This is a genomic window from Clostridium sp. AN503, from assembly GCF_040719375.1.
Lineage (GTDB): Bacteria > Bacillota > Clostridia > Lachnospirales > Lachnospiraceae > Brotaphodocola.
Window position 1 is genome coordinate 2,075,537 of record NZ_JBFDTP010000002.1, and the last position, 115,343, is coordinate 2,190,879.

Below are 115,343 nucleotides of genomic sequence, written 5' to 3' on the forward strand. Positions count from 1 at the left end.
GGCTCCTTGTCCACATGAAGTACGATTTCCCTTCCTACCATTTTATTCGATATTTCCTGTGGGTTCGTATCCTTGATAAAACACGTATCCACCGTTGTTCCATGACGCATAATTGTAACCCGGTCACAAATTTCCATAATTTCATTTAACTTATGTGAAATAAAGATAATCGTATGCCCCTGTTTTTTCAGAGTATTAAGCTCCACAAAAAGCTCTTTTGTCTCCTGAGGTGTGAGGACCGCTGTTGGTTCGTCAAGTATCAGGATCCTGGCCCCGCGCACCAGCGCTTTTAAAATCTCTGTCTTTTGCTTCACACCAACACTGACATCTTCTATCTTATCATTTACGTTGATATTAAAATTATATTTCTCTGCGCATTCCCCGGCCTGTTTAAGCATCTCACTTGTATTCATAAATATCCTGCATTTTGTCGGTTCATTTCCCAGAACTATATTTTCAGCAATTGTCAGTGAATCTACCAGCATAAAATGCTGATGTACCATACCAATGCCAAGGCTTATCGCTTTTTTGGAGTTTTCTATTTTCACTTCTTTTCCGTTCAAAAAAATGTGACCTTCTTCTGGTGTTTCAATACCAAACAGAATTTTCATTAAGGTCGATTTTCCTGCCCCATTTTCACCAATCAGTGCATGGATTTCCCCCTCATGCACTTCAAAATTAATATTCTTATTTGCGACAATCCCATTTGGATATACCTTCCAAATATTTTCCACCTGCAAGATTACCTTCTCACTCATCTGCGTCCCTCATCTCTTATATCACAAGAGGGTGCCGAAATGCCGACACCCTCAGCCATGCTGTTCTTTACGGCGCTACGCTGTTTCTTAAGCTGTCTAATTCTTCTGTTGTCATTCCGATAGCCGTACTGACTTTAATATCTCCGGAAATAACTTTCTCCTCAATCGCATCAATCGCGGCTTTCTCCTCATCAGTCAGTGTATTATTATATACGTCGTTCTTGGCAAGACCCACACCACCTTCTGCAATTCCAAGGCTTTCAGAACTGCCCAAAGGAAGTTTCCCCTCCTGATCCAGCTGAACGGCTCTAAAGATAGCATCACCTACATTTTTCATCATGGAAGTCACAATGTGATCAGCAGTTTTCTGGTCACCATTAGCTGTATAGGCTGCGGACTGATCGGAATCCACACCAATAATATATTTTCCAGCATCTGCTGCTGCCTCAATCACGCCCAAACCGGTAGGACCGGCAGCTGCAAACATCACCTCTACCCCCTGATTCAGCAACACGATACCATGCTCTTTTCCCTTTGCCGGATCATAGTAATCACCAGGATAAGTTGCAGTCACTTTGATATCAGGATTTACTGCCAGCGCACCTTCGATATAGCCTACCAGAAAATCATTAATCGGAGGGATATCCATACCACCTACAAAGCCCAGTTTACCATTCTCCTTTGCCATAGTTGCTGCAACCGCACCTGCCAGGAACGATCCCTCATTCTGCTTAAATGTTGCACAATAAACATTTCCATAGTCGCCGCTCTCAAAATCGACGGTATTATCCATCATCAAAAACTTTTTCTCCGGATACTGCGGGGCAATATTCTGCATCGGCTCCACCATAGAAGGAGAAACTGCAATCACATAATCTACATCCTCCTCAGCCGCATCTGCAAGAGCAGATTCCCATTTAGATTCATCATCCCCCGTTTCTATTACCTGAATTCCCATGCCCAGTTCATTTTTCAACCGCTGCATTCCCGCATTAGCCGAATCAAAAAAACCCAAATCTCCAAGATTTCCATTTACAATCAAAATTGCTTTCTGCTGTGCTGCATCTGCTGTACTGTCTGAATCCGCCTGAGCTGTGTTCTCACTTTTTGATGGCGCCTTATCCGCAGCCTTTTCGGAACCACATGCAGTAAGTCCCATTGCCATCATTCCAGCCAGTCCCAATACCATCCATTTTTTCATAATCAATACCTCTCTTTCTTATCTTTTTCGTATCTCTTAACACCATGTTTCTCTCTTCACTCCATCAGCCTGTCTACATCGTCATAAATGCTTCATCTGCCTCCTCCCGTTCCGGTAAAGACGTCTGTGCCCCGCTTCGTGTTACAGCAACAGAAGATGCCGCATTTGCAAAACACACAGCCTTCCCTAAATCTTTTCCTTCTGAAAGCGCTACTGCAAATGCTCCATTGAAACAATCACCTGCCGCTGTTGTATCTACCGGTACAACCTTTCTTGTAGGATACACGAAAGCTTTCTCTTTATTTACCAGCATTGCGCCCTTTTCCCCCAGCGTTACCAGTACATTTTTCACGCCCCGTAGAAGCAGCTTATGCGCTCCTTCGATAAATCCATCCATATCTATCCCGGTTTTTCCCGACAATCTCATAAGTTCCGTTTCATTAGGTGTTATGTAATCCACATCCTTCAGCATCTCATCTGAAATACATTCTGGAGCCGGCGCCGGATTCAGAATAACAATCTTTCCAAGTTCTTTAGCCCGTTTTATTGCATACCTAATGGAATCATACGGAATCTCCATCTGCAAAATAACATAATCGCACTCTTGTATGGACATATCATTTTTTTGCAGATATTCAATATCGCACTCCTGATTTGCTGCCGGTACTACCACAATACTGTTATTTCCGTCCTTATCTACATAAATACTGGCGGTTCCCGTACCAAACATGCTACTCACTTTCAAATCACGAATATCAACCCCATTATCTGAAAGACTCTTTTTCTGTTTTTCTCCAAACTCATCCCGGCCTATACAACCTAACATTTTTACGTCGCCGCCAAGCCTGGCTGCGGCACATGCCTGATTCGCTCCTTTTCCTCCCGGCACATATCGAAGACCTGTACCTAATACAGTTTCACCGATAACAGGCATATGTTCCATCTCAATGACAATATCAACATTTAAGCTGCCTATTATCAAGATCTTTTTTCTCACGTTGGTTTTACCTCCCTATTTTTGTGATTTATGTTTAAGAAATAGATTTCAGAAACATATTTCTTTTATTTATTTATAGTACCATTTATGGTACTTGTCAACCTATATTATTCATTTTTGTGTTTTTTTTGTTTTTTTCTCGTCTTGTTTTATATCTTTTGTACATTTCAAAGCAAAAAAAAGGTACCTGATACTTTTTCAGTATTAGGTACCTTTTTTGATTTTATTAATTTCATCAACTGCGGCGGTTGTCAACTTGAATCTCAACCCGCTCTACCTGATCTGCGATCTCCCTCACGGAATCCGGAAGCACCTGTCCTGTCAGGACCACATCCGCCTCATCCCGGCAGTCCAGCAGAGCTATCAGCTCCCCGGCGCTGATGATCCCCTGGTCAACCAGCCCCAGCGCCTCATCCAGGACCAGCAGGTCACATTCGCCCGTGGTCATTACCTTTTTGGCATAGTTCAGTCCGTTGAGGATATTGATCCGTTCCTCCTGCTGTTCTTCCGCCGACAGATGTTCAAAATAACAGCCGGCCTTTTCAAACCGGAATATCTTCAGCTCCGGTTCCAGGCGCTTGATAACAGCCAAGTCCTCCTGTTTCTGGTTTCCCTTCAAAAACTGGATGACGATCACGCTCTTTTGCCTTGTCAGGGCCTGCAGTGCCCTTCCCAGTGCAAGAGCAGTCTTGCCCGAGCCGTTATTCCCGCAGATAACTTCTATTTTTCCTGTACTCATCCTTACGCACCTCAATCATTTTCTCTGAATAGGTTTACATATATTATACAGCCTGCTTATCGTAACACATTTGGTCACGGTTTGCAAGTTTTATTCCTCCATATCACCGTTGTCGCCACACTCCAGCTTGCTGATGGACACTTCATACGCCACCCTCTTCTCGCACTCCGTCTCACTCAGTTTCTTGGTGTATTCGCGGCTCTGAACCCTTCCCCAGACACAGACGCGGGTTCCCACCTCAAAGCTGGAAGCGAATCTGGCATTGCGTCCCCACGCGATGCAGGGTATGTAATCAGACTTGCCATAAGGCCGGTTCACTGCCAGCAAAAGATCTGCGATCTCTCTCCCCAGCGGGGTCTTCCGATAGATCGGCTCCTTACAGATATAGCCGTCCAGGAATATCTGGTTGGTCTTTGTATAATCCGTAAACTCCTCCATAAAATTGATCTCACGCACGAATACCGACAACACCAGACGGTTCTTGACCCCCTCGTGCCGGTTATAAGAACGGAACTGTCCGATCGCCTCCACAGTGCATCCCCGGTAATCCTCCTGCACATTGATCAAACGTTCCGAAATCATAAGCGGTATCACATCCGCCTGTTCACTCAGCCGGTTTACCGCCACATCTACCACATAGAATCCTTCCCCGAATACCTCGTGACTAAAGGTAAACCCAGAAATAATCTCTCCAATTACGCTCACTTTGTTGTTCTCAATCACTTTTTCTGCCATGGTACTTCTCTCTCCTCTTTCATTTACAATTTTGCTTTACGCTAATAGTATGTTTATGAAAAAGAACCCTGATGTATGAGATTTTTCAATCGCCTAATCTTGACAAAATTTCCGTATGAATTTTTTTGAAGTGGATGGCGGGGGTACGCCGGAGGGGGAGGGCGCAGGGGCGGCGGCTCACGTTTCGGAGGCAACGGGTTCTAAAGGAAACTGCGGGGGAAATACGGGGCGCTCCTCCATTCGCGCAGAAATCCTGATGGATTTCTGTGCTCAAAGTCGGCTGGACATACGATGTGAGACATCGCATGTCCTCCCCGCATTTCCCCCGCAGTTTCCTTAAGAATCCGTAACCCTCCTGCAAAAATCGCTCCCCTGCGCCCTCCCCCTCCGGCTGTTCTCTGGTCTCCCCCATTTTCAAAAACCTTTCATACTCCACCACATCCTTCACATGCCCCACGAACCCCTGGCGCAGACTACTTTTATTTTCAATCCCATCCATACCTGTTATCCTGGTTCGGGTTTGGGTTTTTTACTAGCGGAGCCAGGGAACAGCAATGTGTGTGGGCGTGCGGGTGGGGCGGTTGGGGACGTTGGGAGTGTGTTAGCAGTGCTTAGACAAAAAATACGTTCAGGACGGGGCGGAATCTGACCTTCAAAGTCAGATTCCGGTGGAACGCGGAGCAGTATTTCATCAGAAATACTGCGTAGCTTTCCATCGTACCCGTACTGAACGTATTTTTTATCTTAGCACTGCCTGCACACGGACACAGGAGCCAACCGCCCCACCCGCACGCCCACACACATTGCGTCCCCCGCGAAACTATTTTTTGAAACTGGCCCTCTTCCGCATCGTCGGATCCAGGATCTTCTTGCGGATACGCAGGTTCTCCGGAGTTACCTCCAGGAGCTCATCGTTGTCGATGAATTCCAGGCTCTGCTCCAGGCTCATTACCTTTTTGGGAACCAGCTTGAGCGCTTCATCGGCGCTGGAGGAACGGGTGTTGGTCAGCTTTTTGGTCTTGCAGACGTTTACCTCGATATCCTCTGCCTTCGGATTCTGGCCGATGACCATACCGGAATATACCTTCTCGCCTGGTCCCACAAACAGGATTCCGCGCTCCTGGGCATTGAACAGGCCGTAGGTGATGGTCTCGCCGCTCTCGTAAGCGATCAGGGATCCGGTCTTTCTGTAGTTTAAGTCGCCTTTATAGGGACCATAGCCGTCGAAAATGGTGTTCATGATGCCGTTGCCCTTGGTGTCGGTCATGAACTCACCGCGGTAGCCGATCAGTCCTCTGGACGGAATCGAGAATTCCAGCCTGGTGTAGCCGCCGTTTGCCGGGCTCATGCCCTGCAGTTCGCCTTTGCGGGAGGTCAGCTTCTGGATGATGGCTCCGGTAAACTCCTCCGGAACGTCCACATAGGCCAGCTCCATCGGCTCTAACTTCTGGTTCCGCTCATTGTATTTGTAAAGCACCTCCGCCTTGCTGACTGCGAACTCAAAGCCTTCGCGGCGCATATTCTCGATCAGGACGGACAGATGCAGCTCGCCGCGGCCGGATACCTTGAAGCAGTCCGGTGACTCGGTCTCCTCCACCCGCAGGCTCACATCAGTATTCAGCTCACGGAACAGCCTCTCGCGGATATGGCGGGAGGTTATGAACTTGCCCTCCTGTCCTGCAAGGGGACTGTCGTTTACCATGAAATTCATAGCGATCGTCGGTTCGGAGATCTTCTGGAACGGGATCGCCTCGGGATTCTCCGGGGAGCACAGGGTATCGCCGATATGAAGGTCCGTAATGCCGGAAATGGCTACGATATCGCCCACCGTCGCCTCCTGCACCTCTACACGGCCCAGACCGTCAAACTGGTACAGCTTGCCGATCTTCACTCTGCGCTGCTTGTCCGGGTCGTGATGGTTCACGATCATGCACTCCTGGTTCACGCGGATGGTCCCGTTGTCGATCTTGCCGATACCGATACGTCCTACATACTCATTGTAATCGATGGTGCTGATCAGCATCTCCTGGCTTGCCTCAGGATCTCCTTCCGGCGCAGGGATGTAGTCGATGATCGTCTCAAACAGCGGACTCATATCCACTGACTCATCCTCCAGCTCCTTCTTGGCAAATCCGGATCTGGCTGATGCGTAAACAAACGGGCAGTCCAGCTGCTCGTCGGATGCGTCCAGATCCATGAACAGCTCCAGCACCTCGTCGATCACCTCCGTCGGCCTTGCCTCTGGACGGTCAATCTTGTTGATGCAGACGATAACCGTCAGATCCAGATCCAGCGCCTTCTGTAATACAAACTTGGTCTGGGGCATTGGTCCCTCGTAGGCGTCCACCACAAGGATAACGCCGTTCACCATCTTGAGTACGCGCTCCACCTCGCCGCCGAAGTCCGCATGTCCTGGGGTATCAATGATGTTGATCTTCTTATCTTTATAAAATACCGCCGTATTCTTAGACAGGATGGTGATACCGCGCTCCCGCTCGATATCGTTGGAGTCCATGACACGCTCCGCTACCTCCTGGTTTACACGGAACACACCGCTCTGCTTCAGCAGCTCATCCACCAGGGTGGTTTTGCCGTGGTCAACGTGGGCAATGATCGCGATATTCCTTACATCTTCTCTCTTCATCTTCATAAAATGCTTCTCTACTTTCTCTATTCTTGAAATCTTCAAAAAAGCTAAGGACGTCTGATTTTGTCCTTAGCTTCCCATTCATCATCACAATATATTAATATAACATCACAATCACAGGATTGCAAGCGGTTTTTGTCATTATTTCGCTTTTTTGATTCATCGCTTTTTATTTATCGCTTTTTCGTTTTCGCGATTTTACATTTGTAATCATTTTCACATCATCAGATGGGCATGTAGGATCACAGCAGGATCAGTTCTCCCTCCAGAACCCCATAATCCATAAGTCCCGTATCTTCTATGACGGCCTTCCCGCCTGTCTTTTCTGTTACCTGCGCTATGAAAGAGCCCTTCTGTTCTGCCGGCACCATGAGCGTCACCGTCACCCGGTCCGTGTATTCTGTATCCAGGATCGTGATCCCCATCTGTCCCGCCACGTACTGGATCTTTCCAATGCCGTTGTAATCCGTGCAGATCACCATGCGGCTGCCCTGGCGTTTTTCCAGAACCACGCTGTTCTTTAACCCTTCCTGCACGGCTCCGGAATAGGCCCGCACCAGTCCTCCCGTCCCCAAAAGCGTCCCGCCGAAATAACGGGTCACTACCACGCAGATATTACGGATTCCCGCTCCAAGAAGGACATCCAGCATAGGCCTGCCCGCCGTCTGGCTCGGCTCCCCGTCATCGCTGCATCTCTGCAGCTGCCCCTGTCGCCTGTCACATAGGCAAAACAGTTATGCCGGGCATCCCAGTATTTTTTCTTCATTTCTTCTATAAAAGCGAGAGCTTCCTCCTCACTCTCCACCGGTCTCGTCGTGGCGATAAAACGGGATTTTTTCTCCACCAGCTCGCCTTCCCCGCCCCGGTACAGGATATTATACGGATCCGTCATGTTTTTCTCCCCTGTAAGGCTTTGAACTTTGTTATTTCTGTCAATACTATTCCTTGAATATCAGAATTAATCATAGCAAGATTTCCGGCATCTGACAAGGCAGAACTTACAATTTTCCTACTGCCTGTGTAACTGTATTGAATTGTTCGGCCGTTTTTGATATAATGATATCTGGATTTTTCTGACTGAAAAGTCCGCGAAGGAGGACATCCTATGAATTACGGAAAACATGCGACTGAAAAAAAGATAAAAGCAGCCAATTCCAAGAACAGGAAATACACAACCCGTGTGTTCCTGACATTTTTGAAGACCTGCTTCGTCCTCTGTCTGTTCGCCGTGCTGGTAGGCGCCAGCGCCGGTGTGGGCATCCTGATGGGCATTATCGACAATGCCCCTGAGCTGAATGTGGAGAGTATCGTCCCCATCGGCTATGCCACCACCGTCTATGACAGTGCCGGCAACTTGACAGACACTCTGGTGACAGCCGGATCAAACAGGGAGGAGGCTACTTTTGACGAGCTTCCCGAAGACCTGATCAACGCTTTTGTCGCCATTGAGGACTCCCGTTTCTGGACTCATAACGGCATCGACCTGCGCTCCATCTCCCGTGCGGCTGTGGGCGTGCTGACCGGTGAAAACCGCGGAGGCGGTAGCACCATCACCCAGCAGCTCATCAAGAACAATGTATTCAACGGCGGTATGGAGACCAGCTTCGGCGCAAAACTGGAAAGAAAGCTCCAGGAGCAGTACTTAGCGCTCCAGCTCACCAAGTCCATGGACAGGAAACTGATCCTGACCAACTACTTAAACACCATCAACCTGGGCAATAATGCACTGGGCGTCAAGGTTGCCGCGCGGCGGTATTTTAATAAGGAGGTCTCTGATCTGACCTTATCGGAATGCACCGTCATCGCCGGCATCACACAGAACCCATCCCGTTTAAATCCCATCACCGGGCGGGAAAAGAACGAGGAAAAGCGTAAGGTCATCCTGCAGTACATGTATGAGCAGGGTTATATCACCAAGGAGGAGCAGGAGGAGGCACTCGCCGACGACGTATACTCCCGCATCCAGAATGTGGATACCGTTTCTAAGGAATCCGCTACTCCGTACAGCTATTTTACGGACGAGCTGACCCAGCAGGTTAAAGAGACCCTGATGGAAAAACTGGGCTACACGGAGACACAGGCACACAACCTGCTCTACAGCGGCGGCCTGCAGATCTACACCACCCAGGACCCTGCCATCCAGGCCATTGTGGACGAGGAAGTCAACAACCCGGACAACTATACCGCCAGACGGTATTCCGCGGAGTACAGACTGTCCATAACCCACGCCGACGACACGACAGAGCATTTCTCCGAAAAATCCATCAAAGCCTGGCACAGCACTGTGCTCCATGACGGCTTTGACGGACTTTACAACAGCGAGGAAGCCATCCAGGAAGACATTGACGCATACAAGGCATATCTCTTAAAAGAGGGCGATACGATCATTGGGGAGAGCCTGACCAAGGTCCTGCAGCCGCAGGTTTCCTTCGTCATCATGGACCAGCGTACCGGACAGGTCAAGGCCATCAGCGGAGGACGCGGGGCCAAGACCGCCAGTCTGACCCTAAACCGCGCCACCAACACCCCGCGCCAGCCAGGTTCTACCTTTAAAGTCATCTCCGCATTCGCCCCGGCGATGGATACCTGCGGAGCCACCTTAGGTACGGTTTATTATGATTCTGTCTATACCGTAGGCAACAAGACCTTTTCCAACTGGTACAGCCAGGGCTATACCGGCTATTCCAGCATCCGCGACGGCATTATTTATTCCATGAATATTGTGGCTGTCCGCTGTCTCATGGAGACCGTTACCCCGCAGCTGGGTGTGGAATATGCCAAGAATTTCGGCATCAGCACCCTGACGTCCACAGACTTAAACGCTGCTACCGCATTGGGCGGCCTGACGGTCGGCGTCACCAACCTGGAGCTTACTGCCGCATATGCTGCCATAGCAAATGACGGCGTTTACACCAAACCGGTATTCTTCACCAAGATCCTGGATCACGACGGTAAGATCCTGATCAACAACGAGCCGGAAACCCACCGGGTACTGAAGGATTCCACTGCGTTCCTGCTGACGGACGCCATGGCCGGTTCCATGACGACCAACCGCAAGTTCGGCAGTTCCATCAACTCCACCAGCGCCCGGGCCAATATTCCGAACATGTCCAACGCAGGCAAGAGCGGCACCACCTCTAAGAACAACGATGTCTGGTTTGTGGGCTACACGCCGTACTACACCGCAGGAGTCTGGGCCGGCTGTGACGAGAACCAGAAGCTGACCGGACGCAACGGCGGCACCTCCTTCCACAAGGACATCTGGCGCAAGATCATGACCAGGATACACGAGGGCATGGAAGATCCGGGTTTTGCTGTCCCCGACAGTATTGAGACCGCAGAGATCTGCCGCAAATCAGGCAAACTTGCGATCCCCGGCGTCTGTTCCAACGACCCGAGAGGTAACGCCACCTACACAGAATATTTTGCAAAAGGCACGGTCCCCACGGAGATGTGCAACACCCATGTCCGGGCGACTGTATGTGCCAGCACCGGCCTGCTGCCTGGCTCCAACTGCCCGCGCAGCACGAGGATACGTATCGCACTTCCGGCAGGTGAGGAGGGATCCACAGATGATTCCCCATATGCACTGCCCACCAGCTACTGCCCCGGACACTCCGCTGTCATCATCGATACGCCGCTGCCAAATCCGGACGGCAGTCCGCAGCCTGAGACTTCAGGCCCCGGTGACAATGGAAATTCAGCCCTCGGGCCTGGCTATGTATCACCTGGGGCTCCGGTTCCCGGCAATAATACTCAGTCGGGTGTTGTTCGCGGGCCGGGGTTGGATTAGTTGGCTGAGGGACGCAACCGCTTTTAGAGGTTATCGAGAGAGGCAGGGGGAGCGGGGAACGGCGGGGATGGTTCCGTTTCGGCCATAAAGGGCACTTACACAAAAAGAGGCAGCTGTCAGGGCAACGCTCCAGCTACGGAATATTCTTAATGAATATTCCTCCGCGGTCGCGATTCCGCCCGGGTTTTGATAACCCGGGCTCCAACCCTGACAGCTGCCTCTTTTTGTGTAAGTGCCCCTAATGACCTGCAAAAGACACCACCCCCGCCGTTCCCCGCTCCCCCTGCCTCTCCCCATACGTCTATGATGCGGTTGCTGTGCCATGGCAGCCTCGGCAGAAAAAGCAAAAACAAATACAAACCTCAACTCCTATGTAACACTATACCCCCAGTTATACTTCCCCCCATTTATCTCCTCTATTCCACCATCCCAATCACTCAACCCCCGCAATGTTTTTCTACTGGGGGCAGGCAGGACAGTAGTCCGGGAATGGGCGGCGGGGGCTTCGGATGCGGGGTGGGATTGCATCTTGCGGAGGCTTGGAAGCACTTAGGTTGCGGAGACGAAAAAAGCGGGGGCGCAGTCTGACGAACAACGTCAGACTGCGAAGGGACCGGAGAAGCGGATTCATCAAGAATCCGGTTCGACTGTCCCTGATACCCCGCTTTTTCCGTCTCCGCGACCTTAGTGCTTCCTGCCGACGACAAACAGCAATCCCGCCCCGCATCCGAAGCTCCCGCCGCCCATTCCCGGACGGACCTTCCTACTTCATTTTAGGTTTAAACAGCAATGCCCCCAGATACCCAAAGATCAAAGCCCCTGCAATCCCTGCGGAGCTGGCGGTCAGACCGCCTTTAAAGATCCCGAGGAATCCGTCTTCTCCCATGCTCTTCATGACGCCCTTCCACAGCGTATTGCCAAACCCCAGAAGGGGAACGCCGGCTCCGGCTCCGGCCCACTTGGCAAATGGCTCGTAGAGGCCGAGAAAGCCCAGGATCGCGCCGGATACCACCAGGCTTACCATAACTCGTCCGGGCATCAGTTTTGTCCTGTCCAGCACGATCTGTACCAGGGCGCAGATGATGCCGCCTACTAAAAATGCTTTCACAATCTCCATCATGATCTTTTCCCTCCGCAGCGTTCCAGGATCACCGCATGGGCGATTCCGGGGATACTCTGGCCTTCGTTGTAGCTCACGGTTGATAAAAGCGCGCCTGTGGGCATGAACAGTACCCGCTTCCACTCGCCCGACAAAAGCTGAGGCAGGATATGGGCACACAGCGTCACCGCAGAACAGCCGCAGCCGCTTCCGCCGGAATGGGTGTCCTGGGATCCGTTGTCATAGATCTCCAGACCACAGTCCATGTGCCTGCCGGTTAAGTCATGTCCCTTACTCTTCATGAAATCCAAAAGGATCTTCTGTCCGACCTCACCTAAATCCCCGGTGATGATCTTGTCATAATAGCTTTCGTCAACACCGAAATCCTCAAAGTTCTGCATGATCGTATCCCAGGCCGCAGGGGCCATTGCCGCTCCCATGTTCATGGAATCCTTTGTCCCCAAGTCCACCATCTTCCCGGTAGTGATCCCGGTTATGCGCACCCGGGCCTGGCCCTGGTCTGCGTCCTCTCCGGTCTCCTGCTCCCCGCCCTCGTCTGTGCCCTTTCCGGTATGCTTCTCCGTCTTATTTTCCTGCTTTCCGCAGGTCAGCACCACGGCGCCGCAGCCGGTCACGGTCCAGGTAGCGCTCTGCGGGCGCTGGTTTCCGTATCCCAATGGGAAACGGAACTGTTTTTCCGCCGTGGCGTAATGGCTGGAGGCCAGGGCCAGGACCTTGTCCGCATAACCTGCATTCACGCACATGGCCCCAAGGCTCAGGGCCTCGCCCATGGTGGAACAGGCGCCGTACAGCCCAAACAGCGGGATCTCTAAATCCACCGTGCCAAATGAGGTGGCGATCAATTGTCCCAGCAGATCACCCGCGAAAAGATAACGGACGTCTTTTCGGTGGATATTTCCCTTTTCCAGAGCCAGGTCCGCGGCCTGCTTCTGCATGGCGCTCTCCGCCTCTTCCCAGTTTTCCGCGCCGAACATCGGGTCCTGCTCCACCACATCGATTCCATTTTTAAGCGGTCCTTCGCCTTCTTTTTTTCCGGCTATGGATGCCATTCCGGCCACATAGACCGGATGCTCAAACAATAAACTGGCTTTTCCCTTCTGCATCTTAAACTCCTTCCTGTGTCAGTTAAAACACGCTTTGCAGCAGCCACGCGATCAGTCCCAGCCCCCAACTAGTCAAAACGCCGAACAGGATGACCGGACCGGCGATCGTAAAGATCTTGCAGCCGATACCAAATACATGGCCCTCCGCTTTGTACTCGATGGCGGGCGCCACGACGGAATTGGCAAACCCGGTGATGGGCACCAAAGCCCCGGCTCCGCCCCATTTGACGATCTTAGGATAGATGTTGAGGCCGGTCAATAGCACGCTTAGAAGGATCAGCTCAAGCTGCATCCAGGTCTGGGCCGTCTCCTTTTCCATGCCCCAAAAATTCATCATTCCCATGACTGACAGCTGCCCTATGGTGCAGATGATCCCGCCGGTTATAAATGCCTTCAGCATATCCATGCCCAATGGGTTTTTGGGAGTTATCTGCTTGACATACTTTCCATATTCCTGTTTATTCAGTTCCATATTCTGCTCCTTTCGTATCTCACGCGCCCATGCCTCTTGTAAAATAGATGAGCGAACCAATCAGTTTTCCCACAGCGATCGCCAGGATCACATACTGCAGCCCTACCGCCAGATGGATCCGCCGGTTGATAACGGGAACTGTCTTTAGGGTCTCTGCCAGCGACATCACAAGGCATCCCACAAAGATCCCGACCGAAAACCCGAAAATACCCAGAAACAGGTTTCCGCCCATGAGGATCGGAAACTCATAGATGTCTGAAATATTCCCCAGCACACCGCCCAGCACGATCAGAGTGTCGTACAAAAGGATGTGCCGGTTGGTCCTGGTCTTACCGATCAGCCTTGGGAACACGCCGATGATCGCAAGAAACGCAAATACGCCCGCCGCGATCACGCCGCCTGCACTCACGCCGATAAAGGCAAGCGCGATCTGCTGCATCAATTTACTGAACATCGATATCCTGCTCCTTCCTGCTGTCGTTCTGGATCAGGGTCTTGCTGATATTGTCCTCATAGAGACGCATTTCCACCTCCAGAGGTGTCGGGTCCGTATTCAGCTTCCACTTTGCAAAATGGTTAAAAAATGTAATGATCCCTGCTGCCAGGCCCACAGAATAGGAAAACTCAAGGATCGTAAAACCACTTGACTCCGTTCCTGTGATCAGCAGGTACACTTCCTTGAACACCTCCGTGACGCTGACATCGTTATTGAAGGTCATGATCGCGAAAGCAGCTCCGCAGAAACAGACGATGCAGACAAATATGGTCTTCATCCACTGCCACAGGACCTTCGGGGTCTTCGGCGGCTGGTAGTCAATGATGTACTCCACCTTTCCCACGTTGTTGACCTGTACAGATGAGTCTGTCTCCTCCAGCTTCCGGATCACATCCAGGGCGCTCTCCACATAGCGTTTTGGTTTCTCTTCCCGGACGGTCTTCACCTTCACGGCGTTACATTTGTTCTGGATATTGGTATCGCTGCAGTAGATGGTCGCCACATCCTTTACAAACACATCCTTGTCGTGTACCTCGGTGATCTCCCGCAGATTCAAATATACGGTCTTTGTGCTGCTCATCCCTTCACCTCCATGCTGCACTCCCACACCAGGGTTCCCTCCGGTTCTGCCCTCCGGTTTCCACTGCTCACTACAAACCAGATTACGGCAGCTATCACTGCCAGGCAGATAACAGCTACCGCAATCCCCGCTTTTGATCTAAAAAAATCCATATCACCCACATCCTTTTCCCACCTGGTCTGCCAGGAATCTGGGATTAGTATGGCTGATTATGGATTCAGATATTCCCGCATCCTTTTAAGAATCTTTTTTTCCAGCCTGGACACCTGTACCTGGGAAATGCACAGATCCTCCGCAATCCTGCTCTGAGTCTGGTTTTCGTAATACCTCCTGACAATGATCTCTCTCTCTTTTTCAGAAAGCTGTTCTAAAAGCTGTTTTAAAACCATCTGGTTCATCAGGTGTTCCTGATCCTCCCGCTCATCCGGCAGCCTGTCCATCAGGCAGAGGTTCTGGTCCTCGCCGCTGCCCACCGTCCTGTAAAGGGATTCCACCTCCGCAGCAGCCTCCAGAGACGCCGCCACCTCCTCACGGCTTGCGCCTACTCTCCCGGCGATCTCGTCCAGACTGGGCTCACGCCCCATCTCTCCTGTCATTTTCTCCCTGGCAGCCCGCACCTTCATCCCCAGCTCCTTGATGGAACGGCTGACCTTGATCATCCCGTCGTCTCTCAAGAAGCGCTTGATCTCCCCTGTGATCATGGGGACTGCGTAGGTGGAGAACTTTACCTCAAAATCCAGATTGAACTTGTCAATGGCCTTTAAAAGCCCTACACAGCCAATCTGGAATAAGTCTTCCAGCTCATAGCCTCTTCCTGAGAAATGGCGGACGATGCTCCAGACCAGCCCCACATTGTTCATCACCAGCGCATCCCGCGCGGCCTGGTCCCCGGCATGAGCCTGCCGGATCAATCTTTCCATGTCCTCCATGCACGTCACCTGCCGATTTTCTTTTTCATCACCACCAGGGTTCCTGCCCCCGGCTCTGACTCCACATGCACTTCATCCATGAACGCCTCCATAAAGGAAAATCCCATCCCGGACCGCTCGCCTGTCTTATCCGTGGTATACATGGGCTGCATCGCCCGCTCCACGTCCCGGATCCCAACGCCGGTATCCCGGACCCGGATGAGAAGCTCACGCCCCTCGATCTCCGCTTCCATCTGTATGATGCCTTCCATGCCCTGATATCCGTGGATCTCCGCGTTGGTCACAGCCTCGGACACCGCAGTCTTCACATCCTCCACTTCCTCTAAGGTCGGGTCCATCCGGCTCATGAATACCGCCGCAACGACCCGGGCAAACTCCTCATTCTTTGACAGGCTTTCCAGTTCCATCTTAAAACGTTCCATTTTCTTATCCTCCCGTTTTCTTTATCCTGCGATCGCCGCTTCTTTTGAATCAAACAGCGCCATCAGCTTTCCGATCCCCCCGATGGCAAGCACCCTGCCTACCTGCGCATTGACTCCATAAATAGTCACTGTCCCGCCGCTGCGCGCCATCTGCTTATACCGGTTCAGCAAAATCCCGATTCCCGAAGAATCCATGAATTCTGTTCTGGAAAAATCAAATACCACCTTGTTCACGTAGTTTTCTGCCAGCAGAAGATCTGTCTCATATTTCAGATTCCTGCAATTGTGGTGATCCAGCTGCTTCGGCAGATGAATCACCAGCACCTGTCCCCTCGCCTCGTAAGTGAATGTCTGTACCGCCATATAAAGTACCCCTTTCCTGAACATTTCAGCCATAAAATCAGTTTCCACAACAAAAAAAGACACAACAGAAAATAATCATCTTTTTCTCTGTCGTGTCTTCGTTTTCTTTTCTTTCGTTTTCTTATCTCATTATAATCCGGATCAATACCCTCTCTGGTCCTTGGCGTCATCCGCATAATCCGAATTGGGATAATTCATGATGATATCTCCAAAATACTGGTTCGCCGTGTCTGTATCGCCCATAGACTTGAACGCCATGCCCAGCTTATAGATCACCTCCGTGTTGGCCGGCTGGATCTGCAGGCTCTTCTGGTAATAATCCACCGCCTGCGCCGCACCGTTCTCCTGGTTCATCGCCTCGTCACCCATCTGCATCAGGAGCCGGCTTCCATTGGTCCCCATATCTTCCTGGATCCACGCCACGGTACCGTTTACCACACCGTCATTTAAGACGGACATATCGGTATCCACATAGATCAGGGCCGCTGTCCGCATATCCTCATCCCGGTACGCCTGCAGGATCTTGATCAGGTTCTGGTACTGGCTGAGCACCCCGCCGTTGTCATTTACCAGGGTGGCAAGCTGGCCTTCCGCCTGTTCCTGGGCCTGCTTCGCCGCCTCGATCTGACGGTTCAGCTCGTCTATCTCAATATTTTTCTGGTTGATCAGCTCTAAATTCTCCCTCAGCTCCTGGTTATGCCGGGTATTCATCGCCTCCGTGCTTGCCGGCATGACCAGGAAAAATATCACCATGGCCCCCAGCACCAGACCCACCAGGATATTAAGGATCGACTGCCAGCCTGTATTTTCCTTGTAGCTGGGCGGGATAATGATATCATCATCCTGCATCTGCCTGTGGGAAAACGCATTCTTCAGCTTCCGCTTCTCAATCTCCGCCCGGCCCGTATTGTGCTTGGCGATAGCCATATAGCGCTGCGCGGTGGGGTTGTAACGGTCCACCTTGAGAGCCTGGTAAAGACACCGCCCCGCCTTGATATAATCCTCATGGTGAATATAGAGCAGGGCCAGCAGTTCCTGCGCCTTCACGTAGTTGGGAAGTTCCTCCAGCATACGCATCAAAAGCAGGACTGCCAGGTCTTCGTTGTCGTTCTGGGCATAGGCAAGCGCCTGGTTGTATTTCTTTGCCGCCTGGTCCGCCACCTCAAGATATCCTCCGGCGGAGTGAACCTTGTGCAGATATTCTTCTGCCAGATTGTCCGTATCCTGTAAATTCAGGCTGATGACCCACTGGATCAGGGCCGCGCCCACCTCGCCGATCTCATTATAGATCAGCCCCAGCAGGTTCCTGGCATCCGTCTGGTACTTATCAAACCTCAGGCTCCGTTTTAACGATGTGATCGCACCGCTTAGATCCCTCTGGTTCGCCTTTTCCAGACCCTGGTTGTAATACGCATTGGCAATCTGGCGGTTTCTTTTTCCTGTATCCATCCTGTACCCGCCTTACTCCTGTCTTCCTTTCAGCAGTTCCATCATCAGATCCGTCATGTCTGTCAGATCCTCTTTTACAATGCTCTCTTCCACTTCGCCCACTTCCAGGCTCGGCCTGAAACGGCTGATCTCTTCTTCAAAGTCCAGCATATCATGTCCTCCTTATGCGTTTTCGTGTTTAGCCTTTTCACTCACGGTTCTCCCCGGTCTCTTCTCCCCTCAGGATCTCCTCGATCTCACCGATCAGGTAGAGGGAACCGACCGCATAAAGCCTGTCCTGTTCTGTATTGTATCCCAAAGCTGCTCCGAGCGCTTCCCGCACAGTCCCATACTGCTCCACCGGCCCCTGAAAACCTGCCTGCAAAAACTGCTGCGACAAAATCCCCGTGTCCAGTCCCCGCTCACTGTTTAAGTGTACCACAGTTACCCTTGTGATGGGAAGACCCTGACAGAGCATCCGTATCATTTCGTGATAATCCTTGTCCGAAACGGCAGCAAATAAAAGCTGGATCCGCTTTTCGCCCTGCTGCTCTTTTACTGCGCGGAGGAACGCTCCGATCCCGCCGGGATTGTGCGCTCCATCCAGCCAGATATCCGGCCGGATCTGCTGCATACGTCCCGGCCAGCAGACTTTGGACAACCCTCTGCGGCACACCTCCTGGTCAACGCCCGCAATAGAAAGCGCCTCCAGGGCCTTTACCGCCAGAGCCGCGTTCATGGCCTGATAAGGGGCCGCAAAGGATACCTCCCGGTATGCGTCCGCCTCTCCCACAGGATAAAACGGCGCGCCCAGGCTTTCCGCCTTCCCGCGGATGACTTCGGACGCCTCCTGCCGGTTGTCATCATAGATCACCGGTACGCCAGGCTTTATGATGCCCGCCTTCTCCGCCGCGATTTGAACGGTCGTATCTCCCAGATACTGGGTGTGCTCCAGGCTGATGGAGGTGATGATGCAGGCCAGAGGCCGCCGGATCACATTGGTGGTATCCAGACGGCCGCCAAGCCCCGTTTCCAGGATCACATAATCCGGTCTGACCTCCCCGTACAGCACCATTGCCATCAAAAACACAAATTCAAAAAAAGTCGGATGGCAGTACCCGCGCTCTGCCATTTTTTTCACCACGGAAAGGACCTGGCGGAAGCTTCGCTCAAAGTCCTCCTCCGCGGCCGGCTTCCCGTCCAGTAAAAACCGCTCCTTCACATCCACCAGATGCGGAGAAACGAAGGTACCCACTCGGTACCCGGCTTCCATCAGCACGGACGTTAGATCCGCACAGACAGAGCCTTTCCCGTTGGTCCCCGCCACATGGATCAGCTTTAGATCTTTTTCCGGGTCTCCCAGCTCTGCCAGGAAATCCCGAACTTCTTCCAGGGTATTTTTCTTTTTTGTCCACAGCGGTATATTCAAAAGATATTCCCGCGCCTGTTCTTCTATCATTTCAATATATGCAGGCATGTCCCGGCTTATGACTGAAGCTGGGCCAGACGTGCCTCAACCTGCTCCATCATCTGGGTATATTTCGCCTGTTTTTCCTTTTCCTCGTTGATCTTCGCCTCCGGAGCCTTGCTGATGAAGCGCTCGTTCTTAAGCATCCCGTTTACGCGCGCCAGTTCGCTACTCAAACGCTCCTTCTCCTTCGTCAGACGCTCGATCTCCTTTGCCACGTCCACAAGCTCCGCAAACGGCATGTAGATGGACGCATTGGGGATCACAACGGATACCGCATCGTCGGCGATCCCGTTCTTATCCTTCTGTAGGAACACCTCTCCCGCATAACCCAGGGTTGCAAAGAACACCCGGCTGTGCTCGAAGATGTCTAACAGCTCCTGCTTCTCCGATACCACGTAGACCTTCGCCTTTTTGCTCGGCGGAACGTTCATGGAGGTGCGCACATTCCGGATCGCCCGTACCGCTTCCTTGATGGTCTCCACCGCATACTCCTCATCCCGGAAATTCCACTCATCCCGGTACTCCGGCCATGCGGAGATCATGATGGACTCCTCGCTCTCCTGCAGGTTGCAGAAGATCTCCTCCGTGATAAACGGCATATACGGGTGCAGAAGCTTTAAGGACTGGATCAGAACGGTCCGCAGGGTCCAGATCGCAGCTGCCCTGGTGGTATCCTCCTCATTCCAGAGCCTCGGCTTCACCATCTCGATGTACCAGTCACAGAACTCCTCCCAGATAAAGTCGTACACCTTCTGAAGCGCGATACCCAGTTCATATTTGTCCAGGTTCTCCGTCACATCCTTCGCCAGGGTATTCACCTTGGAAAGGATCCATTTGTCCGCCATGGTCAGGCTGTCTAAGGAAACCTCGCATACGGGAGCCTTTTCCATATTCATCATGATGAACCGGGAAGCGTTCCATACCTTATTGGCAAAGTTCCGGCTCGCCTCCACGCGCTCCCAGTAGAACCGCATGTCGTTGCCCGGAGCATTGCCGGTGATCAGGGTCATGCGCAGCGCATCCGCGCCGTACTTGTCGATCACCTCCAGCGGATCGATGCCGTTGCCCAGGGACTTGCTCATCTTGCGTCCCTGGCTGTCCCTCACCAGACCGTGGATCAGAACGGTGTGGAACGGGGTCCTGCCTGTCTGCTCAAGCCCTGAGAACACCATACGGATCACCCAGAAAAAGATGATATCATAGCCGGTCACCAGCACATCCGTCGGATAGAAATATTCCAGTTCCTTTGTGTTCTCAGGCCAGCCCAGAGTCGAGAACGGCCACAGGGCGGAGGAAAACCAGGTATCCAGGGTATCCTCGTCCTGTTTTAAGTGGGTGCAGCCGCATTTCGGGCATTTCTCCGGCATGGTCTTTGACACCGTGATCTCACCGCACTCTTCGCAGTAATAGGCCGGAATCCGGTGGCCCCACCAGAGCTGACGGGAAATACACCAGTCACGGATCCCCTCCAGCCAGTGCAGATAGGTCTTTCCAAAGCTCTCCGGCACAAACTTAAGCTCCCCGGTCTTTATTGCCTCGATCGCAGGCTTCGCCATCTCGTCCATGCGCACGAACCACTGGGGCTTCACCATAGGCTCCACCGTGGTCTTACAGCGGTCGTGGGTCCCCACGTTGTGGGAATGGGGAACCACCTTCACCAGCAGCCCCTCAGCCTTTAAATCCTCCACGATAGCCTTGCGCGCCTCGTAACGCTCCATGCCGTCGTATCTGCTTCCCGGGCAGTGGATGGTGGCGTCGTCGTTCATAATACAGATTTCCGGCAGATCATGGCGTTTGCCCACCTCAAAATCGTTCGGGTCATGAGCCGGTGTGATTTTCACGCAGCCGGTCCCAAACTCCTTGTCCACATATGCATCAGCCACAACCGGGATCTGGCGTCCTGTCAGCGGCAGCTCTAACATCTTGCCAACCAGATCCTGATAGCGCTCATCCTCCGGGTTCACCGCAACCGCCGTATCCCCCAGCAGAGTCTCCGGCCTGGTGGTTGCAATCTCCACAAACCTGCCCTCCTCACCCACGATCGGATAATTGATGTGCCAGAAGAAACCGTCCTGCTCCTCATGCTCCACCTCCGCGTCAGAGATGGAAGTCTGACATACCGGGCACCAGTTGATGATCCTGGAACCCTTATAGATATAGCCTTTCTCATACAGTCTGGTAAACACCTCTAAAACTGCGTCCGAACAGCCCGCATCCATAGTAAACCGCTCCCGGTCCCAGTCGGCTGAGGACCCCAGCTTATGGAGCTGGTTGATGATACGGGTCCCGTACTCCTTCTTCCAGTCCCAGCAGGCTTCTAAAAACCCGTCCCTGCCCAGGTCATGCTTGTCGATCCCCTCCTGTTTCAGCTTGTCGATAACCTTGACCTCCGTAGCGATCGCCGCGTGGTCCGTTCCCGGCTGCCACAGCGCCTCATACCCCTGCATCCGCTTATAGCGGGTCAGGATATCCTGCATGGTATTGTCCAGCGCATGTCCCATATGAAGCTGCCCCGTGATATTCGGCGGCGGCATCACGATCGTAAACGGCTTCTTCCCTTCCCGCTTCCCGCGCTCCGCATCCGCGTGAAAATATTTGTTGTCCAGCCATTTCTGATAGAGCTTCTCCTCAATAGCCGATGGGTTGTAGGTCTTTTCCAGTTCTTTCATGATCTTAGTTCTCCTCTGCATTATTTTCCCTGCGGCTGCCAAAGCAGCCATTTACCTTTGAAATAAAAAAGACCCCTTATACAGAACCAAACTCTCCTGCATAAAGGGCGAAATCAACTTCCGCGGTACCACCTTTGTTTTTAACTCAAATATCCTTAACGCGGATCAAACGTGGATTCCTACCTGCCTGCAGCGGTGACACGCATCAAACATGCACACCTTCGCAAACCCTTCAGAACCCCGGCTCCAAAGCTACCTTCCGCCGCGCCGCCCGAAACCGTCTCCCAGCTTATAAACGGTTCTCTCTGTCAGGCGCTCTCACCGTACTCCTCTTTATCCCAGCCTTTTATATAGTCCTTATCATAGTGTTTAAACCAACATTTGTCAAGCCAAAACCAATTTTTCTTTTCTACACCATCGCTCTATAGTCCTGCTTCAACTTGTGCAGAAGCTGTGCCTCTCCCGCCTGTCTTTTGATCGGGTCACGCTTGAACAGCTCGTCTAACTGCCGCAGGCTGTCGGCCTGCTCCGCCTTCTCCCTGGCTGTCTTCATGTTCCCGTCCCAGGCCTGCCGCATCTCCTCTGTGACCAGGATCCCGAACCGGTCGCTGAGCTTCAGCCGCTCATCCAGCTTCGTCAGGCAGTACAGCCGCTCCAGGACCTGGGGCTGGCTGCTCCTGGAATAAGCCATCTCATACGCCTCATACGCTTTTTCAAACTGGAACATCCGTGCGTAGCAGGCGCCCAGGTTGTTCCAGACGGTCCCCAAAAATGCATCATCCACACAGGAATCCTGCGGATAATCCAAAAGCTCCCGGTACAGCCGCACAGCCCTTCCGTACTGGCGCATGGAAAACAGCTCGTCGGCCTTGAGCTTCCGGTATTCAGCCGGATGCTTCTTTCGGATGGCTGCAAGCTTCTGGCGGTATCGGTTGATCTCCGCAGGGTTGTAGTAATCGCACTCCTGCAGTATCATGATCAATGTCTCATCCGGATCCTCGTTGCTTTTCAGCCAGCGTTCCAGCTTCAGGGCCAGAAACCCATGGTTTAACTCATCCCTCAGAAAGTCCAGCAGACCGTCTCCCACGAATCCGTCCAGCACCAGCAGCGGATAGTGGTAGATCACATAGGAAAGCTCCTGGGAAGAATAGAGATGGATCCCCAGGCTTTCCGCATAGTACGGATGTTTTACATTTTCCTGTCTGCACAGCAATAAACTCATAGCATAACCTCTTGTCTGATCTGTACTTCCGAAGCCGGGAACAGTTCTCCAAATCCTTTGTCCTTCAGCCTCACATCCATGGTCCTCTCATCTAAAAAGGACACCTCGATCCGCACTTTTGTCGTGCGGTCCGGACGCTTCGGGAATCCCTCCAGGGGTATGGAGACCAGCTTCTGTTTCTTTATATCCAGCGGCGTCACTACAAAATCCACACTGTCCTGCCTGTCCGGTATCACGTCAATGACCGCTGCCTTCTCATACCAGTTCTCTCCTGCCGCAGCGACCACAACGGAAGTCTCCTGCCCTTTGTGCATCACATTCATGGAGATCGTGGATTTGAGCCGCCCTTCGCAGATCATGGTATATGGATAGGATGTCTTTGGCTGAAGACAATCCTGGGCGCAGTATGCCGCGCCTTTGGCAAATACAAACGGCTCCATATAAACCCGCCGTTTGGTACACAATAGTTTCATAAACTCCTCTGCCCAGTCCCGGCTCTCAAACCCTTTTCCGGTCAGGAACACAGAAGAATACACCTTTTTCTGCATCATCCGTTCCCCACAGGAACAGAGGATCTTATCCGCCAGCTTAGCTCCGGAGGGGGTCTTTAAGATATCCAGGTTAAACCCCTCCTCCAGATCCTCATACTCCGCAACTGCCGTGGTTTTCTTCATCCCGCGCTGCACTTTCATCTCATAATAGCGCAGCCTCTCGGCGGACAAGTCAAACATGCCCACTGCGCCGTTCCAGATCTCCTTTTTCTGGCTCAGGATATAGTAGGTGAAGCTTTCCGGGTGGCTGATCACATGCACCCTTTCCCTTGGTATCTCCAACTGCTCTGCACAGTTATACAACTCCTCGATCAGCTTCGGCTCCAGCCTGCGCACCGTGAACACCAGCTGACGCACAGCAAGCTTGCCATACTGCTGCTGCGGCATCTCAAGGGCACGCTCCAAAAACAGTTTTAACAGCGTTTTCCCCTCATACCTGATATCTCCCAGCGTGGCGGTCCCTTCTTTTAAGACCAGCTTCACCAGCTTGTCCACAATGATCCCATCGCCCGTTAAGGTATGGGCATAAGCCTCCTCGCCCACATACCACTCATCTGCGGTTTTATTTTTGCAGATCACCGTGGGGATCATCCATGTTTTTTCTTCCTCCGCACAGTTAATCTGTGTATACTCGTCGCACAAATCTATGCCGACAACAAGTCCATCCATAAAAACCCCTTATCTAACGCAAGCTGCCACGCTACATCAGTCCGAACAATTCTTCCATCACAGCGTTGTCAGTCAAGTATTTCTGTAATTTTTCTTTCAGTGCCTGCTCTTCTTTCAGCGACAGGCAAAGTCCCATCTCATTCAATGCGGCAAACCGGCTCCCGTCGCTTCCGCTCTTTTGCGTGTCGCAGGAAATGCTGCTCTCTTTCACCAGGACCCGCTTCTCCCCACTGATCTCATAAATGCGGTACTCTAAGATCTCACCCTCAAACAGCACCTTCTGACGCACGAAAATCCCCGGATAGACCTTTTTAAGTTCCTCGAAGTAGTATTCCTCGTCCTCCGGCAGGACCCGGACCTGAAGCTCCGGCTTAGAATCCCTTGCCGCCCGGTACTCCACCGTCACCTTATCCATGATCGAATCCGGCATCTCGATCAGCCGGCCCAGATCGTGAAAATAGGCAAACACGCGCCCTTCCTCCAGAAGCAGGTCTACCATATTGCTGCACAATGCTTTTCGCTCCTCGTCCAGGGTTTTCAAGGTAGAGTAATACAGTGTGAGCGCCAGCAGATAGATCGTCGGGATCCTGCTTTTATCCTCCGTACCGTGGACGGCGCCCTCCAGGTAGGCAAATACCCGGTCGCCGGTATCCTTCCCGCGCAGGAAATAATCAGCAGACTTCATGGTAAAATACGCCTTCACCACGTTATCGCTGGTCTTCTTTCCGGCTGCATACCAGTCAAACACCTGGTCCATCCAGTCCGTTTCCCCGGTGAACATCATCTGCGCCAACAGCCGTTCCGGCATGTCGTAAAGCTCTACATGTTCCCGCACACCCTGGTTTAAGATCTTGTACATCTGTTTTGTAGCGCCGTTAAAATGCTCGCACAGATAATCCAGCACTACACTGTCATACCGCCCTTCCGAAAACAGGCTGCAGGACAGCTGCAAAAGCGTGTCATCCTCATCAAAAAGCCGGTTTAAGATCATCCGTGTACACAGCTTTAAGAGCCTCGCGCCACGGATACCCTCACAACCATAGACCCTCACCACGTCATAAGCTTCCCGGATGTACTCCTGCTGGATCAGGGTCTCGCAGACCCCCGCACGCTCCTCCCGGCTTAGCTTATCTAAGTCCAGATCCATCAGATAATCCACATCATCGACCACCGCAGGCTCATCCGACTCCAACCGTTTGCGGTAGTACTCGATCATGCAGCCAAGCACCTGCCTGCGAAACAGCGGGTGCAGCTTTAAATCCACCGAAGCGCGCTTTAAGGTCATCATGTCTGCCTCTCCGGAGATTCCCGCTTCCACGATCTGCGCACATTCCTGAAGCCGGAGCATGGGGTGGTTCGGATAGATCTCATAGCACCGCTCCTCCAACTCCTCCAGCCCCGGCTTTTCCATGGCCGGCAGCCTGCGGCAGGAAATATTGGAGTAACGGTTCCCGTAATCATCCTGGAACAGGATCACCGGATGCTCGGAAAACAGTGGGACATAAGCTACGCCATCCTTTACCGGGAAGGCGTCTTCCCCTTCCATCTCCCGGTAGCATACGATCACATACCGGATATTGGGGTTGTCCACCCGGACCCGGTAGGATTTTAATATGGACGGCAGGACCTTCGCCACCTGCTCGTCGATCATCTCTTTATAGATCATGTGCTGGTAAAGCACCACAAACCTGCGGTTGATCCGGGACTTTAAAAGCTGCTCCATGGTAAACTGCTCAATATCCCGTTCATACTGCCTGTACAGGGCGGCTTCCGGCTTCATGTACTTTAAGATATTCGTATACAGGACCGAACGGCTGTAATCATCCATGGACTTTTCATAAGAAAAGTATAGAAGTACCTCTTTCGGCAGCAGATATGGATAATCCCCCGGCAGAGAATACAAAAAATACTCATAGAGCCGTGTCAGGCTTACCCCTGCTTCCAGCCCCTTCTGATACCACGGGAAATACTCCCGTCCCCGGCAGTCTCCCTTGATCAGAATGCAGCAGACAGCCCCCAGAAGCGCTTTCTCCGGATATTTCTCATACAGGCTGACTAACAGACGGCGGTAGAGACTGCGGTAATGTCTGACCGCGCCGGCCAGTTCCGCCAGACGGAGCGCCAGCTCCCGCTCCACCATATCGTGCTTGACGGCAAACATCATCACCTGGACCTCGTAGTCCCCCATCTTCTTCAAAAGCAGCGGATTCCGCTCATACAGCTTGAATGCCTGGGCATAGAGGAACGGACTGTGACAGCCCTGCTGGTACATAACCCGCATCTCCTCCAAAAGCTCCGCAGGATTTTCACCCATGCTGGGTTCCAGCTTCAGCCGCAGCATATACAGCCCGGTATTGCCCGGTTCCTCCGCCAGATACTTTTTCACTGTGCGGAGCAGGTTTTCCCTCTGCCCGTCCCGTTTCTGGACCTGGCAGAGCAGGTATTGATAAAAGCAGTACAGCTCCTTTTTGTCCTGCCTCTGGCGCATCACCTCATCCCGGCATCCCTCCAGGATGACAATAGCCCGCTCCTTCTCCCTGTCAAACATGCACAGCTCCGCCAGCCTTAAGGAGCCTTCCACGGTCTCGCCGTACTGCTTGCGCATCCGCTCCAGCTCCTGCCGCATCTGGTTGATCAGAAGGCGGTCCTCATAAAGGCCGACCTCATACTCCAGACGGAGCACAAGATACTGTCCCATATCCTGCTGCCAGGTACGGCCGGACTGCTCCTTCCCTGTGCTGTCCGCCTGGACCTCCACCGGAACAGAGTAAGAATCCCTCACCGTAGACACTAAAAGCGCTCCCAGGTTCTTTCCCCGGTGCAGACGCCCCGGATTCACGATGTAGGAGACCTGACAGACGCCTTCCCTGAAGTCCTGGCTGCTGAAGCTCTTTTTCGGAAGCTCCAGAAAATCTCCGTCCGCACTCAGCTCAAACTGCACATACCCCCAGGTACTGCTGCGGACCTCCAGCACCTCCTGTACCGGTTTTGCAAGATTCTCGTACTGCTTGAGCGTCCTGTCAATCCGAAGCTCCACCGGCTCCTTGACCCGGAGCGCCACCAGAAACTCCTCCAGCTGATTCAGCCGGTTCGGCCGCCCCTTTAAGCCATCGTACAGCACACGAACAGAAAGCTCCCGCATAAACGGAGCTTCCACAAAATCCTGATATTCAAAAAGACGCAGCGCCAGTTCCTGGTCCCGCTGCACCAGTTTTGCAAAATCCTGCGGGGTCTTAAGCGCTTCAAGCGTCTTCCCCGACACGCCCAATTCTATGGAAAAAGAATAGGGAACCTTCTTCTCGCCGCCATTGGTAACAAGATAAAACGCTCCCTCAATCACATCTCCCTGGGACAGATGCCTGCTGTCCACCTCGTAAGTAATACGGTTGCGGCTGCCTCCAAATGCATTGTTGTGAATGCGGACGCGTATATTGGAAGAATATACCAGCCCTTTTATAAACCTGCCCTGCGCATCTGAAACAGACAATTCTTTTATTGTAACTTCTCCGGCCTGCACCGTCAACTCAACTGACTCCGGGGTGAGCCTAAGCTCCGGGACATCTGCGTCCACGATCCCCCTGGCCAGCCGATTAATTCTTTCTCTCATAGTATCACCTGTAAAAAAAGCTAGTCATCCAAATTATAATATCATATTTTCACTTGATTTAAAAGGAGTAAATTGGTATGATTAAGAAAAACTTTGTTATGAAAGAGGCTGGATATCATGCTATCGGAACCAATGACGCTTTATAAGCTGATGAATCTTTATATGTTGAAACAGGTGAACTTTCCGCTGACCAATGCACAGCTCACGGACTTTTTCCTGCAGCACGAGTATGCCAGCTACTTCACCCTTCAGCAGGCGCTCAGCGAGCTTCAGGAATCCGGTCTGATCCGCACGGAATCCACCCACAACAGCACCCGCTATGTCATCACCCGGGAAGGAGAAGAGACCCTTACCTTTTTTGGCAAGAACATCTCCCCCGCCATCGTCGAGGACATGGACAACTATTTAAAGGAAAACCGGTTCCGCATGCGCAACGAGGTCGGCGTTATGGCGGATTACTATAAGTCGACCACCCAGGACTATGTGGTCCACTGTGAGGTCCGGGAAGGCAAAAGCACCCTGATCGAACTGGATATCTCCGTACCCGACAGAGAACAGGCCGAGACCATGTGCGCCCACTGGAAGAACTGCAGCCAGGAGGTGTATGCCTTTGTCATGAAAACGCTGCTTTCCGGGGAGGACGCGGGACTGTGACACAGCTTTAATCCATACTGTTAATCATGAAAGGGGAGCCGCAAGCAGCTCCCCGTTTTTTACTCCCCATACCCGTTGGGATTATTCTTCTGCCATCTCCAGGAGTCCTCACACATCTCCTTGATGCCGTACTTCGCCTTCCAGCCAAGCTCCTTCTCAGCCTTAGCAGGGTCAGCATAGCAGGCCGGCACGTCTCCTGCGCGGCGCTCCTTAAAGACATAATTGATCTTTAAGCCGTTGGCCTCCTCAAATGCCTGGATCACATCCAGCACACTGCAGCCCACGCCGGTGCCAAGGTTATAGATCCATACTCCGCCTTTCTCACCGCTCATCTTCTCGAGCGCCTTTACATGACCGTCCGCCAAGTCTACCACATGGATATAGTCGCGGATACAGGTGCCGTCCGGTGTATCATAATCGTTGCCGAATACGCCCAGGCACACCAGCTTGCCTACCGCCACCTGGGTGATGTACGGGAATAAGTTGTTGGGTATCCCCTTCGGGTCCTCTCCGATCCTGCCGGACTTGTGGGCGCCGATCGGGTTGAAATAGCGAAGCAGCATCACGTTCCACTCCGGGTCCGCTCTGTGCAGATCGGTCAGGATCTGCTCTAACATACCCTTGGTCTGGCCATAGGGATTGGTGATCTCTCCCTTCGGGCACTCCTCAGTGATCGGTACGAATGCCGGATCGCCATAGACGGTTGCAGAGGAACTGAACACGATACTCTTTACACCATGGCGTCTCATCACGTCACAGAGGATCAGGGTGCCGGTAATATTGTTGTGGTAATACTCAAGGGGCTTGTACACAGATTCACCCACTGCCTTCAGACCGGCAAAATGGATCACTGCATCGATCTTCTCATTGTCAAAAACCCGCTCAAGCGCCGGCTCATCCAGTAAGTCCACCTCGTAAAATGTCACTGTCTTCCCAGTGATCTCCTCTACCCGTCTTAAGGACTCTCTGCAGGAGTTGCATAAGTTGTCCACTACAACCACGTCATAACCTGCATTCAAAAGCTCCACGCAGGTGTGGCTTCCGATGTAACCTGCCCCGCCTGTAACTAAAATAGTCGCCATAACACTTCCTCCTTTTGCTGTCACTTTGCTCCTGTGAACTAAAAATGCTTTCCCATTTATTATATATGGGAAAGCACTGAAAAACAATGCAAATTTCTTTCAAAACCCTGCATTTTTATTCTGGCAGTTTATCCTGCGTCCAGGATCTTTTCATAATCCGGGAGCGGAAGCGGCTTTGAAAAGTAAAAACCCTGTATCTCGTCGCACTTTAAGCTCTTTAAAAAGTCCAGCTGTTCCTTTCTCTCCACGCCTTCCGCCGTAATAGAAAGCCCCAGGCTCTGGGCCAGAAGGATAATGGACTGGAGAAGCTTTTCCCCGTTTGCATCCCCGATGTAATCGATCAGGCTCTTATCCAGCTTCATCGTATCAAACCGCATGGTATTTAACGTGGCAAGAGATGAATAACCATTCCCAAAGTCATCCAGCAAAAGCTTAAAGCCTGCTTCTTTGAACTGCCGGATCAGACCCGCGATCTCCAGGTTGTCCACTACCGCACTCTCCGTGATCTCCAGCTGGATATAATCAGGCTTTAGTCCAAAAGACTCCATCACCTGGCAGTACTGCTCCACAATACCCGAATAATAAAGGCTTACCCGGGAGATATTGACCGATACCGGCAGCATCCTTTGCCCCTCAGATTCCCATTTTCTGACCTGTGCACAGACGTGGCGGAAAACATAGTCATCCAGCTTCAGGATCATCCCATTTTTCTCGAGCACAGGTATAAACACGCCAGGCGAAATCAGACCGCCGTCCCGTTTTCTCCACCGGACCAGCGCTTCAGCTCCAACCGCCGTCCCTTCCTCCACACTGTATTTGGGCTGGTACCATATTTCAAAACGCTCTTCCCTGACCGCTTCATCAAAGTCGTCCTCCACCATCCGCACAACCTGTAAGAGCTGGAGATCCAGCTCATCATAGAATGCGCAGTTCTTATCCCGTCTGTCCTTGATCAGATGCTTCGCCTCATTTGCACAGCCGTAGCACGTTTCAATCTCCGTCATATTATCACTCTGATATACGCCCATCACCGGAACCAGCTTTGGTATCTTCAGCGTCGTGGACAATGACGTTATGGTCTCTGCAAGCTGGTCCAGCCGGAGCTTGAGGGCATCTTTTTTACTTCCCTCTAAAAACATGACAAAACAATCCGCATTGACATGGGCCGCCAGCTCGGATGGAAGAAGAGCCTTTTGCAGGATGTCCCACACCTGGCAGATGACCTTATCGCCTTTTTCCACACCGCAGGTATTGTTGATGATCTTAAACCCTGCCAGATCAAGGGATACCAAAAATCCGGGACTCCGTTTTTTAGCGTCCATCTTTTCCTGAAAACACGCAAAATTATCGCCGCCTGTCAAGGGATCTTCATACGCGATCCGCAGCAGTTCCTTTTTCTTTTTATGGCCCAAATAAACGTAGGACAGGATACTTGCCGTTACCACACCTACCATGACCGCCAGCAGACCATCCACCGTCCGCATGACCGGTCTGAGCCGCTCCATGAGCACATCCTCCAAAACCGTGGTTATGATATACCATTGGGAGCCGCTTGCCAGATTGAGCGGTTTGTAATAAAGATATTTCCCCCTGCCATACCAATATTGGGCAATCCCCTGTCCTCCGCGCTCCATATCCTGCCGCAGTGTTTCCACCTGGCTGCGATTGTCCTCAGACGCCTCTTCCAGGGCAGTAAACATGTTCCGCTCATCCTGCATCGGAGATTTCTCAAAATTCGTGATCATGTTTCCGTCGCTCCGCACGATAAAGCTGTACCCATTCCCGTCAAAAGACTCTATATTCAAAAGATCCTGGAACCGGCCTGTCCGGTATGTAGCAAACAACACGCCGTCAACCGTCGTTTTATCCTGTGCATAAACCGGCATGCTGAAAACATTGATCAGTTCTTTTTCACTGCTGATAGCCTCCTCCATGGCATCCGTCACATCCGCTTTTCCCTGCATGCCCTTCTGGAAATAATCCCGGTAGGACATATCCTGCACATATCCGTCCGTAGTGCACACAGTGCCGTCCGCATAGATAACCCCCATGCGCTTAAACTGGTAGATATCCACAAACGCCTGCAGATGCTCAAGCATATCTTCCCTGTCTTCCTCTGTGAGATCCAGGTTGCGTGCGATCCCCTGCAAAAGCTGAGCTTGGACTCTATCTCCTGCTCCACTGCGATCACATTCTGTTCTGCCACATCCTGCAGCGTTTTGTGGATCTCCTTCTCCAGATTGTTCCGTATCTGCTCTGCACTGATCCTCACTGCCCCGAGCAGGACCAGAAACGCCGCAAGAAACATGGCGCCTCTGGCCCACAGCAGTCTTTTCTCTTTCATGTATCACACCTCAACGCTCTCATCCTATATTCCTGATCCCCATTCTTTATCTACATTATACTGAAAATCCGATGGATATCAAGCTAATTTTCCAGCCCCTGCCTCAATTTGCCGAGGGCTTTCTTTTCAATCCGGGATACATAAGACCTTGAGATACCAAGCTGGGCGGCGATCTCCCGCTGCGTGCGGGGGATCTTGCCGAAAAGACCATAACGCATACCGATCACGATTTTTTCCTGTTCCTTCAAACAGGCTTCATAGGCTTCGTAAAGCTCACGGATATCCTGGCTCAAGATCAGGTCCTCCAGGACCTCGCGGTTCTCCATCTCAATGACATCCACAAGGCTGACCGACTCCCCGTCCTTGTCTACCCCGATGGGCTCAAAAAGCGAAACTTCACGAGTATATTTTTTACTGGCGCGCAGCAGCATGAGGATCTCATTCTCGATACATTTGGCCGCATAGGTGGCGAGCCGGGAGCCGCGGTCCGCATGGAAGGTGCCTACCGCCTTGATCAGGCCAATGGTCCCCACCGACAGCAGATCCTCCATATCGTAATCCGTGTTCTGATACTTTTTCGCCACATGAGCCACCAGTCTCATATTCCGTTCTATCAGCACATTACGAGCTTCCTGGTCACCCTCTTTGCAGCGCTCCAGATAGATTTTTTCCTCTCCTGGTGTTAAAGGCTTTGGAAATGTCTTCAAAGAAAGCCACCTGAAAGATTACTTAATTATAATCTATGCTCAGGTGGCTTGCCTCGTGCCTTATAGGTTTTCGCACTGCTTATACTATTTCCTGTACTGCTTTCACTGCGCTGTTTTTACTGCGGTCAGCACCACAGCTGTGTAGAACATCTGCCCTGTATCAATATCCATAGAAAACCTGTACCATCGGCGAGCTCTTATCCAGGATCAGTGTGTTATTGCCGCTCTTTAAAGCTGCCTTCGCCGCATCCAGGGAACGGACGAAATTATAAAAATCCGCCTTGCTGGTGTCGTTGTAGGCATTGGAGAGGATCTGCATATACTGGGCCTCGCCCTCCGCCTTAGTCTTCTCCGCATCTGCCTGGGCCTTGGACTTCATCACCGACACTTCCTTGGTGGTGTCGTTCTTGATCTTCTGGGCGGAGGAATTGCCCTGCGCCGTAAAGGACGCCGCAATGTTGTTCCGCTCTGAGATCATGCGGTCGTAGACCGCCTGCTTGTTATCGTCCGGCATATCTAAGGACTTGGTCTCCACCGCCAGCACATGGATGCCGTAACCGTCCAGAGATTCACCGATATTGCCGCTGATATCGAGCGCCAGCTTGCCGTCCCGGTTCTCGATGATCTCAGCCTGGTCCATATTGGAGATCACGGACTTCATGGAGGAGAACACCGACGCGGAGATACGCGACTGTGCCTGCGCCACCTGTCCGTTCAAATGTCTTGTGAACAGCACCGGGTCTGAAATCCGCCAGAGGACAAAGGCGTCGGCGATCATGCTCTTCTTATCCCGGGTGATCACATCTGATTTCGGGATATCGTAGATCTGCAGCGCCTTTGGAATGGACGCGCTCGTCTGGATAAACGGTACCTTGAAGGACACGCCCGGGGTATCCTCTACTCTGACGATCTCGCCGAACTGGCGGATCAGTTTATATTCATCCGGGTAAGTGACCACCAGCGAAGCGCCAAGAAGCAAAACCGCCGCTACTGCCGCCAGCCCGCCGAACCCGCTTAAAAACCTGCCTGCCTTCTTCACTGTGCCACCTCCTCAATATTTACATCTGAACTGTTCTGTGTCCCGCCAGCCTGTGATGCGCTGTTCTGGGCTGTGCCTCCACTCTGGGCGGAAGCCCCGCCCTGTGATGCTGTTCCCTGGCCTGCGCCGGATGCTGCCTGCCCTGCGGTCCCGCTATTAGCTCCGGTTCCCGAAGCCCCGGCTCCGTTTGCCCGCGCAGCCGCATCCGCCTGCATGGACGAGGTGAAACTGTCTAAGGGCAGCATCTTCTGGGTACCGCTCTCATCCACGATATATACCTTCATGCTGGGCAGCAGCTCCTCCATGGTCTCATAAAACATACGCTGCTTGGTGATCAGCGGGTATTTGCTGTACTCCGCATACATCTGTTCAAAACGGGAAACCTGGCCCTGCGCCTCGTTGATGCGGGCTTCCTTCTCCGCCTCGGCGCTCTTGATGATCCGGTCACACTCGGCCTCGGCCTGCGGGATCTTCTCATTCCGGTCCTTGTTGGCATTGTTGATGGCAGTCTCCTTGCCCTGCTTGGCATTTTCCACGTTCTTAAAGGCATTCATGACCTCTGTGGTGGGCGGGAACGCATCCTGGATCGTGATATTCACCACCGACAGGCCGATATCCTCCGCGATCATCCGGTTGGTCAGCTTTTCCTTGATCTCCGACTGGATGGCTGCCTTCCCAGTGGTGATCACATCGTCCACGTTGTACACGCCAACCGTATCACGGATGTAAGACTGGGCCAGCATCTTTAAGGTCGCCTCCGGCTCTGAGGATGCATAAAGATACTTTACCGGATCATTGACCATATATTCGATATAGAAATCCGTGTTGACGAAGTTAAAATCCTTCGTGATCATAACCGATTCTTCCTCGTTGGATATCTTGGTCTCCGGGTCATAGCCGATGGGCATCCCCTTGATCCCCTTGGACACCATATGCACACTCTGGATGAACGGGATCTTGAAATGCAGCCCTGCCTGGGATTCCGCCTGGGCGCTTCCCAAGGTGGTCACTACCGCATAATTCTCCTCGTCCAGCATATAATAGCTGTTCATAGCTGCAAATACCACCACCACGAAACCAAGGGCAAAACCAAAGCCCTTCATGGGATTATGGCGTTTTAGCGGCTTTCCGTCTGAGTCGAATTTCTCCGGCCCCGGTTCCTGCTGCGGTTTCTTTTGTTTCTTCTTTTTCAGCAGTTCTTCAAACATACCGCCGAGATCGACGTTATTGTTCCCATTCCCAAAAGGACCGCCGCCAAATGGATTCTGATTCATTCTTTACTTTCCCCTCCTGTGTTGTTCCTGTCTGCAATCCTTCTGCTGCTTGGCTCCGAATTTTGACAACATTTTCACATTTCTACTCTATTCTATCTTTATTTGCCTGTCTCTGCAACAAGAAAACACTGGTTTTATAGAACCTTAATAGTTTTTCTTTTTTCTTTATAAAAAAATCATCCAGGCTCTGTCTCACAAACAGAGGCCTGGATGATAAAATACAGCTTCTATTTTATTATTCCGCAGCTGTGGCCCACTGGTATTTTCCTTTCTCCCCTACACCATAAAAATCAGCAAAGGTAAGCTGGAACACCGGTTTGCGGATGTGTCCGATATCGATCCGGTTCTTGATCAGATACTGCCAGATGCCTGCGCCGGAAATATCTCCCTGAAGCAGGATCCCTTCTACCCTGTTATCCCGGATCACCGCCCGGCGGTACACATTTTTATCCTCCTGGATCACAACACTGTCTCCCTCTTCTGCCTTGATCCTCCCGACGCACAGGGACACCAGGCCGTAAAAGTTGATGGTGTTCTTCGCTGCAAACGGATCGTCATATGCAAAACGGAAGCCGCACATATTCTGGGCCGCCACGCGCCCCTGCTTCTGGGCATTTGGCCAGATGCCGGAGAGTCCGGTCACATCCCCGGCCGCATAGACGTCCGGAATGTTGGTCTCCATATATTCGTTTACTTTGATCCCCCGGTCCGCCAGGATCCCGCTGCCCTCCAGACATTCCACCGCAGCCCTCACTCCGGCCGCCACGATGATCATATCACAGTCCAGTTTTGTCCCATCGTCAAGAGTAACGCTGCGTATCATCCCATCCTCACCGCAGACCGCCTGATCGGCTTTCCTGCCCAGATAGAATGTGGCCCCGGCCTTCTCAAACCGCTTCTGGTATTCCAATGCCCCGTGGGCGTCAAGCTGGACCGGAAGGATCTGGGGAGCCATCTCCACGATCGTCACCTGCTTTCCGCGTTCCAGCAGGCCATAGGCCGCATCCAGCCCCACCAGGCCCGAGCCGATGACCAGGATCTTCTCCGAATGCTCCGCCATCTGGTCGATCGCCTGGGCGTCCGTCAGATGACGGAGACCGAATACATTTTTTCCCTGCCGCAGTTCCCCCACCGGAGGGATAAAACTGTTTGCACCCGTGGCGATCAAAAGCTTTTCATAGACTATCTGTGTTCCGTTTTCCGTAGTAACCGACCTGCCAGCCGTATCAATCCGGTCCACGCCATCCTGGATCCAGTAAATATGATGCTTCTCAAAAAAATCCGGATCTGTGAAATTCAGCGTCTGCTCGTCCCGCTCATGGGATAAATACTGGTGCAGCATACACCGGGAATGTACATACCGGTCCTTCGAGATCATCACGACCTCCGTCCCCGGACTGAGGCTTTTAATCTCTGCCGCAGCCTTCATCCCGGCTGCTCCGACTCCAAGTATCACATAAGCCATACCTACACCTCCTCTACTACGATCGCCTGCTTCGGACAGGATTTTACACAGCTGGGTTCCCCGCCGTGATCCTGGCAGAAATCGCATTTGATCACCTTTTTGCGCGACACCCGGTCCGGCTTTAACACGCCGAAGGGGCAGTTCATGACGCACATAAAGCAGGAGCCGCATCTGGTCTCGTCATAGTTAACAAGCCCCGTCTGTGCATCCTTCGTCAGCGCGCCGCTCATACAGGAAAGCACACACTCCGGCACATCACAGTGGCGGCAGAATATGGGCCTGTAAGCGCCGGTCTCATCCTTCTGGATAAAATTGCGCGATTCATTTGCCGGATCCGTCAGATCCAGATCATAGACCGTCCCCTGGTCTTTCCTGTGGGCCTGCATACAGGCGACGGAACAGTTCTTGCAGCCGTCGCACTTGGAAGAATCGATGATAATCCGTTTCATATGGCACGCCCCCCTTCTATATGCTCAATGCGGCGCGTTTTTCCATGATGATCTGTTCCAGGATATCCGCGGATTCTTTCGCATCCGGATTGATGATGACCTGTCCTCCGGTCAGTTCCTTCATGTCCTCAGTCAGCACCTTCACCGCCACCGGGCTGCCTGTCACAAACGGCGGCAGTCCCAGATGCAGCGGCAGTCCCAGGGCCAGCCCGAAACAGCCGTCTGCCAGAGCCTGTTCCTCCAGCCACTGGGCTGCGGAGAGCACTAAGGGAAGCTGCGGAAGATCCACACCGATGGTCTCCGCCAGCTCTGTCGCCACGATCTCCAGACGTCCGATCGCCAGACACGGCCCAAAGTTAAGGACCGGCGGGATACCCAGTTTTTCACAGACAGCCCGCAGCTTCGGCCCCGCGTATTTCGCCGCCTCCGGGGTCATCAGGCCGCAGTTTTCAATCCCGCCTGAGGAACAGCCCGCCGTCAATACAATGATATCCCTGGCGATCAGCTCCTTTGTCAGTTCCACGGTCAGCACGTCATGCCCTCCGGCTGTCAAGTTGGAGCAGCCTACGACGCCGGCCACACCCTTGATATCACCGGACACGATCAGGTCCACCAGCGGCTTCCAGCTTCCGCCTAAAAATTCTTTTAAGGAACCTTCACTGACGCCTGTCAGGGTGTTCTCATACCCATGATTCTCCATCAGCCGCTGGGGAACCGCGCTTCTCCGCTCTTTATAGGAAGCCACCACCATGTCGATGATCTCCTCTGTGACGGCCTCCCGGCTCTCAAAATCAAATTCCATCAGTTGTGCGTTGGCTTTTTTCGCTACGCTGTCGATACAGATCTGTTTGATGTTCAGCTCATCACAGATCGGCTCAATACCCGGCAGCGTACAGTTGAACTCTGAGATCACCGCATCGATGGCTCCGGTGGCAAGGATCGCCTCACTGGTATAGTTATTTCCCGCATGTCCGTCAAAGATCTCTTTATAATGCGCTCCCCTGAGCTGAAGATCCTGACCCACACAGGTGCAGCCCACCAGCTTAAAGCCCTTCGCCCCGGCGGCCTGGGCTTTGGCGATCACATCCGCATCGGTCAGACGTTCCTGTAAGTATGTAAACATGGAATGCTGATGACCGGTGATCATGATGTTGATGTATTTCGGATGGATCACCCGCAGCCCCACGGGAGCCATGCGAAGCTCCGGCTCGCCCAGCACGATATCGTTTAGCAGGTTGGTCAGGGTCAGCCCATAGATACCGGTGGAAATCCCAAGCTTTAAGCAGTCCACCAGCATATCCACCGGATCGGAGTTTAGATTCGTGGAGCATTTTACCACGCCGTGGCAGATCTCCGACTTGGCGCCGCCCGGCAGGATGCCCAGCTCGCTCCAGCGCTTAAACCGGGGGGCATACGCCATCTTTTCCACCAACTGCATCTTTTTGTAGGTTGGCAGGTACAGATCCTTAAGCACCGCATCCGCCACCTTCTCTGCCTTCTTGTAGATATCCTCTTCCTCGATCCCAAAGATCCCGGCCAGACGGTCAAGGGCTTTCTTCCCCTTGATCGCACCGCGCTTCTCCGCCACGTTTTTGACATTCAGCGCCGTGTTCTCCACCACGTGGATGTAGCAGCCGGAACCGGATGCCACCGCCCGCAGGAAATTGCGCACTACGATCGTATCCGCGCTGGCTCCGCAGATCCCCCTCGGAGCCTCCGGCGTGATCCGGCAGGGGCCGTTGGCGCAGAGACGGCAGCATACCCCCTGCAGACCAAACCCGCATTTGGTGCTCTGCCCCTCTACACGGTGATGGGACGTCTCCATCGGAAGTCCTGCGATAAAGCCCTCCAGCGGTTTGTCCGCGCTTTTGCACGTGGTGCAGCCATAGCATTCATTCATGATAATACCTCCTCTTCTTATACTTGACTAATTTTGTCCACTTTTAGCTCTGACAAAAAGATTCCTGATGGAATCTTTCTGCCCGGGATGACAGGCATAGCCTGCCGGCCCTATTTTTCCAGAATGTCGTCCAGGGACCTGGCTTTTAAAAGCGCCTCGACGGTATTCTGTATTTTTAACATCTCGTGATGTACCTTACAGCATTCCTTCCGCTCCTGCCGGTCGCAGAAATGGTGAATGCACTCCAGTACCGCAAAATCAGGTTCGATGGCAGTTATGACATCATAAAGGGTAATATCATGAATCGGCCTCCCCAACACATAACCACCGCCCGCACCGCGCCGGATCGACACAAGACCGGCCCGGTTCAGCTTCCTGGTGATCTTGTAGGCAAATGCCTCCGGTATCTGCTCCAGCTCACAGATCTCTCTGATATTCCGCTTCTCTCCACTCTTCAGCGCACGGACGATCCGGATCGCATAGTCACTCTCTTTGGTAAACAGCATCGGCCATCTCCCCTTTGTTTTGTTATAATTATATCAAAGTGGATGCTTTTAGTCAACATTTTTTATCATTTATTATCAAAAACTTCCTGCAGCTGTCCAGTACCCTCACAGTTACAGCGCCAAGCCCGTTCCTACCCACTCACAGATCAATGATGGAACAGGCGGATACCGGTAAATGCCATGGCAATGCCGTACTTGTCGCAGGTCTCGATCACATTGTCATCCCGCACGGAACCGCCCGGCTGTGCAATGTACTTCACTCCGCTCTTGTTGGCGCGCTCAATGTTGTCGCCGAAGGGGAAGAACGCGTCAGAGCCGAGAGCCACGCCGGTCATGCGGTTTAACCACGCCCTCTTCTCCTCTTTGGTGAATACCGGCGGTTTTACCTTGAAGGTCTTCTCCCACACGCCATCCTCTAAAACATCCATATATTCGTCGCCGATGTACACGTCGATGGCGTTGTCGCGGTCCGCACGCTTGATCCCGTCCACAAACTGCAGATCCAGCACCTGGGGCGCCTGGCGTAAAAACCAGTTGTCGGCCTTCTGTCCTGCCAGCCTGGTGCAGTGCACTCTGGACTGCTGCCCCGCGCCGATACCGATAGCCTGACCGTCCTTGGCAAAGCAAACGGAATTGGACTGGGTATATTTTAAGGTAATAAGGGAAATCACCAGGTCTAACTTTGCCAGATCCGGTATTTCCTTGTTCTCCGTCACCACATTGCTTAAAAGGTCGTTGTCGATCACAAGATCGTTCCGCCCCTGCTCAAAGGTCACGCCGAACACCTGCTTGTGCTCGATCGGTGCGGGCACATAGTCCTTATCGATCTCGATCACGCAGTAGTTGCCGTTTTTCTTGGATCTTAAGATCTCCAGCGCCTCCGGCTCATAGCCCGGCGCGATCACACCGTCGGAAACCTCACGCTTGATCAGCTTCGCCGTGTCCACGTCACACACATCCGACAGGGAAATAAAATCGCCGAAGGAGGACATCCGGTCTGCGCCTCTGGCTCTTGCATAAGCGCTTGCAATCGGAGACAGCTTGCCCATATCGTCTACCCAGTAGATCTTGGCCAGGGTCTCATCCAGAGGCAGGCCCACCGCAGCTCCTGCCGGGGATACATGCTTGAAGGAGGTAGCCGCCGGGAGACCGGTAGCGGCTTTTAACTCCCGCACAAGCTGCCATCCGTTGAATGCGTCCAGAAGGTTGATATACCCCGGTCTGCCGCTTAATACTTTGATCGGCAGTTCTTCTCCCTCCTCCATGAAGATTTTTGCAGGTTTCTGGTTGGGGTTACAGCCATATTTCAGTTCCATCTCGTTCATGATCTTCTTCCTCTCTGTATGTGTTCGTTGTCAACTATAGCTTTTACTGGTTCTTATTGACGATCTTTGTCTCATAGGCGCCGGTCTCAATATCAATATACCGTACAAACAGGGACACCTTGTTGTCCTCGTTTAAGCTGTTCCACAGCATGTCCGTGAACGCGTCCATATCGTCCATCATGCCCACCAGCTTCGGCTCGCCTTCAAAGCTGGGCAGCGGATCGCCGTCGTGCATATAGGTGTGGATGAAATGGCCCTCGCCCGCAGCCGGATTCTCGTAGGCAAAGGTATAACGGTTGCAGGCATCCGGGTTGCCGTTATTGCTCTTTAATATGGACATGGCATAGTTGTAGCCGCCGTTCTCCAGGTGCATGATACCGGAGATCCGGGGAGTGTAGTTGGGACCGTCCGGCTCGAACTCGCGGCAGCGCAGGGACTGCTCAAAGGTCAGCTGCTTGTCCATGCCCTCGTAGATGGTGTCGGTCTGGTCTCCGTTGGTCACGATGGTCTTGTTGCCCAGCACACGGACCGGTGCGTAGATGATCAGGCTCGGATCCTCCAGTTTGGACGGATCAAAGGCCTGGGTGCGGATCCCCGCTCCGTCCTCAACGAACACACGGTTCCGGCTGTTGGAGCTTCTGCCCATGATAAAGTAGGCAGCCACCGCCTTTTTTCCGTCGGGTGTTTTCCCGATCACGATCCCTCTGCCCGGGTAATCGTTGGTTTTCAGTTCCTGCTCCAGTGATAACATGTTCATAGAATATCCTCCTTTGTTGATATCTCCTTTTTTAACGTCTCTCAGAAACCATATCAGATACACCAATGCGCATCCCACAAATCGTTCAGGGATTCCCTTCTTCTATACTGCAAAAAGACCGCCCGGGTACCACAAAAACATGGCGCCCAGGCGGTCGGCTCTGACTATTGTTACGTGCTCCCCTGTGGTTCCCCACTTATCCGCCAGTCGCACGCTCTGGATTTATCATAATAGATTTGAGGCGGATTTGCAAGTATTTTATCTTTCATTTTTATTCATTTCTATTCATTCCGGATCGCCGCCAGCGGACTCAGCTTCATAGCTCGCAGAGCCGGGAAGAATCCGGCGGCCATCCCCACCAGGATCGCGAATCCGATCGCCGCCAGGGCAAGCCAGGACGGAATCCTGGAGATATCCCCGTCCATACCGGTCATGGTCTGCGCGATGGCAAGAAACCGGTTCATGGCAAAGGACACCCCATAGCTGAACGCAACTCCGATGACGCCCCCCAGAAATCCGATAAAGCCGGACTCCAAAAGGAACATATTGCGGATCACTCCCATATCACACCCCAGCACCTTGATCACGCCGATCTCTTTGGTCCGCTCGTAAATGGACATCATCATGGTATTGGCGATACCGATCGCCGCAACGAACAGGGAGACCGCGCCGATACCGCCAAGCACCGCCTGGATCATATTGGACTGTTTCTCCGACTGCTCCATCCAGTCTGCACGGCTGTAAGCCTGGAATCCCATGTCTGTAAGCTGCTTCTGAACATCCGTCACATTTTCCATCTCATCCACATTGACCACACAGGAGCTATAGATAAAGTAACGGTAGGGCTTCCCCTTTTTGTTGGTGGGCTGGCCCGGAATCACATTTTTCTTAAATATCTTTTTCAACTGTGCTTCCAGAAGATCCAGCTGGGTGTACACGGAGTAGGCATAGTCATTGTAATCGTCCACAGTTCCTTCTACGATCCCCGCAGTTGGCAGGATGTATTTCTTCGGGGCTTTCGGCTTATTTTCACCTTCTCCCTGGGACTGATAATAAGCATCCGTGTCAAAGATCACAAAAAGCGGCCTTCCCATCAGGTCTACATCGGGAAGTTCCCCGGTCATCCAGTAATTGCCTCCATTGCCCTTGTCATCCGTAAACCACTGGATCACGGCATTTCCAAAAATAAGCTGAAGCTCCTTGTCGTCCCTCGTGGGAATCTTTCCCTGTCCAAGGGGGATCTGCTGCAGATATTCGATCGGCGCTCCGGTCAGGGTCATGCCTGAGGAATATTTCCCCTGCCTCATGATCACCTGGACCTCCAGCAGTGGATATACGCTGGTCACATGTTCGATCCGGCCCATCTGCTTCACCGTATCATCTGTTATATAAAGCGGCTCTGTCTTGTCATCGCTTCCGCCCCAGTAACTGTCGCTCCGCACCTCGACCGCCGTCAGGCTGCCGTAGGAGGAGATCAGCTCACGGTTCAGTTCATTCAGGCCGATACCAAGGGAAACCATGACCACGATAGATGCCGTCCCGATGATCACGCCAAGGACCGTCAGAGCGGTCCTCAGCTTTCTTCTTCTCAAATTGTTCAGGCTCATACCGAGCAAATCCACAAATCTCATGGTCTTCTGTCCTCATTTCCGGTATATGGTCTGCGGTTATTCCTCGTCATCCTCAAATGCTTCCTGCTCTTTTTTATGTTTCCGGTATTTGATCCCGATCACGATCAGGATCAGGCTCAATACCGCCACAGCTCCCAATGCTGCCGGCAGCAGAAGGTTCTGGTACTTTTCCATAAATCCCGGCTCTTCCATGGGAATATCATCGAAATTGCCCACGTCCATATCTTCCATAAAGGACATATCCTCCGTCACAAACAGGGACAGTTCCTTCTCTTCCTCGGAAACCTCGCCGTTCTCATCCTCGTATGAGATAATGACCTTTACCTTCCCGTCGTCAGCCGTAGGCGCAGCACCGGTCAGCATACAGTCCACATTGCCTGTCTCGCCGGGCTTGATATTCCCGACGTAGGTGTCCGTGGTCTGGATAGAATCCGCCTCAAACTTGACCATCACATTGTAGAGCATGACCTTTCCGGTATTGTTGATACCAAACATAATGTTGGATTCTTCTCCAACGGAGATGGACTCCGGCATGATCTCAAAGGTACCTGTGTTCAGACGCGGGATCTGCTTGATCGGGATATCCACCGCCATGCTCTCCTCTGCATTCTTGAACTCCGGGCTGTCGAACTTGGCCTTGATCGTCAGGCCGTAGGAACGCTGATCCACACCCGCCCGGGAGCTTAAGCGGAACTTTACCTCTTTTGTCGCCCCGGCTCCTAAGGAGCTTAAGGCAACGGAGGTGGAGCCGGACTCCGTGGTAAATACCGGGCTGTCGGATACCTTTTCCGACTCTACGGTCAGAAGGATATCGGAGGCGGAGACGCTGCTGGACGCGTTCTTGACCTGCAGTACCAGGTCAAAGCTTTCTCCGGCGATAATGGTCTCAGGAGTAGTTACGAATCCGTCTACGATCAGACGTGCTTTTGTCCTGTCATGTTCATTGAATTCCTCATAATCATCCTCCTTCTCCTTGTTGTTCACATGGACGTAAAAGGAGGTCTCGTAGGTCTGCAGCTCATCGCCTGTGGAGCTGTCGGAGTAAAATATCTTCATGTTGATCGGATAGTAACCGGTGTATGTATCCTCGCGGATCGCAAAGCTGTAGCCCAGGGGTACGGTCTCATCCACTCCGATCTTTTCAAACATCCTGTCATAGTTGGCGTCATTGATCTGGAAGGGGAACTTGGCGCTGTCCGGGTCTAAAACCATGCTTGCCTTTACGTTGTATACGGTGGCGGGGCTGTTGTTGCGGAGGTTGATGGTAAAATTCATCACATTGGGATAAGTGCCGTCCGGTGTGCTCTGTCCTTCGCCCAGGACAAAGTCATAGGTCTTGTTCTCATCGTCATCGTCGTCGCCTGTGGTGGTGGATTTGGTGATCCAGACCTGGAGGTCTCCGTATCCGATCTGGTCTGTGTAGCCTTCTCCACTCACCTTACGCAAAACAATGACCGGAACTTTATAGTAGCCTTCGGATAAGTCGCTGCGCACGCGGCCTGTCAGGGAAACGGTCTTTTTGCCGCTCAGGGCTCCGATCCTTTTCGGATTGTCTCTGTCAGGAAGGGATGTGGTATCCTCAAATGGAAATGCATAGCCATGCGTCCTGTCTTCCTCATCTTCGTCCCAGATCTCGCCTCCGGTCACATCAAATGCGATCGCCGCATCCTCGATCCTGGTTCCATGGCTGTCAACCTGGAAAGACACTGTCATGTTCTTTCCAGTTTTGCCGCGGGTGATCTTATCGGTTGATACGGATACCTCATCGGCAAACGCGGTCACCGGCATTGCTGCAATCGTCATGAGTACCGCCAGGAGGGCGGTCAGACTACGTTTCCACATTTTCATACTCTTAATCTCCTCTTTACGCTTCAGTCAGCTGGTTGTCAGGTGTGCTGCCGGAATCTGGTTCCGCGGGGGTATCCGGGGATTCCGGCGGTTGTGTATGGAGCTCCGCTTCCAGGAAGGCTTCTGGAGTAAAGTCCTCATCATCGGGATGGTACTGCTCCTCTATCTTTAATATCTTTCCGTCCACAATGTGGAACTGCCGGTCTGCAAAGGTGGCAAGATGGTTGTCATGGGTGACCATGACCAGGGTCTGGTTCTGCTCACGGACGATCCGGCGCATTAGTTTTAAGACTTCCATTGTGGTCTTGGAATCCAGGTTGCCGGTGGGCTCGTCCGCAAAAATGATCTTGGGGTTTACCACCAGCGCCCGGGCTATGCCTACGCGCTGCTGCTGTCCGCCGGACATGGCGTTTGCCATGTGCTTCATCTGCTTTTCCAGGCCTACCAGTTTCAGGTATTTTTTGGCTCTTTCGTTGCGGATCCGACGGGGGATGCCGCGGAAGGATAAGGGCAGGGCTACGTTTTCTACGGCGTTTAGGGTCTGTAATAAGTTGTAGGACTGGAAGATGAAGCCTACGTTTTCTCTGCGGAAGGCTACTAACTGGTTCTCGTTCATCTTCTCCATGTGCTTCCCTGCTATGACGATCTCGCCTTTGGAGGGCTTTTCTAAGCCGGCCAGCATGTTTAACAGGGTGGATTTGCCGGAGCCGGACGGGCCGACTATGGCACAGAACTCACCTTTGTACATGGTGAAGTCTACTCCGTTTAGGGCGTAGACTTTGTTGGTGCCTACTTTGTATATTTTGTATAGGTTTTTTACCTGGATGATCGGGGTCTTCGTTTGGGGCTTGGAGGGTGTTTCCATGGGGTGGGGGCTCCTGTGGGGGGGGCGATGAGGAGGGGGGAGCGGGCTCGGCGGAAAAAGGAGAGACGGGCTCGATGGCGCTGCGCTTCATCATCGCGGTTTGTTGTGGGGTACTGGTGTTGGGGACTCCGCAGTGCGTAAGCTGGATTCCGCTTCGCTCCATCCAGCTCACGGGCTTCGCCCTGTCAAAAAGGCCGAAACCAAATTTTCTTTTGTGCAAGCACAACGAAAATTTGGTTTTGTCCTTTTTGGCACTGCTCATTGCTTACGTGTAGATTATACACCATCCCTCCTCACCTTTGCATCTTTATTTTCTTAATCTTCCTTAAGGTTTTTTTACAATATAATATCCTATGCAATCTAACGTATTTCAACGCATTTTCTTCGCATTGATATCTCCAATTATACTTTTCTAAAAAAGTACTGGTAATCTTGTTGGGAATCAGATATAATTATCCACGAATGATATGACATTTGACTTTTATAACAAAGGAGATACGCTATGAGACACTTGTTGAACCCGTTGGATTTTTCTGTGGAGGAGATTGAGCGGCTGCTTTCGCTGGCTTCTGATATTGCTGATCATCTTCCCGAGTATGCTCACGTTTGTGACGGTAAAAAATTAGCGACTTTGTTTTATGAACCAAGTACGAGAACCAGACTTAGTTTTGAATCTGCAATGCTAAGTCTTGGGGGCAGTGTACTTGGTTTTTCTTCGGCCGATTCGAGCTCGGCGGCTAAGGGGGAGAGCGTGGCGGATACGATCCGGATGATCTCCTGCTACGCGGATATCGCGGCCATGCGGCATCCGAAGGAGGGCTCTGCACTGGTGGCTTCCCAAAAATCCGGCATCCCGGTTATCAATGCGGGGGACGGCGGGCATCAGCATCCGACCCAGACTCTGACAGACCTTATGACCATCCGTTCCCTTAAGGGACGGCTTGACAACCTGACCATCGGCCTCTGCGGGGACTTGAAGTTCGGACGCACGGTCCACTCTCTCATCAATGCCATGGTTCGCTATCCGAATATCCGCTTCGTGCTGATCTCCCCGGATGAGCTGAAGGTGCCGGAGTATATCCGCGAGGACGTGCTGAAGGCAAATAATGTGGAATTTAAAGAGGTCAACAATCTGGACGACGCCATGCCGGAGCTGGACATCCTCTATATGACCCGCGTTCAGAAGGAGCGCTTCTTCAACGAGGAGGATTACATCCGTTTAAAGAACTTCTACATCCTGGACAAGCAGAAAATGAAGCTGGCAAAGGACAATATGTATGTGCTTCATCCGCTCCCCCGCGTCAATGAGATCTCTACGGAGGTGGACGACGACCCGAGAGCCGCTTATTTTAAACAGGCACAGTACGGCGTCTACGTGCGCATGGCCCTTATCATGACTTTACTGGAGGTAGAAAAATCATGTTAAATATCAGTGGATTACAGGAAGGCGTGGTTTTAGACCACATTCAGGCAGGCAAGAGCCTGGATATCTATTTCCATCTGGGTCTGGACAAATTAGACTGCCAGGTGGCTATCATCAAAAACGCCCGCAGCAACAAGATGGGCCGCAAGGACATCATCAAGGTGGAGGGGCCGATCGGCAACCTGGATTTGAACGTACTCGGATACATTGACCACAATATCACCGTAAATATCATCCGGGACAATAAGATCGTTGAAAAAAAGGCGTTGAGCCTTCCCAAGAAGATCACCAATGTCATCCAGTGCAAGAACCCGCGCTGCATTACCTCCATCGAGCAGGAGCTGCCCCATATCTTCTATCTCACCGATGAGAAGACGGAGACCTACCGCTGCATGTACTGTGAGGAGAAATACGGAAAATAAATATTTAAAAGCTGCAAATCAAATGCCCTGTGCCGGCGGAACCGTGATCCGCCCGGCGCAGCGCATTTTCTGTCTCCATCAGAAAGCGGTGCCGCAAGAAACGGCACCGCCTGTTATAATCTGAGTTCCTATCCATCCGGCTCTCACCGGCTATTTCCTGATATCACGCCTGCATATGCTCAATTCGGCCTGAGATATACTCCTCCATATTCTCCCTGGAAACTTCCAGCGGAATCTCCAACTCAGTATAGAGATAATCCTCAGCCATACGCAGGTACTTCTCGTCCGTAGATGTGATCTTCTTCCCCTGGGCGCTGCGCTCTGCCTTGCGCAGATACAGGGTCTTGATGATCTTGATCCACTCTCTGCAGTCACAGGATCTCATACATTCCTTGTACTTCTCCTCGCGGAGCTTGTCACTGGTAAACCATAACTCCTCAATATCGGGTATCTCGTCGATCAGCCTCGTCGCTTCTTCTCTGGTCAGGATCCTGCGCATCAGAGTCTTCTTGCTGTCCACCGGAGTAAATATCTTCCCGCCCTTCTGACTGGATGGAGCCAACACATAAAACAATCTGTCCCGGGAAACCCCGTCCATGTTCATGGTCGTGATATCCTCAATCCTGCACACACCAGACGTTCCGTAAATAATGTATTCATTTTTTTCAAACATCCAAACACTTCCTTTTTTGTTTAGCCCGACATTACCACTTCTATTTTATCAGAAAACAGAATCAATTTCCATCTTTTTCGTATACGAAACACAAAGTTTGTGAATTATGTCTGAATTTCCAGGGTTTATACTTGTGCACTTTCCCTATTAAAACCATACATTACCAAAAATTACAGGAAATAAGCGACCTCTTCTACCGTTTCTGCCAGATAATCTGCTCCCGCTTCCATTAGTTCCTGACGGTCGCCATAACCATAGAGCACTCCCACAGACTCCAGGCCATTCCTCCTGGCTCCGATCACATCGTGCTTCCTGTCCCCGACCATGACCGCCTCTCTTCCATCGGGGATCCCGGCTGTCTCCAGCACATACCTTACCACATCTTCCTTTTTCACCCGGCTCTCATCAGGAGTCGCTCCGCCTATATAATCAAAATATCCGTCCAGCTTAAAATGCGCCAGGATCTCCTGTGCAGTCTGCTCCGGCTTGGACGTAGCCACAAAAAGCCGGCAGCCTTTTTCCTGAAGCGTTTGAAGCAGCCGCTCGATCCCCGGATACAGACGGTTCTCAAAAAGCCCCTTTGTGTTGTAATACTCCCGGAATTTCACAACTGCTTCAAAGGCTTTATCCGGATCAAACCCACAATACTTCTGCATACTGTCAGCCAGAGGCGGTCCTAAAAACGGCCGCAGCGTGTTCCGGTCTTTTACTTCAATCCCGTAATAATCAAGAGCATATTCAATGGCATTCAAAATTCCATCCTGAGAATCCGTCAGGGTTCCATCCAGATCAAACAGCACATATTTTTTCTTCATAAAAAACAGCAAATCCTTTCTGTTGTCAATAAAGTTGTCAGGAATCAAAGAGGAACTGAACTGCCAAACCATGCGGTTTGGCTGCCCAATTCCCTTTTATCATATCATCTCACGGCCGTGCCGTAAAGATGATCCAGTCATATAAATTACAGCTGAGGACCTGCAGATACCAGTGCTTTTCCTGCTGCGTTGCCCTCGTACTTTGCAAAGTTCTTCACGAAACGCTGTGCCAGATCCTTTGCTTTGGTCTCCCACTCGGAAGCGTCTGCGTATGTATCGCGAGGATCAAGGATCTTCGGATCTACGCCCGGAAGCTCGGTCGGTACTTCAAAGTTGAAGAACGGAATCTGCTTGGTCGGAGCATTGGCAATAGAGCCGTCCAGGATTGCGTCGATGATGCCGCGGGTATCCTTGATGGAGATACGCTTGCCGCTGCCGTTCCAGCCGGTGTTTACAAGGTATGCCTTAGCGCCGCTCTGCTGCATTCTCTTAACCAGCTCCTCTGCATACTTGGTCGGATGCAGCTCTAAGAATGCCTGGCCGAAGCAAGCGGAGAAGGTCGGGGTCGGCTCAGTAATGCCGCGCTCCGTACCTGCCAGCTTGGCGGTAAATCCAGACAGGAAGTAGTACTGGGTCTGCTCCGGGGTCAGAACAGATACCGGCGGAAGTACGCCGAATGCATCTGCGGACAGGAAGATAACATCTTTTGCTGCCGGAGCTGCGGAAACCGGACGTACGATCTTCTCAATGTGGTCGATCGGGTAGGACACACGGGTGTTCTCGGTCACGCTCTTGTCGTCAAAGTCGATCTTGCCGTCTGCATCCAGGGTAACGTTCTCTAACAGAGCGTCACGCTTGATCGCATTGTAGATATCCGGCTCGGAATCCTTGTCCAGGTTGATAACCTTCGCATAGCAGCCGCCCTCGAAGTTGAATACGCCGTTGTCATCCCAGCCATGCTCATCATCACCGATCAGAAGACGTTTCGGGTCTGTGGACAGGGTGGTCTTGCCGGTTCCGGAAAGGCCGAAGAAGATCGCGGTGTTCTCACCGTTTAAGTCTGTGTTGGCAGAGCAGTGCATGGAAGCGATGCCCTTAAGCGGCAGGTAATAGTTCATCATGGAGAACATACCCTTCTTCATCTCTCCGCCGTACCAGGTATTCACGATAACCTGCTCGCGGCTGGTGATGTTGAACATGGCAGCGGTCTCAGAGTTAAGACCCAGCTCCTTGTAGTTCTCTACTTTTGCCTTGGATGCATTATATACAACAAAGTCCGGTGTGAAGTCTTTTAACTCCTCCTCGGTAGGTTTGATGAACATGTTGGTAACAAAATGAGCCTGCCATGCAACCTCAACGATGAAACGGATCGCCATACGGGTATCCTTGTTGGCGCCGCAGAAAGCGTCTACTACGAACAGTCTCTTGCCTGACAGCTCGTCCAGAGCGATCTTCTTCACCGTATCCCAGGCTTCCTGGCTGGCCGGATGGTTGTCGTTCTTGTACTCGTCAGAGGTCCACCATACCGTGTCCTTTGAATTCTCATCCATAACGATGAACTTATCTTTAGGAGAACGGCCTGTGTAGATACCGGTCATAACATTCACTGCACCAAGCTCACTTACCTGGCCTTTTTCATAGCCTACCAGCTCCGGTTTGGTCTCTTCCTCAAATAAAACATCATAAGAAGGATTGTAAACAATTTCTGTGGTTCCGGTGATGCCGTACTGACTCAAATCAATTTTTGACATATTTCATCAACCTCTCTTTCATTTTATCGAAATCAAGTCTATTATCTCATTTTGTAAATAAAAAGTCAATATTTGGAACAGCAAAATATAAGAAAATTCATATGTTGTCTATAGGATTTGAATTATGTATACAATGTTGAGTTTTAAGGGCAATTTAAATAGGCGAAGGTTGTCGCGAACGGAGCGAAAGGACGGAGTGTGATAAAATATCACGGATAACATCTTACAAGAAATTGCGAATCAAAAGAGAGAGCAACCTAAATAAAAACTTCCAGGAAAAGTACTTTCAGGGAGGTGGAGGGATGTGGTATACTGGGAGCATTGATTTTAGGAATGAAGGGGTGTGTCAGGATGCATACAGGTACTTATCATATTGCGCAGGACGGCAGTGGGGACTTTACTTCGGTTTCGGAGGCGCTTTTGGCGCTGAAGGAGGTTGAGCCAGGGCCGGTGACTCTTTTTATGCACAGTGGGGTGTATAGGGAGCAAGTGGTGATCGACCGGCCTTATCTGACTCTTGTGGGGCAGGGTGCGGACTCTACGGTTTTGACTTATGGGCTGTATGCCCGGATGCCGAGTGACGACATTGGCCGGCTTGGGACCTTCCGCAGTTACTCCTGCCTGATTGACGCCCATGACGTGACGGCGCGGAACTTAACCTTTGAAAACAGCGCAGGGAAAGGGACGGACGTGGGGCAGGCGCTGGCGCTCTATGCGGATGGGGACAGGCTTGTGTTTGACAGCTGCCGCTTCCTGGGCGGGCAGGATACTCTGTTTACGGCTCCGCTCCCGCCAAAGGAGATCGAGCCAAACGGCTTTGTGGGACCCGGCCAGATGAAACCGCGGACCAGCGGACGTCATTATTATAAGAACTGTTACCTGGAGGGAGATATCGATTTCGTTTTTGGAGGCGCCGCCGCCTATTTTGAAAAATGCGAATTTTTTTCCAAAAATACAGGCCAGGAAATCAACAGCTATGTGACAGCCGCCTCCACGCCGGAGGGGCAGGCTTATGGATATGTGATGGATCACTGCCGTTTCACCGGGAACTGCCCGCCTCACTCCGCTTACTTGGGAAGGCCCTGGCGGGAGTTTGCGCAGACGGTGCTGCTAAACTGCCACATTGGAGAGCATATCTGCGAGGAAGGCTGGCATGACTGGAATAAGCCCCAGTCGCGCCATATGGTGCTCTTCGCCGAATACAAAAGCTCCGGTCCATCCTCTGACATGAAAAAACGCCCCGGCTGGGTGAAAAAACTCACTCCAGCCGAGGCGGCTCATTATAGCAGGCCGCTGGTACTTGGCGGCGCAGACCGCTGGAACCCGTAACGAGGGCTCCGGCGGATAAACATTATGTCCGAAATTCCTGTGAAAAGCATGTACTTATTTTCATGTACTTATTTAAAGAATTCATGCTTTTCGTGCTGGAACAGAAAAGTCAGTTTTCCGTCGAACCAGCGCACATTGCCGGACTGGGAGCGCTTCCGGTTCATGAAATATAATGCTCCCTGGGAGTAGTCCTCCCCTGCCAGCGCGCGGTTGACCGCTTCCACTGTCTGGTCTGTTACCTTACATGTATTAAGCCTTCCGTCATATACCGGAGAAAACTGGGACTTCTGATATACCACGTCTGTGATGTTGTCCGGGAATTCATCACTTCTCACCCGGTTTAAGATCACGTTTGCTACCAGGATCCTTCCCTTTGTATCACAGATCCCCGCCTCCGCCTCCACGATCCGTTTCAGCACCTCATAGTCCTGATCTGAATACCGGACCACCGCAGCGGCCTTCCTGGCTTCCTCGGCTTTCCTGATACGTTCCTCTTCCGCCCGCCGTTTCGCTTCTTCTGCCGCGATTCTCTGGCGCTCTCCTTCTATCTGACGGATCTGTTCCCTGGTTTCCTCCACTACGGCCCTTCGCTCCTGCCGTATCTCAAGTTCATCCTGTACATTTCTTGCCAGTGTATTGCCAACCAGCAGTTGTCCACTTTTCAGGCTGTCTGAATCCGTAAGATGTAATTGTATCTTCGCTTCTGTAAGCAGTGCAATTTCTTCAGTCTCCTTTTCCTCCTCCGGCGCATCTTGTCCAGAAGGCGTCTCTGCGTATGCAGTCAGTGCATTGTGTCCGCCTCCTGCAAATCCGACAGAAGTAAAAGTCATCACGGCTACCACTGCCGCTCCCGACAGGATCACTGCCGAAGTGCGGTACATCCGCTTCGTCACATGGACCACCGGAGTGATCAGTGTGCTGACGAACTGGCAGACCGACTGAAGAAATGAGCATAATGGAAACATACGATACTCCTCTCTCCTTCTCAAAAATAAGCAATTCCCAAAAAATCCCTCATATTTTGTCGAAAGTGGGATTTAAAACCTAAAATTGCCTGTTTTGTGGTGACGATGGTTATTATAGTGGGGGAAAGAGGATAATGTCAATAAGATTTTAATATTTTTGTGACATCTGACACCCCGGTTTTTTGTGGGTTTTCTATTTTTTGTATCTATTATATAATCTGTGGTGAATTTTCCAGCACTATTTTGTGCTGTTTTTCCATTATGATATTACGCAAATGTTACATTTTTGTTAAATATGGTGGCATAAAAAAGGAGTCGAACAGCGTCGGCTCCTTTTTATGTAAACTATTTAATTGTTTATTCCTGTGTCAGATCAGCAAATACTGCCTCAATATACTGGCGCAGATCCTCTGGATTTAAGATGACCTGCGCTCCCCGTATGCCGGCGCTGACTGCAATCTCATCGAACAGCTCCGCCATTTCTTCTATATAGGTAGGAAACTTCTTTTTCATTCCCACGGGAGAACAGCCGCCGCGGATATATCCGGTGACCGGGAGCAGCTCCTTCATGGGAAGCATCTCCACCTTCTTGTCGCCCGCTGCTCTCGCGGCTTTCTTTAAGTCCAGCTCTTCTGCCACTGGGATGCAGCAGACCAGATAACCGGTCTTCTCTCCCTTTAGCACCAGGGTCTTAAATACCGTGTCCACATCCTGTCCGATCGACTCCGCCACATGGACTCCGGACAGATCCTTTTCATCCACCTCATATTCCTGAGTCCGGTAAGGGATCCCCGCCGCATCCAACAGCCGCATCACATTGGTTTTCTCTGTCTTATGCGCCTTCATAGCCTATCTCCTGTCCGTGATCTTTCCTGCCACGGCACAGGCCGCCGCCGTTGCAGGGGAGGCCAGATAGATCTCTACCTTTGAAGTACCCATCCGTCCTAAGAAGTTCCGGTTATTGGTCGCCACGACCCGTTCCCCGTCACTTAGTATCCCGCCGGTCCGTCCGCAGCAAAGGCCACAGCCCGGATGGGTGATGATGGCTCCGGCTTCCGCCAGAATTTTCAGCGTGCCGCAGGCCGCCGCCTGCTCATAGACCTTCCGGCTGGCCGGGGTCACGATCAGCTTCACAAAAGGCGCCACCTTTTTGCCCTCCAGCACCTTCGCCGCCGCCTGCAGATCCTCCAGACGCCCATTGGTACAGGAGCCGATAAACACCTGGTCAATGACGGTCCCCTCCAGCTCGCTGACGTTTCGGATCTTATCAACCTGGGACGGGCATGCCATCACCGGCACAAATTCCTCCGCCCGGTAAGTCATAGTCTTTAAATATACAGCGTCCGCGTCGCCTTTTAACTGTTTCTGGAATTCGTCCAGCTCAATCCCGCAGTACTCCGCCGTCTTCTCATCCGGCGTAAACAGAGCGCACTTTGCCCCCGCCTCGATCGCCATGTTCGCCATGGTCATACGGCTGGAGATGGACATCTCCTCCACGGTACTTCCGGTAAACTCAAGGGCCCGGTAGGTGGCTCCGTCCGCCCCCAGATTCCCGATGATCCGCAGGATGATATCCTTGGACATGACCCCCTCCGGCAGCGTCCCGTCGATCTGGATCCGGATGGTCTCCGGAACCTTCACCCAGAGGCTTCCGGTTCCCAGGATCGCCGCCATCTCCGTGTAACCGATCCCGGTGGAAAACGCTCCCACACAGCCGTAGGTCGTGGTGTGGCTGTCCGTCCCAAATACCACATCCCCGGGCTTCACATACCCTGCCTCCGTCATCAGCTGGTGGCAGATGCCGTCGCTGCGGTGGATGTTGCGTATCCCGTACTGTTCTACGAATGCATCCCCGATCTTATAATGGCGGGTATCGTCCTGCTGGCTCGCCGGCACCAGATGATCGTAGATCAAAACTACCATATCCGGATCCCAGAGCTTTGCAAATCCCATCTCTTTAAACTTATCTACAATAAACGGGATCATGATGTCGTCCAGCATTACCCGGTCCACATTCACGGTCACGATATCGCCCGGCTTTACGGACTGGGCGCCAATATTGCGGGATATGATCTTTTCTATGATTGTCTGTCCCATGTTCTCTATCTCCTCGCTGCACTGTCTTTTTTATCTGATCGGCTGTCAGGTAAGCCCGTTGCGCTTTCTCATGGCCTTCACAAGCCCGCCTGCATTTATGATCTCCACCAGATTGTCCGGCAGGGATGCGATCGGGTATCTCTTGCCATTGTAGTCCACATCCTGATTGACCGTGACCGTAATGGAATCCCCTTCCTTCATATCATCATACAGATCCGGCTGTTCGATCAGAAGCAGCCCGTTGTTGATGGAATTGCGGAAAAAGATGCGTGCAAAGGATTTGGCGAGGATACACCGGATCCCCAGTGCCTTTATGACCTCCGGCGCCTGCTCCCTGGAGGAACCGCAGCCAAAATTCTTGCCCGCCACAATGATATCGCCCGCTTTGATCTGTGCGGCAAGCTCCGGTCTCAGCGGAGAAAAGCCGTACTGCTTCATATCGTCTATTGTCTTCAAGGCCAGGTACTCCGTGGGAATGATGATATCCGTATCAATATCATCTCCCAGTACCCAGACCCTGCCTGTAAACTGTTCCATATCGTCTGTCCTTTCTTTTCGCAGATCACTGCATCACAGCATATCCGCCGTGCAGATCTCTCCCTTGACCGCAGAAGCCGCCACAGTAGCCGCCGACCCCAGATACACCCTGGAGCTGGGATGACCTGCGCGTCCCTTGAAATTTCTCGTGCCGGTGCTGATCAGGACCTCATTCTCCCCGATCACGCCCTGGCAGCTTCCCCAGCAGACGCTGCAGTTGGGGTTCATCACGATCGCGCCGCTCTCCATAAAGGTTGCGATCAGCCCTTCCTCCAGAGCCTGCAAATAGACCTCCTGGCTGGCCGGAACCACCAGAAAACGCACATGATCGGATATCTTTCTGCCCTTTACAATGGCAGCTCCCACCCGAAGCTCATCGATACGCCCGTTGTTGCAGGAGCCGAGGAATGCCTCGTCAATATGTACGCCGCAGACTTCCCTGGCAGGAACCACGTCGTCCACGAAATCCGGTCTTGCCGCCACCGGCTGGATCTTCGACAAGTCAAAGGTGTACTCTCTCTCATACACCGCGTCCGCATCGCTTTGAAACACCGCCTTCGGCTCGCGCCCGCGTGCCTTTAAGTACGCAAGGGCGATCTCATCCGCCTCAAAGATGGCGGTCTTTGCCCCAGCCTCCACTGCCAGGTTACAGAGCACCATACGGTCGTTGACGCTTAAATTCTTTGTCCCCTCGCCCGTAAACTCCATCACCTGGTAATTGACGCCGTTGGCTCCGATCTCGCCGATGATGGTCAACATCAGATCACGGGGGTACACACCCTCAGGAAGCTTCCCAACCAGATTGAACTTTACAGTTTCCGGCACAAGAACCCAGGATGTCCCCGTCACCATGCCGTACAACAGATCCGTGCAGCCCACACCAGTACCAAAAGCCCCCAGCGCGCCATAGGTGCAGGTATGGCTGTCCGCTCCGAAGATCAGCTCGCCGGGCCTTACATAATGCTCCATCATGATCTGGTGGCACACGCCTTTCCCTTCCCAGAAATCAATCCCGTTCTCTCTTGCAAAATCCCGCATCTTTTTCTGGGACGCCGCTGTCTTTGGGCTGTCGGAGGGAACGTTGTGGTCTACGATGAACACCATCTTTTTCGTATCCGCAATATGGGGGTGTTTCAGTTTATTGTGATACATATCCACCGTTAAGTGGGTGGTCCCGTCATTGCTCATCATCCGGTCCAAATTCACCGTATGGATATCTCCCGCCTTCACCTCCGGCACTCCGGCAGCGAGAGCTATGATCTTCTCTGCTATCGTCATTCCCATAACTTACTCCTCCTCCCTGTTCAGTGATGCGATCAGCCCGCCCTGGCTCAGTATGGTCTGCATATACTCCGGCAGCTTCGTACAGGAATAGGTGGTTCCATTGGCTTTCGCCACGCCCTCCGTCAGAGACAGCTCCATCTCATCCCCGGTCTGCACCGCATCCGGCAGCTCCTTGCACACGATCACCGGCAGACCGATGTTGATGGCGTTGCGATAGAATATACGGGCAAAAGACTTTGCCACCACTGCCTGGACTCCCAGGGCCTTAAGCACGCTGGGCGCCTGTTCTCTGGAAGAACCGCAGCCAAAATTCTCCCCGCCGACCACATAATCGCCCGGCTTCACCTTGCCCGGGAATTCCGGGTCCAGGGACTCAAATGTATGTACCTTCATCTCCTCTATGTTGGGCAGCAAAAGATATTGGGACGCTATGATCTGGTCCGTATCAAGGTCATTATGAAATTTAAAGATCTTACCCACTGACATCTTATCCTCCTGTCATCCCGCCTTTTTCTTCATGTTTTCCATGTGACGTCCAGGGTATTTAAACCCACAATGTTCTATTAAACGGCACATGTACGGCGGGAACTTTTTTCACGAATCGATTGTATTATAACATCTCTATTGCTATAATAACAATAGATAATACTCATAGTTATCATAACAGTCAGTTATAAGGAGAACCACATGGACCAGAACCTGTCACAATACCGTATTTTCTATGCCGTTGCAAAGGCCGGAAACATCTCAAAAGCGGCAAAGGAGCTGTATATCAGCCAGCCTGCCATCAGCAAATCCATCAGCAAACTGGAGGACAGCTTAAACACCACGTTGTTTACCCGCAACTCCCGCGGCGTGCAGCTCACGGAGGAGGGACAGGTCCTGTTTGAGCACACCCAGGCGGCCTTTGACGAACTGAACATCGGCGAACAGGAGTTAAAGCGGATCCGGGAGTTCAATCTGGGACACATCCGCATCGGCGTCAGCAACACCCTGTGCCGTTTTATCATGGTGACTTATTTAAAGGGATTTATTGAAAAATACCCCCATATCAAGATCACGATCGAGAGCCAGTCCACCACCCACACCCTGTCCATGCTGGACCAGCAGCGCATCGACATCGGCCTGGTGGCGGAGCCAAGACCCCAGAAGAACCTGGTATTCCTGCCGGTGATGGAGATCGAGGACATCTTTGTGGCAACGCCCAGCTATCTTGAGAACCTGCGGCTTCGGGAGGGCGCGGACGCGGACGTGTTCCAGGTGGGCAACATCATGCTGCTCGACAAGAACAATCTCACCCGCAATTATATCGACGACTACATGAGCCTCAGCCATATCACCGCCAACAGCCTGTTGGAAGTGACGACGCTGGATCTTTTGATTGAATTTGCCCGGATCGGGCTGGGGATCGGATGTGTGATCAAAGAATTCGTGAAGGATGATTTAGAGAGCGGGCGGCTGGTCGAAGTCCCCCTTGACACTCCCATACATAAACGGACGATCGGTTTTGCCTACCACTCAAACCGGACTTCCAAAGCCCTGGAAACCTTTATTGATTTCTGCCGGACGGAGCCTTGACCGCCCGGCAGTTTTTATTCTTGATGAGATGACGTTTCCTGCCGGATATCGGAGTTCATGCTCTCCCGGACGCACTTCAGCGCCTCGCCGATATCGCCGGAAATACAGACAGACCTCGCCTCAATCTCCTCCGGGACATATGCTTCCGACAGATTGATACATCCGTAGACAGCATGTTCATTCTGAAGGGTCATCTGCCAGAACGGGTATTTGATGATCCCGGGGGTATTCATCCCCACTCCCAGCTCCAGAAACAGGATGCGCCCTCCCTCGTGCTGATCCATGAAATCCTGGTACCGGCCTGCAGCCACATGCCAGCCCTCGTCCTCCACAAAGGTATTGTCCACCCTCAAGTTCATGGTCATGGGCGCGCCGCAGACCGGGCAGTAAGGAATCAGCTCCGACGGGATGCGCAGGTCTTTTTGCTCCGTCACCATCCGCCTCACCGTCTGTTCATTGTCATAGGTCCTGCGGTGGCACGGCACGGAACACTGCCACAGCCCATAATCCCCCTGAGTATAAAACAGATGGTCCTTATCAAACCCGGCAGTCTGAAACTGGTGGTCCACATTGGTCGTAAGGACAAAATATTCCTTATCCTTTACCATACTTAAGAGTTCTCTGTAAACAGGTACCGGGGCGTCCACATAACGATTGTAATAAATATGCCTGCTCCACCACGCCCAGTATTCTTCCAGCGTGCGGTATGGATAAAACCCGCCGGAATAGATATCCGTGATCCCGTAATGATCGGCAAAGTCCTGGAAATATCTGTGGAAGCGCTCACCAGAGTAAGTAAAACCTGCCGAAACAGACAAGCCTGCCCCCGCGCCTACCACCACCGCCTCAGCTTTCTTTAGACAGTCAGCCAGCTCTGCGGCCGCGTTCGTGGTATGATCCCGGCAGCCTGCCGCGTTCTCTGTCCGGTCACAGCAGCCGTTCATAGATCTCTTTGTCCCTGTCTTTAAAAACATTGAATATAACCTCCATCTCCGTGCCTGTTTTCCTGCGGAATGCATCGACAGTTTCTATGGCGGTCTCTGCCGCCTTTTCATTGGGAAAATGGAACTCCCCGGTGGAAATACAGCAGAATGCGATACTCCTCAGCCCATAATTCGATGCCAGCTCCAGGCAGGATTGGTAGCAGGATGCCAGCAGCCCACAATCTTCTTCCGTTAAATCCCCGTACACAATAGGCCCGACTGTGTGGATCACATAACGGCACGGAAGATTGTACGCCTTTGTGATCTTTGCCCCTCCGGTATCCTCCGCACGCCCCTGCCGCCCCATAACCGCAGCACATTCCTGCCTGAGCTGTACCCCTGCTGCCGAGTGGATGGCATTGTCAATACAGCCGTGGCAGGGAATGAAACATCCCAGAAGCGCGCTGTTAGCTGCATTCACGACAGCGTCCACCTGCAAACGGGTGATATCCCCCTGCCACAGATAGATCCCATCCCGGACAGGCTCCAGATCCTCCGGGCGCACGATCCCTTTTTCTCTTGTTTCTTCATTCAGATAAGCATCCTGGATCTGTAAAAATTCTTCTGTGACCGGCTTCGGCGGACGGACGTTCATCAGAGAGCGCAGAAGACGCTTCTGCTCCGGTACGGATCCCGGCACCCGGATCCTGTTATATTCAGAATCTTCCTCCATCAGATATTTGATCAGCCACAAAAGCCTCTCCTGCTGTGTCATACCTATATCCTCCTGCCTCTTGAATTCCCGTCTCTTAAATCGGTCTGTTCCGTCACTCCTCTGCCACAAAATCACTCCCGCAGAAAACTCTCCGTCACCGCAAAAATCACTCCGCCACCACTGAAATCCTCTGCCGGATATGTTCTCCGTTTACCGCCTCATCCACCAGCGCAGCCGCATAATCCGCATAGCTGATCACGCTCTCGCCTCTGGAATTCAGAGTCAGCTCCTCTCCGCCCATAATGTATCTGCCGGTCCTGGCCCCATCCGCCTGGAAATCCCCGGCGGGGCTTATATAGGTCCATCTCACATCCTCCCTGGCGCGAAGCTCCTGCAGCGCTTTCCCCATATTGGACGCCAGCGGCTTAAACATATCCGGGAAATCTGCTCCGTCCATCACCTGAGCGGTGTGCACCTTGTTGACGTACAGGCTGCCCGCCCCTCCGACGACCAGCAGCCTGGTATCACTGCCGCTTAAGATATCACAGAGATGCTTTAAGGAACTGCTGTGCAGCGGCAGGGTTTCCGGTGTCCACGCGCCGAACGCGTCCACCACCACGTCGAAGCCTTCCAGATCGGAAGCCGTCAGATCAAAAAGATCTTTCTGGATCACCTTCTCTGCCAAAGACTGGTTTGCGCCGCGCACTACAGCCGTCACCTCCAGCCCTCTGTGAAGCGCCTCTTTCACAATAAGCTTCCCTGCTTTTCCATTTGCACAGACTACTGCTATTTTCATAAGAACTACCTCCTGAATTTTGTGTGATTTGTTTACACGGCTATTGTAAGCCCCGAAACAGAATATGTTAAGTACGCACAAAATTGTGGGATAGTTACTTTGAGGAAACGAATGGAGTAAAAACTTCAAACGCCACATATTCACGATCAAAATGATACCCCAGCTTCTCCGCCAGCGCAAGAGACCCTCTGTTCTGGGCGTCCCAGCTGGGATACAGCCCTCTCCCTAAACATTCTAAGATCAGCTTCGCGCCGCAGGCTGTTGCAAGCCCCTGTCTGCGGTATTCCTGTTGTGTGTCGATCTCAATCTCAATTCCGTTTTGATAGGAACTATAGGAGGATGCCCCCGCCACGGGAATACCATCTTTGAGAACTGCCACTCCGATCCCCAGATCACGGTACCTTCCATAATCCTCGTAATTAGACACCAGATCCCTGCTCCAGCCATGTTCCCTGCACCAGTCGTAGTATACTTCATCAATCAACTGAAGACGATACCCCTCCTCCAGGCTGTTCACCATTTTTGCAAGCTTTTCACGGTCAAAGATCCCTGGCTCTTTTTTCGTGGCATAACGCACTGTCTTTTTGGCCTTTTCTCCAAAAGCGGTCTGGAGCACTGACGCCCATGCCTCATTTTGAGGGATCATAAGGCGAAATTCACCGACGCCCTCCTTCGGCTCAAACAGTGCCAGTTCTTCTGACGGCTTCCCCGCAAAAAACCAGAAATCCCCCAATACCGCCACGGCAGATTCCGGCATTTTTAAGTCATCGGCATAGACCACGCCCATTACCTTTTGCAGACATGACCAGATCAGTGTCTCCTCCCATCCGGCAAAGAGCGGCTCTGCGCATTCTGTTTTCTCCAATTTATAAATCATATCTCGATCACCATTCCCGTATAGATCTGCTCGGCCCGTTCTCCCAGTTCTTCTTTCAAGATCTCAAATGCCTTTTTCCCTGTACAGTGGCCTGTGTAGATCTTCTCAATCCCCGTATCCCGAACCCCGGCTGCAAGGGCGCGCACCTGCGCCTCTGTGGACGCATAGAGATGAAAACCCCCAAACAGCGCGTAAATATGCTTGTCCGGATATGTTTTCGCAATCTCCCGGATAATATTGTCCGCTCCGCCATGAGAGCAGCTGTTGCATATGACAAGCCCTTTTTCCGTGTCAAATACCAGGCTCTGCTCATGAGCGAAACAGTCCGGCTGCCAGGCTCCGTCCTTTTTTATGTACATGCCAGCCTGTTTGCCAATCCGCGCCAGTCCCTGCGTCTTGTGGGGGATCAAAGTCACGCCCGGAAGCAGCTCATAGTCCCCTTCCACAAATACGATCCGGTCCTGATACGTTTCCAGAACCCCCCTGTGGATTCCAATATATTTGGAGAAGATCCATTTGCGGCTATAGCAGTTCTCCGCTGCCCCCTTCCGGAGATAAAAACTGGCTCTGTCATTGTGGGCAAAAAAATCACCCATCCCATCCGCATGGTCATAGTGAGCATGAGAAAGAACGCCGTATTCCACCTGTCCAATGTCACAGCCCATGGCCTCCGCATTGGATGAAAACTTGCCCGTAGCTCCCGCATCCAGCAGAATATGATGGTCCCCATATTCGATGAAGGCCGCAAGCCCCCATTCGGATTTCAGCTCATTCTTTTTGATATTGTCAACCAGGACTCTGATCTGCATATGTCTTCTCTCCCTATTCCTTTTCATCCAACATCTCAATTCTTACATCAAAATACTGTTCCTGGAACTGTACCTGCTTCCGGATCTCCTCCTTTGTGAAGTATGCGTGTTCCGGAACCACCACCCATTTATCCTCCACATCGTCCTTTCGCCGGATCACGGCAATCAGTTTTCCCGTAAACTCACTCACCGCTTCATGAATGCCCAGGATATAAGCATCTTGCTCCTCTCCATCCGGCGCCATGACACCCTCCACATATCCGTAATTGACCGGATAAAATAAATCCGGGTGCTTCGGATGGTATGTCCCCAGCGCCCGGTCCACTTTCACTGTCACAATATTATTGTCCATATTGCCACCAACCTTTCCGCCTGGATCTATTATAAACCTGACGGCGGAAAAGACGCAACAACATGTTTCACATTTAAAAACCGCCCCAGCCAGCAAACTCCTGCTGCCCGGGACGGCCTTCCCATCACTCTGATATCAATTAGTTATTAATCAGCTTATCGCTTTCATTGTTCCAGCTGTACAGCTTACGGATCTCCTCACCGATCTTCTCAGACGGATGCTCCTGAGCCAGCTTGCGCATCGCCTTGAAATGAACCTGACGGCCTGCCGGGGACATATCAACCAGGAACTCTTTTGCGAAGGTGCCGTCCTGGATGTCGGAAAGGATCTTCTTCATGGCCTTCTTGGTATCATCGGTAATGATCTTCGGTCCAGTCACATAATCGCCGTACTCAGCGGTGTTGGAGATGGAGTATCTCATGCCTGCAAAGCCGGACTGATAGATCAGGTCTACGATCAGCTTCATCTCGTGAATGCACTCGAAGTATGCATTTCTCGGATCATAGCCAGCTTCTACCAGGGTCTCAAAGCCTGCCTGCATCAATGCGCATACGCCGCCGCACAGAACTGCCTGCTCACCGAACAGATCGGTCTCGGTCTCGGTGCGGAAGGTGGTCTCCAGAACGCCTGCTCTCGCGCCGCCGATGGCCAGGGCATAAGCCAGAGCCATATCCAGCGCCTTGCCGGTCGCATCCTGCTCTACTGCTACCAGACACGGAACTCCCTTGCCCTCCTGGTACTCGGAACGAACGGTATGGCCCGGTCCCTTCGGAGCGATCATGGTCACATCCACGAACTTCGGCGGGTTGATACAGCCGAAATGGATATTGAAGCCATGTGCGAACATCAGCATGTTGCCTTCCTCCAAGTTCGGCTCGATGTCCTTCTTGTACATATCTGCCTGCAGCTCATCATTGATGAGGATCATGATGATATCTGCCTTCTTTGCCGCCTCAGCTGCGGTATAAACCTCAAATCCCTGCGCCTCTGCCTTTGCCCAGGACTTGCTGCCCTCGTAAAGGCCGATGATCACGTTGCATCCGGACTCTTTTGCGTTCAGTGCATGTGCATGTCCCTGGCTGCCGTAACCGATCACTGCAATGGTCTTACCCTCCAGTAAGGATAAATTACAATCTTCCTGATAATAAATCTTTGCCATGTTCTCTCCTCCTCAGAAATCTCTGAATCTCTTTTTGTGATTAAATTTATGCGTAAAAGGTCCGGCGCCGACGGCTCACTGTCCGCCTTTGGCATCTCCTTATCGCTAACCTATGTAACTCCGCTTGAACCCAATGCCGGCTTTTTAGTCCGCCCCTGCATCTGACCGCACCCGCAAAAGCTGCCGCTGTTATGGCAGGTAACGGATATCGTCGGAACCGCGGGAAAGTCCCGTAAGTCCGGTTCTCGCCAGCTCCAGGATCTCATAATCCTCCAGCAGATTGATCAGGGCATCTAACTTGGACTGGTCTCCAGTCAGCATGACTGTCAGGGAATCCTTCCCCACATCCACGATCGTAGCGCGGAAAATATCGGAAATAGCGCTGACTGCCTGCCGCTGGCTTGCATTGGCGCGCACCTTCACCATGATCAGCTCCCGATAAACGGAATGGCCCGGTTTCAACTCCTTAATGTCGCGGACGTCCTCCAGCTTGCGCAGCTGCTTTTCAATCTGCTCCAGGATATTCTGATCCCCATAGGAAACCACGGTCATCCTGGAATAACGCTCGTCCGCAGTCACGCCTACCGTCAGGCTGTCAATATTGTAGCCACGGCGGGAAAACAGCCCTGCAACACGGCTCAAAACGCCCGCAGTATTGTCCACCAACAACGATAACACGATTCTATCCATGCTTTTCACCCTCTCTTATCAAGTACGTTTAATCATAACAATCCTGGTACTATTTGTCAACTATATAAAAGGAATGTGTAGTATTCCTGTCGGTTATAGTCTGCTATCATCTCACCATATCCCTGGTGATCTCAGACAGAGAATGGGCGCCGCACATGGTCATGGTATCCTGAAGCTCCGCTCCCAGACGGCTGACCAGTTCCTCAACGCCTTCCCTTCCCCCGCCGTACACAGCAGTGACAAACGGGCGGGCGATCAAAACGCCGTCAGCCCCCAGCGCCAGAGCCTTAAAGATATCTACACCGCTGCGGATACCGCCATCCACCAGAATGATCATAGAACCTTTCACAGCCGCCGCAATCTCAGGCAGTACCTCAGCCGTGGATGGACACTGATCCAGCACACGTCCGCCATGGTTGGACACCACGATCGCGGAAGCCCCTGCTTCCTTTGCTTTCAGCGCGCCCTTCACTGTCATCACGCCTTTTACAATGAACGGAACACCGGCATCTCTTATGATCTCAGCCAGTTCCTCCACTGTCTTGCTTCCAGCAGGCGGAGTCATGTTTTTCAAAAACGGAAGACCGGCTGCATCCACATCCATGGCTGCCGCAAAAGCTCCGCAGCCGCGCACCAGCTCCATCTTTTCTTTCACGGTGTCCGCATTCCAGGGTTTCACAGTCGGTACACCGATACCGCCCGCACTGCCGATGGCTTCCGTAGCGGCCCGCATTACCTCCGGGTTGGTTCCGTCCCCCGTAAAAGAGGCAATCCCGGCTGCTGCACAGGCGCTCACCAGCACATCATTGTAAGAAGCATCATTATAACAGTCCCCATAATGCAGATTCACTGCTCCAACCGGGCCCGCAAAAAACGGATAGGCAAACTTCCTGCCAAACAGGCTGAGGGTGGTGTCCACCGGACGGTTCTCACAAAGGGTATCCATCTGCACCCGGATCTCCTTCCATTTATCATAGTTCCGGATGGCCGTATCTCCCACGCCCTTAGAACCCGGCCCCGGTATCTGGTTTCTGCAGACCCGCCCGTTGCAGACCTCACACCCCTTGCAGTATGCACCCAGACGGGTCCTCGCCTGGTCAAGTATCTCTTTCTGTGTCATGTTCATATCCTCCTGTATATTTTAATTTTATCTGACCTGTATTCTTATCCCAGGGCCACATCCAGTATCATCATCACCAGAAACCCCAGTGCAAATCCAAGGGTCCCCATGTTGGAATGCTCACCCTCCGCCGACTCCGGTATCAGCTCCTCAACCACCACATAAAGCATGGCACCGGCTGCAAATGCCAGAAGATACGGCAGGACCGGCACCACGATCTTCGCTAAAAGGATCGTAATCAGCGCGCCGATCGGTTCCACAATCCCGGACAGGGTACCCAGCACAAAGGCTTTCCCCCGGCTCTTTCCTGAGCTCCGCAGCGGCAGGGATATGATCGCCCCCTCCGGGAAGTTCTGGATCGCGATTCCGATCGCCAGTGCAAACGCCCCCGCAATGGATATGGGCGCATCCCCTGTCAGGATACCGGCAAATACCACGCCTACCGCCATCCCCTCGGGGATATTGTGCAGGGTCACCGCCAGGACCAGCATGGTCGTCTTCGCCAGATTGCTCTTCATACCCTCCGGCTCATCGCTCCCTATATGCAGATGCGGGATGATCTTATCCATCAAAAGCAGGAAGGCCATCCCCACCGACAGTCCCACTGCCGCCGGGATGAACGACAGTTTCCCCATATGCTCCGACATCTCCATGGCTGGGATCAAAAGCGACCACACCGATGCTGCCACCATAACCCCGGATGCAAAACCTAAAAGCGCCTTCTGGACCTCCGGTTTGATCTCATTTTTTACAAAAAACACACAGGCCGCTCCGAGAGTGGTTCCCAGAAACGGTATTAATATTCCGGCAATAATCTGAAACATCTCCTTGCTCAAAAGTTTTCACCTTCTTTCGTTCTATCATTACTATATGTCAAAATCACCAGTTGGTCATCTGAAATCCCTGTTCCTCCTTAAGAGGCATGTCCGATGTCTCCATGTCATCTATAGAAATATAGGGCTGGCGGTTCAGCGCCGACACCAGATCCCACACTGCAGCTTCCTCGCCCTGGGCTTCCAGCTCCACTCTTCCGTCCCAAAGGTTGCAGACGGTCCCCGTAAGCCCCAGGGACCGTGCCAGACGCACCGCCTGATAACGGAATCCCACGCCCTGGACCCTTCCTGAAAAATAAAAATGTTTTCTCACCTTCATGAAACTGTCCCCGCCTTTCTCACCTTTGCCGGATCTCCCACCACGCGTTTAAACAAAAGCGCAAAGGCCGCGGCGGACACCAGGGTGCCCACAAAATCCGAGACCGGCTCCGTGTAGAATACGCTGGTCACGCCGCCAAAGCGGGGGATCAGGAATACTCCTGCCAGAAATACGGCCTTCCTCCAGAGGGACAGGCTGATCGCCACGTGGGAAATACCCATTCCGGTAAATCCGTCCACAATGGTATACTGCACCGCCAGCGGGATCACCCCCAAGGTAAATACCCGGATGGCCCACACCGTCAGGCGGATATATTCTTCATTCCTTGTAAAGATCCTCACAAAAAACTCCGGCACAAGCTGCGCCGCGAGAAACATGACCGTGGTAAAAATAAGCCCCAGGCTGACGATACACTTTTCCGCCCGCCAGATCCGGTCCGGCCGCTTTGCGCCATAATTGTATCCCAGGATCGTCTGGGTGCCGCTGGTGATCCCACCAAGCGGCATGGTCACCATCAGCATAAAGCTCTGTACGATCGTGGCGCAGGTGAGAAGCGTATCCCCCTGCCCCGGCCCGCCCAGCTTCTGGATCGTGGCATTGAGTGAAATGATCAGCACACTGTCCAGGGAGATGATCACAAACGGCGTCATGCCAATCTGGAGCACCCGCTTCATGACCTGCCAGTCATAGCCTTTAAAGGTGATCCGGATCGGGATCCGGTCCCCAAATAAAAACAGGAGCACATAAGCGCAGGACAACAGCTGGGACAGCACCGTAGCCAGAGCCGCGCCGCGCACGCCCATGTGCAGCACAAAGATAAAAATAGGGTCCAGCACGATATTGGCCGCGGCCCCCAGGATCACCGACTTCATCCCTACCTTTGCATAACCCTGGCAGATGATAAACTGGTTCATCCCCGTACTCATCAGTGCAAACGCCGTGCCCAGCAGGTAAACCGTAAGGTATTGCACCGCATAGGGAAATGTGGATTCCCCCGCCCCAAACCACCACAAAAGCTTTTCCCGGAGCAGCAGGGAGCCTGCGGTTAAAACGACCGACAGCACCGACAGCATCAGGAAGCAGTTGGCAAGGATCTGTCTCGCCGCACGCTCATTCTTTTCCCCCAGACGGATACTCATGAGCGGGGCGCCGCCCACTCCCACCAGAAATGCAAAGGAGGACACCAGCGTTACGATCGGGCCGCACACACCCACTCCAGCCAGCGCCACCTCTCCGGTACCCTGGATGTTGCCAATGTACATCCGGTCCACGATACTGTAAAAGACACTGACAAACTGGGCCAGCATGGAGGGAATCGCAAGCCTCCACACCAGCCCTCGGATATCGTCCGTGTCCAGATTGTTCTCAAGCCTCATAGGAAAAATTCCGGTTCCTTTCTGTCCGAACAGACTTTTTTCAGTTTCTGGCGTACCGCCATCAAAAGCAGGGAGCTGACCTTTCTGGCCCCCCTGGGACAAACTCTGACACAGCGCATACAGGAAATGCAGCGCTCCTCGTCAGTCACCTTCGCATCCGTGCGGGAAATCGCCTGAACCGGGCATTTGCGGATACAGATCCCACAGCCATTGCAGGAGGAACCTACCCTGATCTTCATCGGTACGGTATGGTACGCTCTGTATGGACGGTTGCCCTTTACTGTGATGCCCGGCAGATAATGGCTGCCTGCCACCGTGGATAAAAGCCCGTCCACCTGCTTCCCAAAACCGCTTATCAGTTCCCGGTCCCGGTCATCCGGACGCCCGGCTGCAATGGTGCGCACAATATTGTGCTCCGTGACCACCGCTGCCGCCGCCGCTGGCACAAACCCCTGCTCTGTCATAATGTCCTTCAGCTCTATGAGCGCGTCCTCATAAGCCCGGTTGCCGTAAGTGACCACCAGGACCGCAGGCGTGTTATGCCCATGCAGTCTTTTGAGGCGCCGCACCGCCGTCTCAGGCACTCTGCCCCCATACACCGGCACGCCCACCAGCACCGCTTCATTCTCCGTAAAACCATAATCCGGCCGGGTCTTCACCGCATCGGTCAGATCAAGGCTCTCCCTGTTTCCATGTATCTGCTCTGCGATCAGCTCCACCACATGCCTGGTGCTCTCGGTGGGGCTGAAATAAATACTCGTGACCTGCTTTAAATTCATAGACTTATCCTCCTGGTAATCCGCTTCCCGGTCAGTAATGCCCCGCCTCATGCTCTTCATTGAGCCAGGCCACCGCCTCCCAGATCCCATCCGTAGTAAATGGAAACTCCCGGCTGTGCTTTTTCTCCTCCGGGGTCACCTCAAAATTGAACGGTTCCGGCCAGATGACAGCCAGCAGGACCGTCTCTGTCTTCGCGGGCGTTTCCTCCGTGGCTTCTTCCACTGTTTTCTCCAATTTCTGAAGCTGGTAGCGCATCCCCTGATAGCTTCCGGTAAAACGGCTCTTCTTTAAAAATGGTATGGAAATATCGCCATGTAAATCAATCATAATTTGTTCTACCCCGTATGTCAAGTTTCTCCCTCTAATATAAGTTTTTTGACGGGATTTGTCTATGGATTTTTGTGTAAAACCAGTTTGAATTTTTTTGCCTGGATCATTTGGCATCAAATTATCTGGGTAGAGGTCCAGACGGCAGATTATCACAGAGTTTATTGAGCAGACGGTTTAACTGTATTCTTTCATCCGGCTCAAGGCAGGATTCCGCCGTCTGGTTCCAGTTCCTGGGCACATCGCGGATGACCGCCATCTGCTCCTGGCCTTTTTCCGTTAGATACAGGCAGTAACTTCTGCCGTCCCCCTCCCGCTGCGCCTTCCTAATATACCCCAGATCACAGAGCTTTGTCACAGCCCGCGTCACATAGGCCTTGTCCGCGCCCAGGCTGTCCCGCAGGTTCACCAGGGAACAGCCCGGAAAATGACAGACATAGAGCAGATAGAGGTACAGCCCGTTGGTCAGCCCATAAGGCTCCAGCTGTTTCTCGCTGTACTGTTTAAAGCTGCGGTTCAGGATTCCGATACAGCGCGCGGTGCTGGCCGGTTCCTGTTTCAATGTCTCCTGCCCCAATGTCTCTTGCCTCATTGTCTCCTTCTTTCCCATATTTTCTCTCCCCCATCTCATCCTAACGGCAGGATTTCCGTCACTGTAAATACAGTCCCTGCCTTCACAGCCGGATCTGATTCCGCCAGTTTTTCGAGAATTTCCTCATCCTGTTCCAGCTCCAGCCACAGCCTTGCGCCTATATTGCGCTCCTCCTTGGACTCTGCGTCCGGGTTGTAGATATAATAGCCTGCCATAGCGTTCCCTGTCCTCCTGGCATTGGACTTACTCACATTGTCCGCCCAGGTGAAATAAATGTGGTCCTCCCCCGCCGTACCGGGCACCGCCACGATCAGGTTTGGAGTCCCGTCCTCATTGACTGTGGCAATGGTACAGCCGCCCTTTCTCGCTTCTATAGCCGCCCAAAGCTGCTCCCTGTCCAGGGAAGAATCCTTATAAAACACCTGGGAAGCGGAGGAGACTGCGTCTACCGGTTTTTCAGCAGATGCTTCCTGTGCCGCTGTATCCTTCACACCGCAGCCTGCCATCAACAGTATGCCGGCTGTCACAACTACCGCCGTCATTATTTTTCTTCTTCTGTTTTTCATCTCTTCCTCCTTCTGGATCCGTCCTTCGTTCCCGATCCCCACCCTGTCTTATGAATGCCTGTGCAAAATACATCCGATGGGCCGGCCGCCCCGCAGGGCGCCCATGCACAATTGATTGCAGTACCGGCAGTAAAGGATTTCATCTGTTATGCCCTGTTCCACTTTTTCCGGCCATCGTGCATCTGCGATCAGCTGGCGTGACATACCCACCAAATCAATGCCGTCCTCCAGGACAGCCCGCACGGTTTTCGGGGCCTGAAGCTTCCCGACTGCGCAGACCGGACGGTCTGTATACTGTTTCACAAGCTTTGCCAGCCCTGCGAAACATCCTTCGCCGGGCAGAAGCCGGTGGTTCCTGCGGGGGATCGTATTCTCCACGTCCGTGTGATTGGCGAGAGTGACATGATAGCTGTCCACACCGCATGCATCCAGCTCCCGCACAAACTCCGGGACCTCCGTCTCAGAGATACCTCCGCGCCCCAGATGTTCTTTCTCCATGCGGATCGTCAGCTTATAGTCCACCGGCAGCTCCGGCTCCTTCTCCCGCACGGCACGGACAATCCGACGGGGCAGTTCCACATGGTTTCCAAACAGATCCGCCCTGTGGTTGAACAATGGAGAGGTGAAGCTCCCCACCAGCCTGTCCCCGTGAATCTGTACCATGTCAAAGCCTGCCCTTCCAGCCCGCTCTGCCGCCGCTGCAAACGCCTGGATGATACGCTCCACTTCCTCCGCCGTAAGCCTGTCACAGTACTCCATGGTATTTTCTGCCAGCAGTTTTCTGATCTCATCCGGCGAAGGCCCTTCTTCTCCCCGCGCCTTCAGATAAAGCCCACGGATATAGACCGGATCATATTCCGGATGGAACAGCTGGGCGCTGACCTTACAGCCGTATTGATGACACAGGTCTGCGATCCGCTTAAACCCATCCAGATATTCCTCCGAGTCCAGCCCCGGCGCTCCCATCATAGACGGCGCCACCGACAGATCAGCTATCACGATCAGCCCGGCTCCTCCTGCCGCGATCTCCTCATATGCTTCCGGACCTGACGGCCCCATGGAGGTCGGCGCGAAAACAATCCGGTTTTTTAAACGCACATTTCCTATCTGCAGCGGGGTAAACAGTTTTTCCATATCATCATCCTCTCCAGCTGATCCAAATTTCAGACCTGTGATCCTTTCGTTTTAGTAAGTTGACTTTATCAACTATATGGCAGTATAGCATATTTAGTTGATAATATCAATTATTTTCAAAGGACGTATTTATACACATCTTTAAAGAGGATTTTTACTTCTTATTTTTTAAATAGCAACGATAGGCCTCCCCCGTAAATCTTGACGCGCCATCCCCATAGAGCTTATCAATAGCCGCAATGAGTGTGTCATTATGGAGGTATCCGTCAATCATCACATCCCAGTAATTTTCCCCCATATCCATATTCATACTGGTTTCCTCCCCCAGCTCCATAAGCCTTCTGATAATATCCTGCACCTCATCTGAGGCCGGGTCTCTTTTAATGTCCTTATACAATTCATCCTGGAGCTGTTTATTCTTTTCTACATATCCCTTTTCTTTTATTTCCTGCATATGCTCCATATGTTCCGAAAAATGAGCCAGATTATCCTTCATTGCTGCCGTATACTTTTCGACGCTTCCATAATACCTGACCGCAGACTTGGCGATCTCCTCCTCATGATCTCTGGCTCTCTGGATAAATTCATCAAATGCCTCCATGCTACCCCAGTATTTCCTGACAGCCTCCGCTTCCTCAGACCGAAACTTCTCCAACGTCTCAATATATTCGCTGAGATCAAACTCCTTGAAACTCATGTGTGTTTCCCCCTTTTCCAATTTTTCTAAAAGCGACAGCAGCCGGTTCAGCCGGTCCCGCTTTAATTCCAGCAAGGTTCTCTGCTTCTTAAACGCCTCCACCCTGTCAAATCCAGGATCCTCCATGATCATCCTGATGTCCTTGAGAGAAAAATCCAGCTCCTTAAAAAACAGGATCTGCTGAAGGACCTCCAGCGCCGGATCATCATACAGCCTGTATCCTGCCTCCGTAACCTGCGTGGGCTTAAACAGGCCGATCTCATCATAATACTGCAGTGTCCTGACACTGATCCCGGTCAGGTCCGCAACCTCTTTTACGGTCCTCATATATATAATCTCCTTCCTGTGTGCTGTTTTTCTGTAACTGATTCCATATTACTCTATCACGCTGCGTAAGGGTCAAGGACTATTTCTTACAATTTATGAAAAATTTGTGTATATTTCCGCTTGACCCTTGAACGGTTCCAACCTTTATAATATAATAACTATATTTCATCTACTACTATAGAAATGAGGAGAATGCACTATGAGATTGAATAAAAGAACAAGAAGCATATTATTATCCGGGATGATCGGAGTGATGACCATTTCCACCGCTTTCCCGGCATTGGCCGCTACCGGATGGACCACCGTGGGAGACAAGACGTACTACTACTATGACAACGGACAGATGGCGACCGGACTTCTGGCGCTGAACGATACATATTATTACTTCCTGGACGACGGCTCCATGGTAAAGGGCTGGCTGAAGCTGGACAACGACTACTATTACATGCAGAACGACGGTAGCTTAAGCACCGGCTGGGTCAACATCGGCAGCGACTGGTACTACATGCGTCCGGATTCCGGCAAATGTGTGCTGAATGAGGCCAAAGAGATCGACGGCTCCTGGTATTTCTTAAAGAGCGATGGCAAGCGCTTGAGCGGCTGGCTGAAGAAGGATGGCGGCTTCCGCTATATGAATCCGGAAGACAATGGCCGTATGCTTGTGAACACCTCCAAAGTCATCGACGGCGTTACTTATGCCTTTGGTCCGGACGGCGTATGCACCACCGGTGTCCAGGTAGCCAACTACTATGACGCAGACGCTGTTGCCGAGCAGATGAACAATGCCAACAACACCGACAATACCACCAAAACCGAGACTGACGAATATGGCAAAAACAATGTGATCGTTGCCGGTGACCGCCGGTAAACAGCTCTCCACATCCCCCATATAACAATAAGATCAGCCACACAAATGCGACTAACGCAGCTGTGTGGCTGATCCTTTATCTGTCTCTCAATCTACTGTCCTAAGCTTCCTGTGTTACTGCCTACGGTCTCTGGCCCGGCGGCTGATCTGACTGCTCCGCCAGGATATTGGATATCTTCTGTATCATCTCGTCTTCCTTCAGCCGGAATTTGATCTCCACCCGGCGGGACGCTTCCATGTCCACATCCAGGGACGGATTCAAATAGATCGGATTGCTGAAGGATCTGCCGTTGACTGTCATCAGCTTCTGGAGCTGGGCGATCTTATCTCCGCTCAGCCCATTCTCCGGATCCATGCAGAACTGCGCCACGGCGCTGGCCCGCTCATAGGAGAGTACCATATTGCTCTGGTAGCTTCCGATGGTGTCCGTATGCCCTTCTATGATGATCTCCGCCACATAATTCCGGTAGCTGTCCTGCAGGAGCACGCCCAGATACATGGGGATGATCCCTTTTAAGGTATTCTTGCTGCTGTCTGTCAGCGTTGAGCTGTTGTACTCAAACAGCACGTCCGAGGAAAAGGTGATGGAACCAGTCTGTGGATCCACCTTCATGCTGGAATTGTTGAACTTGGCCTGAAGCTCCCCGATGATATCTGTCCGTATCCCCACAATATCCTGCAGCTCGCTTTTGGTGGCTGCAAGCTCTTCCCTGGCACTGTCGATCTCCGCATAGGCGGCGTCCAGCTCCTCCTGGGTCATAGCCGCTTTGTTGGACTCCTCCTTAAGCTTCTGCAAAGATGCCGCCAGATCCTTGTTGGACTTCTCGATCTCCAGCCGGTAGTTCTCCAGATTTATCCGGGCCTGTTCCAGATTCTCCTGAGCCACATTGAGATCCTGCTCGGTCCGCTCCAGGTCCGTCGTCTTTTGTCTGTAGATGGCAAGCGTGATGGCTATGATCAGGATAAAGATCAAAAGCAGCGCAGCCATCATATCCGAGTAGGACTGCCAAAAGCTGTGTTCCGTAAACGCTGCCCGTTCTCTCTGTTTATTCTTCATACTGTACCTCTCTTCCGCAAAATGCTCACGCTTACCTTCGCTCCAGCGACTTCATCTGCTGAAAGGTATACAGTTGGCTTCCGATCTCCTGATCCAGATTCCTGCAGGTGTCAGCCAGGATCTTCCGCTGCGTCTCCAGTTCCCTGGCAAACTCGTCCTGCCTGGAACTGATCTGCCCAAACGCATCCAGGATCGCCCGGTTGGCCGCCAGAAGTTCCCTGGCTGTCATCTCCATCTCACGGCAGTTCTCCGCGCCGGTCTGCTGGGACTCTGCCACGCTGTTCAAGGTCCAGCCCAGCTTCTCAAAATCAGCGCCCATGGTTTTCGTCAGTTCTTCCGTAAACTGTCTCACCATCTGCTCCACGCCCTGGGTATGCTCTGCCGCCCTGCCCTTCAAAAGCTCCACCACAGACTTCATGGCATTTGCCATGTTGGCCTGGTAGACCAGCATAACGGCGCTGTTCTCATCGGTGGTGGACACCTGCGGCATCACACATTCCCGGAATACCATCTGGAAATGGGACAACTTCTCATAGGCATCCGCCATGACCGCCCGGTAGGCCACATTGAAGATCAGAGAAAAGAAGATGCCGTACACTGAGGTATGGAACGCCACCTTCATGCCCTCCAAAAGAGGCCCCACATTGTCTGAGATCGTATAGATATCGTTCCCATTAAAGGAGTTTAATCCCAGGGAAAGGCCGATAAAGGTACCGAGGATACCAAGACCTGTCAGTGTCCCGGCAATGCTCCCGTTAAAATGGGTCATCCCAATCTCGTCCAGCAGGTCCTCATTTATGTACTCGTCCAGGTCGCAGGTGTTGGTCATGCGGTGCCCCTTCTCATATCCCTTCAGGCGGGTCCTGTACCTGTCAAAGGCCTCCTCCAGAAGTGGATTGTCAAACACCTTCTTCCTGTCGCGGTACTCCTCCCACAGGCAGCCGCCTTTGATGGAATACTCCTTCTGCATCAGTTCTCCGGCCTTTGCCAGCACGTCGGTGCAGGAATTCAGCCTTCCGAAGCTGATAAAGGATATCACAAACAGAACGCCGATGATCAGCAGGAATACCACATTGATCAGCACATTGCTCCAGGACAGCACCTTCCCCGTAAACACTCCGTTGATATACAGAATAAATCCTACCATAACAAAATACAGTCCAAAAAGAACATAATACAGCTTATTTTTCATCACCCACTCCATTTCTGCGCACTCTGCGGCTTTGGAAACGACTGCCTGCACCGCGCCTCATTTCTACATTTTCTGTCATAGTATTACACTATCACAAAATGCCGTCTATCACAATATGGTTGGGAAATCTTAAGCAAAATGTAATGAGCTGATTTACGTCCGATAGCGCTGTTGGGACAGACCTGCAAGATACCTCCCGGCTGCGGCGCCCGCCTCTGCCCCAATCAGATTATAGCCCTCCTGCTTATAGTGGTAAAGATCCTTCATAAGCCCCATCTCCCTCAAGTTTTTAAACCCACGGGACACCATCACCACCTGCGAAATCTCCTCCGCCAGTTCTTCCTGGGCTTCCTGCACAGGCTCATAGAGCTGTGGTTCATCCCTCTGGTCTCCGATCCGAATCAAAAAAATCTGCTGAACCCCAAACTCAAGCCAGGACCGGAAAAACAACGCTGTGTTCTTTTTATATTCCGCCGCCGTCATTTCCTGGTCCCCATCCGTACATCCCTGACACCATGCCATACTCACTGACCGTACAGGATATCCATTCCCTGAAAGCCAGCTTTCAGCTCTCTCACAGCGTTCAGCCGCATCCAGCCAGAAAGGTGTCCCCGGCATCCACTGCAGGATACTGGAGCCGCCCTTTGAGCAGGACACTCCAACCACCGGCACACGCGTTTTCTTATAACATGCATTGATAAAAGAAGACACCATGGAGCCGGTCTTCATCCCCGGTTCCCATACGCCTGCCGGGTTATTTTCCTCAGCTCCGAACGGTTCCGACACCGGCATAAGCCGGTCCGGTGCACTGACCGCCCGGTACTCATACCCGACGCCCTCTTTCACAGGCGGCGCAAGCGAAAGATCGTCCCCCCTCCCTGCCATATTGCTCTGGCCCATAAAAAGGATCAGGTCCACCATTTTCATTCCTTCTTACCTCCACTGTCTAATGATACGTTTAAACTATACCATATGGGACATCAAAAAAACAACCCTGTGCGGAGCAGATGGATCATGGCTGCTGTTACAATTCATTTAACCTATACCAGGACTCACAGCTTTGCCAGCTCCCGGTAACTGTCCCTGAGCGCCAGATACAGCCCGTCATACAGGCGGTGATATGCTTCATACCGCTCTGCATCTCCGGACGGGACGGTGCTCTCTGCCGCCGTGACCAGCCGCTCGCAGGCCGCCGGCACGGATTCGTATATCCCGCAGCCGACTCCGGCCAGGATCGCAACGCCCAGAGCCGGCCCTTCGGTCTGTTCCACGGTCTTCACTCCGCAGCGGTACAGATCCGCCAGCATCTGCCTCCAGACAGGGCTTCTGCCTCCCCCTCCGCAGGCCATCATCTCGTCCACCTGGATTCCCATCTCCTTCAGGATCTCATTGCAGTCGCAGAGCGAATAGGAGACGCCCTCCATCACGGCGCGCAGCAGATGTGCTTTGGTATGGATCGCGGACAAGCCGAAAAAGACGCCCCGGCAGTCCGGATCCAGGTGCGGAGTCCGCTCTCCCATCAGATAAGGCAGATAGACCAGCCGGTCGCTTCCCGCAGGAACCTCTGCGATATCCCGGTTGATGAGATCGTAAACGTCCACTCCCAGGCCCCTGGCCTGTTCCGTATAATCCTCACAGAAATTGTCCTTAAACCACTTTAAGGACAGGCCCGCCGCCTGAGTCACTCCCATCACATGAAAGGCTCCCGGAACAGCACAGCAGCAGGTGTGGACACGTCCCTTCGGGTCGATCGTCACCCGGTCGCTGTGGGCAAACACTACCCCGGAGGTCCCGATGGTGGTAAACGCCGTCCCGTCCTTCACTACACCGGTACCCACCGCCGCAGCCGCGTTGTCCCCGGCTCCGCCGACCACCTTTGTGGCTTCCGACAGGCCAGTCTTTTCCGCAATCTCTGGAAGAACCGTACCGGTGACCTCGCAGGATTCATAAACCCGGCCCAAGAGAGCCGGATCGATCTCCAGCCTCTCAAGCACCTCCTGGGACCAGCGCCGGTTCGGGACATCCAGAAGCTGCATTCCGCTGGCGTCAGACACCTCCGTCGCAAAGTCTCCAGTCAGAATATAGCGGATATAGTCCTTGGGCAGAAGGATATGCCGGCACCGCCCATAGCATTCCGGCTCATTTTTCTTCACCCACAGGATCTTTGCCGCCGTCCATCCCGTCAGGGGCGGGTTGGCTGTGATCTCGATCCAGCGCTCTTTTGGCAGGATGCGCAGCATATCCTCCACCTCCCGCCCGGTTCTCTGGTCGCACCAGATGATGGACGGGCGGATAACCTCTCCCGCTTCATCCAGCATCACAAGACCGTGCATCTGACCGGAGATCCCGATCCCCTTGATCTCCTCCGCCGGGACCGCCGCCTCCTCCACCACCCGCTTTAAGGTGGCAAGGACCGCGTCCCGCCAGTCCTCCGGCCGCTGCTCCGCCCAGCCGTTGTGCGGCTGATACAGGGGGTATTCCTGTGAGGCCGAAGCTGTAACATGCCCTTCCTCGTCAAAGAGGACCGTCTTGGTCGCAGACGTCCCCACATCAATTCCAATAAGATATCTCATCCTGCCACTCCTTTTATTTCGCTATAAACGATTTTCTCTTGCTCACCACGTCAAAGATAACCGCCGCCAGAAGAACGCCGCACTTTACCATCTTCTGCAGGTTCTGATCCACGCCCATGATGCTCATGCCCAGGTTCAGTACGCCAGGAAATACACCCGGTTGGTATTGATTCCGGACAGCTTTGCAGGGTACCTCTTCGCCCGTTTCTGCTTTCTCCCATACATTACCACAAAAATATAAACCAGACAAGCCAGCATCCCTGCCAGGCTCCCACCAGCGCCCCGCTCTCTATCATCATCTTACCGCCGATGGTTCCCGCAAAGTAGACGACGGAACCGACGGAAAGGTCGATGTTGCCTGTTTACCTGCAATGATGGTATCCATCCGGTTCTGAAACTTTTCAAAATCCCAGTTTACCGCTGTCGATGTATGGCTGAAGAACGTCCATGGCTCCGCCGAAGAAGAAATATCAGAAATGAAAAGCTGTGTAAATGTATAAGTAAAACAGCAGCAAGCGCCCAGTTTCTGAGCACCTGCTGCCATACAATTCTATTCTCATAGTTTATCCATGCTGGCACAATCTGGTATTACTTAGCTGGCGCCTCATCAATCGCCTTCCCAATATCATGTCTCATATACTTATTCTCAAACTGCACCCACTCCGTCGCCTGATAAGCATTGGCGCGGGCCTCCTTCAAATCCTTCCCGGTTGCGGTCACGCCCAGCACCCGGCCTCCGTTTGTCACGATATCCCCGTCGGAATCGAATCTGCTCCCGGCGTGGAACACATAGTAGCCGTCTTTGTCCTCAAATGCCTCGAGACCATTTATCTTAAAGCCCTTCTTGTAGTGTTCCGGGTAACCGTCCGACGCCAGCACCACGCACACTGCAGCGTTATCCTCAAACTCCAGCGCTACCTGGTCAAGGGTTCCGTCAATGCAGGCCTCGAATACGTCCACAATATCATTCTTCATCCGCGGCAGGACCACCTGGGTCTCCGGGTCCCCGAACCGGGCGTTGTACTCCAGCACGCGCGGTCCCTTTGCAGTCAGCATCAGTCCAAAGAAGATGATCCCCTTAAACGCGCGGCCCTCCGCAGCCATGGCATCCACCGTCGCCTGGTAGATGTGCTCACGGCAGAACGCATCCACTTCCTCCGTATAGAACGGGCTGGGTGAAAAGGTTCCCATGCCGCCGGTATTAAGGCCCTGGTCGCCGTCCTTCGCGCGCTTGTGATCCTGGGCAGAAGTCATGATCTTGATGGTCTTCCCGTCCACAAAGGACAGCACGGACACTTCGCGTCCGGTCATAAATTCCTCAACCACGATCCGGTCTCCCGCAGTGCCGAACTGCTTGTCCAGCATCAGGGTCTTTACGCCCTCTTTTGCCTCTTCCCGGGTATTGCAGATCAACACCCCTTTCCCAAGAGCCAGGCCGTCCGCTTTCAATACGATCGGCATCTCCGCCGTCTCCAGATAGGCAAGCGCCGCATCCGCAGAGTCAAAGGTCTCATATGCCGCCGTGGGGATATTGTATTTCTTCATCAGATCCTTGGAAAATGCCTTGGAGCCCTCCAGGATCGCGGCTGCCTTCCTGGGGCCAAACACCCGCAGTCCGGCCGCCTCCAGCGCATCCACGGCTCCCGCCGCCAGCGGGTCATCTGGTCCTACAATGACCAGATCGATCCCCTGCGCTTTGGCAAACTCCGCCTGCTTGTCAAAATCCATCACCCCGATCTCCACACACTCCGCCACACCGGCAATCCCGGCATTCCCAGGAGCGCAGTAAAGCTTCTCCACCTTCGGGCTCTGGGCCGCCTTCCACGCGATCGCATGTTCTCTTCCTCCGCCGCCGATTATCAGTACTTTCATCCGTTTATCCTCCTTCACCTGACTTCATTGTCCTCACTGCTGTCCCGCTTCTTTATACAGACCACAACAGACCGGGTTCTCACCGGTCTGTCGTATTGCTTATATGGTTACTTTTCCATTGGCGATCATGTCGATGGCCTGGGGCAGGATCACCCACTCCGCCTGTTCCATAACCCTGCGCTGGCAGAACCTCCGGCGTATCGCCGTCCTTCACCTCCACCGCTTTTTGAAGGATAATGGGACCGGTATCCATCCCGCCGTCCACGAAATGCACCGTCGCGCCGGTGATCTTGACGCCGCGGGCCAGGGCCGCCTCATGCACCTTCAGCCCGTAATATCCCACGCCGCAGAAGGATGGGATCAGGGACGGATGGATATTGATGATACGGTTCTCATACCGGGCGATCATCTGCTCCGGGATCTTTACCAGGAATCCCGCCAGCACGATCAGATCCAGGGCCCGCTCATCCACAGCAGCCACCAGGGCCTCATTAAAGGCATCCCGGGTCTCAAAGCTCTTCGGAGACAGGCACAGTCCCTCGATCCCATGCTGCTTCGCCCGCTCCAGGGCATAGGCGCCGGGATTGTTGCTGATCACCACTTCAATCCTGGCATTGGTGACCGTTCCGGCATCTATGGCATCTAAAATCGCCTGAAGGTTGGTGCCCCCGCCGGACACCATCACACCGATCCTCAGCATAAAGTAACTCCTTTTTCTCCCGCCTCAATGGAGCCGACCACATACGGGGTATCCCCTGCCGACTTGATGGCTTCCATGGTCTTCTCCACATCAGCCGGATCCACCGCCACGATCATGCCAAGGCCCATGTTGTAGGTATTGTACATCATCTCCTCGGCAACGTCGCCTTTTTCCGCCAGCATCTTAAAGATGGCCGGGACCTCATAGCTGTCTTTTTTAACCACTGCCCGGGTTCCGTCCTTTAACATCCGCGGGATATTCTCATAGAAGCCGCCGCCGGTGATATGGCTGCACGCCTTCACCTTCACTCCTGCATTCCGGATCGCCTTCAATGCCTTTACATAGATTCTCGTGGGAGCCAGAAGCGCCTCGCCCAGGGTCGCCCCCAACTGATCATAATAAGTGTCCAGGCCTTCTTTCGTCAGCTCTTTTTCAAATACCTTGCGGACCAGGGAGAATCCGTTGGAGTGAACGCCGGTGGAAGCCATGCCGATCAGCACGTCCCCTGCCGTCAGATCCGCGCCGGTGATCATATCCTTCTTATCACATACGCCAACTGCAAATCCAGCCAGGTCGTAATCCTCCTCCGGCATCAGTCCCGGATGCTCCGCGGTCTCACCGCCGATCAGCGCAGCCTCAGACTGGATGCAGCCCTCGGCAACCCCCTTGACGATATCCGCGATCTTTTCCGGTACATTCTTCCCGCAGGCGATGTAGTCCAGGAAAAATAACGGCTCTCCGCCTGCGCAGGCGATATCGTTCACACACATGGCTACCGCGTCAATACCGATCGTGTCATGCTTGTCCATGATGATCGCCAGCTTTACCTTGGTCCCACAGCCGTCAGTGCCGGATAAAAGGACCGGTTCCTCCATCTCTTTGATCTTCGACAGAGAAAAGGCTCCTGAAAATCCGCCCAGACCTCCCAGCACTTCTTCACGCATGGTCTTTTTTACATGCTCTTTCATCAGCTCTACAGACTTATATCCCGCCTCAATATCGACTCCGGCTTTCTTGTAATCCATGATTTATCCTCCACTTTGTTCACTTATGACAACCGCGGCTCCCCGCGTTCCATGATCTGCTGTCCGTCTCTTAACCTGACGCCGGATCTTACTTCATCTGTGCCAGATACTCTTTATATCCAATGTTCTCAAGCTTCTCCGCCTTCTTCACCACGTCGCCCTTTAAAGACTCCCCGTAGGCTTTTACTTTCTCAAGCAGCGCATCATCGGAAGCAGCCAGGATCTTCGCCGCCAGGATTCCCGCATTGGCGCCGCCGTTGATCGCAACCGTGGCAACCGGAATGCCGGACGGCATCTGCACGATGGAGTACAGAGAGTCCACACCGCCCAAATCGGAAGTCTTCATGGGGATTCCTACCACCGGCATCGGGAAGATCGCCGCACACATGCCCGGAAGATGGGCTGCCTTGCCCGCACCTGCAATGATGACCTTGATCCCCTTTCCTTCTGCCGCTTTTGCCCACTCAAAGAAAATATCAGGCTCCCGGTGCGCAGAGATGATCGTCATCTCATATTCGATCCCGAACTTGTCCAGGATCTCCGCTGCCTTTGCCATAACCGGCATATCTGAGTCGCTTCCCATTACAATTCCTACTTTTGCCATTGTTCGCTCTCCTTTATCTTTTTATTAGATTTTCTAATAAGTAATTCTTATAAATAATCAGTTACTTATTAGTATGATACTAGATTTTGCTGGCGCCGTCAATATTTTTATTACGTCTGCCTCTCTTATAAAAGGAAAATATGTTCCAATATTTCACAGCGTCATGGATCTCCAGCTTTTACATGTTAAATACTGGAGCGGTTTGATATTTCTGATAGCCCCATTGTACCAAAAACAGTGAGAAATAGCCATAGCTCAGATCACGTTTGTAAAGAAACAAACAATTTAACAAAAAAATCCCCACTGAAACCAATACCACTACGGCATTCGTTTCAGTGAGGATGATTCCTTTTACACGATAAGTGCTTTTCCGGTCTGGTAGTACTGTTCCATCTCTTCCTCCGGCACCATGCTGCCACCAGTAGCCCAGACAAGCTGGATACTGTTGTGCACCGCCTTCTCAAGCCCTTCTTTTTTTAAATACTCCCGAAAAGCCGGATGCCGCTCCAGAAGCACAGGCCCGTACATCCCCGCCAGGGCGCTGGGTTCCAGATAGATCCCTTCGCTGTCCGCCAACTGGGCCAGCATCCGGTACATCCGCTCATCCATCAGGGAATAACAGCCGCTCATAAACGGCCGCATCAACTGCCCCACAAACCCGGACGCCCGCCCTACTGCCAGGCCATCCGCTACAGTCAGGTTATCGATCCCAAAGTCCTGGACACTCACCCTGTGATTCTCACCAGTTGCCATCCCCAGCATCATACAGCAGGAATGGGTCGGCTCTGCAAAAAAGCAGTGCGCCGCATCCTTAAAGATCATTTTGATCCCAAAAGCCACTCCGCCCGGACCTCCGCCCACGCCGCAGGGCAGATATACAAACAGCGGGTGATCCTGATCCACCTGGATATACTGCTCCTCAAACTGCTTCTTAAGCCGCAGGGCCGCCACGGAATACCCCAAAAACAGGGTCTTTGAATTCTCATCGTCCACAAAATGGCAGTACGGATCCTTCTCCGCCAGCCTGCGCCCTTCGGTAACCGCAACGCTGTAGTCCGACTCATATTCCATGACTGTCACGCCCTTGCTGCGGAGCATATCCTTCTTCCACTGGCGCGCATCAGCAGACATATGTACGGTCACGCGGAAGCCCAACTTCGCGCTCATGATCCCGATGGACAGACCCAGGTTTCCGGTAGAACCGACTCCTACGGAATATCTGGAAAAAAGCTCCTTAAACTCCGGGCTGTCGAACACACGGTAATCATCCCCTTCATGCAAAAGCCCGTGCTCCAGGGCGATATCCTCCGCCGTCTTTAATATCTCATAAATACCTCCCCGCGCCTTGATGGAACCGGAGATCGGCAGATGGCTGTCCAGCTTGGCCCAGAGTCTTCCGGGCAGCGCTGTCTCCTCCTGCGCTTCCAGCGCTTCCTTCATCCGCGGGATCTCTTTCACAGGTGATTCCAGGATTCCTCCAAAAGCAGCCGTCTCCGGAAATACAGCCTTAAAATACGGGGCAAACCGCTCCAGCCTGCTGCTGGCATCCAAAATATCCTCCATGGTCAGTTCGCACCCCGCTGCGGCATCTTTAAAGCAGCATTTATCCGGATTCCTCCAGCCCGTTTCCCTCAGCGCACGGATGTCCTTTACGACCGGAACTGCCGCTTCCCATTCCTCCCATGTTTTCCCAAGCACTGTCTTCTCTGTAACCATCTTGTTTCTTCCTTTTCTCTACAATTATTTTATAGCGCTGCTGTTTAGTACATTCCAGGCAGGGCTCCGGAAAAGATATTGAGCAGCAGCACCACTGCAAAGCCGGTGAGGCTGGCAAGGGTGGTCGGATATGTGGTCGCGACAAACGCCTCCTTTACCGTCAGGTTACTGTACCTGGCCGGCATCCAGAACGCGGCGTCCGTCGGAAGGGTGAGGCCTACCGTGCCCACACAGATCGCAAGACCTACGATGACCGGCGACATCCCCATCGCCACCGCCGACGGACCCACGATCGACACAGTGGTCAGCATCGCAACCGTAGCGGAGCCGACTGCCGCACGGATGATCATAGCCAGCACAAATGCCAGCAGAATGACCGGGATGTTCATCCTGGACAGCAGATCTACCAGAGCATCCCCCAATCCGCTCTTTTGCAGGATCGTTCCAAAACAGTTGCCGCAGCCGATTACCATCAGAATGTTGCCCATGGAATCCGACGTCTTGTCGATATAGTTCCACAGCGTCGGGCTGACCACCGGCACCAGGTATTTGCGGAGCACAAAGCCAGACACGATCATGGCGATGAACAGGGCCACATTATTATTGCCCAGAAAAGCAAATACCATATTGACCACATTGTCCGCCGGAAGCAGTACGCTGCAGATCGAATTGATGACGATCAGCACGATCGGAAGGGCGATCAGGGCAAGGGTTAAGCCTGCAGATGGTTTTTCCGGGTCCGCCTTTAAAAGCTCCTCATTTTCCAGGATCTCCGCTGCCGCCGCCTTCGCCTCGTTTCTGTCCGCTGCGGTGGATCTCTTGTTCATTATATTAGCATACTGCCAGCCGCACAGCAAGCTTGCCGGAAGCGCCACAATGATGCCGTAGATGATAAACCACCCCACATTGGCGCCGATCTGTCCCGCCACAGCCAGAGGGCCGGGCGTGGGAGCCACCACACAGTGGGTCAGCAAAAGGCCTGTAAAGAGCGCCGCCACATATGCGGTCGTTTTCTTTTTGGTGAACTTCTGAAGGCTGGTCACCAGCGGATTTAAGGTTATGTAGGCAGAACCAAAGTATACCGGGATGGAGACGATGAAACCGGCCAGGTTTAATGCCAGCATGTCGTTCTTTTTTCCGAAGGTGCGCAGCAGCCCCTTCGCCAGCTCCTCCATACCGCCGGAATCTCCCAGCATCATTCCGAAAATACCGCCAAACAGGATCAGCAGTCCGATACTGGTCATAATGCTTCCAAAGCCGCTTGTCAGATGCCCCAGGGTATCCGTGAGCGGAAGCCCGCAGAGCAGAGCCATAATGACTGCGCAGGTAAAAAGGGATACGCCCGGGCTGACCTTGAAGACGATCAGGGACACCAACAGGATCACCATGGTTATTACAAATGCGATTAATACGTTCATACTCTTTCCTCCCCTGTTATCCTTTGTGGCGAAGCATCTTTCCGGACATAACGCCGGTAAACTGCTTATCATGATAGACGAGCTGTCCATTGACATACACGTAGTCGATCCCCTCGGTAATGCTGTTGGAATTGCTGTATGTGGCTGTATCCTGCAGCCGGTCGTAATCAAAGATCACCAGGTCCGCATCATAGCCGTCCCGGATCAGGCCTTTATTCTTCACCAGAAGATATTCGGCAGTCAGCCCCGTCATCTTGTGGATGGCTTCCTCCAGCGTCAGGATTTTCTTTTCCCGGACAAAATAGGTGATCGCATGAGGGAATGTCCCGCTGGCGCGCGGATGGCCCTTCTCATTCCAGCTGCGGGTCAGACCGTCGCTGCCCACAACGCAGTACGGGTCGCGGATGATCTCACAGACGTCTTCGTCGCACATACTGCTGAATACGCCTCCAGTCTCACAGTTGTTCTCTACACACAGGTCAAAGAAAGCCTCCCATGGGTCCTTTCCAATCTCTGCCGCATACTCTGTGATGAAACGCCCTTCCGCCAGCGGAGTCCTGGGAGAAGAATAGACGTACACACCGCCCCAGCCTCCGGCATTTAAGTAGTAATTGTCATACGGGGTTTCCGGGTCCTCCATCTCCGCTCTCAGCTTTCTGCGGAATTCCGGATCTCTCAGCTTGTCCGTCATGGAACTGAATCCATTTTCAAAATACCACGGCGGCATACAGGCATTCAGCGTAGTCATGTTGCAGGTGTAAGGATACTGGTCGCAGATGACTTGGATCCCCTCCTCCCGCGCCTCATGGATCAGGCGCAGCGTCTCTTTTTGTTTTCCCCAGTTGGGTTTGCCCAACATCTTGTGATGGGAGATATCCACGCGGACCCCCGCCTGCCTGCCCACATTGATGGTTTCCTTCACCGCTTCCACGATCTCGTTGGATTCATTGCGCATATGGCTTGCATAGATTCCGTTGTAAGGCGCGATCACCTTCGCCAGCTCAATGATCTCCTTCTCCTCTGCATAACAGCTGGGCGTATAGATCAAACCCGTGGAAAACCCTGCCGCACCGGCCTCCATCGCATCCCTTAAGATCTCTTTCATTTTTTCCAGCTCTTCGTCCGTAGCCGGGCGGTTCGCCATGCCCATGACCGCGATCCTCAAACTGCTGTGGCCGATATACATCTTGACATTGGCCGTGAGCGGCTGTGTGTCGGCATACTCTAAATATCTGCTAAAGCTCGTCCAGTTCACCATGTCCTCCGGAAAACTTGTGGTCCCCATAGACAGCATGTTCTGGATATCCACAAGATTTTCAGGCGCAACCGGAGCCATGGACAGACCACACTGACCGACGATCTCCGTGGTCACCCCCTGTGTCGTCTTAAACAGATGCGCGTCCTCCGTACCAAGCCTCATATCCCCGTGAGAATGTGCGTCGATAAATCCTGGGCAGACAACGCGCCCCGCAGCATCGATCACTTCTTTGGACTCCTCATCCCCCTGTGCCATCACGATCCTGCCATCCTGTATCCCTACACACCCCATAAAAGACGGCGCTCCGCTGCCATCAATAATCTTTGCATTTTTAATCAACACCTCTAACATTGCATAACTCCTCTCCATCGTATATACCGCGTGTAACAGGTTCGCCGTTCTGCAGTCCGGCATCACTACAAGCTTCGAAGCTAGTGTTAAGTATAGATTAACATCAGTTCGTCAATATGTCAATTATTTTAATTAATAACAAACATATTTTGTGCGTTTTTTGATGTTTTACTGTATTAAATGTCATGTTTGTTTAGAAAATAGCATCTTTTTTATATAGTGTTAATATATATTTAACATATTAAAGGGATGTTTTTTTATGAATTGATTTAGAGTTGAATTAATTTCCTTAATCGGGGACTTTATATTATTGTATTAGAAGAACATGAAAATAAAACACCAAAGCATTCTAAGGACACAAATATTCGACAAACCAGTGAAGAGCATCCTTGAAGCGCTGCTACGAATGAACAGCTCCATACAAGCAGAAAGAACCTTCGGAACCGGTAAGATTAGAGTTATTTCTAGTTTCTATTGGCCATAATGGCTGTTCTCCTGCATGTTTATAAAAATGGAAGGGCTGTGGAAAAATGGAATTAAATCAACTCTATTTTTTCACAGCCCTAGAACAAACATATTTTTTGATTTACCAACTCGACTAGGAACGTTTCCTCTGGGGAGGCAGTTTACTGCAAATAGTATTCAGCAGAACTTATTTATACTGTGCGTAAATATACTGATCTGTGTCATTGGTCCATATGACCCCTGTAACCTTATTGCCCAGCACAGACGGATCGCTCAGCTTCGCCTCTCTCCAATGGCTGAACTCGCTGCCTTCTTTTACGGGAGTCTTCTTTTTGATGGTTTTTGCAATAGTTGTCGTGTTGCCCCTGGAATGCATGGGAACATCAAATTCTGCAAATACCTCTCCAGGGTCATCCGGTGAGGAGCCTGTCATAAAATACAGCTTCACCATCTCCGGATTCTTATTATACTGTGCATAGATATACTGGTCGGTCTCATCAACCCTGATAACGCTGACAATTTTGTTTCCCAACTTGGAATGATCGCTGAAGCTTTGCTCCTGCCAATGGCTGAAGGTATATCCTTCTTTCTCCGGTTTGCTTGAACCAATCGTCTTAGCAACTGTGGTCTGATTCCTTCTGGAATTTTTTGGTACCTCATATTGAGCAAAAACCTCTCCAGGCTCAGCAGGGGAAGATCCTGTCATAAAATACAGATTAACTGTATCTTTTGGGGCCTCGGTTTCGGGCGGAGCCTCGGTCTCAGGTGGAGTCTCGGTCTCAGGTGGAGTCTCGGTCTCAGGTGGAGTCTCGGTCTCAGGCGGAGCCTCGGTCTCAGGTGGAGCCGTTGTCTCCGGCGGAACCTCCTCGTTCTTGGTCATCACAAAACCGATGCTGTTTTCATTTCTGCCTATCTTATCAATTCTGGCTGATTCCGGTGTAAAGGTATACCCATCGAGCCTTGGTGTAATGACAACATCACAGCCAGCGGGAGCGGTACAGGTATAATAGCCTCTGGATGTCGAAAGATCTTTTTGCTGTCCTAAATTGGTCACATTAAAATTGACAATGGGGTTTAAACCCGCAGGCAGCGTAGTACCATTCATTTTAATCATACCACTGACATTAAAAACATTTTGAGCACCTTCCGCTACCAAAATCAAATCCGCAGTGTCTTCATCCAGGAAAAGGCTCTTGCCGCTGGAAACATAGCCCGGCAATTCAGCGCGCACATTGAGGACGGCAAGAGTGGATTTATGGACATCTGTTGGTATTGAATAACGGCCAGTTGCATCCGGACTGCCTACCCATTCTATATCAGACTCCACATTGGCACCGTACTTGACCGATATTCTTACATCCTCCACTCTGCCGCTGCCGCCAGAAAGAGTGATTAAACCGGTTATCGTTTTATATTCTATTTCTTCTGCCTTAACTGGCACAGGGCTGAAAACCGTCATCACCATGACTATCGCCAATGCCGAGGTCATTAACCGTTTAAACTTTCGAAACATATGCTACCTCCACTATTTTTTCTTTTATCATACCGCACACCTGCCGCTGTAACTACCATTTATCAGCTCCGCCATCCCCCTTTTTTACAAAATACTCCCTGCCTCTTTTTAAATCACTTAATACTAACATATCGGGTGCTGACGATATGTGAAAGAATCGTTATAATAGTGTGAAAACAAGCACATCCGGAACGATTTCCTATAATTAATTACGGTGGCTTTTGCCGCCATTACGGAACAGGAAGTTTGGAAGAAGTCAGATCAATAAGGGGCCGGTTCAGGGACAGAGCCATATCCTCTACGTAAGAAACAATATTAGAAGTAACCTGGTTGGCATAAGCAGAAAAATCTGTATGAATGCTAACAGGGGAATGTAGTTCCCAATTGATCGGTACGCAGATACCGCATAAGTGCATTATAGCACAAGCATCTACGGATGGGATGATTCTTATTTTGGTGATTTAAAGTTTGATTGCAGCCATCGGCTGCGATATGATATAATATGAACACTTAGCGAGGTATTTCACGAGCTTAGTGTGAAGATATACCTGGACACTTAATGAGATCGAGCCATAGGCGAAGATCGAATTTAGTGACCATGGTGTAATATGAACACTTAGCGAGGTATTTCACGAGCTTAGTGTGAAGATATACCTGCAGACCGAAAGGAGAACCATTTTGGAAGATTTGAACATCGGAAAGAAAATACAGGAACTGCGGACCAGGAAAGCCCTGTCCATCCGCAAGCTTTCCTCCATCGCCGGCATTACCCCCTCCATGCTCAGCCAGATCGAGAACGAGCAGGTCAATCCGTCGATCAATACACTGAGGGCATTGGCAGATGCTCTCGAAGCCCCCCTCTATCACTTTTTCAGGGAAGAGTCCGAGGACCAGCCGGTCGTCACACCGAACCTCAGAAAGACCATCGGCCGGAAGGACGAGCCTGACGTCCTCTATGAGCTGCTGACGCCGGACACCCGGGGCAGCATCGAATTCTGTATGATGGTGATCCCGGCTGCCTCAAGCTCCAGCTCCCACGCCCAAAGCCATGTGGGCGAGGAGGTTGCTTTTCTCTATTCCGGGGAGACGGTAGAACTGGAGATCGATACCCGCCGTTTTACGCTCCGGCAGGGCGACAGCGTGCGGATCCCCCCGCAGGCACAGCACATCTGGCACAATCATACCAATGCGCCGGTGCAGGTGATCTTCGCCATCACCCCGCCGTCATTTTAGAGAGGCAGGCCATCCAGCGCCCTGTTCAGGCCTTCCGTCCCCTCCGCCGCAAACCGTCCGCCGCGTATCACGGCAAGCTCCCGTCCATCCGGGCACACTGCGGTGATATCTCCAAGCTCCGAATAGGGGATCGTGATATCCAGATGACAGCCAAAATACGCCTTTGACACATCCTCCTTCCGCAAAATGGAGATCTCATTATCCCGGGCGATCACTTCCCTGCCGTCCGGATTGAACATGGGGGAATCCTCGCTCCAGCTGTAACAGGTATCTCCCACCGCAAAATGAGGCCCCATCTTTTCTACGATCAGAATCGGGAGTTTCTCCACGATCCCGAACCGTTCCGCCACGGCATATGCCGTGGTATTGGTCCCGATGGCAAACTCGCCCAGGGGCAGGCTGTCGTGGTTTTTTAATATCTCCTGGCGGATCAGCTTCTCTCCCTCCTGCGGGTCATCAAAGTTGCCGCAGGAATATTCCTTCACCATGCCGTCCTCAAACCGGATCTTTAAATCTCTAAACTGGATATTCCCCAGATAAACCTTTCCTACATGCAGGATGCCTGTGGTTCCCGCCAGTACCGGGGAGGTAAATACCTCTCCCACCGGTATATTCACATCCGCCACGCAGTTTTCAAAATTCGTCTCTTTTGCAATATCAGAGAGTTCATGAAGCGATACCCGGATATCCGTCTGATTGCCGCCGCGCCCGGTCACATGCACATAGGCTGCCTGGTCCAGCACCTCGATGATATGCTGCTGGATCTCCTTGTACATCTCATAATCCAGCGTATTGATCCGGATCGTCTCCGCAAAGATCTCCTCAAAATCCTCTCCGATAGCCGGAACCGGGAATGCAATGATCGTAAAGCTGGTCTCCTCCCCCGGAATATACTGGTTGGTGACCGGCATGGATTCATTGGCATAAGCGATCGTCAGCGCCTCCTGTTTTTCACTCAGGGAACATGCCGCAGACTTATTCACCGGGTCAAACCCATCCTCGCCAAAGGTCTCCACCACAGCAGGCCCCGCATACCAGGACGCTTCTTTCCGGTATGTCTCATAGGCCGTCTTGAGCACCGCCAGCTTCCTCTCCTTAAATGCCTTGTCAAAGTAGACTGCCTGGTCATATCGGTGGTCATAATCGTACTGGCGGTTAGGAGAAGCGCTGTGATAACCGATCCTCCGGTTGGGGCTCTTTGTCACCGACCAGGACGCCGCCCGGTACAAAATGACCTCCAGCCCCATCGCCTCAAACTGGTGGACCGCGGCACGGATCATCCGCTCAAACCCCAGCTCATACCGGATCCCCACCGTTTTTTTCTTCGACAGGTCACGGCCCATGACCTCAAAACCTTTCCGGTACCCTTCTGTATAGGTGGACGCCATCTTTTCAATGGTCTCCTCCGGCAGTGTATTCATAAAGCCCGCGATCCGCAGCTCCGCATCCGAAATATACTCTCCAAACCGGTACAGATACCTCAAGTCCGACAGATCGCTCTCCATAATGATATCCTTCGCAAAGGTCAAAGACGGGTCCAGCTGTTCCCGGATCCGGTAAGTCAGCGTCACATCCGTGTAATCGCTGTGGAACCAGTACAGAATGTCCTTCACGGACTTTGCCTCCGGAGTCCCGTCCTCAAACGCATTGTAGATCTCGATCAGGGTCTCACAGAGGATCGTGATATCCGTCAGCCTGCACTCGTATGCAAAGACAATGGCTTCCCGAAGCTGTGCATAAAAGGAACACAGAAGCTTTCCATACTCCTCCCCCAGCTGAGCCGCCGCATAGTCCGGATTCCCATAGCTGGTCTCATAGTGTTCCGGCAGGATATCCCCATACAGCTCCCGGTTCAGACGCTCAAGCTCCTTGAGCGATAGCCCTTCCAAGTCCTCCCGTAGCTGCCGCCTTGCCAGGTCCTCGATCTGCCCGACAAAACGGGCCATCTCCACGAAATAACTGCGAAACGGCTCCTCCACCTGCTCTTCATCCGGAATCTGGGCGATCCGCTCCATTGCCAGGTCGTACCGCTCCATGATCCGGGTGTTTTCCTCATTCCATAATTCCTGATATTTCATTCAGCCATCCCTTTCCTGCACCGGCAGACTGCGCCGCCAAACATTGAAACCTACCCGAACACTCCTACGATCGTCAGGCAGAACCAGAAGATCACCAGGACCGCGCCGGTCCCAACAGCAATCCTCGCCAAAATATAATTCATCTCCTTTTCTAAAAAGGAGAGCAGCCCATATACCAGGGCCACCACAGAAAAAACCATACTGCTCACTCCCCAGGCAGCCACATTGAGTCCGCCGTTGCCCTGCAGACGGACACTGAGCGCAAGGCTGACAACGCAGCACGCCAGCGCTGCCGCCGCAAAGGGCAGGGCCACGAAGCTTTTTCTCGCAAATGGCTTCCGGATATAAGATATCTTCTGTTTATCTCTGCGCACGTTGTCTCCTCCTTATGCGGAGCCTCTGGACGATGCGGTATACCACATACCCCAGCGCTCCTCCCAGCGTATTGAGCAGCAGATCATCTACATCAAAGCTCCCTACTTTAAAAATAAGCTGGGTCGTCTCGATGCACAGACTCAGGCCAAAGCTCAAAAGAATGGCATTGTACCACTTGCGCCCCCTTCGGCTTACGATCGGGAGAAAAAAACCGCAGGGCAGAAAGCCCACCACGTTGCCCACAATATTTAAAAGGAATGCCTCCATTCCCAACTGATGTCTATAGTGATAGAACCGTTTGATCTCTTTAAACAGCTCCAGATTGTATGCATAGTCCCGCTGCTGAGGATCTCTCCCAAAGGACTCGGCAAAAAACATGAAATAAACCAAAAGCGCCAGATATGCAATGAACAGCACCCAGCCCGCTTTCTGGTTCCTGGTTGTATTTTTTATCATAACTTCCTCATTTATTCACAATGATTATAATTGGCCTCTGTCCCTGTGAACCAAGATGGCAGTCCCCGCCCCTCTGCGGAGCAGAAACTGCCCTTTTCTGACTACTAAAATGTAATGTCACCCTTGCGTTTTAACAGCAGCCCGCCGCAGACAATGGACACAATCCCGACAGTGAGTCCGGTCACCAGAACGATGATCCCGACTGCAATGCTGCACGCCCCTGTGCGCTGCATGGTCTTATAAACCTTTTCCATATGCCTTCTCCTTACTCTGCGCCATACTGTTCATAATATGCATCGATCGCTGCCTTTAACGCATCATCAATGACAATCTTTCCCCTGTAAGGCCTGTTGTAGAGATGTTCCACCACATCCGCCATGGTAACGATCGCCGTGGTCTTAAAACCATACTTCTCTTCAATCTCTTTAAGTGCTGACCTGGTTCCCTGGCCGCGCTCCATCCGGTCCACGGAAACCACCAGCCCCAGCACATCTACGTCGCCCTGGGCGCGGAGGATCGGCAGAGTCTCCTCGATGGAGGTCCCTGCGGTCGTCACGTCCTCAATGATCACAACCTTGTCCTGATCAGCGATCGGGCTGCCGAGAAGAATGCCTTTATCGCCGTGGTCCTTGACTTCTTTCCGGTTGGAGCAGTACTTGATATCCGCATCATAAAATTCGCTGATCGCCATGGTGGTTGCCACGGTCAGCGGGATTCCCTTATAAGCCGGCCCGAACAGCACATCAAAATCCAGGCCAAACGCATTCTGGATCGCACGGGCATAATACTCGCCCAGGCGGCGCAGCTGGGTGCCGGTGCGGTAAAAACCGGTGTTCACAAAAAACGGGGTCTTCCTTCCGCTCTTGGTCACGAAATCACCGAATTTCAGCACCTCGCAGTCGATCATAAACTCTATAAATTCTTTCTTGTAATCTTCCATGGTCTTCTCCTTTTATCTTCTATCCCGCGCATGGCGACGCCCTGCACAGCCTCTTATTTCACGCAGCCGATCAGGTCTTTGATATCCGCCACGCCCTGTTTCTCCATAAATGCTTCCATCCCTTCCACAATCTCCACCGTAGCATAGGGATTGTAGAAATTAGCCGTACCTACGGAAACCGCGGTCGCACCTGCCATCATAAACTCCAGCGCATCCTCAGCTGTAGCGATCCCGCCCATGCCGATCACCGGAAGGCTCACCGCATTTGCCACCTGATACACCATGCGCACCGCCACCGGCTTCACTGCCGGGCCGGACATGCCGCCCGTCTTGTTGGCGATCGCAAAGGCCCTGCGGTTGATATCGATCTTCATACCGGTCAGGGTATTGATCAGGGAGAGCACGTCCGCGCCTCCCGCCTCCGCCGCTTTTGCCATGACTGTGATATCCGTCACGTTGGGACTCAGCTTCATGATGACCGGCTGCTTCGCGTGCTTTTTTACCTCTCTGGTGATGGCCTCCACCGCTTTCGGGTCCTGTCCGAAGGCAATGCCGCCCTCCTTCACATTGGGGCAGGAGATATTGATCTCTAAAAGATCCACCGGCTCATCCCCCAGGCGCTCCACCACCTCGATATAGTCCTCCGTGGTCCTGCCGCAGACATTGACGATGATCTTCGTATCATACTGTTTTAAAAACGGGATATCCCTCTTTACAAATACATCGATCCCAGGGTTCTGCAGGCCGATCGCGTTTAACATCCCGCCGTAGACCTCCGCAATGCGGGGCGTCGGGTTGCCCGGCCACGGCACATTGGCGACGCCCTTTGTCACCACCGCGCCCAGACGGTTTAAATCTACAAACTCACTGTACTCTGCGCCGCTTCCAAAGGTACCGGAAGCAGTCATCACCGGATTTTTAAGCTCCACACCTGCCAGATTTACTTTTGTATTTATCACAGCTCCACCTCCTGTGCCAGGAATACCGGGCCATCCTTGCAGATCCGCTTGTTGTGCACGTGGGAATGGTCGTCCACTTCTTTGGACTGGCATACGCAGGCCAGGCATGCCCCGATCCCGCAGGCCATCTTCTCCTCCAGGGATAGCCAGCACTCAATCCCCTGCTCCTTAGCGTAAGCCTTCAGCGCCCGCAGCATCGGAGTGGGGCCGCAGGCATAGATCACATCCGCCTGGAGCCCGTTCGCCCGGATGGCATCGATCACATTGCCCTTTGTCCCGGCGCTTCCGTCCTCGGTCGCCACATAGACGGAGCCGTACGGCTCAAATTCCTCATTCAAAAACAGAACGTCCCGGTAGCCCAGCACCATCTGCTTTTCACAGTTCAAAGACTTTGCAAGCTCCAGCATCGGCGGAATCCCGATCCCGCCTCCGATCAGGAACGCCTTTTTGTCCTTCAGCGTGAATCCGTTGCCCAGAGGCCCCATCACCGTGATATCATCTCCTGCCTGATACCCGGAAAACTCGTCCGTCCCGGCGCCCACCACGCGGTACACGATCCGCAGCCTGCCCTCTGCCCGGTCCACCTCACAGAGGCTGATGGGACGCGGGAGCAGTTTGGAAGCGTCCTTTGTGTAGACTGAGATAAACTGCCCCGGCTTCGCTGCCGCGGCGATCTCCTCCGCCTGGATCCACATGCTGAATATATCATCGGTCAGTTTTTCCTGGCTGACCACCTTCGCTGTCAGTTTTGTCTTCTCCATGAGTCCTCCTGATCACAGTACGCTGTTAATATCAGCAACCATATCCATCACTGCCTGTCTGGACGCCTCTGCAAAATGCTCCGGGCCAAATTTGGCATATTTCTCCTGCTTATAAGCTGCGATGATGCCGCGGGAAGAATTGACCACCGCCCCAAGCCCATCCTCATTAAAGCACGCCTTTAAATCCTTCGCCGTGCCGCCCTGCGCGCCGTAGCCTGGCACCAGGAAGTAGGTTCTCGGCATCAGCTTTCTTAAGATCGCACTCATCTCCGGGTAGGTGGCTCCCACCACTGCGCCCACGTTGCTGTATGCGCCGTCCATGCAGTCCGCGCCCCACTCCACTACCTTTTCAGCAACCAGCTCATATACCGGCCTGCCGTCCACCAGCTGGTCCTGGAATTCCCCGCTGGACGGATTGGAGGTCTTCACAAGGACAAACAAGCCCTTATCATCAGACTTACACACATCTACAAACGGTTTTACCCCGTCGGTTCCCAGATACGGGTTTACAGTCAGGAAATCCGTATTGAACGCGGTGCAGACAGCGCTTCCCACTTTGACTTTGCCCAGATGGGCGGTGGCATAGGCCGCGGAGGTGGAACCGATATCGCCGCGCTTGGCGTCGCCGATGACTAAGAGTCCCTTCTCCTGACAGTAGCGCACTGTCTTCTCATAGGCCTTCAGGCCCTCGATGCCGAACTGCTCATACATGGCGATCTGCGGCTTCACAGAAGGAATCAGATCAAAGGTATGATCCACGATCTCCTTATTAAAATTCCAGATCGCATCGGCAGCGCCTTCTAACGTCTCGCCAAACTCCTGGAACGACTTTTTTAAGATATGCTCCGGAATATAGCCGAGCATTGGGTCAAGCCCTACGCAGACCGGCGCTTTCGTCTTCTGAATCTTCTCAATCAACTGATGAATCATGATATCCTCCTTCATGTATATGGAATTATTTTACTGATTTTCCTATAGTCTTACCTATTTTATCATATCCATAGGGCGCTTTCAAGCAGAAAGGACTTGAGTTTCCGCATTTTGCGGCGGCGGACCGGCGGCAGACCTGATGGGTTTTTGTTCCGGTTTCGGCCATAAGAAGCTGTTGGCCTGCAAAGTCGCAAAAACCCATCAGGTCTGCCGCCGGTCCGCCGCCGCAAAATGCGGAAACGGCTACGGTAACTCCTGGCCAGGGACAAAAGCTTATTTAAATTAGGCCGGAGACCAGGGGGACGATGATTACGGTCAGGAGGCCGGCTACTGCGATTGAGAGGCTGCTCATGGCTCCTTCTACTTCGCCCAGCTCCAGGGCTTTGGCTGTTCCGATGGCGTGGGCGGAGGTGCCGAGGGCCAGGCCGCGGGCGATCGGCTCGCGGATGCGGGCGAGCTTAAATATGGTCTCTGCGGCAATGTTGCCGAAGATTCCGGTGATCATGATGCAGACTACGGTGATCGTCACGATCCCGCCTGCCTCCTCGCTGACTCCCATGGCGATGGCTGTGGTGATGGACTTGGGCAGCATGGTCACGTAATGGATATGCTCCAGGCGGAAGAAGAGACACATCGCGAAGATGCTGGCGGCGCTGGCGGCTACTCCGGACAGGATCGCAACGGCGACCGCCACAAAATTCTTCTTCAGCAGCTCCAACTGCTTGTACAGTGGTATGGCAAGGCAGACCGTGGACGGGGTCAGCAGATAACTGATGTATTTGGCGCTGTAATTGTAGGTCTGGTAATCAATCTTGAATATGACGAGGCAGGCGATCACCAGGACCACGGCGACCAGCAAAGGGTTCAGGATCGCCCAGCCCAGCTTTTTCTTGAGCCGCACACCGATCAGATAGGCGAGAAGGCTGAGTACAAATCCGAAATATAGGGATTCCTGTAATATGCTCATGACCTGTGTCCTCCTTCTGTCTGGTCTTCTTCCTGGCCCTGTGGCCTGCTTTTCTTTCTGGTGAGGCGGAGCATCGCCTCTGTGACTTTGCCGGTTACCACCATGACTGCGATGGTGGACAAAATGCTGATGACCACGATCGGCACCAGGATCACCTTGATGGCATCGTAGCTCTCGATCAGCCCTGCGGACGCCGGGATGAACAGGATCGGCATGATATCCAGAAGGAAATTTCCCGTGGCCTCAATATCCGCCAGCTTCAGGATGCCGCTGCACAGAAGCAGCAACAGCAAAAACAGACCATACACCCCGGCCGGGACCGGCAGGGGCAGAAGCAGGTTTAAAAGCTCCCCCGCCAGAGTGATCCCAAAGATAATCACACATTCTCTCACGTATTTCATAATCGCACACTCCTTTAGTCTGGTATTCTACCACTGCCTTTTTGAAATAACAATCCTGTTTCTTGTATTCTTTATGTTTTTTCGGTATACTTGTTTCCAGACAGCGCCCGGTATGGGAAAATCCTCCGGTGATGTTCATTTTCTTACAGCTTTGCGCAGAAAGGACCGCACCCATGCAGAATGACTACGACAATATTTCCATTGTGGAAACACAGAACCTCTCCGAAAAACAGCGGCAGGATATCCGGCTGTTGGTGGAGCTATGCTGCCGTCACGACAACATCCGGCTTTCCTATCCGGCAGACGGAGAATCTGAGGAGGACAAGAGTGAGGAAAACAGCGGCGGGACAATGCACTTTTCCGGTCCCCGCCACTGGCTGTACTATGGCCGGGACGGGGTGCTTAAAAGCGCCCTGGCTCTTGTTTATTACCAGGATTCCCTTGTGGAGTGTTCTGCATTCACCCACCCGGATTTTAGGCGGCAGGGACTGTTTTCCCGGCTGCTGGGATGTGCTGTGGACAGGTTGGATACGACAGATACGGTGGATATGACGGATAGGCTGGATACGGCAGATACGGCAGATACGGCGGAGGCGATGGATTGCGGCGGAGACTGCGATATCCTGTTTACGGTGTCCGGCCACTGCCCGGATACTGCCGCTGCTTTGCAGGCCCTGGATGCCGAACTGGCTTCTGAGGAATACCAGATGGAGCTGGAGCTTACGGAAGGGAGGTGCGGGGATATGATCCTGGCAGCTGCACCTCCCTGTCTCCTGCGCAAAGCCTGTCCTGACCCTGATCTGGACGGTTCCGCCGACACCGTCTGGGAGCTCATCCATATGGCTGACGACGGCAGCGCGGTCCTTCTCGGCTCCTGCCGGACCTTTATGGTATCTGATGCCTGCGTCTGCCTCCATCATGTGGAGATCCTGCCCCAGTACAGAGGGCAGGGCTTTGGATATGCACTGATCCGCTGCCTGCTTCCCCTGCTCTGTAAAGAAGGGTTCCGCCGCGTGATCCTCCAGGTCTCCGGCAGCAACAAAGCGGCGCTTGCCCTCTACAAAAAGACAGGGTTCCGCATCACCGAAACCCTGTCCTTATATCTCTATTAAACCGCCCGGCGCCTGGTCCGGGCGCTGCCGAAGGATCGCCGTGCTTACAGCGCCAGCACCTTCTCTGCCGCTTCGTCCATCCAGCTCTCATCCAGATACTCGATGCTGCCGTTGTCAACATGCTCTGCGATCTTCGGATCGATCGGAAGCTTCGCCAGCACCGGAAGATCGAACTCTTTCGCGATCTCATCGATATGGCTTTCTCCAAATACTGCTATCTTCCTGCCGCAGTCCGGGCACTCCAGGTAGCTCATATTCTCCACCAGGCCAATGATCGGGATGTTCATCTTCTTCGCCATGTTGACCGCCTTCGCCACGATCATGGAAACCAGCTCCTGCGGGGAGGTCACAATGATGATCCCGTTGACCGGAAGGGACTGGAATACGGTCAGCGGAACGTCGCCGGTTCCCGGAGGCATGTCCACAAACATATAATCCACGTCATTCCACAATGCTTCCTGCCAGAACTGCTTGACTGCGCCTGCAATGACAGGGCCTCTCCAGATCACCGGGTCTGTGTCCCGGTCCAAAAGCAGGTTGGCTGACATGATCTCAATCCCGGTCGCCGTAGTGGCCGGTACCATAAGCCCGTCGGGAGTCATGCTGACGCCGTCCGTGCCCAGGCCAAACGCCTTCGGGATCGACGGCCCCGTGATATCGGCGTCCAGGATCGCCGTATGTTTTCCTTTACTGTTCATCTTGACTGCCATAAGTGCAGTCACCAGGGACTTGCCTACGCCGCCCTTGCCGCTGACAACGCCTATGACCTTTTTAACATTGCTCTGCGGGTTTAACGGCTCTAAAAAGCTGGTCTGCTCCTGAGTACGGCTGCTGCAGCTTTCACCGCAGGAGCTGCAATTATGTGTACAACTTTCGCTCATTTGAAATACCTCCAATTCTTTCGCTGCCCCAAAGATTCTGCCGGACAGCCCTAAGAAAAAGGATACCACAGTTTCAAAAAAAGATAAAGCCCAAAAGTCAAACAATTGTTTCTGAAAATTTAAGGAATTGCGCCTTGTCTGGACATGAAAATCTGTTATAATGATATTAGAATATTGTAAGAGGTGTACCAATGAATATAAACATAAATCCCAACAGTGAATTAGTACAGTCTGCAGTCAACGTACCAAATTTGGTACCTGTTCCAGAAGCCTTAGTCAGCCAGGCACGGGAATTCCAGACCGCCATGATGATGTATACCTGCGCGATCCGCGAGGTGAAGACCAAGCTGGAGGTGTTAAACGACGAGCTTTCCGTCCGGAACCAGCGAAACCCCATTGAGATGATCAAGTCCCGGGTGAAAAAACCGATCAGCATTGTGGAGAAGTTGACCCGCCGCGGTCTTCCGGTATCCCTTGAATCCATGGTGGATAATCTGGACGATGTGGCCGGTATCCGGGTCATCTGCTCTTTTGTGGATGATATCTATGCGGTCGCCAATATGCTGGTCAGTCAGGACGACATCACCGTGGTCGCTATCAAGGATTATATCAAACACCCCAAGCCAAACGGCTACCGAAGCTATCATCTGATCATTGAGGTTCCGGTCTTTTTTTCTGAAGAGAAAAAGAACATGCGGGTGGAGGTCCAGATCCGCACCATCGCCATGGACTTCTGGGCCAGTCTGGATCATCAGCTCAAGTACAAAAAAGACATGGGCGACGCCGCCGATCTCATCAGCGAAGAGCTGCGCCAGTGCGCAGAGGTGATCGCAGAGACGGACCAGCGGATGTTACAGATCCGCAAGAATATTGAATCTCAGGGCGGCACCGTTGCAAAGTAAACTGCTCCCGGGAAGCCGTTTGTAAACCTGATACAGATCAAACAAACGCCGATTGCACAAAGGCCAGAACCGCGATCCATGGTTCTGGCCTTTCTATGTACAAAAACCCTTCTTCTAAGACAACGCTGTCAGGAACCGGAGCCGGAACCATCCGTCTTCCGCTTCATAATCAAGCACTGCTCCGCTTTTCTCCGCATAGGCGGTAATACTCTGTGTCCCGTAGCCATGTCCCTCCTGCTGCGCAACCGGATATCCACGTTCGTCAAAGTGTACCTCACCGCAGTAGGTATTGCCGATCTCAAGAAAAGCTGCTGCCCTTTCACTCCTCCAGTGATCTTTATCTCACGCACGGAACCGGGATCCATAGCGCAGCAGGCGTGATACGCATTTTCCACGGCATTGGACAGCAGGACAGCCAATTCTGAAATATCTCCCAGTTCTGCCGGCAGATGCAGCCCTGCTTTAAATGCAATCCCCTCCGTTTCTGCACAGTCCGCATAATACGAAAGAACAGCGTCAATAAGGCTGTGACCGGTATACTGACACAGCATATGGCCAGTCCCCGGGTTCTGAATATATTTTGACGCGGAAGCGAGCGCTTCTCTCATCCCGTCCAAGTCTCCATTTTCCAGACATACGGTCTGTATGTGGACATAGTGGCGCAGGTCATGCCGGATGATATGGAGCTGGTCGCTCATGGTCTTCATGGTCTCTGCATGCTTTTTAAGGGACGAGAGATGCACCTGCATCACTGCTGCCTCTGACTGCATCTGATACTGCCGGTGCAGGCTGCGCAGCGTAAAATAGAAAAACACATAAACACTGACCGCGTAAAAACACAGGGCAAGCACCACCGGACGGAACGCAGTATTTTCATACACCGGCCCCTGCATCTGTACCACGTAAAAAAAGGTCACGCACATCACCAGCGGCACAATCATCATCCACAGCCATTTTTCACGCTGTACTCCCCGCTGGACCTCCAGCAGCGGCCGACGGAAAAAGAACAGCAGAAAAAAGGCAATCACAAGGAAGGACGCCACCTTCACCAGAACATGGGCAAGCCCTGCCTCCGGGACGATCGTGCCGCAGACCGCATCGCTGATCAGCGCAAAGATCCAGGCGGTGGTACCTGTAGACAGCAGATGGATCACCGGTTTTTTTGAAATAAAAATATTGACCACGATAATGGAAAGCGTTTCAAAGACAGCAAAGTAAAGCTTTGTGGTCTTATTGACGCCGCAGACTGCAAACCAGGCAAGACCCACTGCCGTCAAAAATATGATAAAAACAGATATCAGGGTCCGCATGGTCCTGGCCGGAAACCGCCACTCAAAGGTAAGGATCGCCACAAAAAGAAAGCAGAGGGGGATCGTGATGACAGAGCTGACAGCGCTGTAAAAGTCAACTGTGAACATGGCAGGATCCTCCCTTTGCTTTCTTGTGATTTATCCTATTGTTATTTTATATCTGTTTTTGTAACCGGCGCCCTTCTTATCTCCACCGGAGTCCTTAACACACGGAAGATCCCCGAAGCCTCCAGCGTCTTTCCGATCGTATAGAACAAAAGGGAGTTCACCGGCCACATGATCAGGTTTTTAAATATCCGCATGGGCAGAAGGGCCGTGAAGGCTTTTCCGTACAGGACGCTCAAACATGCTGTGGTGAGCAGCATATTGCAGACCATGGACACCGTAAGCTCTGCCGCCAGCACCCGCACAAGACTGATGGGCCTCTTATAGAAAAAGCTCCCATAGATCACGCCTGCCAGAACCGGCACCAGGGTCAGTCCTGGAAAATATGGGCCGGTGGGCTTGATCAAATACTTTAAGATATCCAGCGCTCCGCCGAAGAAGCCGCCCACCACCGGGCCAAACAGGTAGTACACAAACTGATTGGAGATACTGGAAAATCCGATCTTGATGTAGTCACCTATAACGATCGTAAAATACCCAAGCACAATGGACAGGGCGCCGAACATGGCCGCTGTGGTGATCGTCCTTACATGCCGGAATTCATGATACGAATCGGTGAACAAAGTTGCTAATTTCTTCATAAAAAATTACCTCCTTTGCAGACCTCTCGAACTACAAAGGAGATAAAATATCTATCCACTTCGCAGCGGGATGCGGTCTGTGTACCGCAAGGGATGAAAGCACTCCATCCCTTTTCGTCCTGCCGGCAACTCCCTGTCCGGCTGGCACTTGACGCACACAAACCTACTCTGCTTTTCTTATTTTATTGTACGTGGTACAGTATATCACATTTTCTGCAGATGTAAAGTGTATTTTGAGTTTCATCCGCAGAGGATCTCCCGGATAATAAGCTCCTGGGCTTCCTCCCATTCGTCCACCATACGGACCGTAAAGCCGTGACGGCTGTTTAAAAAACGCTTCATCTTTACCTCGCAGCCTGCTGCAATCAGCCGCCTTCCGTATTCTTCATTGATCTGGCAGAAGGGGCAGTTCTGCGCATTGATCATCAGCGCCCGGGGCTGTCCGCCCATCATATCTTCAGACGCATAGGCGGGGGATACATATGGATCCTTTAAAAGTTCCAGGCTGCCGTCACAGTAATATGTGGAAAATGCCCTGGACCGCTCACTTCCGCCTTCCTCAAACGCCGCATAATTGTCAAGGGCAGCATAGTCCAGGATCTGGAGACAGGGCTTAAAATCGCCTGTTTTTGCCGCTTTTAAGGCAATCGCTGCCACCAGGCATCCACCGGCGCTGTGGCCTCCCATGGATACTTTTTCCGGATCTGCCCCCCAGTCGTTGCAGTGGTCATAGACCCAGCGCATCACCCCATAGCTCTGGTCAAACGCCATAGGATATGGGTATTCTCTGGAACCGGCATAGTCGATATCCACCACCACCCCATGGATCCTTGCCGCCACATGGGCGCAGTACAGGTCATCATCCCCATCCTGAAGGTGGATAAATCCTCCGCCATGCATATTCACATGGACCGGGCAGCCCGGTTTTAGGTCCTTCGCCGCAGAGATCACACATCTCACCGGCACTGCCGCACCCAAAACCTCAAGCAGTACTTCCTGCCGCGTTACCTGCTCCTGATATGCCGCATAAGCATCCGGCACTCTTTTCTCTGCTTCCCCGGCCTCCCGGTGGGCGCCTGTACGTTTCAGGATCTCCTCTAAATTCATCTTTTCTTCTGCTGTCAAACTCATTTTTATCTCCTCTCCCTGCTCTATCCGTATACCGGAAAGAACAGATTTGCACTTAAGATCAGGGTGACCATGCCGATCAGCAGATACGGTATGGTGAATTTAAGGACCTTGATCGGATTGTGGTTGCCGATGGCAAAGCCCATGGTGGCCGCCGCGCATCCGGTAGGAAACGCGATCGCCAGGCAGGAAGAACAGAATACCACCAGCACGATTGCCTTGGGGTTCATTCCGCCTGCCAACGCCGTGCTGGCTGCGATCGGCACCATGACCGCCGTGGTCCCGTTGTTGGAAAGAAACGTCGTCATGATGACCGTTGTGATACAGAATACCGTGATCACCACCAGGCTGCTTGGATTCTCCCCCATCATCCGGAGCACCAGATTTCCAACAAATTCACCTGCGCCGGAGGAGCTTAAGGCGCTTGAGATCACCAGCACGCCTGCCACCATCCAGATCATATCGCCGGTCAGCGTATTGATCGCCTCCCTTGTGGTGATAACTCCGGTATAGATCAGCACCAGAACGCCCACAGCCGGAATCACATAGATCAGGTTGCCCAACTGCTTTGAGAATACAAAACCAAGCATAACGGCAAGGAATACAGCCACGATGATGATCTCTTTTCTTCCGGACACCGAAGCGCCCTGCCGGCTGTCCGCCGCTCCCGTATCGACTGCTGAGGCATTGATCTGCTGCCTGGGGATCAGCCTCCAGGCAAACAGGCTGTAAACAGTCAGAGCGATCGAAGGGATGATACCGACCTTAAAGATATCGAGCATCCCCAAAAGGTACTCGCTGTGCCCTCCTACCAGCCCCTCATAATAAGCATTGGTAGAGAGCGGAAGGGCCGCGCCCATTCCCACCGGGAAACGTCCGAACCACGCACAGATGATCGCCGGTATCAGCATGATCATTCTGGACTGGCACATTTCGCTGTCATCATCCAGCGTCTGGATGATCAGCAGCATGATTGCCATAACCGCTGTCTGCCCCATAAGCTGTGTCAAAACGATCGTAAAAAGAGCCATCAGCAAAACCAGCATAAAGCCGTTTTTTCCCTGGATGACAGCCATTTTTTTGCGGACGCGCTCAGCCAGGCTTGTCTTTCCAATGGCCCCTGCCACAACCATCATCGTTGCCACGAGGACCGTCGTCGTATGCGCGAATCCGGAATAGGCCGTTTTTACATCGATCACACCGGTCAGCACCAGCGCCACCACGCAGGTCATTGCAGTCAGACCATAAGAAAATCTGTGGAGCAAAAATGATACGATCATAAATACCAGCACTGCCAATACGATCGCCATCTGATAATTACCCATGATATGAAATCCTCCTTCGTAAATCTGTTAGTATAAGTAAATAGAATTTAATATTCTGCATCTCCGCGCGATAAATGTAGGATATCTGTTTGTAATTCCATAATATCACAGACATATTCTGTCTTTCCAATATTTATACAACATATTTGTCATAAGTAAAAAGCATAATCACATTGACTTTATTTTCCATCTCATGATATAGTGGATTCCATATAAATGAGATTTTACCGGGGCAGCTTTTATGAACACAAAACATTTTGATTATTTTATATCCATCGCCGAGATCGGGAACCTCTCTCTGGCAGCACGCTATCTGGGCGTCTCCCAACCGGTACTCAGCCGTTATATCTCTGGCCTGGAAGATCAATTGGGCGTCCCTCTCTTTTACCGGGACGGCCTTGTTTTCCGTACCACAGAAGCAGGTGAGATCTACCGGAGCGGCGTCACCAGGATGAGGGAGCTTCAGACCCAGATGCTCCGCTCCCTGAATACTTTAAAGGGGATCGAGACCTTTAAGCTTCACATCGGCATGTCGCCCTACCGGGGCGGACGGGAGCTGGCCTCTTTTTATCCCGGCCTCTTAAGCCGCTACCCCACCCTGGATCTTTCCATAACAGAGAGCAGCGCTTCCGACCTGTTAGAAAAGCTCCGTAAGAAGAAATTATCCGCCGTCATCAATCTCTATTCCCCTGACCTGATGCCGCAGACCAGGATCGCCACCCTGATCCGGACAGAGTCCTGCTCGTGCTCCCCAGCTACCATCCCTTCTGCAGGGGCTTGTCTTCAAACAGGAATAGCCCTGCCGTAATTTCAGCCGGACAGCTTGCCTCCCTCAATGATGTGCTGTTTGTCCGGTTCGATTCCACCTCAGTGGCTGGCCAGGTCGCCGACCAGGTATGCCGGCGCTATGGTTTTTCCCCGCCCACCCTGCTTCGGACCGGCAATGCCATCGCCATTACCTCACTGCTCTCCTCCGGGAGCTATGCCGGCTTCCAGCTTTTAAACGCCAGCATAAACGATGCCGACATCCGCTATTTTCATCTTCCAGATCCGGTCTATTTGTACAGTGGGATGATATTTTCAGAAGACCACCAGCCAACGGAGGCGGAGCAGTACCTGTATTATCTGGAATATTTGCAGGCGCGCAAGGATACTCCGGATATGTTATCAATCAACGGGCTGGGCCAGCAGTTTCTTGATCATATATCAGAACATTTGAATGGAGCTGTCTAAATGAATACTAAGATTTATGAATATATGATTGCAGTTGCAGAGCAGAAGAATATTACAAATGCGGCGAAGCAGTGTTATGTTTCCCAGCCTGCCTTGAGCCAGCATATTAAAAATCTGGAAAGCCAGCTTGGCGTTACGCTGTTTGAAAAAACAAAGGGCGCTGTGATCCCAACCAGGCAGGGGGAAGTTTTCCTGACTACAGCCAGACGGATGCTGCAGATCGAACAGGAAACCTTAAAGCGTATTGAGCAGTTGAAGCAGAACCTGCCTGGCTGAACATGGACGCTCATCCGGTCATGATATTCACCGTCCCCGGAAAATTCACCTTGATCACGCCGCCGTAAGCACACATCAGCGTGGAATCTGAGGTCAGCGCCGGTTTTCCTCCCACGAGCACGGTCGGGGCGCCGGGTGTCCAGGGAGCCGGTATGACAGGAAGGCAGGGCATCGGGGTCAAAACGCCCAGCGCCGCCGCTGTTGCCGCCGCCACCATGGGATTTGCCGGGCTGCTGCACATCACGAAAGGCAGGATATTGGACATGGGCAGATTGTCCATGATGGACGCCAGCGCCATGGAACTCATCACCCTGGCCGCAGGCAGCACATTGAGGACCGACGGAGCGGCCCCAAAGGAACACTGGAGGACTGCACCCCCGCACACACACATTCCCATATCCTACAGTTCCTCCTTTGTCATCCGTTTTCCCAGCTTCCGGTAGTAGAGGCGCAGGGCTTCCAGCACATCTTCATTCCGGATCCCCCGACCGTCTGCCGCAGCCAGATAAGCCGACGACGTGACAATCTCCCGGATATCGCTGCCGGTCAGCTCAAATTTGCCGGCCCACCGCTCCAGCTCAAGCTTTTCTTCTATCCTGGCCTGCTCCGGTATCATCTTTTTCCAGAGCCGCAGCCTCATGTCCGGGTCCGGGAATGGGAACCTGACGAAGAAACGGATCCGGCGCTTGAAGGCGTCGTCCAAATTATTGATGAAGTTGGTCGCCAGGATCGTGACCCCTTCATATTCCTCCAGCTTCTGAAGCAGATATCCGGTTTCCATATTGGCGTACCGGTCATTGGAGCTGCCGACCTCAGAGCGTCTGGCAAACAGCGCGTCAGCTTCATCAAAAAACAGGATGATATTCCGCCTGCGCGCCTCGTCAAATACTTCCCCCAGGTTTTTCTCCGTCTCACCGATATATTTGCTGACTAGCTGCGACAGGTCGATCTTGTAGAGCTCCAGTCCCAGCTCACCGGCAAGGACCTGGGCAGCCATGGTCTTTCCCGTTCCGGGAGATCCGTAAAAAACAGCGGAGATCCCATTTCCATAAAGGGATTTCCGTGCAAATCCCCAGTCCTCCATGACTACCCTGCGGTAATGGACCCGGTCGCAGATATGGCGCAGCAGATCTTTTTGCGGGGCCTCCAGAACCAGGTCTTCCCACTCATACCCCAGGCGCACCGGAAATGCGCAGCCTCCCAGGCTCCCCTGTCTTTTGGGAAGCTCCTGCTTTTGCCTGCTTACAAACTCATCCACTGTGCTGCTCCCCATAAGAACCTCCAGTACCGGCTGCTTAAGCCGCATGGGACAGGACAGACGGGATGCGTTCTCCTCCCCGGATGACTCCGCAAGCAGAACCTGCCAGAGGGGGCTTTTCTCCCGGTTCATGAATCTCCCATACATGCCTTCCCCCTGCTCTGCAGCCGCCGGTTTCCCGGTTTCAGGCATTGCCTGTTCTATTGCCGCCGGTTTCCCGGTTCCGGTCATCGCTGCCTCAAGCATTGCCGTAAGGGAAAGCCCCAGCCCCACCGTGGGCAGCTTTGCCGCCACATTATCCTGAAGATACCCGTATATCCGCTCATATTTCCGGTCATATTCCACCGCAGCAGCAAGATAGAAACAGAAGGTCTCCTGCCTGTCCAGGCCGTTTTTACTCGCCAGCGCACCGATCCCTGGTTCTTTTCCCGCCTCCCGGCTCCTGCGCAGCCTTCCCTCCACATGCTTCCATGCCTGTCTGGTCTCTGCCCGGCTCATTTCCTCAAACTGTCGGAGCTGCCCAGTTCCTCCTCATTTTTAAACATACGGTCCTCCAGCGCCATGCGAAATTCCTGTGGGGTAATGACTACTCCGCGCATATCCAGCCGTTCCTGCACCTCATCCCGTCCCCACGCCGCAATATTTAAGAATACGTCAACAAGCGCCAGAACCTCTGCCACCGCCTCTTTTTCCGAGCCGTAAGGGCGGTCCGTGTCTTCCGGGTTAAAAAACGCTTCATAAAATCCCATACAGTCCCTCCGTCACTTTTATCCGTACTGCTCCAGCCATGCTGTCATTTCCTGCGTCTCTCCCGACCGGTAATAAGCGTCGCACCGGAAAACATACTCCCTCGCTGCCCTGTCCTTCGGACTCAGCCGGAGGACCTTTGCAAATTTCAGCCTGGCTTCATAATAACGCTGTGCAAGGTAGTCTTTTAGCGCTTCCGCAAACAACTCCCCGGTCTGCTCTTTTTTGTCAAAGGAAGACCGTTCATCCCCGTCATAGACATCATATACTGTCTCCAGCATCCCGGTAGTTTTTATATAGACATACCCCAGTCTGCGCACATGATAGGAGGATAAAAAACCTGGCACCTGCCCCGCGAGGCTTCCCGTCACCAGGATCCTGCACCCGTATTTTTCCGCCACCGTACTGTAAAAACCAGCCATAGTCATGATCTCTGAAATGGTGGTCGCCGCCATCCGTTCCTGCCCTCCGACAATCCCCACCCTCACCGGACCATAGTTAAGAGCAGCCGTGTACTGGGGAAGACTGCTGTCCTTTTCTCTTAAAAAGTTCAAATGCTGGCAGATGGAAACAGCCGCTTTTAGAGCCGCATCCGCGCCTTCCGGATAATAGACTGTAAGCCCATCCTCCTTCATGTGATCCACCACGCCGCCGCTCTCCGCCACGATCGGGATCATCTCCGCCAGGCTGTCATTGATCAGCCGGTAGAGCGTATCCCCATCCATGGTGCGGGCGCTCTGGCGGAAGGGGCCGCTCCCCACCTCCAGCACGGCTGCCAGGGTTTCCTCCTGATCCCCCAGATGCAGTTTTGTGATGTCTGCACGCTTTAAGATCGTGAGCACCTGCTTTGGTACAAATGCCGCATACCGGTCCGAGCAGAGCCGGATAAATGCAACCTGCTCCGTCAGTTGGAGCGACATCCGGTTGAATGCACCGGCGATCTGAGCCACCTCGTCCCTGCCGCGCACCTGCACCGTGCGCCCCAGATTCCCTGCGCTCACATCCTCCATCACGGTTTTTAAGGTCCGTATGGGTGACAGGCAGATGCTTAATACCGCGCAGAGCACCGTGCACAGAAGGAGCATCAGCACCAGCAGCAAAAACCGGATCTGCCTCATCTGCTTTTCTACCTCATAGAGCACGACGCGCATATTCACCCCGCTCTCCATCACTCCGGTCACCTCTCCGGCTTCATTTTTCACAGGAATATACAGGGCGATAAAATCACCGGTAAAGTCATTGTACTCTGTCTTGATGATCACGCCGCGGGAGGCCGCCTCTGCAATCTTTTCCATCTCCAGCCTGTCCCGTTCGTACCGGACCCTGCTGCCGAAATGATGCTTTCCTTCCACCTTCAGATACCGGTAGTCTCCCTGTTCCAGCATAAAGATCCACTGGTAGGTATTGACGATCACCGGCTCGATCTCATCATCTGACACATTGAAGATCTCCCGGCTTAAGCTGCTTTTGCTGCCCTCTCCCCACAGCTCCTGGTATACAGGGTCCTCCGCGCCCAGGCTCCTGTCAATCTTTCCCAGCTGTTCCATGCCGGCAGGCGACAGAATGCGGTCCGCCATAACGAACATCAGATCATGGTTCATCCGGACGATCCGTTCCCGCAGTGATACCTCTATGCTGTGACTCATCATAACGCCTGCAAGGGCAAATACCGGCACCAGGATTCCCAGCAGCTTGATGACCACAGGCACCAGACCGCCGCTCCTCCTCAAAAACACTGCACACACCGTCCAGCCTGCACCCATGAAAAGAGCCAGGAGCGCAGCCGACCGGACGCCTCTCAACAACCGGATATCCCAGGCAAATGTAACCCTTTCCAGTTCCCGAAACTCTGCTCCGTCCGGACCGAACTCACCCGCTGCACGGCTCCCGGTACTCCTGTCGATCCCTGCACAGAAGGACCCGTCCTCCTCATGATGAAATGGAAAGATATCCTCCACCTGCCGCCCCGGATCAAGCAGACGGATCTGATCCACCGGCAGCAGCCGCTCCGGCTCTCCCATATCCCAGCCCAGCCGCTTCACCCAGCCATCTTTCAGATCTGTGAACGTGATGCCGGACTCACCTGCCGTCACGTGCACATAATCCCGCGCCGCACGGACGTCCCCCAACAGCTCTTTATCGTCCAGGAAAAAACGTCCGTTCCAGTCGGTGCAGATAACGCCCTGTCCCGGCTTATAAAAAATATCCACCATATGGTCATACGGGACCGGGACCGACGCGCAGAGCACCGGTTCTCCTTCCGGTTCCATCTTATAGATTCCGGTCGTCTCCTCCTCTAAGGCAGCAGGAAAGCAGACCACTCCATCCATAACCTGCACCTTAAGCATTTTTTTCGCCGGAAGCTCCCACGCCTTCTCCAGTCTGGAATGTTCAAAATCACAGCGGTAAACGATGGAGCTGGGCTCGCTTTTATCCATGGTCTTGGCGTATTCGTAGACATATACGGTCCCATCTGTATCCACATTGATGTCATCATAGACATTCCACCACATTCCGGAAAGCTTCGGTCTGCGTATCAGCCCTGTCATCCGTCCCTCTTTGTCCAGACGGACCATGTGATAGTATTTACCATGGTTATCGATCAGATAGACCGCGTCATCCGTGCACACCATGTCACTGACCCCATTGATCGTAAAATGCGCCTGCCGCCAGTCCAAAACAAGCAGTGCACATAAAAAGAACACTGCCGCCGCAATCCACCGTATCTGCCGTTTTCTCTCCATATCATTCCTCCGCTGGATAGGGATATGCCGGTCCCGGATGCAGCCACAGCTCCAGTACCAGCTGTTCCCGGCTTCCCCACTCCTCCATATCCAGCTGTATGTCCTCCTGATCAAACCAGGGACTTTGCACCGTCACAGTCCTGAGGCGCGTCCCATTATCCCAGAACACCCATATGCCCTCTGCTTTTCTTACGGGGACCGCCCCATCGGATATGGTCACACGCAGAGCTGACAGCAGCGGGGCTTTCACCGGTTCCCCCGTGTATCCGTCTATAGGCAGCACCGCCACCGCCGCTCTCCGCACATGGAAGCGGTCATTTTTCTGAATCTGCTCCATCTTCCGCCTCCTGTCAAGTCCAGATCTCTTTCACCCGGGTGATCTTCTTTGTGACGGTAGAATCCAGCCTCACCGGAGCCACGCAGTAGTAGAGGGAAAGCCTGCATTCCTGCTTCCTCCCCTGCCATATCTCCAGCTTTTCCTGCATGGTCAGATTCTGATACTGGATATGCAGGGTGTCTGGAGAAGAGGACGTGACCGGACGGAGCGTACTGCCGTCCAGCAGGGGGTGATCATGAAGCACCTGCATAGCCCTTGTGAGGATCCGGTGGTTTTCTTCCTCCCGGTAACGGATGTCAATGGAAGAATATGCCGTGAGCATATAATAAAGATTTAAATACATCGGCGGAAACTGCTGATGATCCTCATCCACCGGGATCATCCCGTTGATTCGCATCTCGTCATTTTCCCGGATATCGTACAGGCAAAGGCCGAGCGCCAGATCTCCATGTGCTTCCGGCGTGCAGAGCCCGATCTCCTCGCGGGAACCGATCACGTCAGGGACCATGTGCTGCCTCAACAGCTGCAGTATCCCATTGCTGACAGAAGCGCTGGCAGTATGGTCCCCACGCAGGGTATCCCGTCCCGGATCTTCCGTCCGCTTAAACCACCAGGGTATTTTTCTCTCCATTGTATTAGCTCCTTTCCGGCAATAGACCAGCTGTCTCTGCGTTGTTATCTTCCTTTCGCGGCGCGCCGGGGCCATCGTCTGAAAACTGGCTTCTATCACCCACCGGACCGATCACCGGGGATTTCCCATCCGGCGTCTCCATTCCCGGCAGTTCCGGCAGCTGTTCTACGTTGGCTGCCTCATCTGTCCCCATTCCAGTTTCGCTTTGCAGCGGTGTATTCTCCCCTGTTCCGCCTGACAGTGACTCCCCTTCGCCCGGTTTTCCCTGCGGCAGTTCTCCTTCGCCCGGTTCGCCCGGCAACAGGCCCGGCTCGCCCAGTTCTTCTGGCAGCAGCGCCTCCCCGCCCAATTCACCCGGAGGCAGCTCCCCTTCTCCCAGCCCATCCGTCAGCACCGGCATCCCATTCCGGAATGCTCCGGCAAACAGTACCCCGCCGGTTTCCGGATCATAGATGGTCCCATTGCCATGATAGACCCCCAGGAGGAAATCCCCCTCATACAGCATACAGCCGTTCTCATCGTACTGCAGTCCCTTTCCGTCGTAATGCCCCAGACGGAACCCGCCTACGTAGAGCGGGAAGTCAGAAAGGGGCTGGTAGAGGGTCCCTTCCCCGCTGTACTTGCCGCTCTGAAATCCGCCCTCATAGAGAAGGGAGCCGTATTCCTTATCATAGAGCCGCCCCTCTCCCTCATAGCGGTCGTTGCTGAACTGTCCTTCGTATAAGAGCAGTCCGGTGTCCGTGTAAGAAGTCCCCTCCCCATTCCTTTTTCCAAAAGAAAATGTCCCCTGGTACTCCACCGAACCGTCCGCATAATAAAGCGTGCCTGCCCCCTCATATTGATCGTCCAGCATACCGCCCTGATAGCGGATGCTTCCATTTTCCCAGTATAGAGTTTTCCGCCCGGCTGCATCTTCTCCGCCGGTTCCCGCCCCGTCATTTTCTGCCCCGCCGTTTTCCGCTCCGCCGGCTTCCTCCGTGGAGACCCCTGCTTCCGAAAGCGGCAGCGTTTCCCCGTCCACATACACCTGTTTCCAGAGCATCATACCGTCAAGGACCGGACTGATCTTTTCCTCCCATACCTGAGGCAGCAGAATCAGAGCCGCGCAGAGTGTCATCACGCCGAGAGCCACCTTCACTCCAGAAAGCAGGATCTTACTCCACTTTTTCCACAGCTTTTTCAGGTGCGCTAACAACGTTTCCTTTTCTTTTGCCTCCTCGCCCGGCCCATTCTGGATACGGCTAAAGGCCGGAAGCAGCCCTAAGTACTCCGTGTAGATTGTCATCAGGTCCAATGGTTCCCGCGTATTTCCCTGCTCCAGAAACGCAGCCGCCTCTGGACAGGTATCACATATCTCCCCGGAAAACAGCACTTCCAGCAGTTCAAACAGACGCCCCACCGCCGTTTTGGCCGTGACCGTCCCATATTCCGCCACAGATTCCAGCAGATAAAAAAAACCAGGCTTACCCGCATCCGCATCCACATAGACAGCTTCCGGGCATGCTAATCCCCACTGAAGGCAGAGGGGCATATCCTGTATCAGAAAATGCTCCATCACCTGCTGTCCTGCCGAAAACCGTTGCAAAGGCGTCATGGTCTCCAGCATATCTTTGAGGGATGAACCTGACGGGTCGGGGAACACCAGATAGATCCGGTCCTCCAGGATAAGATAATCCATCAGATCCGCAAACGCCGGATTCTCCTGCCATACGGCGACTCTGGACAGGATATCCTCCCCAAGAGGCGCTCCTGCCAGATGGCAGAGCATCTCTTCCCCCTGCCGCCTGCAGCGGTAATGGAGATTGCCGCCAGTCTCCGGCAGAGTCTGTATGACTTCATAAACTGCGTTCTGTCCCTCAAACATCATTGGTTATTCCCTCACGATCGCAAACACATTTGCCCGGACTTCCGGATCCC

113 protein-coding genes, 2 pseudogenes, 2 riboswitches and 1 other annotated feature (2 of these 118 running past the window's edge) are annotated in these 115,343 nt (G+C 52.6%); of the genes and pseudogenes, 13 read left to right on the forward strand and 102 right to left on the reverse strand.

What is annotated here, in order from left to right; translation table 11 throughout:
- From AB1I67_RS16935 to AB1I67_RS16970, 8 genes are all read right to left on the reverse strand, one after another.
- A protein-coding gene (locus AB1I67_RS16935) for an ABC transporter ATP-binding protein (RefSeq protein WP_367031125.1) crosses the window boundary here: on the reverse strand, positions 1-758 show its 5' portion. 793 nt of this gene lie to the left of the window's left edge; the window shows 758 of its 1,551 coding nt (coding positions 1-758); its start codon is at positions 756-758; its stop codon lies beyond the left edge, outside the window.
- 67 nt (positions 759-825) lie between these two features.
- Positions 826-1,959, reverse strand: a complete 1,134-nt coding sequence (locus AB1I67_RS16940) for a BMP family ABC transporter substrate-binding protein (protein ID WP_367031127.1) — start codon at positions 1,957-1,959, stop codon at positions 826-828.
- Between the two features lie 73 nt (positions 1,960-2,032).
- On the reverse strand, positions 2,033-2,956 hold the full coding sequence (gene rbsK / locus AB1I67_RS16945) for a ribokinase (protein ID WP_367031128.1): 924 nt from the start codon (positions 2,954-2,956) through the stop codon (positions 2,033-2,035).
- 235 nt (positions 2,957-3,191) lie between these two features.
- Positions 3,192-3,695 carry a cob(I)yrinic acid a,c-diamide adenosyltransferase gene (locus AB1I67_RS16950; RefSeq protein ID WP_367031129.1) on the reverse strand — a complete coding sequence of 168 codons (504 nt, stop codon included), beginning with the start codon at positions 3,693-3,695 and terminating at the stop codon, positions 3,192-3,194.
- A 90-nt stretch (positions 3,696-3,785) separates the two neighbouring features.
- A complete protein-coding gene (locus AB1I67_RS16955; RefSeq protein ID WP_367031130.1) occupies positions 3,786-4,430 on the reverse strand; it encodes a single-stranded DNA-binding protein in 645 nt (214 codons plus the stop codon).
- Positions 4,431-5,250: 820 nt separating this feature from the next.
- Positions 5,251-7,080 carry a translational GTPase TypA gene (gene typA, locus AB1I67_RS16960; RefSeq protein ID WP_367031132.1) on the reverse strand — a complete coding sequence of 610 codons (1,830 nt, stop codon included), beginning with the start codon at positions 7,078-7,080 and terminating at the stop codon, positions 5,251-5,253.
- Between the two features lie 239 nt (positions 7,081-7,319).
- Complete coding sequence (locus tag AB1I67_RS16965; protein WP_367031133.1) at positions 7,320-7,727, reverse strand: YigZ family protein; 408 nt, start codon at positions 7,725-7,727, stop codon at positions 7,320-7,322.
- Positions 7,679-7,969 carry a YigZ family protein gene (locus tag AB1I67_RS16970; RefSeq protein ID WP_367031134.1) on the reverse strand — a complete coding sequence of 97 codons (291 nt, stop codon included), beginning with the start codon at positions 7,967-7,969 and terminating at the stop codon, positions 7,679-7,681. The genes AB1I67_RS16965 and AB1I67_RS16970 overlap by 49 nt, the downstream gene beginning before the upstream one ends.
- A 213-nt stretch (positions 7,970-8,182) precedes the next feature.
- On the opposite strand from AB1I67_RS16970, the gene AB1I67_RS16975 reads away from it, so the two are divergent.
- Complete coding sequence (locus tag AB1I67_RS16975) at positions 8,183-10,870, forward strand: transglycosylase domain-containing protein (protein WP_367031135.1); 2,688 nt, start codon at positions 8,183-8,185, stop codon at positions 10,868-10,870.
- A gap of 763 nt (positions 10,871-11,633) precedes the next feature.
- Here the strand turns inward: AB1I67_RS16975 and spoVAE are convergent.
- From spoVAE to AB1I67_RS17055, 16 genes are all read right to left on the reverse strand, one after another.
- The gene (spoVAE, locus tag AB1I67_RS16980; protein ID WP_367032634.1) at positions 11,634-11,987 is read right to left on the reverse strand and encodes a stage V sporulation protein AE; all 354 of its coding nucleotides are present in this window, start codon (positions 11,985-11,987) and stop codon (positions 11,634-11,636) included.
- Positions 11,987-13,093 (reverse strand): stage V sporulation protein AD, encoded by a 1,107-nt coding sequence (locus tag AB1I67_RS16985; RefSeq protein WP_367031137.1) that lies wholly within the window; start codon positions 13,091-13,093, stop codon positions 11,987-11,989. The genes spoVAE and AB1I67_RS16985 overlap by 1 nt, the downstream gene beginning before the upstream one ends.
- A 22-nt stretch (positions 13,094-13,115) precedes the next feature.
- Positions 13,116-13,565 carry a SpoVA/SpoVAEb family sporulation membrane protein gene (locus AB1I67_RS16990; RefSeq protein ID WP_367031138.1) on the reverse strand — a complete coding sequence of 150 codons (450 nt, stop codon included), beginning with the start codon at positions 13,563-13,565 and terminating at the stop codon, positions 13,116-13,118.
- Between the two features lie 19 nt (positions 13,566-13,584).
- Complete coding sequence (locus AB1I67_RS16995) at positions 13,585-14,019, reverse strand: stage V sporulation protein AB (RefSeq protein ID WP_367031139.1); 435 nt, start codon at positions 14,017-14,019, stop codon at positions 13,585-13,587.
- On the reverse strand, positions 14,009-14,641 hold the full coding sequence (locus tag AB1I67_RS17000; protein ID WP_367031140.1) for a stage V sporulation protein AA: 633 nt from the start codon (positions 14,639-14,641) through the stop codon (positions 14,009-14,011). The genes AB1I67_RS16995 and AB1I67_RS17000 overlap by 11 nt, the downstream gene beginning before the upstream one ends.
- Positions 14,638-14,793, reverse strand: coding sequence for a hypothetical protein (locus AB1I67_RS17005; RefSeq protein WP_367031141.1), 156 nt, complete (start codon positions 14,791-14,793; stop codon positions 14,638-14,640). The genes AB1I67_RS17000 and AB1I67_RS17005 overlap by 4 nt, the downstream gene beginning before the upstream one ends.
- 57 nt (positions 14,794-14,850) lie before the next feature.
- The gene (locus tag AB1I67_RS17010; RefSeq protein WP_367031142.1) at positions 14,851-15,570 is read right to left on the reverse strand and encodes a SigF/SigG family RNA polymerase sporulation sigma factor; all 720 of its coding nucleotides are present in this window, start codon (positions 15,568-15,570) and stop codon (positions 14,851-14,853) included.
- Positions 15,571-15,575: 5 nt separating this feature from the next.
- Complete coding sequence (gene spoIIAB, locus AB1I67_RS17015; RefSeq protein WP_367031143.1) at positions 15,576-15,992, reverse strand: anti-sigma F factor; 417 nt, start codon at positions 15,990-15,992, stop codon at positions 15,576-15,578.
- A gap of 21 nt (positions 15,993-16,013) precedes the next feature.
- Positions 16,014-16,355 (reverse strand): anti-sigma factor antagonist, encoded by a 342-nt coding sequence (locus AB1I67_RS17020; RefSeq protein ID WP_367031144.1) that lies wholly within the window; start codon positions 16,353-16,355, stop codon positions 16,014-16,016.
- Between the two features lie 141 nt (positions 16,356-16,496).
- A complete protein-coding gene (locus AB1I67_RS17025) occupies positions 16,497-17,804 on the reverse strand; it encodes a tetratricopeptide repeat protein (protein ID WP_367031145.1) in 1,308 nt (435 codons plus the stop codon).
- A 12-nt stretch (positions 17,805-17,816) separates the two neighbouring features.
- Positions 17,817-17,954 carry a hypothetical protein gene (locus AB1I67_RS17030; protein ID WP_367031146.1) on the reverse strand — a complete coding sequence of 46 codons (138 nt, stop codon included), beginning with the start codon at positions 17,952-17,954 and terminating at the stop codon, positions 17,817-17,819.
- A gap of 37 nt (positions 17,955-17,991) precedes the next feature.
- Positions 17,992-19,242, reverse strand: a complete 1,251-nt coding sequence (locus AB1I67_RS17035; RefSeq protein ID WP_367031147.1) for a folylpolyglutamate synthase/dihydrofolate synthase family protein — start codon at positions 19,240-19,242, stop codon at positions 17,992-17,994.
- A 26-nt stretch (positions 19,243-19,268) separates the two neighbouring features.
- The gene (locus tag AB1I67_RS17040) at positions 19,269-21,923 is read right to left on the reverse strand and encodes a valine--tRNA ligase (RefSeq protein ID WP_367031148.1); all 2,655 of its coding nucleotides are present in this window, start codon (positions 21,921-21,923) and stop codon (positions 19,269-19,271) included.
- 100 nt (positions 21,924-22,023) lie between these two features.
- Positions 22,024-22,272 (reverse strand) — a binding site (T-box leader).
- A 60-nt stretch (positions 22,273-22,332) separates the two neighbouring features.
- On the reverse strand, positions 22,333-23,145 hold the full coding sequence (locus AB1I67_RS17045; RefSeq protein WP_367031149.1) for a tetratricopeptide repeat protein: 813 nt from the start codon (positions 23,143-23,145) through the stop codon (positions 22,333-22,335).
- Positions 23,142-24,365 carry a DUF5716 family protein gene (locus AB1I67_RS17050; RefSeq protein ID WP_367031151.1) on the reverse strand — a complete coding sequence of 408 codons (1,224 nt, stop codon included), beginning with the start codon at positions 24,363-24,365 and terminating at the stop codon, positions 23,142-23,144. The genes AB1I67_RS17045 and AB1I67_RS17050 overlap by 4 nt, the downstream gene beginning before the upstream one ends.
- A 31-nt stretch (positions 24,366-24,396) precedes the next feature.
- Positions 24,397-27,972, reverse strand: coding sequence for a DUF5717 family protein (locus tag AB1I67_RS17055; RefSeq protein ID WP_367031152.1), 3,576 nt, complete (start codon positions 27,970-27,972; stop codon positions 24,397-24,399).
- A 117-nt stretch (positions 27,973-28,089) separates the two neighbouring features.
- Here AB1I67_RS17055 and AB1I67_RS17060 point away from each other — a divergent pair, with 117 nt between their 5' ends.
- The gene (locus AB1I67_RS17060) at positions 28,090-28,626 is read left to right on the forward strand and encodes a DUF4364 family protein (RefSeq protein WP_367031153.1); all 537 of its coding nucleotides are present in this window, start codon (positions 28,090-28,092) and stop codon (positions 28,624-28,626) included.
- A 59-nt stretch (positions 28,627-28,685) separates the two neighbouring features.
- On the opposite strand, the gene galE is transcribed toward AB1I67_RS17060, so the two are convergent.
- From galE to AB1I67_RS17130, 14 genes are all read right to left on the reverse strand, one after another.
- Positions 28,686-29,708 carry a UDP-glucose 4-epimerase GalE gene (galE, locus tag AB1I67_RS17065; RefSeq protein WP_367031154.1) on the reverse strand — a complete coding sequence of 341 codons (1,023 nt, stop codon included), beginning with the start codon at positions 29,706-29,708 and terminating at the stop codon, positions 28,686-28,688.
- Positions 29,709-29,836: 128 nt separating this feature from the next.
- Positions 29,837-31,807, reverse strand: a complete 1,971-nt coding sequence (locus tag AB1I67_RS17070) for a GGDEF domain-containing protein (protein WP_367031155.1) — start codon at positions 31,805-31,807, stop codon at positions 29,837-29,839.
- A 328-nt stretch (positions 31,808-32,135) separates the two neighbouring features.
- Positions 32,136-32,759: an RNA polymerase sporulation sigma factor SigK gene (gene sigK, locus AB1I67_RS17075; protein WP_367031156.1), complete on the reverse strand. Its 624-nt coding sequence runs from the start codon at positions 32,757-32,759 to the stop codon at positions 32,136-32,138.
- A gap of 160 nt (positions 32,760-32,919) precedes the next feature.
- Positions 32,920-33,798: a protease modulator HflC gene (locus tag AB1I67_RS17080; protein ID WP_367031158.1), complete on the reverse strand. Its 879-nt coding sequence runs from the start codon at positions 33,796-33,798 to the stop codon at positions 32,920-32,922.
- Positions 33,795-35,072 carry an FtsH protease activity modulator HflK gene (gene hflK, locus AB1I67_RS17085; protein ID WP_367031159.1) on the reverse strand — a complete coding sequence of 426 codons (1,278 nt, stop codon included), beginning with the start codon at positions 35,070-35,072 and terminating at the stop codon, positions 33,795-33,797. Before hflK ends, AB1I67_RS17080 begins: the two co-directional genes overlap by 4 nt.
- Before the next feature lie 235 nt (positions 35,073-35,307).
- A complete protein-coding gene (locus AB1I67_RS17090; protein WP_367031160.1) occupies positions 35,308-36,537 on the reverse strand; it encodes an FAD-dependent oxidoreductase in 1,230 nt (409 codons plus the stop codon).
- Between the two features lie 2 nt (positions 36,538-36,539).
- A complete protein-coding gene (locus tag AB1I67_RS17095) occupies positions 36,540-36,986 on the reverse strand; it encodes a 4Fe-4S dicluster domain-containing protein (protein WP_367031162.1) in 447 nt (148 codons plus the stop codon).
- Positions 36,987-37,002: 16 nt separating this feature from the next.
- On the reverse strand, positions 37,003-38,886 hold the full coding sequence (gene cooS / locus AB1I67_RS17100; protein WP_367031163.1) for an anaerobic carbon-monoxide dehydrogenase catalytic subunit: 1,884 nt from the start codon (positions 38,884-38,886) through the stop codon (positions 37,003-37,005).
- A gap of 110 nt (positions 38,887-38,996) precedes the next feature.
- Positions 38,997-39,392, reverse strand: a complete 396-nt coding sequence (locus AB1I67_RS17105; RefSeq protein ID WP_367031164.1) for an Rrf2 family transcriptional regulator — start codon at positions 39,390-39,392, stop codon at positions 38,997-38,999.
- A gap of 146 nt (positions 39,393-39,538) precedes the next feature.
- On the reverse strand, positions 39,539-40,717 hold the full coding sequence (locus AB1I67_RS17110; RefSeq protein ID WP_367031165.1) for a phosphoribosylaminoimidazolecarboxamide formyltransferase: 1,179 nt from the start codon (positions 40,715-40,717) through the stop codon (positions 39,539-39,541).
- A 43-nt stretch (positions 40,718-40,760) separates the two neighbouring features.
- Positions 40,761-41,474, reverse strand: a complete 714-nt coding sequence (locus AB1I67_RS17115) for an IMP cyclohydrolase (protein ID WP_367031167.1) — start codon at positions 41,472-41,474, stop codon at positions 40,761-40,763.
- 137 nt (positions 41,475-41,611) lie between these two features.
- Positions 41,612-41,695: riboswitch (ZMP/ZTP riboswitch) on the reverse strand.
- A gap of 60 nt (positions 41,696-41,755) precedes the next feature.
- Positions 41,756-43,105, reverse strand: a complete 1,350-nt coding sequence (locus tag AB1I67_RS17120; RefSeq protein WP_367031168.1) for an ABC transporter permease — start codon at positions 43,103-43,105, stop codon at positions 41,756-41,758.
- A gap of 36 nt (positions 43,106-43,141) precedes the next feature.
- Positions 43,142-44,953: a CARDB domain-containing protein gene (locus AB1I67_RS17125; protein WP_367031170.1), complete on the reverse strand. Its 1,812-nt coding sequence runs from the start codon at positions 44,951-44,953 to the stop codon at positions 43,142-43,144.
- A 16-nt stretch (positions 44,954-44,969) separates the two neighbouring features.
- Positions 44,970-45,818, reverse strand: a complete 849-nt coding sequence (locus AB1I67_RS17130) for an ABC transporter ATP-binding protein (protein ID WP_367031172.1) — start codon at positions 45,816-45,818, stop codon at positions 44,970-44,972.
- A 502-nt stretch (positions 45,819-46,320) separates the two neighbouring features.
- Between AB1I67_RS17130 and pyrB the strand changes: the two genes are divergently transcribed.
- Entirely contained in the window at positions 46,321-47,244 is a 924-nt protein-coding gene (gene pyrB / locus AB1I67_RS17135; protein WP_367031173.1) for an aspartate carbamoyltransferase, read from the forward strand.
- Positions 47,238-47,663, forward strand: a complete 426-nt coding sequence (locus tag AB1I67_RS17140; RefSeq protein WP_367031175.1) for an aspartate carbamoyltransferase regulatory subunit — start codon at positions 47,238-47,240, stop codon at positions 47,661-47,663. Before pyrB ends, AB1I67_RS17140 begins: the two co-directional genes overlap by 7 nt.
- Before the next feature lie 163 nt (positions 47,664-47,826).
- Here the strand turns inward: AB1I67_RS17140 and AB1I67_RS17145 are convergent, their stop codons facing one another.
- From AB1I67_RS17145 to pckA, 3 genes are all read right to left on the reverse strand, one after another.
- The gene (locus tag AB1I67_RS17145) at positions 47,827-48,336 is read right to left on the reverse strand and encodes a CarD family transcriptional regulator (RefSeq protein ID WP_367031177.1); all 510 of its coding nucleotides are present in this window, start codon (positions 48,334-48,336) and stop codon (positions 47,827-47,829) included.
- A gap of 170 nt (positions 48,337-48,506) precedes the next feature.
- Positions 48,507-49,151: an HAD family hydrolase gene (locus AB1I67_RS17150; RefSeq protein WP_367031178.1), complete on the reverse strand. Its 645-nt coding sequence runs from the start codon at positions 49,149-49,151 to the stop codon at positions 48,507-48,509.
- A gap of 146 nt (positions 49,152-49,297) precedes the next feature.
- A complete protein-coding gene (gene pckA / locus AB1I67_RS17155; protein ID WP_367031180.1) occupies positions 49,298-50,902 on the reverse strand; it encodes a phosphoenolpyruvate carboxykinase (ATP) in 1,605 nt (534 codons plus the stop codon).
- Positions 50,903-51,253: 351 nt separating this feature from the next.
- Between pckA and AB1I67_RS17160 the strand changes: the two genes are divergently transcribed.
- The gene (locus tag AB1I67_RS17160; protein WP_367031182.1) at positions 51,254-52,231 is read left to right on the forward strand and encodes a pectinesterase family protein; all 978 of its coding nucleotides are present in this window, start codon (positions 51,254-51,256) and stop codon (positions 52,229-52,231) included.
- A gap of 68 nt (positions 52,232-52,299) precedes the next feature.
- Here the strand turns inward: AB1I67_RS17160 and AB1I67_RS17165 are convergent, their stop codons facing one another.
- The 6 genes from AB1I67_RS17165 to leuD all read right to left on the reverse strand — a co-directional run bounded on the left by AB1I67_RS17165 (position 52,300) and on the right by leuD (position 57,600).
- Positions 52,300-53,196, reverse strand: a complete 897-nt coding sequence (locus tag AB1I67_RS17165; protein WP_367031183.1) for a cell wall hydrolase — start codon at positions 53,194-53,196, stop codon at positions 52,300-52,302.
- 357 nt (positions 53,197-53,553) lie between these two features.
- Positions 53,554-54,042: a Cys-tRNA(Pro) deacylase gene (gene ybaK, locus AB1I67_RS17170; RefSeq protein ID WP_367031184.1), complete on the reverse strand. Its 489-nt coding sequence runs from the start codon at positions 54,040-54,042 to the stop codon at positions 53,554-53,556.
- Positions 54,043-54,045: 3 nt separating this feature from the next.
- Complete coding sequence (locus AB1I67_RS17175; RefSeq protein ID WP_367031186.1) at positions 54,046-55,293, reverse strand: 3-isopropylmalate dehydratase large subunit; 1,248 nt, start codon at positions 55,291-55,293, stop codon at positions 54,046-54,048.
- A 45-nt stretch (positions 55,294-55,338) separates the two neighbouring features.
- Positions 55,339-55,830, reverse strand: a complete 492-nt coding sequence (locus tag AB1I67_RS17180; protein WP_367031187.1) for a 3-isopropylmalate dehydratase — start codon at positions 55,828-55,830, stop codon at positions 55,339-55,341.
- Between the two features lie 33 nt (positions 55,831-55,863).
- Positions 55,864-57,114: an aconitase/3-isopropylmalate dehydratase large subunit family protein gene (locus tag AB1I67_RS17185; RefSeq protein ID WP_367031188.1), complete on the reverse strand. Its 1,251-nt coding sequence runs from the start codon at positions 57,112-57,114 to the stop codon at positions 55,864-55,866.
- A gap of 3 nt (positions 57,115-57,117) precedes the next feature.
- A complete protein-coding gene (gene leuD, locus AB1I67_RS17190; RefSeq protein ID WP_367031189.1) occupies positions 57,118-57,600 on the reverse strand; it encodes a 3-isopropylmalate dehydratase small subunit in 483 nt (160 codons plus the stop codon).
- Between the two features lie 201 nt (positions 57,601-57,801).
- Between leuD and AB1I67_RS17195 the strand changes: the two genes are divergently transcribed.
- Complete coding sequence (locus tag AB1I67_RS17195; RefSeq protein WP_367031190.1) at positions 57,802-58,692, forward strand: LysR family transcriptional regulator; 891 nt, start codon at positions 57,802-57,804, stop codon at positions 58,690-58,692.
- Between the two features lie 14 nt (positions 58,693-58,706).
- On the opposite strand, the gene AB1I67_RS17200 is transcribed toward AB1I67_RS17195, so the two are convergent.
- From AB1I67_RS17200 to AB1I67_RS17285, 18 genes are all read right to left on the reverse strand, one after another.
- Entirely contained in the window at positions 58,707-59,666 is a 960-nt protein-coding gene (locus AB1I67_RS17200; protein ID WP_367031192.1) for a Sir2 silent information regulator family NAD-dependent deacetylase, read from the reverse strand.
- Positions 59,620-60,390 carry a protein-ADP-ribose hydrolase gene (locus AB1I67_RS17205; RefSeq protein WP_367031193.1) on the reverse strand — a complete coding sequence of 257 codons (771 nt, stop codon included), beginning with the start codon at positions 60,388-60,390 and terminating at the stop codon, positions 59,620-59,622. The genes AB1I67_RS17200 and AB1I67_RS17205 overlap by 47 nt, the downstream gene beginning before the upstream one ends.
- Before the next feature lie 106 nt (positions 60,391-60,496).
- A complete protein-coding gene (locus tag AB1I67_RS17210; RefSeq protein ID WP_367031194.1) occupies positions 60,497-61,126 on the reverse strand; it encodes an NAD(P)-dependent oxidoreductase in 630 nt (209 codons plus the stop codon).
- A gap of 94 nt (positions 61,127-61,220) precedes the next feature.
- Positions 61,221-62,003 (reverse strand): GNAT family N-acetyltransferase, encoded by a 783-nt coding sequence (locus tag AB1I67_RS17215; protein ID WP_367031196.1) that lies wholly within the window; start codon positions 62,001-62,003, stop codon positions 61,221-61,223.
- Positions 62,000-62,812: an MBL fold metallo-hydrolase gene (locus tag AB1I67_RS17220; RefSeq protein ID WP_367031197.1), complete on the reverse strand. Its 813-nt coding sequence runs from the start codon at positions 62,810-62,812 to the stop codon at positions 62,000-62,002. Before AB1I67_RS17220 ends, AB1I67_RS17215 begins: the two co-directional genes overlap by 4 nt.
- Positions 62,813-62,825: 13 nt before the next feature.
- Positions 62,826-63,164: an inorganic pyrophosphatase gene (locus AB1I67_RS17225; protein ID WP_367031198.1), complete on the reverse strand. Its 339-nt coding sequence runs from the start codon at positions 63,162-63,164 to the stop codon at positions 62,826-62,828.
- Positions 63,165-63,303: 139 nt separating this feature from the next.
- Positions 63,304-64,323: a ketol-acid reductoisomerase gene (gene ilvC / locus AB1I67_RS17230; RefSeq protein WP_367031200.1), complete on the reverse strand. Its 1,020-nt coding sequence runs from the start codon at positions 64,321-64,323 to the stop codon at positions 63,304-63,306.
- Between the two features lie 189 nt (positions 64,324-64,512).
- Entirely contained in the window at positions 64,513-65,013 is a 501-nt protein-coding gene (gene ilvN / locus AB1I67_RS17235) for an acetolactate synthase small subunit (protein WP_367031201.1), read from the reverse strand.
- Positions 65,014-65,119: 106 nt separating this feature from the next.
- The gene (locus AB1I67_RS17240) at positions 65,120-66,133 is read right to left on the reverse strand and encodes an alpha-hydroxy-acid oxidizing protein (RefSeq protein WP_367031203.1); all 1,014 of its coding nucleotides are present in this window, start codon (positions 66,131-66,133) and stop codon (positions 65,120-65,122) included.
- A gap of 44 nt (positions 66,134-66,177) precedes the next feature.
- On the reverse strand, positions 66,178-66,957 hold the full coding sequence (locus AB1I67_RS17245) for a ZIP family metal transporter (protein ID WP_367032635.1): 780 nt from the start codon (positions 66,955-66,957) through the stop codon (positions 66,178-66,180).
- A 55-nt stretch (positions 66,958-67,012) separates the two neighbouring features.
- The gene (locus tag AB1I67_RS17250; protein WP_367031204.1) at positions 67,013-67,285 is read right to left on the reverse strand and encodes an acylphosphatase; all 273 of its coding nucleotides are present in this window, start codon (positions 67,283-67,285) and stop codon (positions 67,013-67,015) included.
- The gene (locus AB1I67_RS17255) at positions 67,282-68,661 is read right to left on the reverse strand and encodes an MATE family efflux transporter (protein WP_367031205.1); all 1,380 of its coding nucleotides are present in this window, start codon (positions 68,659-68,661) and stop codon (positions 67,282-67,284) included. The genes AB1I67_RS17250 and AB1I67_RS17255 overlap by 4 nt, the downstream gene beginning before the upstream one ends.
- Positions 68,658-69,440 carry an EFR1 family ferrodoxin gene (locus AB1I67_RS17260; protein WP_367031206.1) on the reverse strand — a complete coding sequence of 261 codons (783 nt, stop codon included), beginning with the start codon at positions 69,438-69,440 and terminating at the stop codon, positions 68,658-68,660. Before AB1I67_RS17260 ends, AB1I67_RS17255 begins: the two co-directional genes overlap by 4 nt.
- A gap of 31 nt (positions 69,441-69,471) precedes the next feature.
- Complete coding sequence (locus AB1I67_RS17265) at positions 69,472-69,768, reverse strand: hypothetical protein (protein ID WP_367031208.1); 297 nt, start codon at positions 69,766-69,768, stop codon at positions 69,472-69,474.
- Between the two features lie 121 nt (positions 69,769-69,889).
- Positions 69,890-70,378 carry a MarR family winged helix-turn-helix transcriptional regulator gene (locus tag AB1I67_RS17270; protein ID WP_367031209.1) on the reverse strand — a complete coding sequence of 163 codons (489 nt, stop codon included), beginning with the start codon at positions 70,376-70,378 and terminating at the stop codon, positions 69,890-69,892.
- 17 nt (positions 70,379-70,395) lie between these two features.
- The gene (locus AB1I67_RS17275; protein ID WP_367031211.1) at positions 70,396-70,926 is read right to left on the reverse strand and encodes a hypothetical protein; all 531 of its coding nucleotides are present in this window, start codon (positions 70,924-70,926) and stop codon (positions 70,396-70,398) included.
- Between the two features lie 48 nt (positions 70,927-70,974).
- Positions 70,975-72,060: an NADH:flavin oxidoreductase gene (locus tag AB1I67_RS17280; RefSeq protein WP_367031213.1), complete on the reverse strand. Its 1,086-nt coding sequence runs from the start codon at positions 72,058-72,060 to the stop codon at positions 70,975-70,977.
- Positions 72,061-72,214: 154 nt separating this feature from the next.
- Positions 72,215-73,084, reverse strand: a complete 870-nt coding sequence (locus tag AB1I67_RS17285) for a MerR family transcriptional regulator (protein WP_367031215.1) — start codon at positions 73,082-73,084, stop codon at positions 72,215-72,217.
- A gap of 199 nt (positions 73,085-73,283) precedes the next feature.
- Between AB1I67_RS17285 and AB1I67_RS17290 the strand changes: the two genes are divergently transcribed.
- Positions 73,284-73,952 (forward strand): hypothetical protein, encoded by a 669-nt coding sequence (locus AB1I67_RS17290; protein ID WP_367031216.1) that lies wholly within the window; start codon positions 73,284-73,286, stop codon positions 73,950-73,952.
- A 121-nt stretch (positions 73,953-74,073) separates the two neighbouring features.
- On the opposite strand, the gene AB1I67_RS17295 is transcribed toward AB1I67_RS17290, so the two are convergent.
- From AB1I67_RS17295 to AB1I67_RS17360, 14 genes and pseudogenes are all read right to left on the reverse strand, one after another.
- Positions 74,074-75,009: an OmpA family protein gene (locus AB1I67_RS17295; protein ID WP_367031217.1), complete on the reverse strand. Its 936-nt coding sequence runs from the start codon at positions 75,007-75,009 to the stop codon at positions 74,074-74,076.
- A gap of 31 nt (positions 75,010-75,040) precedes the next feature.
- On the reverse strand, positions 75,041-76,201 hold the full coding sequence (locus AB1I67_RS17300; RefSeq protein ID WP_367031219.1) for a MotA/TolQ/ExbB proton channel family protein: 1,161 nt from the start codon (positions 76,199-76,201) through the stop codon (positions 75,041-75,043).
- Positions 76,202-76,354: 153 nt separating this feature from the next.
- Positions 76,355-77,128, reverse strand: coding sequence for a sialate O-acetylesterase (locus tag AB1I67_RS17305; RefSeq protein WP_367031220.1), 774 nt, complete (start codon positions 77,126-77,128; stop codon positions 76,355-76,357).
- Positions 77,129-77,253: 125 nt separating this feature from the next.
- Positions 77,254-78,774 (reverse strand): xylulokinase, encoded by a 1,521-nt coding sequence (xylB, locus tag AB1I67_RS17310; RefSeq protein ID WP_367031221.1) that lies wholly within the window; start codon positions 78,772-78,774, stop codon positions 77,254-77,256.
- A gap of 13 nt (positions 78,775-78,787) precedes the next feature.
- Positions 78,788-78,919: pseudogene (locus tag AB1I67_RS17315) on the reverse strand (sugar ABC transporter permease); the annotation flags it as partial.
- A 150-nt stretch (positions 78,920-79,069) separates the two neighbouring features.
- Positions 79,070-79,318: a hypothetical protein gene (locus tag AB1I67_RS17320; protein ID WP_367031222.1), complete on the reverse strand. Its 249-nt coding sequence runs from the start codon at positions 79,316-79,318 to the stop codon at positions 79,070-79,072.
- A gap of 44 nt (positions 79,319-79,362) precedes the next feature.
- On the reverse strand, positions 79,363-80,646 hold the full coding sequence (gene purD, locus AB1I67_RS17325) for a phosphoribosylamine--glycine ligase (RefSeq protein ID WP_367031223.1): 1,284 nt from the start codon (positions 80,644-80,646) through the stop codon (positions 79,363-79,365).
- Between the two features lie 99 nt (positions 80,647-80,745).
- Positions 80,746-81,346, reverse strand: a pseudogene (gene purN, locus AB1I67_RS17330) (phosphoribosylglycinamide formyltransferase).
- Positions 81,340-82,371 (reverse strand): phosphoribosylformylglycinamidine cyclo-ligase, encoded by a 1,032-nt coding sequence (gene purM / locus AB1I67_RS17335; protein WP_367031224.1) that lies wholly within the window; start codon positions 82,369-82,371, stop codon positions 81,340-81,342. Before purM ends, purN begins: the two are co-directional and overlap by 7 nt.
- Before the next feature lie 88 nt (positions 82,372-82,459).
- Entirely contained in the window at positions 82,460-82,975 is a 516-nt protein-coding gene (gene purE / locus AB1I67_RS17340) for a 5-(carboxyamino)imidazole ribonucleotide mutase (RefSeq protein WP_367031225.1), read from the reverse strand.
- A 351-nt stretch (positions 82,976-83,326) separates the two neighbouring features.
- The gene (locus AB1I67_RS17345) at positions 83,327-84,691 is read right to left on the reverse strand and encodes a D-serine ammonia-lyase (RefSeq protein WP_367031226.1); all 1,365 of its coding nucleotides are present in this window, start codon (positions 84,689-84,691) and stop codon (positions 83,327-83,329) included.
- Positions 84,692-84,735: 44 nt separating this feature from the next.
- Positions 84,736-86,109 (reverse strand): gluconate:H+ symporter, encoded by a 1,374-nt coding sequence (locus AB1I67_RS17350; protein ID WP_367031228.1) that lies wholly within the window; start codon positions 86,107-86,109, stop codon positions 84,736-84,738.
- Between the two features lie 16 nt (positions 86,110-86,125).
- Positions 86,126-87,718 (reverse strand): D-aminoacylase, encoded by a 1,593-nt coding sequence (locus tag AB1I67_RS17355; protein ID WP_367031229.1) that lies wholly within the window; start codon positions 87,716-87,718, stop codon positions 86,126-86,128.
- A 652-nt stretch (positions 87,719-88,370) separates the two neighbouring features.
- A complete protein-coding gene (locus AB1I67_RS17360; RefSeq protein WP_367031230.1) occupies positions 88,371-89,696 on the reverse strand; it encodes a hypothetical protein in 1,326 nt (441 codons plus the stop codon).
- Positions 89,697-90,374: 678 nt separating this feature from the next.
- Between AB1I67_RS17360 and AB1I67_RS17365 the strand changes: the two genes are divergently transcribed.
- A complete protein-coding gene (locus tag AB1I67_RS17365; RefSeq protein WP_367031232.1) occupies positions 90,375-90,929 on the forward strand; it encodes a cupin domain-containing protein in 555 nt (184 codons plus the stop codon).
- Here AB1I67_RS17365 and AB1I67_RS17370 read toward each other — a convergent pair.
- The 10 genes from AB1I67_RS17370 to AB1I67_RS17415 form a co-directional block, all read right to left on the reverse strand.
- The gene (locus AB1I67_RS17370) at positions 90,926-93,007 is read right to left on the reverse strand and encodes an aminopeptidase (protein WP_367031233.1); all 2,082 of its coding nucleotides are present in this window, start codon (positions 93,005-93,007) and stop codon (positions 90,926-90,928) included. The genes AB1I67_RS17365 and AB1I67_RS17370 overlap by 4 nt on opposite strands.
- Positions 93,008-93,057: 50 nt before the next feature.
- Positions 93,058-93,381, reverse strand: coding sequence for a hypothetical protein (locus AB1I67_RS17375; protein ID WP_367031235.1), 324 nt, complete (start codon positions 93,379-93,381; stop codon positions 93,058-93,060).
- Positions 93,368-93,838: a VanZ family protein gene (locus tag AB1I67_RS17380; RefSeq protein WP_367031236.1), complete on the reverse strand. Its 471-nt coding sequence runs from the start codon at positions 93,836-93,838 to the stop codon at positions 93,368-93,370. Before AB1I67_RS17380 ends, AB1I67_RS17375 begins: the two co-directional genes overlap by 14 nt.
- Positions 93,839-93,942: 104 nt before the next feature.
- Positions 93,943-94,092, reverse strand: a complete 150-nt coding sequence (locus AB1I67_RS17385; protein WP_367031237.1) for a hypothetical protein — start codon at positions 94,090-94,092, stop codon at positions 93,943-93,945.
- An 11-nt stretch (positions 94,093-94,103) separates the two neighbouring features.
- Entirely contained in the window at positions 94,104-94,778 is a 675-nt protein-coding gene (gene pyrE, locus AB1I67_RS17390) for an orotate phosphoribosyltransferase (protein WP_367031238.1), read from the reverse strand.
- 53 nt (positions 94,779-94,831) lie between these two features.
- Positions 94,832-95,734: a dihydroorotate dehydrogenase gene (locus AB1I67_RS17395; protein ID WP_367032636.1), complete on the reverse strand. Its 903-nt coding sequence runs from the start codon at positions 95,732-95,734 to the stop codon at positions 94,832-94,834.
- A complete protein-coding gene (locus tag AB1I67_RS17400) occupies positions 95,734-96,498 on the reverse strand; it encodes a dihydroorotate dehydrogenase electron transfer subunit (protein WP_367031240.1) in 765 nt (254 codons plus the stop codon). Before AB1I67_RS17400 ends, AB1I67_RS17395 begins: the two co-directional genes overlap by 1 nt.
- 12 nt (positions 96,499-96,510) lie before the next feature.
- The gene (pyrF, locus tag AB1I67_RS17405) at positions 96,511-97,428 is read right to left on the reverse strand and encodes an orotidine-5'-phosphate decarboxylase (protein WP_367031242.1); all 918 of its coding nucleotides are present in this window, start codon (positions 97,426-97,428) and stop codon (positions 96,511-96,513) included.
- 277 nt (positions 97,429-97,705) lie between these two features.
- Positions 97,706-98,395 (reverse strand): LrgB family protein, encoded by a 690-nt coding sequence (locus AB1I67_RS17410; protein ID WP_367031243.1) that lies wholly within the window; start codon positions 98,393-98,395, stop codon positions 97,706-97,708.
- The gene (locus AB1I67_RS17415) at positions 98,392-98,796 is read right to left on the reverse strand and encodes a CidA/LrgA family protein (protein WP_367031245.1); all 405 of its coding nucleotides are present in this window, start codon (positions 98,794-98,796) and stop codon (positions 98,392-98,394) included. The genes AB1I67_RS17410 and AB1I67_RS17415 overlap by 4 nt, the downstream gene beginning before the upstream one ends.
- A 173-nt stretch (positions 98,797-98,969) precedes the next feature.
- On the opposite strand from AB1I67_RS17415, the gene AB1I67_RS17420 reads away from it, so the two are divergent.
- A complete protein-coding gene (locus AB1I67_RS17420) occupies positions 98,970-99,908 on the forward strand; it encodes a GNAT family N-acetyltransferase (protein ID WP_367031246.1) in 939 nt (312 codons plus the stop codon).
- Positions 99,909-99,952: 44 nt separating this feature from the next.
- Here AB1I67_RS17420 and AB1I67_RS17425 read toward each other — a convergent pair whose 3' ends face one another.
- Positions 99,953-100,789, reverse strand: coding sequence for an Mrp/NBP35 family ATP-binding protein (locus AB1I67_RS17425; protein WP_367031247.1), 837 nt, complete (start codon positions 100,787-100,789; stop codon positions 99,953-99,955).
- 191 nt (positions 100,790-100,980) lie between these two features.
- Here AB1I67_RS17425 and AB1I67_RS17430 point away from each other — a divergent pair, with 191 nt between their 5' ends.
- Complete coding sequence (locus AB1I67_RS17430; protein WP_367031249.1) at positions 100,981-101,691, forward strand: GTP pyrophosphokinase family protein; 711 nt, start codon at positions 100,981-100,983, stop codon at positions 101,689-101,691.
- Positions 101,692-101,805: 114 nt separating this feature from the next.
- On the opposite strand, the gene AB1I67_RS17435 is transcribed toward AB1I67_RS17430, so the two are convergent.
- The 4 genes from AB1I67_RS17435 to AB1I67_RS17450 all read right to left on the reverse strand — a co-directional run bounded on the left by AB1I67_RS17435 (position 101,806) and on the right by AB1I67_RS17450 (position 106,200).
- A complete protein-coding gene (locus AB1I67_RS17435) occupies positions 101,806-101,988 on the reverse strand; it encodes a GHKL domain-containing protein (protein WP_367032637.1) in 183 nt (60 codons plus the stop codon).
- Between the two features lie 1,162 nt (positions 101,989-103,150).
- A complete protein-coding gene (locus tag AB1I67_RS17440) occupies positions 103,151-103,747 on the reverse strand; it encodes a folate family ECF transporter S component (RefSeq protein WP_367031250.1) in 597 nt (198 codons plus the stop codon).
- Positions 103,748-103,808: 61 nt separating this feature from the next.
- Positions 103,809-103,920: riboswitch (THF riboswitch) on the reverse strand.
- Between the two features lie 67 nt (positions 103,921-103,987).
- Positions 103,988-104,878, reverse strand: coding sequence for an alpha/beta hydrolase (locus AB1I67_RS17445; RefSeq protein WP_367031252.1), 891 nt, complete (start codon positions 104,876-104,878; stop codon positions 103,988-103,990).
- Positions 104,879-104,898: 20 nt separating this feature from the next.
- Positions 104,899-106,200: an SLC13 family permease gene (locus AB1I67_RS17450; RefSeq protein WP_367031253.1), complete on the reverse strand. Its 1,302-nt coding sequence runs from the start codon at positions 106,198-106,200 to the stop codon at positions 104,899-104,901.
- A 241-nt stretch (positions 106,201-106,441) separates the two neighbouring features.
- On the opposite strand from AB1I67_RS17450, the gene AB1I67_RS17455 reads away from it, so the two are divergent.
- The 3 genes from AB1I67_RS17455 to AB1I67_RS17465 are packed head-to-tail and all read left to right on the forward strand — an operon-like array spanning position 106,442 to position 107,709.
- The gene (locus tag AB1I67_RS17455; protein WP_367031255.1) at positions 106,442-107,008 is read left to right on the forward strand and encodes a LysR family transcriptional regulator; all 567 of its coding nucleotides are present in this window, start codon (positions 106,442-106,444) and stop codon (positions 107,006-107,008) included.
- The gene (locus AB1I67_RS17460; RefSeq protein ID WP_367031256.1) at positions 106,978-107,433 is read left to right on the forward strand and encodes a hypothetical protein; all 456 of its coding nucleotides are present in this window, start codon (positions 106,978-106,980) and stop codon (positions 107,431-107,433) included. The genes AB1I67_RS17455 and AB1I67_RS17460 overlap by 31 nt, the downstream gene beginning before the upstream one ends.
- Entirely contained in the window at positions 107,434-107,709 is a 276-nt protein-coding gene (locus tag AB1I67_RS17465) for a LysR family transcriptional regulator (protein WP_367031258.1), read from the forward strand.
- A gap of 10 nt (positions 107,710-107,719) precedes the next feature.
- On the opposite strand, the gene AB1I67_RS17470 is transcribed toward AB1I67_RS17465, so the two are convergent.
- The 8 genes in view from AB1I67_RS17470 to AB1I67_RS17505 are tightly spaced (at most 18 nt apart) and all read right to left on the reverse strand, a layout consistent with a single transcriptional unit that may run on beyond the window.
- Positions 107,720-108,106 (reverse strand): DUF4280 domain-containing protein, encoded by a 387-nt coding sequence (locus tag AB1I67_RS17470; protein ID WP_367031259.1) that lies wholly within the window; start codon positions 108,104-108,106, stop codon positions 107,720-107,722.
- A 3-nt stretch (positions 108,107-108,109) separates the two neighbouring features.
- Entirely contained in the window at positions 108,110-109,465 is a 1,356-nt protein-coding gene (locus tag AB1I67_RS17475; RefSeq protein WP_367031261.1) for an ATP-binding protein, read from the reverse strand.
- Positions 109,462-109,716: a hypothetical protein gene (locus tag AB1I67_RS17480; protein ID WP_367031263.1), complete on the reverse strand. Its 255-nt coding sequence runs from the start codon at positions 109,714-109,716 to the stop codon at positions 109,462-109,464. Before AB1I67_RS17480 ends, AB1I67_RS17475 begins: the two co-directional genes overlap by 4 nt.
- Before the next feature lie 18 nt (positions 109,717-109,734).
- Entirely contained in the window at positions 109,735-112,458 is a 2,724-nt protein-coding gene (locus AB1I67_RS17485) for a methyl-accepting chemotaxis protein (protein WP_367031264.1), read from the reverse strand.
- 1 nt (position 112,459) lies between these two features.
- A complete protein-coding gene (locus AB1I67_RS17490; protein WP_367031265.1) occupies positions 112,460-112,795 on the reverse strand; it encodes a hypothetical protein in 336 nt (111 codons plus the stop codon).
- A gap of 13 nt (positions 112,796-112,808) precedes the next feature.
- Positions 112,809-113,426, reverse strand: a complete 618-nt coding sequence (locus AB1I67_RS17495; RefSeq protein ID WP_367031266.1) for a DUF4255 domain-containing protein — start codon at positions 113,424-113,426, stop codon at positions 112,809-112,811.
- 4 nt (positions 113,427-113,430) lie between these two features.
- On the reverse strand, positions 113,431-115,293 hold the full coding sequence (locus tag AB1I67_RS17500) for a hypothetical protein (RefSeq protein WP_367031267.1): 1,863 nt from the start codon (positions 115,291-115,293) through the stop codon (positions 113,431-113,433).
- Between the two features lie 3 nt (positions 115,294-115,296).
- Positions 115,297-115,343: the 3' portion of a hypothetical protein gene (locus tag AB1I67_RS17505; protein ID WP_367031268.1), read on the reverse strand. Its footprint extends 1,339 nt past the window's final position; the window shows 47 of its 1,386 coding nt (coding positions 1,340-1,386); its start codon lies beyond the right edge, outside the window; its stop codon occupies positions 115,297-115,299.

Excerpts from the sequence above, each read along its gene's own strand:
- AB1I67_RS17255 (WP_367031205.1), bottom strand. The coding sequence starts at position 68,661 with ATGAGGCTTGAGAACAATCTGGACACGGACGATATCCGAGGGCTGGTG.
- ilvN (WP_367031201.1), bottom strand. The coding sequence starts at position 65,013 with ATGGATAGAATCGTGTTATCGTTGTTGGTGGACAATACTGCGGGCGTT.
- AB1I67_RS17355 (WP_367031229.1), bottom strand. The coding sequence starts at position 87,718 with ATGTTAGAGGTGTTGATTAAAAATGCAAAGATTATTGATGGCAGCGGA.
- AB1I67_RS17280 (WP_367031213.1), bottom strand. The coding sequence starts at position 72,060 with ATGGAAAAACTGTTTACCCCGCTGCAGATAGGAAATGTGCGTTTAAAA.
- AB1I67_RS17285 (WP_367031215.1), bottom strand. The coding sequence starts at position 73,084 with ATGAGGACCGTAAAAGAGGTTGCGGACCTGACCGGGATCAGTGTCAGG.
- AB1I67_RS17500 (WP_367031267.1), bottom strand. The coding sequence starts at position 115,293 with ATGATGTTTGAGGGACAGAACGCAGTTTATGAAGTCATACAGACTCTG.
- AB1I67_RS17425 (WP_367031247.1), bottom strand. The coding sequence starts at position 100,789 with ATGAGCGAAAGTTGTACACATAATTGCAGCTCCTGCGGTGAAAGCTGC.
- AB1I67_RS17055 (WP_367031152.1), bottom strand. The coding sequence starts at position 27,972 with ATGAGAGAAAGAATTAATCGGCTGGCCAGGGGGATCGTGGACGCAGAT.
- AB1I67_RS17120 (WP_367031168.1), bottom strand. The coding sequence starts at position 43,105 with ATGAGATTTGTGGATTTGCTCGGTATGAGCCTGAACAATTTGAGAAGA.
- AB1I67_RS17205 (WP_367031193.1), bottom strand. The coding sequence starts at position 60,390 with ATGACACAGCAGGAGAGGCTTTTGTGGCTGATCAAATATCTGATGGAG.
- AB1I67_RS17400 (WP_367031240.1), bottom strand. The coding sequence starts at position 96,498 with ATGGAGAAGACAAAACTGACAGCGAAGGTGGTCAGCCAGGAAAAACTG.
- AB1I67_RS17480 (WP_367031263.1), bottom strand. The coding sequence starts at position 109,716 with ATGGGATTTTATGAAGCGTTTTTTAACCCGGAAGACACGGACCGCCCT.
- purE (WP_367031225.1), bottom strand. The coding sequence starts at position 82,975 with ATGGCAAAAGTAGGAATTGTAATGGGAAGCGACTCAGATATGCCGGTT.
- AB1I67_RS16975 (WP_367031135.1), top strand. The coding sequence starts at position 8,183 with ATGAATTACGGAAAACATGCGACTGAAAAAAAGATAAAAGCAGCCAAT.
- hflK (WP_367031159.1), bottom strand. The coding sequence starts at position 35,072 with ATGAATCAGAATCCATTTGGCGGCGGTCCTTTTGGGAATGGGAACAAT.
- ilvC (WP_367031200.1), bottom strand. The coding sequence starts at position 64,323 with ATGGCAAAGATTTATTATCAGGAAGATTGTAATTTATCCTTACTGGAG.
- AB1I67_RS17240 (WP_367031203.1), bottom strand. The coding sequence starts at position 66,133 with ATGACACAGAAAGAGATACTTGACCAGGCGAGGACCCGTCTGGGTGCA.
- AB1I67_RS17370 (WP_367031233.1), bottom strand. The coding sequence starts at position 93,007 with ATGAAATATCAGGAATTATGGAATGAGGAAAACACCCGGATCATGGAG.
- AB1I67_RS17415 (WP_367031245.1), bottom strand. The coding sequence starts at position 98,796 with ATGAAATACGTGAGAGAATGTGTGATTATCTTTGGGATCACTCTGGCG.
- AB1I67_RS17060 (WP_367031153.1), top strand. The coding sequence starts at position 28,090 with ATGCTATCGGAACCAATGACGCTTTATAAGCTGATGAATCTTTATATG.
- AB1I67_RS17320 (WP_367031222.1), bottom strand. The coding sequence starts at position 79,318 with ATGGCAGCAGGTGCTCAGAAACTGGGCGCTTGCTGCTGTTTTACTTAT.
- AB1I67_RS17385 (WP_367031237.1), bottom strand. The coding sequence starts at position 94,092 with ATGGAAAAGGTTTATAAGACCATGCAGCGCACAGGGGCGTGCAGCATT.
- AB1I67_RS17495 (WP_367031266.1), bottom strand. The coding sequence starts at position 113,426 with ATGGAGAGAAAAATACCCTGGTGGTTTAAGCGGACGGAAGATCCGGGA.
- typA (WP_367031132.1), bottom strand. The coding sequence starts at position 7,080 with ATGAAGATGAAGAGAGAAGATGTAAGGAATATCGCGATCATTGCCCAC.
- AB1I67_RS17195 (WP_367031190.1), top strand. The coding sequence starts at position 57,802 with ATGGACCAGAACCTGTCACAATACCGTATTTTCTATGCCGTTGCAAAG.
- AB1I67_RS16940 (WP_367031127.1), bottom strand. The coding sequence starts at position 1,959 with ATGAAAAAATGGATGGTATTGGGACTGGCTGGAATGATGGCAATGGGA.
- ybaK (WP_367031184.1), bottom strand. The coding sequence starts at position 54,042 with ATGAAGGCGCATAAGACAGAGAAAACCAATGTGATGCGGCTGTTGGAT.
- AB1I67_RS17380 (WP_367031236.1), bottom strand. The coding sequence starts at position 93,838 with ATGATAAAAAATACAACCAGGAACCAGAAAGCGGGCTGGGTGCTGTTC.
- AB1I67_RS17150 (WP_367031178.1), bottom strand. The coding sequence starts at position 49,151 with ATGAAGAAAAAATATGTGCTGTTTGATCTGGATGGAACCCTGACGGAT.
- AB1I67_RS17430 (WP_367031249.1), top strand. The coding sequence starts at position 100,981 with ATGAATATAAACATAAATCCCAACAGTGAATTAGTACAGTCTGCAGTC.
- pckA (WP_367031180.1), bottom strand. The coding sequence starts at position 50,902 with ATGTCAAAAATTGATTTGAGTCAGTACGGCATCACCGGAACCACAGAA.
- AB1I67_RS17300 (WP_367031219.1), bottom strand. The coding sequence starts at position 76,201 with ATGAAAAATAAGCTGTATTATGTTCTTTTTGGACTGTATTTTGTTATG.
- AB1I67_RS17270 (WP_367031209.1), bottom strand. The coding sequence starts at position 70,378 with ATGGGAAAGAAGGAGACAATGAGGCAAGAGACATTGGGGCAGGAGACA.
- AB1I67_RS17265 (WP_367031208.1), bottom strand. The coding sequence starts at position 69,768 with ATGATTGATTTACATGGCGATATTTCCATACCATTTTTAAAGAAGAGC.
- AB1I67_RS17070 (WP_367031155.1), bottom strand. The coding sequence starts at position 31,807 with ATGCTTGAGCATCTGCAGGCGTTTGTGGATATCTACCAGTTTAAGCGC.
- AB1I67_RS17360 (WP_367031230.1), bottom strand. The coding sequence starts at position 89,696 with ATGTTTCGAAAGTTTAAACGGTTAATGACCTCGGCATTGGCGATAGTC.
- AB1I67_RS17110 (WP_367031165.1), bottom strand. The coding sequence starts at position 40,717 with ATGAACGAGATGGAACTGAAATATGGCTGTAACCCCAACCAGAAACCT.
- AB1I67_RS17200 (WP_367031192.1), bottom strand. The coding sequence starts at position 59,666 with ATGTTTTTAAAGACAGGGACAAAGAGATCTATGAACGGCTGCTGTGAC.
- AB1I67_RS17105 (WP_367031164.1), bottom strand. The coding sequence starts at position 39,392 with ATGCTGTTTACCAAAGAGAGTGACTATGCGATCCGGATCGTCCGTGCG.
- purD (WP_367031223.1), bottom strand. The coding sequence starts at position 80,646 with ATGAAAGTACTGATAATCGGCGGCGGAGGAAGAGAACATGCGATCGCG.
- AB1I67_RS17050 (WP_367031151.1), bottom strand. The coding sequence starts at position 24,365 with ATGGATGGACTTGTTGTCGGCATAGATTTGTGCGACGAGTATACACAG.
- pyrE (WP_367031238.1), bottom strand. The coding sequence starts at position 94,778 with ATGGAAGATTACAAGAAAGAATTTATAGAGTTTATGATCGACTGCGAG.
- AB1I67_RS17220 (WP_367031197.1), bottom strand. The coding sequence starts at position 62,812 with ATGCAGATCAGAGTCCTGGTTGACAATATCAAAAAGAATGAGCTGAAA.
- xylB (WP_367031221.1), bottom strand. The coding sequence starts at position 78,774 with ATGAGATATCTTATTGGAATTGATGTGGGGACGTCTGCGACCAAGACG.
- AB1I67_RS17420 (WP_367031246.1), top strand. The coding sequence starts at position 98,970 with ATGCAGAATGACTACGACAATATTTCCATTGTGGAAACACAGAACCTC.
- AB1I67_RS16970 (WP_367031134.1), bottom strand. The coding sequence starts at position 7,969 with ATGACGGATCCGTATAATATCCTGTACCGGGGCGGGGAAGGCGAGCTG.
- AB1I67_RS17450 (WP_367031253.1), bottom strand. The coding sequence starts at position 106,200 with ATGGGTAATTATCAGATGGCGATCGTATTGGCAGTGCTGGTATTTATG.
- pyrF (WP_367031242.1), bottom strand. The coding sequence starts at position 97,428 with ATGATTCATCAGTTGATTGAGAAGATTCAGAAGACGAAAGCGCCGGTC.
- AB1I67_RS17000 (WP_367031140.1), bottom strand. The coding sequence starts at position 14,641 with ATGAGCAGCACAAAGACCGTATATTTGAATCTGCGGGAGATCACCGAG.
- AB1I67_RS17160 (WP_367031182.1), top strand. The coding sequence starts at position 51,254 with ATGCATACAGGTACTTATCATATTGCGCAGGACGGCAGTGGGGACTTT.
- AB1I67_RS17040 (WP_367031148.1), bottom strand. The coding sequence starts at position 21,923 with ATGAAAGAACTGGAAAAGACCTACAACCCATCGGCTATTGAGGAGAAG.
- AB1I67_RS17215 (WP_367031196.1), bottom strand. The coding sequence starts at position 62,003 with ATGATTTATAAATTGGAGAAAACAGAATGCGCAGAGCCGCTCTTTGCC.
- AB1I67_RS16990 (WP_367031138.1), bottom strand. The coding sequence starts at position 13,565 with ATGGAACTGAATAAACAGGAATATGGAAAGTATGTCAAGCAGATAACT.
- leuD (WP_367031189.1), bottom strand. The coding sequence starts at position 57,600 with ATGTCAGTGGGTAAGATCTTTAAATTTCATAATGACCTTGATACGGAC.
- AB1I67_RS17140 (WP_367031175.1), top strand. The coding sequence starts at position 47,238 with ATGTTAAATATCAGTGGATTACAGGAAGGCGTGGTTTTAGACCACATT.
- AB1I67_RS17295 (WP_367031217.1), bottom strand. The coding sequence starts at position 75,009 with ATGAAGAATAAACAGAGAGAACGGGCAGCGTTTACGGAACACAGCTTT.
- AB1I67_RS17440 (WP_367031250.1), bottom strand. The coding sequence starts at position 103,747 with ATGAAGAAATTAGCAACTTTGTTCACCGATTCGTATCATGAATTCCGG.
- AB1I67_RS17175 (WP_367031186.1), bottom strand. The coding sequence starts at position 55,293 with ATGGGACAGACAATCATAGAAAAGATCATATCCCGCAATATTGGCGCC.
- AB1I67_RS17470 (WP_367031259.1), bottom strand. The coding sequence starts at position 108,106 with ATGGGAATGTGTGTGTGCGGGGGTGCAGTCCTCCAGTGTTCCTTTGGG.
- AB1I67_RS17225 (WP_367031198.1), bottom strand. The coding sequence starts at position 63,164 with ATGGACAATAATATTGTGACAGTGAAAGTGGACCGGGCGCTGGGGACA.
- AB1I67_RS17125 (WP_367031170.1), bottom strand. The coding sequence starts at position 44,953 with ATGAAAATGTGGAAACGTAGTCTGACCGCCCTCCTGGCGGTACTCATG.
- AB1I67_RS17035 (WP_367031147.1), bottom strand. The coding sequence starts at position 19,242 with ATGATAGAAGAACAGGCGCGGGAATATCTTTTGAATATACCGCTGTGG.
- galE (WP_367031154.1), bottom strand. The coding sequence starts at position 29,708 with ATGGCGACTATTTTAGTTACAGGCGGGGCAGGTTACATCGGAAGCCAC.
- pyrB (WP_367031173.1), top strand. The coding sequence starts at position 46,321 with ATGAGACACTTGTTGAACCCGTTGGATTTTTCTGTGGAGGAGATTGAG.
- AB1I67_RS17345 (WP_367031226.1), bottom strand. The coding sequence starts at position 84,691 with ATGGTTACAGAGAAGACAGTGCTTGGGAAAACATGGGAGGAATGGGAA.
- AB1I67_RS17130 (WP_367031172.1), bottom strand. The coding sequence starts at position 45,818 with ATGGAAACACCCTCCAAGCCCCAAACGAAGACCCCGATCATCCAGGTA.
- AB1I67_RS17490 (WP_367031265.1), bottom strand. The coding sequence starts at position 112,795 with ATGGAGCAGATTCAGAAAAATGACCGCTTCCATGTGCGGAGAGCGGCG.
- AB1I67_RS17455 (WP_367031255.1), top strand. The coding sequence starts at position 106,442 with ATGAACACAAAACATTTTGATTATTTTATATCCATCGCCGAGATCGGG.
- AB1I67_RS17260 (WP_367031206.1), bottom strand. The coding sequence starts at position 69,440 with ATGAATTTAAAGCAGGTCACGAGTATTTATTTCAGCCCCACCGAGAGC.
- AB1I67_RS17475 (WP_367031261.1), bottom strand. The coding sequence starts at position 109,465 with ATGAGCCGGGCAGAGACCAGACAGGCATGGAAGCATGTGGAGGGAAGG.
- AB1I67_RS17145 (WP_367031177.1), bottom strand. The coding sequence starts at position 48,336 with ATGTTTGAAAAAAATGAATACATTATTTACGGAACGTCTGGTGTGTGC.
- AB1I67_RS17250 (WP_367031204.1), bottom strand. The coding sequence starts at position 67,285 with ATGAAGGTGAGAAAACATTTTTATTTTTCAGGAAGGGTCCAGGGCGTG.
- AB1I67_RS17410 (WP_367031243.1), bottom strand. The coding sequence starts at position 98,395 with ATGAGCATATTACAGGAATCCCTATATTTCGGATTTGTACTCAGCCTT.
- AB1I67_RS17465 (WP_367031258.1), top strand. The coding sequence starts at position 107,434 with ATGAATACTAAGATTTATGAATATATGATTGCAGTTGCAGAGCAGAAG.
- AB1I67_RS17185 (WP_367031188.1), bottom strand. The coding sequence starts at position 57,114 with ATGGGAATGACGATAGCAGAGAAGATCATAGCTCTCGCTGCCGGAGTG.
- AB1I67_RS17090 (WP_367031160.1), bottom strand. The coding sequence starts at position 36,537 with ATGGCTTATGTGATACTTGGAGTCGGAGCAGCCGGGATGAAGGCTGCG.
- cooS (WP_367031163.1), bottom strand. The coding sequence starts at position 38,886 with ATGAATGAATGCTATGGCTGCACCACGTGCAAAAGCGCGGACAAACCG.
- AB1I67_RS17165 (WP_367031183.1), bottom strand. The coding sequence starts at position 53,196 with ATGTTTCCATTATGCTCATTTCTTCAGTCGGTCTGCCAGTTCGTCAGC.
- AB1I67_RS17020 (WP_367031144.1), bottom strand. The coding sequence starts at position 16,355 with ATGGCGGTACAGACATTCACTTACGAGGCGAGGGGACAGGTGCTGGTG.
- AB1I67_RS16950 (WP_367031129.1), bottom strand. The coding sequence starts at position 3,695 with ATGAGTACAGGAAAAATAGAAGTTATCTGCGGGAATAACGGCTCGGGC.
- AB1I67_RS17290 (WP_367031216.1), top strand. The coding sequence starts at position 73,284 with ATGAGATTGAATAAAAGAACAAGAAGCATATTATTATCCGGGATGATC.
- AB1I67_RS17245 (WP_367032635.1), bottom strand. The coding sequence starts at position 66,957 with ATGTTTCAGATTATTGCCGGAATATTAATACCGTTTCTGGGAACCACT.
- AB1I67_RS17305 (WP_367031220.1), bottom strand. The coding sequence starts at position 77,128 with ATGAAAATGGTGGACCTGATCCTTTTTATGGGCCAGAGCAATATGGCA.
- spoIIAB (WP_367031143.1), bottom strand. The coding sequence starts at position 15,992 with ATGGAACGTTTTAAGATGGAACTGGAAAGCCTGTCAAAGAATGAGGAG.
- AB1I67_RS17045 (WP_367031149.1), bottom strand. The coding sequence starts at position 23,145 with ATGAGTTTATTGCTGTGCAGACAGGAAAATGTAAAACATCCGTACTAT.
- AB1I67_RS17210 (WP_367031194.1), bottom strand. The coding sequence starts at position 61,126 with ATGAAAATAGCAGTAGTCTGTGCAAATGGAAAAGCAGGGAAGCTTATT.
- AB1I67_RS17350 (WP_367031228.1), bottom strand. The coding sequence starts at position 86,109 with ATGAACGTATTAATCGCATTTGTAATAACCATGGTGATCCTGTTGGTG.
- AB1I67_RS17115 (WP_367031167.1), bottom strand. The coding sequence starts at position 41,474 with ATGAACATGTTATCACTGGAGCAGGAACTGAAAACCAACGATTACCCG.
- AB1I67_RS16955 (WP_367031130.1), bottom strand. The coding sequence starts at position 4,430 with ATGGCAGAAAAAGTGATTGAGAACAACAAAGTGAGCGTAATTGGAGAG.
- AB1I67_RS17005 (WP_367031141.1), bottom strand. The coding sequence starts at position 14,793 with ATGGATTTTTTTAGATCAAAAGCGGGGATTGCGGTAGCTGTTATCTGC.
- AB1I67_RS16965 (WP_367031133.1), bottom strand. The coding sequence starts at position 7,727 with ATGCTGGATGTCCTTCTTGGAGCGGGAATCCGTAATATCTGCGTGGTA.
- spoVAE (WP_367032634.1), bottom strand. The coding sequence starts at position 11,987 with ATGGAGATTGTGAAAGCATTTTTAGTAGGCGGCATCATCTGCGCCCTG.
- AB1I67_RS16985 (WP_367031137.1), bottom strand. The coding sequence starts at position 13,093 with ATGCAGAAGGGAAAAGCCAGTTTATTGTTTGAGCATCCGGTCTATGTG.
- AB1I67_RS16995 (WP_367031139.1), bottom strand. The coding sequence starts at position 14,019 with ATGTTCAGTAAATTGATGCAGCAGATCGCGCTTGCCTTTATCGGCGTG.
- AB1I67_RS17445 (WP_367031252.1), bottom strand. The coding sequence starts at position 104,878 with ATGAGTTTGACAGCAGAAGAAAAGATGAATTTAGAGGAGATCCTGAAA.
- AB1I67_RS17275 (WP_367031211.1), bottom strand. The coding sequence starts at position 70,926 with ATGAAAAACAGAAGAAGAAAAATAATGACGGCGGTAGTTGTGACAGCC.
- AB1I67_RS17010 (WP_367031142.1), bottom strand. The coding sequence starts at position 15,570 with ATGGAGGACATGGAAAGATTGATCCGGCAGGCTCATGCCGGGGACCAG.
- AB1I67_RS17095 (WP_367031162.1), bottom strand. The coding sequence starts at position 36,986 with ATGAAACGGATTATCATCGATTCTTCCAAGTGCGACGGCTGCAAGAAC.
- purM (WP_367031224.1), bottom strand. The coding sequence starts at position 82,371 with ATGGATTACAAGAAAGCCGGAGTCGATATTGAGGCGGGATATAAGTCT.
- AB1I67_RS17030 (WP_367031146.1), bottom strand. The coding sequence starts at position 17,954 with ATGCTGGACTTTGAAGAAGAGATCAGCCGTTTCAGGCCGAGCCTGGAA.
- AB1I67_RS17025 (WP_367031145.1), bottom strand. The coding sequence starts at position 17,804 with ATGGATACAGGAAAAAGAAACCGCCAGATTGCCAATGCGTATTACAAC.
- AB1I67_RS17180 (WP_367031187.1), bottom strand. The coding sequence starts at position 55,830 with ATGGAACAGTTTACAGGCAGGGTCTGGGTACTGGGAGATGATATTGAT.
- AB1I67_RS17485 (WP_367031264.1), bottom strand. The coding sequence starts at position 112,458 with ATGGAGAGAAAACGGCAGATACGGTGGATTGCGGCGGCAGTGTTCTTT.